At 60.0% G+C, this 111,763-nt stretch carries 102 protein-coding genes, 4 tRNA genes and 1 pseudogene (1 of these 107 cut by a window edge); 55 read left to right on the top strand and 52 right to left on the bottom strand.

Translation table 11 applies throughout. From position 1 onward, the window contains the following. Nucleotides 1-383 carry the start of a methyltransferase gene (locus ACYP2Q_RS20395; protein ID WP_459732186.1) on the bottom strand. Its footprint begins 742 nt before the window's first position, so only the first 383 of its 1,125 coding nucleotides appear in the window; its start codon is at nucleotides 381-383; the stop codon falls past the left edge of the window. A gap of 165 nt (nucleotides 384-548) precedes the next feature. Beyond that, nucleotides 549-1,280: a helix-turn-helix transcriptional regulator gene (locus ACYP2Q_RS20390; protein ID WP_459732185.1), complete on the bottom strand. Its 732-nt coding sequence runs from the start codon at nucleotides 1,278-1,280 to the stop codon at nucleotides 549-551. Nucleotides 1,281-1,623: 343 nt separating this feature from the next. On the opposite strand from ACYP2Q_RS20390, the gene ACYP2Q_RS20385 reads away from it, so the two are divergent. Continuing rightward, on the top strand, nucleotides 1,624-2,400 hold the full coding sequence (locus ACYP2Q_RS20385; protein ID WP_459732184.1) for a ferredoxin--NADP reductase: 777 nt from the start codon (nucleotides 1,624-1,626) through the stop codon (nucleotides 2,398-2,400). Nucleotides 2,401-2,432: 32 nt separating this feature from the next. Here ACYP2Q_RS20385 and mscL read toward each other — a convergent pair whose 3' ends face one another. Further along, nucleotides 2,433-2,846: a large-conductance mechanosensitive channel protein MscL gene (gene mscL, locus ACYP2Q_RS20380; protein ID WP_459732183.1), complete on the bottom strand. Its 414-nt coding sequence runs from the start codon at nucleotides 2,844-2,846 to the stop codon at nucleotides 2,433-2,435. Nucleotides 2,847-3,426: 580 nt separating this feature from the next. Here mscL and radA point away from each other — a divergent pair. Continuing rightward, a complete protein-coding gene (gene radA / locus ACYP2Q_RS20375; protein ID WP_459732182.1) occupies nucleotides 3,427-4,794 on the top strand; it encodes a DNA repair protein RadA in 1,368 nt (455 codons plus the stop codon). 121 nt (nucleotides 4,795-4,915) lie between these two features. Here the strand turns inward: radA and ACYP2Q_RS20370 are convergent, their stop codons facing one another. Beyond that, a complete protein-coding gene (locus ACYP2Q_RS20370) occupies nucleotides 4,916-5,284 on the bottom strand; it encodes a PilZ domain-containing protein (protein ID WP_459732180.1) in 369 nt (122 codons plus the stop codon). A 161-nt stretch (nucleotides 5,285-5,445) separates the two neighbouring features. Between ACYP2Q_RS20370 and ACYP2Q_RS20365 the strand changes: the two genes are divergently transcribed. From ACYP2Q_RS20365 to yjiA, 3 genes are all read left to right on the top strand, one after another. Further along, on the top strand, nucleotides 5,446-7,512 hold the full coding sequence (locus tag ACYP2Q_RS20365) for a carbon starvation CstA family protein (RefSeq protein ID WP_459732179.1): 2,067 nt from the start codon (nucleotides 5,446-5,448) through the stop codon (nucleotides 7,510-7,512). 15 nt (nucleotides 7,513-7,527) lie between these two features. Continuing rightward, entirely contained in the window at nucleotides 7,528-7,725 is a 198-nt protein-coding gene (locus tag ACYP2Q_RS20360) for a YbdD/YjiX family protein (RefSeq protein WP_459732178.1), read from the top strand. A gap of 122 nt (nucleotides 7,726-7,847) precedes the next feature. Next, nucleotides 7,848-8,819 (top strand): GTPase, encoded by a 972-nt coding sequence (yjiA, locus tag ACYP2Q_RS20355; RefSeq protein WP_459732176.1) that lies wholly within the window; start codon nucleotides 7,848-7,850, stop codon nucleotides 8,817-8,819. Here yjiA and ACYP2Q_RS20350 read toward each other — a convergent pair. The 5 genes from ACYP2Q_RS20350 to ACYP2Q_RS20330 all read right to left on the bottom strand — a co-directional run bounded on the left by ACYP2Q_RS20350 (nucleotide 8,816) and on the right by ACYP2Q_RS20330 (nucleotide 17,233). Then, nucleotides 8,816-9,505 (bottom strand): GntR family transcriptional regulator, encoded by a 690-nt coding sequence (locus ACYP2Q_RS20350; protein ID WP_459732175.1) that lies wholly within the window; start codon nucleotides 9,503-9,505, stop codon nucleotides 8,816-8,818. The genes yjiA and ACYP2Q_RS20350 overlap by 4 nt on opposite strands. 25 nt (nucleotides 9,506-9,530) lie before the next feature. Continuing rightward, nucleotides 9,531-10,235 (bottom strand): FadR/GntR family transcriptional regulator, encoded by a 705-nt coding sequence (locus tag ACYP2Q_RS20345; RefSeq protein WP_459732173.1) that lies wholly within the window; start codon nucleotides 10,233-10,235, stop codon nucleotides 9,531-9,533. Between the two features lie 84 nt (nucleotides 10,236-10,319). Next, the gene (locus ACYP2Q_RS20340; protein ID WP_459732172.1) at nucleotides 10,320-11,633 is read right to left on the bottom strand and encodes a C4-dicarboxylate transporter DctA; all 1,314 of its coding nucleotides are present in this window, start codon (nucleotides 11,631-11,633) and stop codon (nucleotides 10,320-10,322) included. 325 nt (nucleotides 11,634-11,958) lie between these two features. Next, nucleotides 11,959-13,212, bottom strand: a complete 1,254-nt coding sequence (gene glyA, locus ACYP2Q_RS20335; RefSeq protein WP_157712663.1) for a serine hydroxymethyltransferase — start codon at nucleotides 13,210-13,212, stop codon at nucleotides 11,959-11,961. Nucleotides 13,213-13,444: 232 nt separating this feature from the next. Beyond that, on the bottom strand, nucleotides 13,445-17,233 hold the full coding sequence (locus ACYP2Q_RS20330; protein ID WP_459732311.1) for a sensor domain-containing protein: 3,789 nt from the start codon (nucleotides 17,231-17,233) through the stop codon (nucleotides 13,445-13,447). A 345-nt stretch (nucleotides 17,234-17,578) separates the two neighbouring features. Here ACYP2Q_RS20330 and ettA point away from each other — a divergent pair, with 345 nt between their 5' ends. Continuing rightward, nucleotides 17,579-19,243, top strand: a complete 1,665-nt coding sequence (gene ettA / locus ACYP2Q_RS20325) for an energy-dependent translational throttle protein EttA (protein ID WP_459732171.1) — start codon at nucleotides 17,579-17,581, stop codon at nucleotides 19,241-19,243. A gap of 323 nt (nucleotides 19,244-19,566) precedes the next feature. After that, nucleotides 19,567-20,904: an NADP-specific glutamate dehydrogenase gene (gene gdhA / locus ACYP2Q_RS20320; RefSeq protein ID WP_459732170.1), complete on the top strand. Its 1,338-nt coding sequence runs from the start codon at nucleotides 19,567-19,569 to the stop codon at nucleotides 20,902-20,904. On the opposite strand, the gene ACYP2Q_RS20315 is transcribed toward gdhA, so the two are convergent. The 4 genes from ACYP2Q_RS20315 to ACYP2Q_RS20300 form a co-directional block, all read right to left on the bottom strand. Further along, entirely contained in the window at nucleotides 20,901-21,395 is a 495-nt protein-coding gene (locus ACYP2Q_RS20315) for a GreA/GreB family elongation factor (protein WP_459732169.1), read from the bottom strand. The genes gdhA and ACYP2Q_RS20315 overlap by 4 nt on opposite strands. 70 nt (nucleotides 21,396-21,465) lie before the next feature. Further along, nucleotides 21,466-21,822 (bottom strand): hypothetical protein, encoded by a 357-nt coding sequence (locus tag ACYP2Q_RS20310; protein ID WP_459732168.1) that lies wholly within the window; start codon nucleotides 21,820-21,822, stop codon nucleotides 21,466-21,468. Nucleotides 21,823-21,923: 101 nt separating this feature from the next. Further along, nucleotides 21,924-23,777 (bottom strand): Lnb N-terminal periplasmic domain-containing protein, encoded by a 1,854-nt coding sequence (locus tag ACYP2Q_RS20305; protein WP_459732167.1) that lies wholly within the window; start codon nucleotides 23,775-23,777, stop codon nucleotides 21,924-21,926. A gap of 97 nt (nucleotides 23,778-23,874) precedes the next feature. Further along, entirely contained in the window at nucleotides 23,875-24,363 is a 489-nt protein-coding gene (locus ACYP2Q_RS20300; protein WP_020798660.1) for a DUF3015 domain-containing protein, read from the bottom strand. A 280-nt stretch (nucleotides 24,364-24,643) separates the two neighbouring features. Here ACYP2Q_RS20300 and ACYP2Q_RS20295 point away from each other — a divergent pair, with 280 nt between their 5' ends. Together ACYP2Q_RS20295 and ACYP2Q_RS20290 are read left to right on the top strand one after the other, a co-directional pair. Then, nucleotides 24,644-27,082: a Lon protease family protein gene (locus tag ACYP2Q_RS20295; protein ID WP_459732166.1), complete on the top strand. Its 2,439-nt coding sequence runs from the start codon at nucleotides 24,644-24,646 to the stop codon at nucleotides 27,080-27,082. Between the two features lie 315 nt (nucleotides 27,083-27,397). Next, the gene (locus ACYP2Q_RS20290) at nucleotides 27,398-27,739 is read left to right on the top strand and encodes a PA4575 family protein (RefSeq protein WP_046815727.1); all 342 of its coding nucleotides are present in this window, start codon (nucleotides 27,398-27,400) and stop codon (nucleotides 27,737-27,739) included. 5 nt (nucleotides 27,740-27,744) lie between these two features. Here ACYP2Q_RS20290 and ACYP2Q_RS20285 read toward each other — a convergent pair whose 3' ends face one another. After that, nucleotides 27,745-29,574 carry a hypothetical protein gene (locus ACYP2Q_RS20285; RefSeq protein ID WP_459732165.1) on the bottom strand — a complete coding sequence of 610 codons (1,830 nt, stop codon included), beginning with the start codon at nucleotides 29,572-29,574 and terminating at the stop codon, nucleotides 27,745-27,747. A 171-nt stretch (nucleotides 29,575-29,745) separates the two neighbouring features. Between ACYP2Q_RS20285 and ACYP2Q_RS20280 the strand changes: the two genes are divergently transcribed. From ACYP2Q_RS20280 to ACYP2Q_RS20270, 3 genes are all read left to right on the top strand, one after another. Then, nucleotides 29,746-30,234 (top strand): TIGR00645 family protein, encoded by a 489-nt coding sequence (locus ACYP2Q_RS20280; RefSeq protein ID WP_459732164.1) that lies wholly within the window; start codon nucleotides 29,746-29,748, stop codon nucleotides 30,232-30,234. 136 nt (nucleotides 30,235-30,370) lie between these two features. Beyond that, nucleotides 30,371-30,661: a DUF6482 family protein gene (locus ACYP2Q_RS20275; RefSeq protein WP_459732163.1), complete on the top strand. Its 291-nt coding sequence runs from the start codon at nucleotides 30,371-30,373 to the stop codon at nucleotides 30,659-30,661. A 120-nt stretch (nucleotides 30,662-30,781) separates the two neighbouring features. Then, nucleotides 30,782-31,399 carry an FKBP-type peptidyl-prolyl cis-trans isomerase gene (locus tag ACYP2Q_RS20270; RefSeq protein WP_137804297.1) on the top strand — a complete coding sequence of 206 codons (618 nt, stop codon included), beginning with the start codon at nucleotides 30,782-30,784 and terminating at the stop codon, nucleotides 31,397-31,399. 131 nt (nucleotides 31,400-31,530) lie between these two features. Here the strand turns inward: ACYP2Q_RS20270 and ACYP2Q_RS20265 are convergent, their stop codons facing one another. The 3 genes from ACYP2Q_RS20265 to ACYP2Q_RS20255 all read right to left on the bottom strand — a co-directional run bounded on the left by ACYP2Q_RS20265 (nucleotide 31,531) and on the right by ACYP2Q_RS20255 (nucleotide 33,467). Beyond that, on the bottom strand, nucleotides 31,531-31,788 hold the full coding sequence (locus ACYP2Q_RS20265) for a PA4570 family protein (protein WP_459732162.1): 258 nt from the start codon (nucleotides 31,786-31,788) through the stop codon (nucleotides 31,531-31,533). A 206-nt stretch (nucleotides 31,789-31,994) separates the two neighbouring features. Further along, nucleotides 31,995-32,336, bottom strand: a complete 342-nt coding sequence (locus ACYP2Q_RS20260; protein WP_459732161.1) for a zinc ribbon domain-containing protein YjdM — start codon at nucleotides 32,334-32,336, stop codon at nucleotides 31,995-31,997. A gap of 162 nt (nucleotides 32,337-32,498) precedes the next feature. After that, nucleotides 32,499-33,467, bottom strand: coding sequence for a polyprenyl synthetase family protein (locus ACYP2Q_RS20255; RefSeq protein WP_459732160.1), 969 nt, complete (start codon nucleotides 33,465-33,467; stop codon nucleotides 32,499-32,501). 239 nt (nucleotides 33,468-33,706) lie between these two features. On the opposite strand from ACYP2Q_RS20255, the gene rplU reads away from it, so the two are divergent. The 5 genes from rplU to ACYP2Q_RS20230 all read left to right on the top strand — a co-directional run bounded on the left by rplU (nucleotide 33,707) and on the right by ACYP2Q_RS20230 (nucleotide 37,465). Then, nucleotides 33,707-34,021: a 50S ribosomal protein L21 gene (rplU, locus tag ACYP2Q_RS20250; protein WP_003176051.1), complete on the top strand. Its 315-nt coding sequence runs from the start codon at nucleotides 33,707-33,709 to the stop codon at nucleotides 34,019-34,021. A gap of 35 nt (nucleotides 34,022-34,056) precedes the next feature. Then, nucleotides 34,057-34,314, top strand: coding sequence for a 50S ribosomal protein L27 (gene rpmA, locus ACYP2Q_RS20245; RefSeq protein WP_003281574.1), 258 nt, complete (start codon nucleotides 34,057-34,059; stop codon nucleotides 34,312-34,314). A gap of 195 nt (nucleotides 34,315-34,509) precedes the next feature. Continuing rightward, nucleotides 34,510-35,733: an Obg family GTPase CgtA gene (cgtA, locus tag ACYP2Q_RS20240; RefSeq protein WP_253558733.1), complete on the top strand. Its 1,224-nt coding sequence runs from the start codon at nucleotides 34,510-34,512 to the stop codon at nucleotides 35,731-35,733. Between the two features lie 137 nt (nucleotides 35,734-35,870). Further along, on the top strand, nucleotides 35,871-36,989 hold the full coding sequence (proB, locus tag ACYP2Q_RS20235; protein WP_033041014.1) for a glutamate 5-kinase: 1,119 nt from the start codon (nucleotides 35,871-35,873) through the stop codon (nucleotides 36,987-36,989). Between the two features lie 11 nt (nucleotides 36,990-37,000). Beyond that, nucleotides 37,001-37,465 carry a CreA family protein gene (locus ACYP2Q_RS20230; RefSeq protein WP_459732159.1) on the top strand — a complete coding sequence of 155 codons (465 nt, stop codon included), beginning with the start codon at nucleotides 37,001-37,003 and terminating at the stop codon, nucleotides 37,463-37,465. Between the two features lie 120 nt (nucleotides 37,466-37,585). Here ACYP2Q_RS20230 and rpsT read toward each other — a convergent pair whose 3' ends face one another. Next, nucleotides 37,586-37,864: a 30S ribosomal protein S20 gene (rpsT, locus tag ACYP2Q_RS20225; RefSeq protein WP_020798646.1), complete on the bottom strand. Its 279-nt coding sequence runs from the start codon at nucleotides 37,862-37,864 to the stop codon at nucleotides 37,586-37,588. A gap of 252 nt (nucleotides 37,865-38,116) precedes the next feature. On the opposite strand from rpsT, the gene murJ reads away from it, so the two are divergent. From murJ to ispH, 6 genes are all read left to right on the top strand, one after another. Next, nucleotides 38,117-39,655 carry a murein biosynthesis integral membrane protein MurJ gene (gene murJ / locus ACYP2Q_RS20220; protein WP_459732158.1) on the top strand — a complete coding sequence of 513 codons (1,539 nt, stop codon included), beginning with the start codon at nucleotides 38,117-38,119 and terminating at the stop codon, nucleotides 39,653-39,655. A gap of 129 nt (nucleotides 39,656-39,784) precedes the next feature. Continuing rightward, on the top strand, nucleotides 39,785-40,735 hold the full coding sequence (gene ribF / locus ACYP2Q_RS20215) for a bifunctional riboflavin kinase/FAD synthetase (protein WP_459732157.1): 951 nt from the start codon (nucleotides 39,785-39,787) through the stop codon (nucleotides 40,733-40,735). Further along, nucleotides 40,736-43,567 (top strand): isoleucine--tRNA ligase, encoded by a 2,832-nt coding sequence (gene ileS / locus ACYP2Q_RS20210; RefSeq protein ID WP_459732156.1) that lies wholly within the window; start codon nucleotides 40,736-40,738, stop codon nucleotides 43,565-43,567. Further along, entirely contained in the window at nucleotides 43,560-44,072 is a 513-nt protein-coding gene (gene lspA, locus ACYP2Q_RS20205) for a signal peptidase II (RefSeq protein ID WP_459732155.1), read from the top strand. The genes ileS and lspA overlap by 8 nt, the downstream gene beginning before the upstream one ends. A 7-nt stretch (nucleotides 44,073-44,079) precedes the next feature. After that, nucleotides 44,080-44,517 (top strand): FKBP-type peptidyl-prolyl cis-trans isomerase, encoded by a 438-nt coding sequence (fkpB, locus tag ACYP2Q_RS20200; RefSeq protein WP_459732310.1) that lies wholly within the window; start codon nucleotides 44,080-44,082, stop codon nucleotides 44,515-44,517. A gap of 141 nt (nucleotides 44,518-44,658) precedes the next feature. Further along, nucleotides 44,659-45,606 carry a 4-hydroxy-3-methylbut-2-enyl diphosphate reductase gene (ispH, locus tag ACYP2Q_RS20195; RefSeq protein ID WP_459732154.1) on the top strand — a complete coding sequence of 316 codons (948 nt, stop codon included), beginning with the start codon at nucleotides 44,659-44,661 and terminating at the stop codon, nucleotides 45,604-45,606. A 4-nt stretch (nucleotides 45,607-45,610) separates the two neighbouring features. On the opposite strand, the gene ACYP2Q_RS20190 is transcribed toward ispH, so the two are convergent. Further along, nucleotides 45,611-46,123, bottom strand: a complete 513-nt coding sequence (locus ACYP2Q_RS20190) for a GspH/FimT family pseudopilin (RefSeq protein ID WP_459732153.1) — start codon at nucleotides 46,121-46,123, stop codon at nucleotides 45,611-45,613. Nucleotides 46,124-46,208: 85 nt separating this feature from the next. Between ACYP2Q_RS20190 and ACYP2Q_RS20185 the strand changes: the two genes are divergently transcribed. The 7 genes and pseudogenes from ACYP2Q_RS20185 to thiO all read left to right on the top strand — a co-directional run bounded on the left by ACYP2Q_RS20185 (nucleotide 46,209) and on the right by thiO (nucleotide 51,816). Continuing rightward, nucleotides 46,209-46,679: a GspH/FimT family pseudopilin gene (locus tag ACYP2Q_RS20185; protein ID WP_459732152.1), complete on the top strand. Its 471-nt coding sequence runs from the start codon at nucleotides 46,209-46,211 to the stop codon at nucleotides 46,677-46,679. After that, on the top strand, nucleotides 46,676-47,125 hold the full coding sequence (gene pilV / locus ACYP2Q_RS20180; protein WP_459732151.1) for a type IV pilus modification protein PilV: 450 nt from the start codon (nucleotides 46,676-46,678) through the stop codon (nucleotides 47,123-47,125). Before ACYP2Q_RS20185 ends, pilV begins: the two co-directional genes overlap by 4 nt. Next, nucleotides 47,122-47,835: a PilW family protein gene (locus tag ACYP2Q_RS20175; RefSeq protein ID WP_459732150.1), complete on the top strand. Its 714-nt coding sequence runs from the start codon at nucleotides 47,122-47,124 to the stop codon at nucleotides 47,833-47,835. The genes pilV and ACYP2Q_RS20175 overlap by 4 nt, the downstream gene beginning before the upstream one ends. Before the next feature lie 11 nt (nucleotides 47,836-47,846). Further along, complete coding sequence (locus tag ACYP2Q_RS20170) at nucleotides 47,847-48,317, top strand: pilus assembly PilX family protein (RefSeq protein WP_459732149.1); 471 nt, start codon at nucleotides 47,847-47,849, stop codon at nucleotides 48,315-48,317. Nucleotides 48,318-48,414: 97 nt separating this feature from the next. Further along, a pseudogene (locus tag ACYP2Q_RS20165) lies at nucleotides 48,415-50,244 on the top strand (pilus assembly protein); the annotation flags it as partial. Nucleotides 50,245-50,258: 14 nt separating this feature from the next. Continuing rightward, nucleotides 50,259-50,660 (top strand): type IV pilin protein, encoded by a 402-nt coding sequence (locus ACYP2Q_RS20160; protein WP_459732148.1) that lies wholly within the window; start codon nucleotides 50,259-50,261, stop codon nucleotides 50,658-50,660. Nucleotides 50,661-50,715: 55 nt separating this feature from the next. Further along, nucleotides 50,716-51,816: a glycine oxidase ThiO gene (gene thiO, locus ACYP2Q_RS20155; protein ID WP_459732147.1), complete on the top strand. Its 1,101-nt coding sequence runs from the start codon at nucleotides 50,716-50,718 to the stop codon at nucleotides 51,814-51,816. Nucleotides 51,817-51,830: 14 nt separating this feature from the next. Here thiO and ACYP2Q_RS20150 read toward each other — a convergent pair whose 3' ends face one another. The 4 genes from ACYP2Q_RS20150 to ACYP2Q_RS20135 form a co-directional block, all read right to left on the bottom strand. Further along, the gene (locus ACYP2Q_RS20150) at nucleotides 51,831-53,162 is read right to left on the bottom strand and encodes a sigma-54-dependent transcriptional regulator (RefSeq protein WP_459732145.1); all 1,332 of its coding nucleotides are present in this window, start codon (nucleotides 53,160-53,162) and stop codon (nucleotides 51,831-51,833) included. 2 nt (nucleotides 53,163-53,164) lie between these two features. Further along, nucleotides 53,165-54,754: a sensor histidine kinase gene (locus ACYP2Q_RS20145; RefSeq protein ID WP_459732309.1), complete on the bottom strand. Its 1,590-nt coding sequence runs from the start codon at nucleotides 54,752-54,754 to the stop codon at nucleotides 53,165-53,167. Continuing rightward, complete coding sequence (locus ACYP2Q_RS20140; RefSeq protein ID WP_459732144.1) at nucleotides 54,744-54,977, bottom strand: PP0621 family protein; 234 nt, start codon at nucleotides 54,975-54,977, stop codon at nucleotides 54,744-54,746. The genes ACYP2Q_RS20145 and ACYP2Q_RS20140 overlap by 11 nt, the downstream gene beginning before the upstream one ends. A 136-nt stretch (nucleotides 54,978-55,113) precedes the next feature. After that, nucleotides 55,114-56,136: an outer membrane protein assembly factor BamD gene (locus tag ACYP2Q_RS20135; RefSeq protein ID WP_459732143.1), complete on the bottom strand. Its 1,023-nt coding sequence runs from the start codon at nucleotides 56,134-56,136 to the stop codon at nucleotides 55,114-55,116. A gap of 151 nt (nucleotides 56,137-56,287) precedes the next feature. Between ACYP2Q_RS20135 and rluD the strand changes: the two genes are divergently transcribed. From rluD to ACYP2Q_RS20100, 7 genes are all read left to right on the top strand, one after another. After that, nucleotides 56,288-57,250, top strand: coding sequence for a 23S rRNA pseudouridine(1911/1915/1917) synthase RluD (gene rluD, locus ACYP2Q_RS20130; protein WP_459732142.1), 963 nt, complete (start codon nucleotides 56,288-56,290; stop codon nucleotides 57,248-57,250). After that, nucleotides 57,247-57,972 (top strand): peptidoglycan editing factor PgeF, encoded by a 726-nt coding sequence (pgeF, locus tag ACYP2Q_RS20125; protein WP_459732140.1) that lies wholly within the window; start codon nucleotides 57,247-57,249, stop codon nucleotides 57,970-57,972. Before rluD ends, pgeF begins: the two co-directional genes overlap by 4 nt. A gap of 130 nt (nucleotides 57,973-58,102) precedes the next feature. Then, nucleotides 58,103-60,667, top strand: a complete 2,565-nt coding sequence (clpB, locus tag ACYP2Q_RS20120; protein WP_459732139.1) for an ATP-dependent chaperone ClpB — start codon at nucleotides 58,103-58,105, stop codon at nucleotides 60,665-60,667. Nucleotides 60,668-60,967: 300 nt separating this feature from the next. After that, nucleotides 60,968-61,043 (top strand) — tRNA-Asn (locus ACYP2Q_RS20115). Between the two features lie 9 nt (nucleotides 61,044-61,052). Beyond that, nucleotides 61,053-61,129: transfer RNA gene (locus ACYP2Q_RS20110), tRNA-Pro, on the top strand. Nucleotides 61,130-61,134: 5 nt separating this feature from the next. Beyond that, nucleotides 61,135-61,210 (top strand) — tRNA-Lys (locus ACYP2Q_RS20105). 97 nt (nucleotides 61,211-61,307) lie between these two features. Next, nucleotides 61,308-61,384, top strand: a tRNA-Pro gene (locus ACYP2Q_RS20100). Nucleotides 61,385-61,579: 195 nt separating this feature from the next. On the opposite strand, the gene ACYP2Q_RS20095 is transcribed toward ACYP2Q_RS20100, so the two are convergent. Genes ACYP2Q_RS20095 through ACYP2Q_RS20080 form a run of 4 tightly spaced genes read right to left on the bottom strand, consistent with a single transcriptional unit; the run spans nucleotide 61,580 to nucleotide 64,314 of the window. Further along, nucleotides 61,580-62,878 carry an NAD(P)/FAD-dependent oxidoreductase gene (locus ACYP2Q_RS20095; RefSeq protein WP_459732137.1) on the bottom strand — a complete coding sequence of 433 codons (1,299 nt, stop codon included), beginning with the start codon at nucleotides 62,876-62,878 and terminating at the stop codon, nucleotides 61,580-61,582. A 60-nt stretch (nucleotides 62,879-62,938) separates the two neighbouring features. Continuing rightward, nucleotides 62,939-63,112, bottom strand: a complete 174-nt coding sequence (locus ACYP2Q_RS20090) for a DUF3094 family protein (RefSeq protein ID WP_007996394.1) — start codon at nucleotides 63,110-63,112, stop codon at nucleotides 62,939-62,941. Between the two features lie 51 nt (nucleotides 63,113-63,163). Further along, nucleotides 63,164-63,691 (bottom strand): MOSC domain-containing protein, encoded by a 528-nt coding sequence (locus ACYP2Q_RS20085; protein WP_459732136.1) that lies wholly within the window; start codon nucleotides 63,689-63,691, stop codon nucleotides 63,164-63,166. After that, nucleotides 63,688-64,314 carry a DUF1780 domain-containing protein gene (locus ACYP2Q_RS20080; protein WP_007970534.1) on the bottom strand — a complete coding sequence of 209 codons (627 nt, stop codon included), beginning with the start codon at nucleotides 64,312-64,314 and terminating at the stop codon, nucleotides 63,688-63,690. The genes ACYP2Q_RS20085 and ACYP2Q_RS20080 overlap by 4 nt, the downstream gene beginning before the upstream one ends. 220 nt (nucleotides 64,315-64,534) lie before the next feature. On the opposite strand from ACYP2Q_RS20080, the gene ACYP2Q_RS20075 reads away from it, so the two are divergent. The 3 genes from ACYP2Q_RS20075 to ACYP2Q_RS20065 are packed head-to-tail and all read left to right on the top strand — an operon-like array spanning nucleotide 64,535 to nucleotide 68,387. Then, complete coding sequence (locus tag ACYP2Q_RS20075) at nucleotides 64,535-65,878, top strand: aromatic acid/H+ symport family MFS transporter (RefSeq protein ID WP_459732135.1); 1,344 nt, start codon at nucleotides 64,535-64,537, stop codon at nucleotides 65,876-65,878. Between the two features lie 3 nt (nucleotides 65,879-65,881). Continuing rightward, the gene (locus ACYP2Q_RS20070; RefSeq protein ID WP_459732134.1) at nucleotides 65,882-67,102 is read left to right on the top strand and encodes a benzoate/H(+) symporter BenE family transporter; all 1,221 of its coding nucleotides are present in this window, start codon (nucleotides 65,882-65,884) and stop codon (nucleotides 67,100-67,102) included. 16 nt (nucleotides 67,103-67,118) lie between these two features. Next, the gene (locus ACYP2Q_RS20065) at nucleotides 67,119-68,387 is read left to right on the top strand and encodes an OprD family porin (RefSeq protein WP_459732133.1); all 1,269 of its coding nucleotides are present in this window, start codon (nucleotides 67,119-67,121) and stop codon (nucleotides 68,385-68,387) included. 13 nt (nucleotides 68,388-68,400) lie between these two features. Here ACYP2Q_RS20065 and ACYP2Q_RS20060 read toward each other — a convergent pair whose 3' ends face one another. Next, the gene (locus tag ACYP2Q_RS20060) at nucleotides 68,401-68,643 is read right to left on the bottom strand and encodes a DUF2790 domain-containing protein (RefSeq protein WP_459732132.1); all 243 of its coding nucleotides are present in this window, start codon (nucleotides 68,641-68,643) and stop codon (nucleotides 68,401-68,403) included. 231 nt (nucleotides 68,644-68,874) lie between these two features. On the opposite strand from ACYP2Q_RS20060, the gene ACYP2Q_RS20055 reads away from it, so the two are divergent. Then, on the top strand, nucleotides 68,875-69,807 hold the full coding sequence (locus ACYP2Q_RS20055; RefSeq protein ID WP_459732131.1) for a LysR family transcriptional regulator: 933 nt from the start codon (nucleotides 68,875-68,877) through the stop codon (nucleotides 69,805-69,807). Nucleotides 69,808-69,882: 75 nt separating this feature from the next. Beyond that, nucleotides 69,883-70,572, top strand: a complete 690-nt coding sequence (locus ACYP2Q_RS20050; protein ID WP_459732129.1) for an energy-coupling factor ABC transporter permease — start codon at nucleotides 69,883-69,885, stop codon at nucleotides 70,570-70,572. Between the two features lie 39 nt (nucleotides 70,573-70,611). On the opposite strand, the gene yacG is transcribed toward ACYP2Q_RS20050, so the two are convergent. The 4 genes from yacG to ACYP2Q_RS20030 are packed head-to-tail and all read right to left on the bottom strand — an operon-like array spanning nucleotide 70,612 to nucleotide 73,520. Continuing rightward, nucleotides 70,612-70,812: a DNA gyrase inhibitor YacG gene (yacG, locus tag ACYP2Q_RS20045; protein WP_060543361.1), complete on the bottom strand. Its 201-nt coding sequence runs from the start codon at nucleotides 70,810-70,812 to the stop codon at nucleotides 70,612-70,614. Continuing rightward, the gene (gene coaE / locus ACYP2Q_RS20040; RefSeq protein ID WP_274074568.1) at nucleotides 70,809-71,432 is read right to left on the bottom strand and encodes a dephospho-CoA kinase; all 624 of its coding nucleotides are present in this window, start codon (nucleotides 71,430-71,432) and stop codon (nucleotides 70,809-70,811) included. The genes yacG and coaE overlap by 4 nt, the downstream gene beginning before the upstream one ends. After that, a complete protein-coding gene (locus tag ACYP2Q_RS20035) occupies nucleotides 71,429-72,301 on the bottom strand; it encodes a prepilin peptidase (protein WP_459732128.1) in 873 nt (290 codons plus the stop codon). Before ACYP2Q_RS20035 ends, coaE begins: the two co-directional genes overlap by 4 nt. A gap of 1 nt (nucleotide 72,302) precedes the next feature. Continuing rightward, entirely contained in the window at nucleotides 72,303-73,520 is a 1,218-nt protein-coding gene (locus ACYP2Q_RS20030; protein ID WP_459732127.1) for a type II secretion system F family protein, read from the bottom strand. 283 nt (nucleotides 73,521-73,803) lie between these two features. On the opposite strand from ACYP2Q_RS20030, the gene ACYP2Q_RS20025 reads away from it, so the two are divergent. Continuing rightward, nucleotides 73,804-74,223 (top strand): pilin, encoded by a 420-nt coding sequence (locus tag ACYP2Q_RS20025; RefSeq protein WP_459732126.1) that lies wholly within the window; start codon nucleotides 73,804-73,806, stop codon nucleotides 74,221-74,223. Between the two features lie 309 nt (nucleotides 74,224-74,532). Further along, entirely contained in the window at nucleotides 74,533-74,889 is a 357-nt protein-coding gene (locus ACYP2Q_RS20020; RefSeq protein WP_459732125.1) for a BON domain-containing protein, read from the top strand. A 286-nt stretch (nucleotides 74,890-75,175) separates the two neighbouring features. Here the strand turns inward: ACYP2Q_RS20020 and ACYP2Q_RS20015 are convergent, their stop codons facing one another. The 14 genes from ACYP2Q_RS20015 to dksA form a co-directional block, all read right to left on the bottom strand. Further along, nucleotides 75,176-78,130: a DUF748 domain-containing protein gene (locus tag ACYP2Q_RS20015; RefSeq protein ID WP_459732124.1), complete on the bottom strand. Its 2,955-nt coding sequence runs from the start codon at nucleotides 78,128-78,130 to the stop codon at nucleotides 75,176-75,178. A gap of 92 nt (nucleotides 78,131-78,222) precedes the next feature. Continuing rightward, nucleotides 78,223-79,239 carry a class I SAM-dependent rRNA methyltransferase gene (locus ACYP2Q_RS20010; RefSeq protein ID WP_459732123.1) on the bottom strand — a complete coding sequence of 339 codons (1,017 nt, stop codon included), beginning with the start codon at nucleotides 79,237-79,239 and terminating at the stop codon, nucleotides 78,223-78,225. Between the two features lie 141 nt (nucleotides 79,240-79,380). After that, on the bottom strand, nucleotides 79,381-80,247 hold the full coding sequence (locus ACYP2Q_RS20005) for an oxygenase MpaB family protein (RefSeq protein ID WP_459732122.1): 867 nt from the start codon (nucleotides 80,245-80,247) through the stop codon (nucleotides 79,381-79,383). 34 nt (nucleotides 80,248-80,281) lie between these two features. After that, nucleotides 80,282-82,219, bottom strand: a complete 1,938-nt coding sequence (gene acs, locus ACYP2Q_RS20000; protein ID WP_459732121.1) for an acetate--CoA ligase — start codon at nucleotides 82,217-82,219, stop codon at nucleotides 80,282-80,284. Between the two features lie 171 nt (nucleotides 82,220-82,390). Next, nucleotides 82,391-84,055: a glucose-6-phosphate isomerase gene (gene pgi / locus ACYP2Q_RS19995; RefSeq protein ID WP_459732120.1), complete on the bottom strand. Its 1,665-nt coding sequence runs from the start codon at nucleotides 84,053-84,055 to the stop codon at nucleotides 82,391-82,393. Nucleotides 84,056-84,263: 208 nt separating this feature from the next. Next, the gene (gene panC, locus ACYP2Q_RS19990) at nucleotides 84,264-85,124 is read right to left on the bottom strand and encodes a pantoate--beta-alanine ligase (RefSeq protein ID WP_459732119.1); all 861 of its coding nucleotides are present in this window, start codon (nucleotides 85,122-85,124) and stop codon (nucleotides 84,264-84,266) included. Beyond that, complete coding sequence (panB, locus tag ACYP2Q_RS19985; protein WP_459732118.1) at nucleotides 85,121-85,921, bottom strand: 3-methyl-2-oxobutanoate hydroxymethyltransferase; 801 nt, start codon at nucleotides 85,919-85,921, stop codon at nucleotides 85,121-85,123. The genes panC and panB overlap by 4 nt, the downstream gene beginning before the upstream one ends. A 377-nt stretch (nucleotides 85,922-86,298) precedes the next feature. Further along, the gene (gene folK / locus ACYP2Q_RS19980) at nucleotides 86,299-86,784 is read right to left on the bottom strand and encodes a 2-amino-4-hydroxy-6-hydroxymethyldihydropteridine diphosphokinase (protein WP_459732117.1); all 486 of its coding nucleotides are present in this window, start codon (nucleotides 86,782-86,784) and stop codon (nucleotides 86,299-86,301) included. Nucleotides 86,785-86,787: 3 nt separating this feature from the next. After that, complete coding sequence (locus tag ACYP2Q_RS19975) at nucleotides 86,788-88,188, bottom strand: polynucleotide adenylyltransferase PcnB (protein ID WP_459732116.1); 1,401 nt, start codon at nucleotides 88,186-88,188, stop codon at nucleotides 86,788-86,790. A 787-nt stretch (nucleotides 88,189-88,975) separates the two neighbouring features. Then, nucleotides 88,976-90,424 (bottom strand): sigma-54-dependent transcriptional regulator, encoded by a 1,449-nt coding sequence (locus ACYP2Q_RS19970; RefSeq protein ID WP_459732115.1) that lies wholly within the window; start codon nucleotides 90,422-90,424, stop codon nucleotides 88,976-88,978. A gap of 22 nt (nucleotides 90,425-90,446) precedes the next feature. Beyond that, complete coding sequence (locus tag ACYP2Q_RS19965) at nucleotides 90,447-93,401, bottom strand: sensor histidine kinase (protein WP_459732114.1); 2,955 nt, start codon at nucleotides 93,399-93,401, stop codon at nucleotides 90,447-90,449. Continuing rightward, a complete protein-coding gene (locus ACYP2Q_RS19960) occupies nucleotides 93,385-93,561 on the bottom strand; it encodes a hypothetical protein (RefSeq protein WP_003176118.1) in 177 nt (58 codons plus the stop codon). The genes ACYP2Q_RS19965 and ACYP2Q_RS19960 overlap by 17 nt, the downstream gene beginning before the upstream one ends. Before the next feature lie 77 nt (nucleotides 93,562-93,638). Further along, entirely contained in the window at nucleotides 93,639-94,535 is an 897-nt protein-coding gene (gene gluQRS, locus ACYP2Q_RS19955; protein ID WP_459732113.1) for a tRNA glutamyl-Q(34) synthetase GluQRS, read from the bottom strand. Between the two features lie 77 nt (nucleotides 94,536-94,612). Then, the gene (gene dksA / locus ACYP2Q_RS19950; protein WP_046815673.1) at nucleotides 94,613-95,056 is read right to left on the bottom strand and encodes an RNA polymerase-binding protein DksA; all 444 of its coding nucleotides are present in this window, start codon (nucleotides 95,054-95,056) and stop codon (nucleotides 94,613-94,615) included. A 335-nt stretch (nucleotides 95,057-95,391) separates the two neighbouring features. On the opposite strand from dksA, the gene ACYP2Q_RS19945 reads away from it, so the two are divergent. Then, complete coding sequence (locus tag ACYP2Q_RS19945; RefSeq protein WP_459732112.1) at nucleotides 95,392-96,564, top strand: pyridoxal phosphate-dependent aminotransferase; 1,173 nt, start codon at nucleotides 95,392-95,394, stop codon at nucleotides 96,562-96,564. Further along, the gene (gene sfsA, locus ACYP2Q_RS19940) at nucleotides 96,564-97,277 is read left to right on the top strand and encodes a DNA/RNA nuclease SfsA (protein WP_459732111.1); all 714 of its coding nucleotides are present in this window, start codon (nucleotides 96,564-96,566) and stop codon (nucleotides 97,275-97,277) included. Before ACYP2Q_RS19945 ends, sfsA begins: the two co-directional genes overlap by 1 nt. Here sfsA and ACYP2Q_RS19935 read toward each other — a convergent pair. The 5 genes from ACYP2Q_RS19935 to ACYP2Q_RS19915 all read right to left on the bottom strand — a co-directional run bounded on the left by ACYP2Q_RS19935 (nucleotide 97,274) and on the right by ACYP2Q_RS19915 (nucleotide 101,220). Further along, nucleotides 97,274-97,591, bottom strand: a complete 318-nt coding sequence (locus ACYP2Q_RS19935) for a Rieske (2Fe-2S) protein (RefSeq protein WP_459732110.1) — start codon at nucleotides 97,589-97,591, stop codon at nucleotides 97,274-97,276. The two genes, sfsA and ACYP2Q_RS19935, sit on opposite strands and share 4 nt — an antisense overlap. 294 nt (nucleotides 97,592-97,885) lie before the next feature. Next, nucleotides 97,886-98,695 carry a Crp/Fnr family transcriptional regulator gene (locus ACYP2Q_RS19930; RefSeq protein WP_459732109.1) on the bottom strand — a complete coding sequence of 270 codons (810 nt, stop codon included), beginning with the start codon at nucleotides 98,693-98,695 and terminating at the stop codon, nucleotides 97,886-97,888. 16 nt (nucleotides 98,696-98,711) lie between these two features. Beyond that, complete coding sequence (locus ACYP2Q_RS19925) at nucleotides 98,712-98,984, bottom strand: TfoX/Sxy family protein (protein WP_009050884.1); 273 nt, start codon at nucleotides 98,982-98,984, stop codon at nucleotides 98,712-98,714. 243 nt (nucleotides 98,985-99,227) lie between these two features. Then, nucleotides 99,228-99,572: a pentapeptide repeat-containing protein gene (locus tag ACYP2Q_RS19920; RefSeq protein ID WP_459732108.1), complete on the bottom strand. Its 345-nt coding sequence runs from the start codon at nucleotides 99,570-99,572 to the stop codon at nucleotides 99,228-99,230. 91 nt (nucleotides 99,573-99,663) lie between these two features. Next, entirely contained in the window at nucleotides 99,664-101,220 is a 1,557-nt protein-coding gene (locus ACYP2Q_RS19915; RefSeq protein ID WP_459732107.1) for a bifunctional aminoglycoside phosphotransferase/ATP-binding protein, read from the bottom strand. Between the two features lie 115 nt (nucleotides 101,221-101,335). Between ACYP2Q_RS19915 and mrcB the strand changes: the two genes are divergently transcribed. Genes mrcB through ACYP2Q_RS19900 form a run of 3 tightly spaced genes read left to right on the top strand, consistent with a single transcriptional unit; the run spans nucleotide 101,336 to nucleotide 104,761 of the window. Then, complete coding sequence (gene mrcB / locus ACYP2Q_RS19910) at nucleotides 101,336-103,657, top strand: penicillin-binding protein 1B (RefSeq protein ID WP_459732106.1); 2,322 nt, start codon at nucleotides 101,336-101,338, stop codon at nucleotides 103,655-103,657. A gap of 16 nt (nucleotides 103,658-103,673) precedes the next feature. Continuing rightward, nucleotides 103,674-104,426, top strand: a complete 753-nt coding sequence (locus tag ACYP2Q_RS19905; protein WP_459732105.1) for a tetratricopeptide repeat protein — start codon at nucleotides 103,674-103,676, stop codon at nucleotides 104,424-104,426. Next, complete coding sequence (locus ACYP2Q_RS19900; RefSeq protein WP_154910693.1) at nucleotides 104,426-104,761, top strand: YqcC family protein; 336 nt, start codon at nucleotides 104,426-104,428, stop codon at nucleotides 104,759-104,761. Before ACYP2Q_RS19905 ends, ACYP2Q_RS19900 begins: the two co-directional genes overlap by 1 nt. Before the next feature lie 75 nt (nucleotides 104,762-104,836). Here the strand turns inward: ACYP2Q_RS19900 and ACYP2Q_RS19895 are convergent, their stop codons facing one another. Further along, complete coding sequence (locus tag ACYP2Q_RS19895) at nucleotides 104,837-105,262, bottom strand: DUF4124 domain-containing protein (RefSeq protein WP_459732104.1); 426 nt, start codon at nucleotides 105,260-105,262, stop codon at nucleotides 104,837-104,839. 396 nt (nucleotides 105,263-105,658) lie between these two features. On the opposite strand from ACYP2Q_RS19895, the gene ACYP2Q_RS19890 reads away from it, so the two are divergent. The 6 genes from ACYP2Q_RS19890 to msrQ all read left to right on the top strand — a co-directional run bounded on the left by ACYP2Q_RS19890 (nucleotide 105,659) and on the right by msrQ (nucleotide 111,638). Beyond that, complete coding sequence (locus ACYP2Q_RS19890) at nucleotides 105,659-107,383, top strand: acetolactate synthase 3 large subunit (RefSeq protein ID WP_459732103.1); 1,725 nt, start codon at nucleotides 105,659-105,661, stop codon at nucleotides 107,381-107,383. A 2-nt stretch (nucleotides 107,384-107,385) separates the two neighbouring features. Continuing rightward, entirely contained in the window at nucleotides 107,386-107,877 is a 492-nt protein-coding gene (gene ilvN, locus ACYP2Q_RS19885) for an acetolactate synthase small subunit (protein ID WP_003176102.1), read from the top strand. 46 nt (nucleotides 107,878-107,923) lie between these two features. After that, the gene (gene ilvC, locus ACYP2Q_RS19880) at nucleotides 107,924-108,940 is read left to right on the top strand and encodes a ketol-acid reductoisomerase (RefSeq protein ID WP_007909969.1); all 1,017 of its coding nucleotides are present in this window, start codon (nucleotides 107,924-107,926) and stop codon (nucleotides 108,938-108,940) included. A 143-nt stretch (nucleotides 108,941-109,083) separates the two neighbouring features. After that, nucleotides 109,084-109,941, top strand: a complete 858-nt coding sequence (pssA, locus tag ACYP2Q_RS19875; protein WP_459732102.1) for a CDP-diacylglycerol--serine O-phosphatidyltransferase — start codon at nucleotides 109,084-109,086, stop codon at nucleotides 109,939-109,941. A gap of 63 nt (nucleotides 109,942-110,004) precedes the next feature. After that, nucleotides 110,005-111,018: a protein-methionine-sulfoxide reductase catalytic subunit MsrP gene (msrP, locus tag ACYP2Q_RS19870; protein ID WP_459732100.1), complete on the top strand. Its 1,014-nt coding sequence runs from the start codon at nucleotides 110,005-110,007 to the stop codon at nucleotides 111,016-111,018. Next, a complete protein-coding gene (gene msrQ / locus ACYP2Q_RS19865) occupies nucleotides 111,018-111,638 on the top strand; it encodes a protein-methionine-sulfoxide reductase heme-binding subunit MsrQ (RefSeq protein ID WP_459732099.1) in 621 nt (206 codons plus the stop codon). The genes msrP and msrQ overlap by 1 nt, the downstream gene beginning before the upstream one ends. Nucleotides 111,639-111,763 lie beyond the last annotated feature (125 nt).

Below are 111,763 nucleotides of genomic sequence, written 5' to 3'. Positions count from 1 at the left end.
ATCAGTTGTTCTTCCAGCAGTGCCAGGGTCTTCGGCACCCGGATCAGCACCCGGTCGAACGGCCCCGAAAAGGATTCACTGGCCGGTACGTGGGGTACGGCGTCAAACGCCAAGCCATTACGGGCCAGATTCTTTTCCAGTCCCTGCAAGGCCAGGAACGAATCGCCACTGCTGGTCACATTGACCTTGCCTGCCAGGCTGACGGCCAATGCGCCAAAACTGTCGTTCAGCACCAGCACCCTCGTGTTCGCCGTGGGCAGCTGTTCAGCCAGGTGATTGAGCAGGTACTCATCTGCGGCGTCAAAAGCTTGCAGTGGTTCGTTCTGCTGTTCTGGCTGGCGAATCAGGTCGAGCTGGGCGAACGGGGTTTCGAGCAAGGGCATCGGGCAGGTGGCTCTGATAGGTAGGCGAAGATGTTCCGCGGCCCTGAGGCGTTGTTGCGGGCGGGACCGTCCGAGTGAACTGCGGCATGGTGTTTTGCACGTCATCACTCAAGAGGGATGCAAATGGTACGATTTTTTCTTTTGGATTACTCGCAGGTTTTGTGATCAGCGCAGTGCGTCGCTGCCGAGATATCCGGCCTTGACCGCGGCAATGACGGCCGAAATCTTGTTGTTGACGCCGAGTTTCTCAATCGCACTCTGCACATGGAAATTGATGGTGCGTGCACTGAGATTGAGAATCCTGGCACTCTCGTAGGCGGTCTTGCCATCGGCTGCGAGCTTCAGTACGTCGATTTCCCGCAGCGACAAATGCGCGTTAGCCAATTTTGGCGCGTGTTTTGGGAGTGATCGTGCGGCCAGTGCGTGCAAGTGCTGTCCCATGAAGATGGAAAAGCCGAGATTTTCGTAAAGCTCAAAGGCATTGATCGGACAATGACTCCTGGCCAGGCTCAGGATGCTGCACAGGCCGTTTTCATCGTCATGCACCGATTGCGACCAACCGTGCTGAAAACCCTGCATTCCAAGCGCCTCCCACATCGAGGGGACCTTGCAAAAGAGCTCTTCACTCCAGAGAACGGGCAGTACGGTTTGATGGCAGTGCGCCACTATTGGGTCGATGTCCCTGAACTTTTTTTGTTCATATTCGGTGTTCCAGCTTGCAGGATAATTGTTAAGTTTCAGTGTATTTAATTGCTCTAACCTGGTTTTGTAAGTGATTGAAAATTCGCAAAATTTATATCCGATATTTTTTGCGAAACGCAGCGCTACCTGATAGGCAGTGTCGATTTCCTTTGCGCTGGCTAACTGGCTGAGTTGTAACTCCTTCCACCTTTCCATCTTTGAGCTCCAGGTTTTTATTGGCTCGTGAGCGTGGATCCAATGTTTATTACACGCGCAATTGTAGGATATTTCATACGCAGCTGTGAGAATTTTTTGTTTTGTTTGAGTTTCAAAATCAGCTTTACGGTTCTAGTGTGATTGAGTTCAAAAGAAGTAATTGCATGTCGATGTTAATGTGAATAAATGTGTTGCTGTTTTATTAGCTGGCTAGTTAAAAACATGTAAGGTTGTAGGGAATGTTATGCATTCGATAATGTTTCGCTAAAAACACTACAAATCGCCGGTGTTTATGGGGACGGCTTTGCGAGACACTGCGGTCATGTGTTGAAGGGAGCGCCCCATGACCGCCAGTGAAGAGAAATTTACCCGCCAGACCTTGCTCGACGTCCAGCCGTTGACGCCGAACCTGTTCACCCTGCGCACCACGCGGGACGCAGGTTTTCGTTTTCGCGCAGGGCAGTTCGCCCGATTGGGCGTGATCAAGGCGGACGGCAATACGGTGTGGCGCGCCTATTCCATGGCGTCTTCACCCTACGACGAGTTTCTCGAGTTCTTTTCCATCGTCGTTCCCGGCGGCGAATTCACCAGCGAACTCTGCCGGCTGGGCGTGGGCGACACGCTGCTGGTCGATCGGCAGGCGTTTGGTTACCTGACACTCGACCGCTTCGTCGACGGCCGTGATTTGTGGCTATTGTCCACCGGCACAGGTCTGGCGCCATTCCTATCGATCCTGCAGGGCTTCGAGGTGTGGGAAAAATTCGAGCGAATCATCCTGGTGTATAGCGTCCGGGAGTCCAGGGAACTGGCTTATCAGGCGCTGATCGCCGGATTGGCGCAGCGCGACTATTTGCGGGAGTTCGGCCACAAGTTGCAGCTCATCAACACCGTGACTCGCGAGCGGCACCCGGGCGCGCTGAACGGGCGGATCACTACCTTGATTGAAAACGGCGAGCTGGAACGCGCGGCCGGCGTGGCGCTGACGCCTGAACATTCACGAGTGATGCTGTGCGGAAACCCGCAGATGATTGATGACACGCGTAAAATGCTCAAGCAGCGCGACATGCACCTGAGCCTCAGCCGGCGACCCGGTCAGGTGGCGGTGGAGAATTTCTGGTAGAAAAAAACGACGCCGTGAAGGCGCCGTTTGATTCAGGGTCGATTGTTCTGGGCCTTGAGCAAGTCGCGAATCTCACCGAGCAACTCTTCTTCCTTGGTTGGAACCGGCGGTAGTTTAGGAGCAACGGCTTCTTCGCGCTTGAGGCGGTTGATGGCCTTGACGCCCATGAAAATCGCGAAAGCAACGATGACGAAGTCAATCAGGGTCTGGATGAATTTACCGTACGCCAGGACGACTGCCGGGACATCGCCCTGCGCGGCCTTGAGCGTAATGGCCAGGTCACTGAAGTCCACCCCACCGATCAGCAAACCGATAGGGGGCATGATCACATCGCCGACAAACGACGTCACGATCTTGCCGAAAGCAGCGCCGATGATGATACCGACGGCCATGTCGATCACATTGCCTTTGACGGCGAAGGCCTTGAACTCGCTTATCACGCCCATAGGTCATTTCCTTGTTACAGATGAGGTTGGTGAACGCAGTGTAAATCAGCAAATCGCATCCTGCTCGAAGCGACTGCATGCGGGGTCCGCCTGCAATCGACTGAGCTTGCGGTAAAAAGTTTAAAAAATGGCACTTATGAAGGCGAAATCATGCCTCCTTGCGCTTGGGGTTTCGTGAGTGACAGGCGAGAAAGTCGCCAGGGTTTTACTCAGTGATTTGAGCGTTGCAACGTTGTCCTCATTTGTAGGTCGGGGCGTTAATTTGATGATTGAATTCAGCCGGCAGGTGTCTGTATTGGTATGGCTATTTCACGCGCTATTGTTGTACGGCTGAGAGGTATGTAATCAATGCTTGTACAAGTTTTTTTCTGTTATTGTTTGGGGTGGGTGCTTGGGTGGGTTGTACGTAAATAAGATACTTGTACTTTTGATTTGATCTTGCGTGTTTATGTTTTGTGTTTAGTTCTGTAGAGCAAGTTTAGAAGTATTCAGCTGTAATTGTTCGTGTGAGACTGCCAGGCATCAATCGCGACGTACCGGTACGGCTGAGCTATCATCGCGGTTTTTGCCGGGAGTTCCGATGGCCAAGGCCAAGCGCATGTACGGCTGCACCGAGTGCGGCTCAACCTTTCCCAAGTGGGCCGGACAATGTGGCGAGTGCGGCGCCTGGAACACACTCACGGAAACCATGGTGGAAAGCGGCGGGGCAGCGGCCCCTAGCGGTCGCACGGGCTGGGCTGGCCAGCAGGCGCAAATCAAGACCCTGGCTGAAGTCAGTGTCGAGGAGGTGCCGCGTTTCTCCACCGCTTCCGGTGAGCTTGACCGGGTGCTGGGTGGCGGCCTGGTGGACGGCTCTGTGGTGCTGATCGGCGGTGATCCCGGCATCGGCAAATCCACCATTTTGCTGCAAACCCTGTGCAATCTCGCCAAGAGCATGCCGGCGCTGTATGTCACGGGTGAAGAGTCGCAGCAGCAGGTGGCCATGCGCGCCCGACGCCTGGGGCTGCCACAGGATCAGCTGCGGGTCATGACTGAAACCTGCATTGAAACCATCATTGCCACTGCCCGGTTGGAAAAACCCCGGGTCATGGTGATCGACTCGATCCAGACGATTTTCACCGAGCAACTGCAATCGGCGCCGGGTGGTGTGTCTCAGGTTCGCGAAAGCGCGGCGCTGTTGGTGCGTTATGCCAAGCAGAGTGGCACCGCGATTTTCCTTGTGGGCCACGTGACCAAGGAAGGCGCCCTGGCGGGGCCCCGAGTGCTGGAGCATATGGTCGACACCGTGCTGTATTTCGAAGGCGAATCAGACGGGCGCTTGCGCCTGTTGCGAGCGGTAAAAAATCGTTTCGGCGCGGTTAACGAATTGGGCGTGTTCGGCATGACCGACAAAGGCCTGAAAGAAGTCTCCAATCCTTCGGCTATTTTCCTGACCCGTGCCCAGGAAGAAGTCCCGGGCAGCGTGGTCATGGCGACATGGGAGGGCACACGGCCAATGTTGGTGGAAGTCCAGGCGTTGGTCGATGACAGTCACCTGGCCAATCCGCGCCGGGTAACCCTGGGCCTGGATCAGAACCGCCTGGCGATGCTGTTGGCCGTCTTGCACCGGCACGGCGGCATTCCCACCCACGATCAGGATGTGTTTCTCAACGTGGTCGGCGGGGTGAAGGTACTGGAAACGGCATCCGACCTGGCCTTGATGGCCGCCGTCATGTCCAGTTTGCGTAACCGGCCGCTGCCCCATGACCTGCTGGTGTTCGGTGAGGTCGGCCTGTCCGGCGAAGTGCGCCCGGTGCCAAGTGGTCAGGAGCGCTTGAAGGAAGCTGCCAAGCACGGCTTCAAGCGGGCGATCGTGCCCAAGGGCAATGCGCCGAAAGAGCCGCCGCCGGGGTTGCAGATCATCGCGGTCACTCGTCTGGAGCAGGCCCTCGACGCTCTCTTCGAATAACACCAATCCCCTCTAGGAGCGAGCTTGCTCGCGATGGACGTTAACGATGACGCGAGCTGCCTGAGCGAGCGCGTAATCCGGACGTTTTTCGCGAGCAAGCTCGCTCCTACAGGGGGGGGATTCAGATTTCGATGAGAGCACCCAGTTCCCGCTCAAGCTCCTGCGGATCCCCCAGGTTGAACTCAATCAATCGGCGCAGGCGTTCAATCGACTCCAGGCTGATGTGCCGGCACTCGAAGCCGAGTTGTCCATGGTCTTGATGGGTCAACTGCACATCCATCTCGATATCGACGTCTTCGCTCAGATGAATGTCGACAAAAAAATCCTGCTGCGGATCGCCCAGCCAGGGTTCCGGTCGCTTGATCAGCAAGCCCTTGAGCGACAGGTCGATCAGTTTTACCGGCCAGATGAACGCCCCCTGGCCCAGCTCGGTTCTGGCATCGAACGCAATACGTTTGAAGCGGCGACGTTCGGCAGGGTGCTCGGTCATGGCACGATCCTCGGAAATGTAACGCTGACTATAGACCTGCATCGCTAAAGGCGGCCAGCGCCGCCAGGTGTCTAGACCAATGTTGGGGTATGGCCTTTGCTGTCAGGCGAGCTAAACTCGATGTTGCTGTCTTTCTTGTCCACTCTGGCTGGAATAATAAAATGAAAAATAATAATAGCCCGCTACGCCACTTACCCTGGCTGCTGCTGGCAATCGTTGGGGCGTGCGCCCTGGGCGTCGTGGCACTGCGCCGAGGTGAAGCGATCAACGCTTTGTGGATCGTGGTCGCCGCCGTGGCCATCTATCTGGTTGCGTATCGTTACTACAGTCTGTTCATCGCCAATAGTGTCATGCAACTCGATGCGCGACGGGCTACCCCCGCAGTGCTCAACAATGACGGTCTGGATTATGTCCCGACCAACAAGCATATCCTCTTCGGTCACCACTTCGCGGCCATCGCCGGCGCGGGGCCGCTGGTCGGGCCGGTGCTGGCGGCGCAGATGGGCTACCTGCCCGGCACGCTCTGGCTGATCGCCGGCGTGGTGCTGGCCGGTGCCGTGCAGGACTTCATGGTCCTGTTCATGTCCACCCGCCGCAACGGCCGTTCGCTGGGCGACATGGTCCGCGAAGAGATGGGCCGCATCCCAGGCACCATCGCGCTGTTCGGCTGCTTCCTGATCATGATCATCATCCTCGCGGTGCTGGCGCTGATCGTGGTCAAGGCCTTGGCCGAGAGCCCGTGGGGGATCTTCACGGTGATGGCGACCATCCCGATCGCGATGTTCATGGGCATCTACATGCGCTACATCCGTCCGGGTCGTATCGGTGAAATCTCCGTGGTCGGCGTGTTGCTGCTGCTGGGGTCGATCTGGCTGGGTGGGCAGATTGCCGCTGATCCGGTGTGGGCCAAGGCTTTCACCTTCAATGGCGTTCAGATTACGTGGATGCTGGTCGGTTACGGTTTCGTGGCCGCCTCGTTACCGGTCTGGCTGATCCTGGCGCCGCGTGACTACCTGTCGACTTTCCTGAAAATTGGCACCATCGTGGCCCTGGCAATCGGCATCCTGATCACCATGCCCGAGCTGAAAATGCCGGCGCTGACCCAGTTTGTCGACGGCACTGGCCCGGTATGGAAGGGCGGTCTGTTCCCGTTCCTGTTCATCACCATCGCCTGCGGCGCGGTTTCGGGTTTCCACGCGCTGATCTCGTCCGGCACCACGCCGAAACTGCTGGATAACGAGGTCAACTCACGTTACATCGGTTACGGCGCCATGCTGATGGAATCCTTCGTGGCCATCATGGCCATGGTCGCCGCGTCGGTGATCGAACCAGGTGTGTATTTCGCCATGAACAGCCCCGCCGCTGTCGTTGGCGGTGACGTGGTGGCTGTGGCACAAACCGTCAGCAGCTGGGGCTTTGCAATCACCCCGGAAGCGCTGCAGGCAGTCGCCCACGACATCGGTGAAACCACCATCCTGGCCCGTGCGGGCGGTGCGCCGACCCTGGCGGTCGGTATCGCGCAGATCCTGCACAGTGTGCTGCCGGGCGAAAACACCATGGCGTTCTGGTATCACTTCGCGATCCTGTTCGAAGCGCTGTTCATCCTGACCGCGGTGGACGCCGGTACCCGTGCCGGGCGTTTCATGCTGCAGGACTTGCTCGGCTCCTTCGTGCCGGCGCTTAAACGCACCGAGTCCTGGGCCGCCAACCTGATCGCCACCGCCGGCTGCGTGGCCATGTGGGGCTGGTTGCTGTATCAGGGCGTGATCGATCCGCTGGGTGGCATCAATACCCTGTGGCCATTGTTCGGCATCTCCAACCAGATGCTGGCGGGTATCGCGCTGATGCTCGGCACCGTGGTGCTGATCAAGATGAAACGCCAGCGTTATGTCTGGGTCACCATGCTGCCTGCGGTGTGGTTGTTGATTTGCACCACCACCGCCGGCTTCATCAAGTTGTTCGACGCCAATCCGGCGATCGGCTTCCTGTCGCTGGCGAAAAAATACAGCGATGCCCTGGCCAACGGCCAGATCCTCGCCCCGGCCAAGGACATCACTCAAATGCAGCACGTGATCTTCAACGCCTACACCAACGCCACGCTGACCGCGCTGTTCCTGTTCGTGGTATTCAGCATCCTGTTCTACGCACTCAAGGTCGGTATTTCTGCCTGGGGTACGAAAGAGCGCACGGACAAGGAGGCGCCGTTCCAGGCGCTGCCGGATGCGTAACCAGAGGATTGCAGCATGTTCAATGACCTGAGTCGCCTCGGTAAATACCTCGGTCAGGCCGCGCGCCTGATGGTCGGCATGCCCGACTACGACAACTACGTCCAGCATATGCAAACAAAGCACCCGGACAAACCGGTGATGAGCTACGAGATGTTCTTTCGGGAACGTCAGGAAGCTCGTTACGGTGGCAAGGGTGGGCCGAAGTGTTGTTAAACTGACATCAGGTTGACGCAACCCCTGTAGGAGCCCGGCTTGCCGGCGATGGCGATCTTTCGGACGCCATCGCCGGCAAGCCGGGCTCCTACATTTTTATCAGAGCATGGCTGATTTACGATTTGTTCACTCCAATCCCGGTCACGATTCTCAGCGGCTTCCTCGGCGCCGGCAAAACCACGCTGTTGCGCCACCTGCTCAAAGCCGAACATGGCCTGAAGATCGCCGTGATCGAAAATGAATTCAGCGACGCCGGCATCGACACTCAACTGTTGGGTGACGAACCGGTACAAGTCATGACGCTGTCCAACGGCTGCGTCTGTTGCACCATTCATACCGACCTGACCAAGGCCCTGTATCTGCTGCTAGAGCGCCTCGACAGCGGCGAGATCGCCTTCGACCGCCTGGTGATCGAATGCACGGGCCTCGCCGACCCGGCTCCGGTGGCCCAAACCTTCTTCATCGACGAGGAGTTGCGTGAGCGCTATATCCTCGACGGCATCATCACCTTGGTGGACGCGGCACACGCCGAACAGCACCTGACCCAAACCATCGCCCAGGCGCAGATCGGCTTCGCCGACCGGCTGCTGGTGAGCAAGCGTGATCTGGTGGACGAACCTGCATTCACCGCGTTGAGCGCGCGCCTGACCCGGATCAATCGCCGTGCACCGATCCGCGTGGTCGACCACGGCAAGATTGACCTGGCCGAACTGCTCGACGTGCGTGGTTTCAATCTCAACGCCGATCTGGGCGGCGGCGTGAGTTTGCGCCCTGTGAGCCAGGCGCCGTCCGTTGACCGCATCTCCAGCCTGGTGCTGCGTACCGATAAGCCGCTGGATATCGATAAGCTCAGCGAGTTCATGAACGAATTGCTGGAAGACCACGGCAAGCAATTGCTGCGCTACAAGGGCGTGTTGAACATCCTCGGCGAGCCGCGTCGCATGGTGTTTCAGGGGGTGCTGAAGCTTTACGGTTTCGACTGGGATACCGAGTGGGCGGCCGATGAAACCCGTGAAAGCGTGATCGTGTTCATTGCCGATGATTTGCCGGAAGAAAAGATTCGCCAGGGGTTCGCTCGAGTGGCAGCGAGCTAACCGGCGATACGCTTGCGGCTGGATAGCGGTTGAGCGTCCAGCAATACCGCTTCCAAATGATCCAGATGCCGGTTCAGTAATGTCACTGCCGTCGCGGCATCCATAAGCGTCAGCGCATCCACTATTTTCTCGTGCACCTGCCAAGCGCAAAAGTCCTCTACGCACACATCAAACTGCGCAATCGCCAACGAGATCAGTGGCACCAGGCTACCGAGAAAATGCGCTAACGGTGCGTTGCCCGCCATTTCTGCCAACTGTAGGTGAAACTCTCCTGGCAGACGAATTGCCCGGCCACGCCCGGTGCATTGGCGCTCGCTATCGACCAGCGCGCTCAAGCGCTTCAAGGCTTGCGTGCAGGGGCGCTGGCACGCCATCTTCACTAGCATGATTTCGGTCAGTCGCCGCGCATGCAGCGTTTGCCGAACTTGATCGACACAGAGCGCCGCTACGCGGGGACGATGATTGACCCGCAGAACAATGATCTGTTGATGGGACAGTCGCGTCAGCACATCACGCATGTCACCGCGCCTTGCACCGAACATCTGCGCCAGGCTTTCTTCGGTAAAGCGACTGGCCTCATGAATGCGCTGTTCAAGAATGGTATCGAGGACCCGTGAATACAGATCATCCACCGCCGGTGGAAAGGGCAGGGTGGTAAGCGTTTGCGGTGAAACGAAGCTGTTCATGGCCAGTCTCCAGTTCGAAGAGGGTTCAACTGCCGAGGTTGTCTTCCGGGATATTCAATTCAATGCCCATGCGCTGGCCCTCGCGAAGAATGTGCCGACGCATCTCGGCACTGGCCTGGGCGCTGTTCTTGCTGCGGATCGCCCGCACCACCGCTTCGTTTTCTTCGAGGCGTTCGGCCAGATGCTCCGGGGAATTGCGCAGCACTTCGGCGCTTTGTTTGAGGGCATTGCTGGTCTGCTGGACCACGCTCTGGAAAATCGGGTTTGAGGTCAGGGTGAACAGTTCTTCGTGGAACGCAATGTAAGCGCTCACGCCGGCTTCGCTGTCGTTGGCCTCCAGGGCTTCGCGCATGTCCATCAGGGTCAGGCGCAGTTGCCCGACTTCCTTGCTGCTGATCGATTGCGCCACCAGGCCCACGATGAACGGCTCAAGGGTATAGCGCAGCTGCAGTACGTCTTCCAGGCTTGCCGCGGCCACCGCACTGTCGTGCTGTTGGCTGTCTGCAAGATTGGCCTCCAAAACCACCACGCCTTTACCCGGCATGGATCGCACCAGACCGAGGGTTTCGAGCACGATGACGGCTTCACGCAGGCTGGGGCGGCTGATACCTAGTTGTTCGGCCAACTCACGTTGCCCCGGCAGCATGTCGCCGGAACGCCACTGACCACGGGCCAGCGCGGCCCGAAGTTTTTCTACGACTGAAGTCACGACGGTTGATGTGGTAATCACTTGATTGCTCCGTGAGTCTGTGAGGGCGGCGTCGCAGGCAAGATCAAGAGATCGCAGCCTGCGGCAGCTCCTACAGAGGTGAACTCAAAAGTCCTGTTGATGGGCGGGCATCACCGGTTTTCTCGGCTGGAAGGTATAACCCACCTGGCCGGAAAGCACCTTGTTCGCCCGTTCCACATCGATGTCTTTTTCCCAGCGAGCGATCGCCACGGTAGCTACGCAGTTTCCAATCAGGTTGGTCAGGGCCCGGCCGATCCCCATGAACCAGTCCACGGCCAACACCAACACCAGGCCTACCACCGGAATAGCCGGGATCGCCGTCAAGGTGGCCGCCAGAATCACCAGGGCCGACCCCGGGATGCCGTGTGCGCCTTTGGAGGTGATCAATGACACCAACAGAATCGTCAGCAAGTCGGTCATGGCCAGCGGTGTGCCGGTGGCATTGGCGATGAACACGATGGCCAGGGTCAGGTAGATCGAGAAACCGTCGAGGTTGAATGAGTACCCGGTTGGAATCACCAACCCGACCGTCGAGCTGCCAATACCCAGATGCTCAAGCTTGCGCATGATTTGTGGCAGCACAGCGTCGGACGAGGCGGTGCCCATGACGATCAGCAGTTCTTCACGCAGGTATTTGAGCAACGGCCACATCTTCAGGCCGGAAAGACGCATGACCAGACCGAGAATCAGCGCCACGAAGGCTGCGCAGGTCAGGTAAAACAGGCCGACCAGACTACCCAGATGCTGCAGCGAGTCCAGGCCGTATTTGCTGGTGGTGAAGGCGATGGCGCCGAATACGCCGATCGGTGCCAGTCGCACGATCATGCCCATGATGCGGAAGATCACATGGCTGAGTTCGTTGATCAGTCGTGAAATGCCCGACGCCGCCTCACCCACCAGATTCAAGGCGCTGCCGAACAGCACCGAAAACAACAGGACTTGAAGGATGTTGTTATCGGCAAATGCGCCGATCACCGACGTCGGAATCAGGTCCATCAGGAACTGCGTGGTGGTATGCATGTGCTGGCCGCGCTGGGCGATATCGCCCATGTCAGCTGCGGAAAGCTGTTCCAGATGGATGTTCGCGCCACTGCCGATGCCGGTGCTGAAAGCGAACACCAGGCCTATCACCAGAGCAATGGTGGTCAACACTTCGAAATAGATCACTGATTTCAGACCGATGCGGCCGACCTTCTTCAGGTCGCCGGCACCACTGATGCCGCTGACCACTACGCAGAACACAATCAGGCCGATGAGCATCTTGATCAGCTTGATAAAACCGTCACCAAGCGGTTTGAGCTGAGCGGAGTATTCGGGAAGGGTCAGCCCGCAGACGATGCCGAGCACCAGTCCGAGAACCACTTGGAGGAAGATTGAACGCGAGCACCATCTGAGCATGGGAGGAATCCTGGTCGGTGTCCTGGCTGCTGTGTGCGGAGCACGTCAGATTCAGGACTTAATTATTGTGGTCTTACCGGTATGTCCAGTGCAGGCGCAGTCTACGCTCGAAAATTTGCGGATTACAAGGGTATTTTGAAAAATTGGCATGACCGGTCTGACCAGTAATGCTGGTCCTGTAGGAGCTGGCTTGCCAGCGAAGGCGTCCTTAAGCCTTGCGATGGTCTATCGCCCGCATCCCATGCAATCCAGCTCCCACAAATCGCAGACCAAAAAAAACCGGCCATCACTGGCCGGTTTTTATGACTGCGGTTTAGCGGGCCGATTAAGCGCCGTACACCGGCAGTTTCTTGCAGATGGCTTTAACCTTCTCGCGAACGGCATCGATCACCGCTTCGTTGTTCAGGTCCGCCAGGATGTCGCAGATCCAGCCGGCCAGTTCCTTGCACTCTGCTTCCTTGAAGCCGCGAGTGGTCACAGCCGGAGTGCCGAAGCGCAGGCCGGAGGTGACGAACGGCGAGCGTGGATCATTTGGCACGGAGTTCTTGTTCACGGTGATGAACGCTTTGCCCAAGGCGGCATCGGCGTCTTTACCGGAGATTTCCTGCTTGATCAGCGACAGCAGGAACAGGTGGTTTTCAGTACCGCCGGAAACCACGTCGAAACCGCGCTCGATGAATACGCCGGCCATGGCCTTGGCGTTTTTCACCACTTGTTGCTGGTAGGTCTTGAACTCAGGCTGCAGTGCTTCCTTGAAGCAGATCGCTTTAGCGGCGATCACGTGCTCCAGCGGGCCGCCCTGGGCGCCTGGGAATACCGCGGAGTTCAGCTTCTTCTCGATGTCGGCGTTGGCGCGAGCCAGGATCAGGCCGCCACGTGGACCGCGCAGGGTCTTGTGGGTGGTGGTGGTCACCACGTCAGCGAATGGAACCGGGTTCGGGTAGACGCCAGCGGCGACCAGACCGGCCACGTGAGCCATATCAACAAAGAGATAGGCACCGACTTTGTCAGCGATTTCACGGAAGCGCGGGAAGTCGAGGATCTGCGAGTAGGCAGAGAAACCGGCCACGATCATTTTAGGCTTGTGTTCAACAGCCAGACGCTCGACTTCGTCGTAGTCGATCAGGCCGTTGGCATCGATGCCGTACTGGATGGCGTTGTACAGCTTGCCGGAGGACGAAACGCTGGCGCCGTGGGTCAGGTGACCGCCGTGGGCCAGGCTCATGCCCAGGATGGTGTCGCCAGCCGACAGCAGGGCCAGGTAAACGGCGCTGTTGGCTTGCGAACCGGCGTGTGGCTGAACGTTGGCGTAATCGGCGCCGAACAGTTCTTTTGCGCGATCAATTGCAAGCTGCTCAACGACGTCGACGTACTCGCAACCACCGTAGTAGCGCTTGCCCGGGTAGCCTTCGGCGTACTTGTTGGTCAGTACCGAGCCTTGAGCTTCCATCACCGCAGGGCTGGTGTAGTTTTCCGAAGCGATCAGCTCAATGTGCTCTTCCTGGCGCTGAGCTTCTTGCTCCATGGCGGCAAAGAGATCGGCGTCGTACTTGGCAATAGTCAAATCACGGCTGAACATGGCGGTCCTCAAGGATCGGGGGCAGAAAAGGGGGGCATTCTAACCCAATGGGTTTTGGAAGGCATATGAAACGACATCATGTCGCAGACAAGTGGGCTTCATGACGGGATCAGCGGTGATTGTGCCGGCCTCATCGCCAGCAGGCTGGCTCCCACACTGATTTCTGAACCCCAAATATCGCCTGTGGGAGCCAGCTTGCTGGCGATGGGGCCGGCATCCTCACCACAACAACTCAGTCGAACATGAAGAGGGCATCATTGCTGAACTGCACTTCAAAGGTGTTAGCTGGCATCGGCCGCCCGAACAGGTACCCCTGAACCTCATCGCAACCATGTTCCCTGAGGAAATCAAGCTGCTCCTGGGTTTCCACACCCTCGGCGATCACTGCCAGGTTGAGGCTATGGGCCATGGCGATGATTGCGCGGGCAATCTGCGCGTCCTGTTCCCCCGACGGCAGGCCGTCGACGAAGGTGCGGTCGATTTTCAGGACGTCGATCGGGAACTGCTTGAGGTAGTTGAGCGATGAGTAGCCCGTGCCGAAATCGTCGACCGCGATGCTCAGGCCAAGGTTTTTCAACCCGGCAAGAATCTGCATGGCTTCGCTGACTTCGCGCATCAGGATACTTTCGGTCAGCTCCAACTCCAGGCACGCGGGCGGCAGGCCGGTTTCCTTCAGGGTGTTGGCGATCCGCGTGCCGAGTTGGCCGTCGGAGAACTGCCGGGCAGAGATGTTCACCGACACCTTCGGCACGCGCACCTTCGCCTGATGCCAGGTCTTGAGCTGACGGCAGGCCTCGCTGATCACCCAGTCGCCGACATCCACTACCAGGCCCAGTTCTTCGAGCACCGGGATGAAATCCCCTGGCGGCACCAGGCCGCGGCGCGGATGACGCCAGCGCAGCAAGGCTTCGGTGCCGGTCAGGCGTTTGCCGTCGCCGCTGAATTGCGGTTGGTAATACAGCACGAACTCGTTCTGTTCCAGGGCATGTCGCAGGTCGCTTTCCAGCTCCAGGCGCTCCAGGGCGCTGGCGTTCATGTCCGCCTGATAGAACTGGAAGTTGTTCTTGCCGCGCTCTTTGGCGTGGTACATCGCCGTGTCGGCATTCTTCATCAACTGGCTGAGTTCATTGCCGTCCTGCGGGCTCAGGGCGATGCCGATACTGGCTGTGACAAAGAACTCGCGGCCTTCGAGAACGAAGGGTTTGACCAGGCTGGCGAGAATCTGCTCAGCCACGTGAATCGCCCGATTCAAGGCGATTTCACGGTTGGCCCGCGGTTGCAGGAGCAAGGTGAATTCATCGCCGCCCATGCGCGCAACGGTATCGTCATCGTCGACGCAGCCGAGCAGGCGCGTGGCCATTTCCTTGAGCATGCGATCACCCGCGGCATGGCCCAGGGAGTCGTTGATCGGTTTGAAGCGGTCCAGGTCGAGGAACATCAACACCACCCAGGACTTCTGCCGCTCGGCAGCTTGCAATGCGGTGTGCAGGCGATCCTGGAACAACGTGCGGTTGGGCAGGTGGGTCAGGGCGTCGTAATAGGCCAGGCGGTGAATCCGTTGTTCACTGGCCTTGCGCTCGCTGATGTCGCTGAAAAAGCACACGTAGCTGGCCAGGTCGCCTTCGTCGTCCAGTACCGCGGTAATGCCGACCCAGGCCGGATAATGCTCGCCATTGCGGCGCCTGAGCCACACTTCGCCTTCCCAGGTGCTGTGCTGGTTCAATTGCTTGAGCACGTAGCGCAAATGGGCTTCCTGCTGCTCGTCGACGGTGAGCATGTTCGGCAACTGGTCGAGTACCTGTTCCACGGCATATCCGCTGACACGGCTGAAGGCTTCGTTGGCCTGGACGATATAGCCGGCCGGGTCGGTGATCAGGATCGCCGAGGTCGAGTGCTCGAATACCGTGGCGGCCATTCGCAGGTCCTTCTCGGCCCGGCGTTGCTGGCTGATGTCGCGACCGACCCCCAGCACGCCTTCGAACGCACCGTGTTCGTCCCAGACCAATACCAGTCGCAGTTCGATAGGAATCTTGCGCCCGTCGGCGCGCAGGCAGTCGAACAGAAACAGTTGGGTTTGCACCTGGCTGCGCAACAGGGCCAGTTGCTCGGGTTTATCCAGGGCTTTGCTGACGCGATCCATCAGGTGGTAGATGCCGCTCAACTGTTGTGGATTGGCAATGGTCGAATGCCAGCCGTTCTGGAAGATCCACTCGACTTCATAGCCCAGTACCGCCTGCACCGAAGGGCTCACATAGTTGAGTGCCATGCGGCTGTCGGTGGAGAAAATCACGTCGCTGATGCTTTCGGCGAGCATCCTGTAGCGCTGCTCGCTGTCGCGCAACGACTCACTGGCTTCGATCTGCTCGGTAACGTCCTTGGCCACGCCAATGATGCGGGTGACCTGGTCATGCTTGTCCCGTGCCAGTGCCTGCTCGCGAATGTCGAAGCGCCGCCATTCCCCGTCCCGGTGGCGAAAGCGCAGCTGGCACTGCATCAATTGGCTGTAGCCGCCTTGCCGCTGGCTCTGGCGCGAGCGGTGGTAGTAATCGGCATCGTCAGGGTGCAGCAGGATTTCCCAGAAGTACTCGCCCATCTGTTGCAGTTCAGTGCGGTTGTAGCCCAGCGTCTGGCCCAGATGATGGTTGCTGAAGATCATTCGCTGGCTGATCACGTCTTGCACGTAAAGGTGATCGGGCACGGTTCGCACGACGTCGGACCAGAAGCCCTCGCGCTCCTGCAGCGACAGCTCGATGAGCTTGCGACTGGTGATATCGGTAATGCTCAGGATCACTGCCTTGAAGTCGTCGGGGTTTTGCGGCAGGCGTAACACCAGCCACAGATGCTGGTCACGACCGCTGGCGTCCTGCAGCTTGATTTCCAGTTCAAGCTGTTGCTGTTGCTTGTGCACCGCTTCGAGTACCTGATTGCCGATGGCGTTGCCCTCCACAGGGTTGCCATCGATCAGCAGTCTCCAGACTTGCTCACAGGTATTGACGTTAAGCAGCTGCAGGGCGACCTGATTGACCTCGGTTATGCGCAACTCCTTCAACAACTGCCGGCGCTGGTCCGGGATCGCCAGCCAGGCTTGCAGTTGCTCGTCGCGCAGCAGCTGGGCCTTGTCGAACAGGCTGCGCAGGCCCGACATATCGAGTACGCACAGGGCCACGCCGGTGCCTTCGAAAATCTCCTGGTAGCGGCGGCGACCTTCGTGCAGCTGGCGCTGGCGACGGCGCATGTTCAGCAGGACGATGAACGGCAGCATGGAAAAGGCCAGGCCCAGCAGGCACTTGCCGATGAAGGCGGGTAGCAGTTCTTCGAGTACTCGCTGACGATCGAACAGCCCGCGTAGTTGCCAGTCGCTGCCGCTCAGTGGGACGGTCAGGACGCTGTTGGCCACGTCGTCCTGGGTCAGGGTGCCCGGGTTGACCTGCGGCAGCGCCTGGTCGCGGCTGATGATCTGGTGATTGAACCGGTTTTCCACCAGCCACAGCGGAGCCGTCGCCGTTTCGTTGAGCTTGGTCAGGGAGGCGAAAAACGTCGGCTTGAAGCGCAAAGCCCAATAGCCGCGGTTGCTGCCGCTGGTTTGATGCAGCAACAGATGCACCCGCGAGCCGTCGATGGCGTTGCTGTAATAGTGGGGTTGAGCGCGACTGCGTCGGACCAGTTCCACCAGATAGTCGGCATCTTCGCTGGTGTCGACCGTGTCACTGAGGATTCTTCCCGAGGGGCTGAGCAGTGCCAGGCTCAGCAGGTCGGGCAGGGACTTTTGCAGTTTGCGCTGCAAGTCCAACAGCTCCTCGGCACTTTGCGGCTGCTCGACAATCGGTAGCAAGTTGAGGGCGATCTGCGCACTGAGCGCCATGTTCAGGCTGACTTGTGTGGCCAGGTCGGCGGTGTAGTCGATGGTGGCCTGGCGCTGGTTTTTCTGGGTCTCCCGCAACTGATCCAGCAGTTGCCAGAACAGCAAGGCGAGCAGCAGCAGCACCAGCATCGCCAGAGCGCCCTTGAGTGTGCCGCGCATGGGCGAGCCGGGTGCAACAGTCGGTGCACGGGTGATCAGGGACTGAGGGACACTGGACAAACTGTAATCCTGCGGTTTGGCTGGACTGGCGCGACGTGCACTATAAGCCGGACGCCCGAAGGGCGGCTAGCATGCCTTGAGTTGTGGCAAAGTGCCAGTCCCGCTCGGCTGGACTGCCATCCGTCATTAAGGTAGCTTTGCCGGTTACGCGGGAGCGTTCCAGCTCCTAGAATCAGGCTTTTTCAGCGTGCACGTCTTGAAGAAATTCAAGCGGACGCCACGCACGGCCTGGCCAGGCATCGCCTGCACCCTATTCATTCATCAGTCACTGACCCAAGGTTCTCCATGGCTCAATACGTATTCACCATGCATCGGCTGGGCAAAGTTGTTCCGCCGAAGCGGGAAATCCTGAAAAACATCTCCCTGTCGTTCTTCCCGGGCGCCAAGATCGGCGTGCTCGGCCTCAATGGTTCAGGTAAGTCCACCCTGCTGAAAATCATGGCTGGCGTCGACACCGAGTTCGACGGTGAAGCCCGTCCGATGCCGGACCTGAACATCGGCTACCTGCCACAGGAACCACAACTGGACCCCACCAAGACCGTGCGTGAAGTGGTCGAGGAAGCGGTCAGCGTGATCAAGGACGCCCAGGCGCGCCTGGACGAGGTCTACGCGGCCTACGCCGATCCGGATGCCGACTTCGACAAGTTGGCAGCGGAACAGGCCAAGCTCGAAGCCATCCTGCAAGCCAGCGACGGTCATAACCTGGAGCGCCAACTGGAAGTCGCCGCCGATGCGCTGCGCCTGCCGGCCTGGGATGCCAAGGTTGAAGTTCTCTCCGGTGGTGAAAAACGTCGTGTGGCCCTGTGCCGCCTGCTGCTGTCCGCTCCGGACATGCTGCTGCTCGACGAACCGACCAACCACCTGGACGCCGATTCCGTTGCGTGGCTGGAGCACTTCCTGCACGACTTCCCGGGCACCGTGGTCGCGATCACGCACGACCGTTACTTCCTGGACAACGTTGCTGGCTGGATCCTGGAACTCGACCGCGGCGCGGGCATTCCTTACGAGGGCAACTATTCGGGTTGGCTGGAAGCCAAGTCCGATCGTCTGGCTGCCGAATCCAAGCAGCAGTCGGCCCACGAAAAAGCCATGAAGGAAGAACTGGAGTGGGTGCGCAAAGGCGCCAAGGCTCGCCAGTCGAAATCCAAGGCACGTCTGCAACGCTTCGAAGAAATGCAATCGCAGGAATTCCAGAAGCGCAGCGAAACCAACGAGATCTACATCCCGGCCGGTCCACGCCTGGGCGATAAGGTCATCGAGTTCAAGAACGTCACCAAGGGCTACGGCGATCGCGTATTGATCGACAACCTGTCGTTCTCGATGCCGAAAGGCGCCATCGTCGGCGTGATCGGCGGTAACGGTGCCGGTAAATCGACCCTGTTCCGCATGCTGATGGGCAAGGAGCAACCGGATTCGGGCAGCATCGAAGTCGGCGAAACCGTGCAGCTGGCCTGCGTCGACCAGAGCCGCGAAGACCTGGACGGCAGCAAGACCGTGTTCCAGCAGATCTCCGACGGTTCCGACCAGATCCGCATCGGTAACTACGAGATCCCGTCGCGCACTTACGTGGGGCGCTTCAACTTCAAGGGCGGCGACCAGCAGAAGTTCGTCAAGGACCTGTCCGGTGGTGAGCGTGGTCGCTTGCACCTGGCCCTGACCCTGAAAGAAGGCGGCAACGTCCTGCTGCTCGACGAACCGTCCAACGACCTCGACGTTGAAACCCTGCGTTCCCTGGAAGAAGCTCTGCTGGACTTCCCGGGCGCCGCCATTGTGATCTCCCACGATCGGTGGTTCCTTGACCGCGTCGCGACTCACATCCTGGCGTACGAAGACGACTCGCAAGCAGTGTTCTTCGAAGGTAACTACACCGAGTACGAAGCCGATCGCAAAAAGCGTCTTGGCGAAGCCGCTGCCCAGCCGCACCGGGTACGCCACAAGAAACTGGCCTGATTCGGGTTGGTTGGATAAAAAGCGGAGCCTTCGGGCTCCGTTCTTTTTTTGCGGATTTTCTGGCGCCCGCGGGGAATTCATCGCTGGCAAGCCAGCTCCTACAGGTTCAGCGGTGTCCGGACCTTGACGGGCTAACTGATGGTGCAAAAACTGATATGTGAATCCCTGTTTAGGTGCAATACAGCCCGAATAAACGAATAATTTATATCCTGTGCACCATTTAATTTCACAAATGCGACATTCTGCGCTGTTCCTGTGCGCGATTGGTTTGTTAAAGTCCGGCTCAATTCTTCCAACGACAATAAATTTGCCGAGACTTTTCCATGATCGAATCCGTCGACTCCTTCCTTGCCCGCCTGAAAAAACGTGACCCGGACCAGCCTGAATTCCATCAGGCCGTCGAAGAGGTGCTGCGTAGCCTGTGGCCCTTCCTGGAAGCCAATCCACACTATCTGACCTCCGGCATTCTTGAGCGCATCTGCGAGCCTGAGCGGGCCGTGGTGTTCCGCGTGTCCTGGGTCGACGATCACGGCAAGGTGCAGGTCAATCGCGGTTTCCGTATCCAGATGAACAGCGCCATCGGCCCGTACAAGGGCGGTCTGCGCTTCCATCCGTCGGTGAACCTGGGTGTCTTGAAGTTCCTCGCCTTCGAGCAAACCTTCAAGAACTCGCTGACGTCGTTGCCGATGGGCGGTGGCAAGGGTGGCTCGGACTTCGACCCGAAAGGTAAGAGCGACGCGGAAGTCATGCGTTTCTGCCAGGCCTTCATGAGCGAGCTGTACCGCCACATCGGTGCCGATGTCGACGTGCCGGCCGGTGACATCGGCGTCGGTGCCCGTGAGATCGGCTTCCTGTTCGGCCAGTACAAGCGCCTGAGCAACCAGTTCACCAGCGTCCTGACCGGCAAAGGCCCGAGCTACGGCGGCAGCCTGATTCGGCCGGAGGCCACTGGTTTCGGTTGCGTGTACTTCGCTGAAGAAATGCTCAAGCGTCGCGGTGAAACCGTCGAAGGCAAGCGCGTGGCGATCTCCGGTTCCGGCAACGTTGCGCAATACGCTGCGCGCAAGGTCATGGACCTGGGCGGCAAAGTGATTTCGCTGTCCGACTCCGAAGGCACGCTGTACTGCGAAAGCGGCCTGACCGAAGCGCAGTGGCAGGCGGTGCTGGAGCTGAAAAACGTCCAGCGCGGACGCATCAGCGAACTGGCCGGTCGCTTTGGCCTGGAGTTCCTGGCGGGCCAGCACCCTTGGGGGCTGAGCTGCGACATCGCGCTGCCGTGCGCCACGCAGAACGAACTGGATGCCGATGCGGCACGTGCGTTGCTGCGCAACGGCTGCATCTGTGTGGCGGAAGGCGCGAACATGCCGACCACCCTCGACGCCGTGGATCTGTTCATCGAAGCAGGCATCCTGTTTGCGCCGGGCAAAGCGTCGAATGCCGGTGGGGTGGCAGTCAGCGGCCTGGAGATGTCGCAGAACGCCATGCGCCTGCTCTGGACCGGTGGTGAAGTGGACAGCAAACTGCACGCGATCATGCAGTCGATCCACCACGCTTGCGTGCATTACGGGGAAGAAAACGGTCAGGTCAACTACGTCAAGGGCGCGAACATCGCCGGTTTCGTCAAGGTTGCCGACGCCATGCTCGCCCAGGGCGTGGTTTAAGCCGGTTCGATGCGGACCACTTCTATCAGCTGATTGCCAGCGGGGCGTTGCCAGAGCACTTCATCGTGCCGTTGCGCGCCCAGCAATGCCCGACCCAGCGGCGAGCTCCAATTGATCAGGCCATGGGCTGCATCGGCCTGATCTTCGCCCACCAGTTGCACTCGGTGTTCGGTGTCAGATTCATCGACGTAAGTCACCCAACTGCCGATCTGCACTTTCTCCGTCGAAGTGGCTGGGGGCACCACCTGGGCGCTGCCCAGTCGCTGCTTGAAGTAGCGCAAATCACGTTCGAGATCGGCCAGGCGCTGCTTGTCCGCCTGATCGCCCTTGGCTGCTTGCCCGGCATGCAGGGCTTGCAACTCGGCGACTTTGTCCTGCAACTGGCTCAGGCCGTGCGGCGTGACATAGTTGGGCTGCGTGCTGACTTGCCGCTCGACCGGCTGATCGGCTTGCGCAGCAGCGTTATCTTCATTGACGAATGCCCGGCTCATGGTTTTCTCCCGTATTAGGGTTTTGGCCATGCTCGCAGGCATTTGGTTTCACTGGATGTCTGGAAGCGACTCATGGCGAGCGATAGGCTCGGGCGGCGTCCTGGTCCTTCTGTCGCTGCCAGTCCTGGTCCCGTTCGTTGGAGTGGCTGTTGCTGTAGCGTTCACGGTCCTCGTTCTCGCGCATGGCCTGACACTGGCGAAAGCCATCGCTCCAGCCTTCGGCGTAGTTTTTGTCCTTGAGGTAACGCGGTACGTTTTTACGAAATTCGCCAGTAATGGCACCAGCGGCCTGGCGGCCACTGCTGCACCCATCATCGAAGCCGTCGGCGAATGCCGGTGGATAACCCTTGGCGATCAGATCCTGGTGGGTTGTCTGGCAACCTGCAATCAACATCAACAAACCCAATACCGCTGTGCGACGCCACATCTCGGACTCCCGGGCCGCAATACGGCCTGTGGGGAAAGTCTAGATGTGGGTTCGTCAGCGGGGTGTGAAAGAAAGATCAAAAGATCGCAGCCTGCGATCTTTCAATAGTGATACCACTTCACCTCAAGCATCACTTCATTCTCAGGCGTGGCCAGGTGGCTGAATTCGCGTTGGGCAGTCAGGCGCAGACCGAGGTTGCGCGACAGTTCCCACTGCTGGTTCAGGCTCAGGCTACGGCGCACTTCACCGTTGGTGAAGAAGTCGCCTTTGGCCTCCAGGCTCAGATTGCCCAGCGGGTTTTTCCACAAAAGGCCCGTGTTGAAACCCGCCGCCGGAGAGATGAATTCGGCGAAGTCATTGTTGTGCTCCACGCGCACGGTGCCCAGGGCAAAACCGAGGGTGTCGTCGGCCAGTTGCCAGGTTCCACCGCCGCCGCCATTGACGTGGCTGACCAGGGTTTCATCGTCATGCTTGCCCGGCACCCGCTCCAGGCCGCCGGTGACCTGCCACGACAGCGGTTGCAGCAACTCGTTGCGCGGGGTCAGGGAGCGAATCGTCGCCAGGTCCAGTTGCTGTACTTGCCAGTCATTACTTTCGTATTGGCGCAGTTTCAGTTGGAGGATTTCGATCTGCGCGCCGAGCGGGAAGCTTTCGGCGTTGTCGTTGAGGTCGTGATAAGCCATGCGCAGGCCGTACTCGCCAAAGGCACGGTCGCCGCGGGTGCCAAGGCCGGCTTGCCAAGTGCGGGATTCGTGGCCATCTTCCGGAAGCCCCGGTTGCGCAATATCGAGCTCCGGTGCGGGGTTCTGGTTGATCGCCCGCAGCAGTTCGAAGCTGCGCTGTGCCCGTTGCGGATCACGTTCCTGACCGTTGGCGCGGTAACGTTCCAGTCGATAGGCCGCGTCGATGATCAACGCTTGGCGAGCGCGAGGTTGTGCCTTGAATTCAGGTGTTTGCAGTTGCTTCTGGTCGGCGCTGACTTTCAGCACCCACTGCTGTTCTTCGTCGCTCAGGGGCTCGGCGCGGCTCAGCAGTTCGCGCTCGCGGGAAGGGCGGTACTGGATGGACTCCACCAACCCGGCTTCTTTCACGGCCTTCACGGTGTCAGTGGGGATGGCAGTCAGCGGGAATTGCTCGGTCAGGCGCAGGCTCGGGCGCGCCACTTGCAACAGTTCCAGCAGGCGATAGGAGCAGTTTTCATCGAAGAAGAAATAGTCGAACTGAATCTGTTTCAGCTCCCAGACGTGCTCGACCATCCGTGCCGTTTCCTGCTGGGTCAGGTTCAGGCGGTACTCCCACAAGTCGCGGTTCTCGAGGCTGCGGTACTCCGAGAGTTTTTCTTGATAGGGCACCAGCGCAAACAGTCCCGGATAGCCACCCATCAAGCCTTTCCAGGCGTACAGGATGCTGTTGTCAGAGCCCTCGATGTAGGCACCGAAGTTGATCGCGTAACTGAGCAGAGAGGTCTTGTCGCTTTGCACATCGGCCTGATCGATGCGCAGCAGCGTGTGGCCAAACATCGATGACGGGCTGTTCAGGTAGGCCGCCGGGAAGATCATCACTGCGCTGTGAGGTGAAACGTCCTTGAACCATTGTTTGAACTCGGCGCAATCCAGTGCCGGCAGGTCGGTCAGGTTGAGCTGCGCTTTCAGCCAGCGGGTGCGTGCCGGGTAGACGCACTGCGCATGCTGTTCACCCGCACTGGCCGGGGCGTACAGCGCCTGCACGGTGGCCGCCAGTTCATGGTCCGGATGTTCGTTGCCATCGGCGGCGAGGAAGAATTTCTTGTCGCTGACATAGCTGCGCCAGCCGCCGAGCTTGGCGGTTTCGTAATGACCCAGGGAGGTCCAGAAGGGGTCGTTGGCCAGTTGCTGCAAACGTTGAGGATCGATATGAGGCGCGGCGGACAGCGGGGCGCAGACACAGAGCGCCAGCCAGGCAAGGCGTTTGAGCATAAGTGGCAACTTAAGTCGAAAGAAACAAAGACCCAAAGCAGGGCGGGGTCAAAAAAATAAAACCCCACTTCCCGGAAGAAGCGGGGTGCGGTCGAGCTTATGCCTGAGTGGCGTACTTGGCCAGACGAGGATCGCTCTTCAGAACGGCCAGGGTGTTGGTATGCACATCTTCCGCGGTCACGTCAGCCTTGCTGAAGATCTGCTGGAAGTGCTCGTGAGTGACGGCGGCGAAGTGCGCACGGTCTTCCGGCGCCACGCCCAGTACCACGGCGTAGGTGGTCAGCGCTTCGCCCTGACCTTTAGCCATGTCTTCGGACAGCTCGTTCATCATGCCATTCATGGCAAACCAGGATTTGCCGCCATAGGTCAGCGACGCGTTGGTCGAGCAACCGTTGGTACCGGAGGTCATACCGAAAGTTGCGTTGCCGGAAGTGCCGTTGGTGGTGGATGCCAGGAAGTGAGCCGGGGTGCCACGCTGACCTTCGAACAGCATGTTGCCCCAACCGCAATCCGGGCCGCCTGGCGCCTGAGCCATGGCGTTGATGGATACAGCGGTGAAGAGAGTACCGAGAAGAATCCGTTTCATAGCTTAATTCTCTTTGTGTGCATACCAATGGACAAGGGTGCTGGCGCCTATCTGATGCCAGTTGGGCCGGTTATTAGTCCAGCCGCGCAGTTTGGAGTTTAGGCACGATCCCGGGGTTCCGTGATTTTTTGCAAAACATTCAACGCAAACATGGATTTGGCCCTGGCCCGCCTGGGGCTGATGGCTTGTCTATGCTTTGCCTTGAGGCGCGCCTTGCAAGTGGGGTATGGGCAGCGCCAGAATGCCGCTATCTGCCCCGCCTGATTGTTAAGGAAGCCCGATGCCTGATCCTGTCGCTGCCAGCTTGCGTCTAGCGCCTGAAGCGCTGACCCGTCCGTTTTCCGCTGAACAGTTCAGCTTCTCTACCACCAATGATCTGGAGCCCTTTCGCGGTGTGCTTGGCCAGGAACGCGCGGTCGAAGCCTTGCAGTTCGGTGTGGCCATGCCACGCCCCGGTTACAACGTATTCGTCATGGGCGAGCCTGGCACCGGTCGCTTCTCGTTCGTCAAACGCTACCTGAAGGCCGAAGGCAAGCGCCTGCAGACCCCGGCGGACTGGGTCTACGTCAATAACTTCGATGAGCCGCGCGAACCGCGCGCCCTGGAGTTGCCGTCGGGCACCGCCGGTGCCTTCATCGGTGACATCAACGGCTTGATCGACAACCTGCTGGCGACCTTTCCGGCGGTATTCGAGCACCCGTCCTACCAGCAGAAAAAAAGCGCCATCGACCGCGCCTTCAACCAGCGCTATGACAAGGCGCTGGACGTGATCGAGCGGCTGGCGCTGGAAAAAGAGGTCGCGCTGTACCGCGACAGTAGCAACATCGCCTTCACTCCCATGCTCGAAGGCAAGGCACTGGACGAGGCGGAGTTCGCCCAGTTGCCGGAAGCCGAACGCGAACGCTTCCATGAGGATATTTCCAACCTCGAAGAGCGCCTGAACGAGGAGCTCGCCAGCCTGCCGCAATGGAAGCGCGAGTCGAGCAATCAACTGCGCCATCTCAACGAAGAGACCATTACCCTGGCCCTGCAGCCATTGTTGTCGCCGTTGTCGGAGAAATACGCCGAGAACGCCGCGGTGTGCGGTTACCTGCAAGCGATGCAAGTGTATTTGCTCAAGACCGTGGTCGAGCAACTGGTCGACGACAGCAAGACCGATGCCGTCGCCCGCAAGCTGCTGGAGGAGCAATACGCGCCGAGCCTGGTGGTCGGGCATTCCGCCAGTGGTGGTGCCCCTGTCGTGTTCGAGCCGCATCCGACCTACGAAAACCTGTTCGGCCGTATCGAATACAGCACCGACCAAGGCGCGCTCTACACCACCTATCGGCAATTGCGACCGGGTGCGTTGCACCGGGCCAACGGCGGCTTCCTGATCCTTGAAGCGGAGAAAATGCTCAGCGAGCCGTTCGTGTGGGATGCGCTGAAGCGTGCGCTGCAATCGCGCAAACTGAAAATGGAGTCGCCACTGGGCGAGATGGGCCGTTTCGCCACCGTCACCCTGACGCCGCAGCACATTCCATTGCAGGTCAAGGTCGTCATCATCGGCGCCCGCCAGCTCTACTACACGCTGCAAGACCTCGATCCGGATTTCCAGGAAATGTTTCGCGTCCTGGTGGATTTCGATGAGGACATCCCGATGGTCGACGAGAGCCTGGAGCAGTTCGCCCAGCTGCTTAAAACCCGTACCTCCGAGGAAGGCATGGCGCCGTTGACTGCCGATGCGGTGGCGCGCCTGGCGACCTACAGCGCGCGTCTGGCCGAGCATCAGGGACGCTTGTCGGCGCGCATCGGCGACCTGTTCCAACTGGTCAGCGAGGCGGACTTCATCCGTCACCTGGCCGGCGATGAAATGACCGATGCCGGGCACATCGAGCGCGCGCTCAAGGCCAAGGCCACTCGCACGGGACGCGTATCGGCGCGGATTCTCGATGACATGCTGGCGGGGATCATCCTGATCGACACCGCGGGCGCGGCGGTCGGCAAGTGCAACGGCCTGACTGTGCTGGAAGTCGGCGACTCGGCATTCGGGGTGCCGGCGCGGATTTCCGCCACGGTGTACCCGGGCGGCAGCGGCATCGTCGACATCGAGCGTGAGGTCAACCTCGGTCAACCGATCCACTCCAAAGGAGTGATGATTCTCACCGGTTACCTGGGCAGCCGATACGCCCAGGAGTTTCCGCTGGCGATCTCCGCGAGCATCGCGCTGGAACAGTCCTACGGCTACGTCGATGGTGACAGTGCTTCCCTGGGCGAGGCGTGCACCCTGATCTCGGCCTTGTCGAAAACCCCGCTCAAGCAGTGTTTTGCGATTACCGGCTCGATCAACCAGTTCGGTGAAGTGCAAGCCGTGGGCGGCGTCAACGAGAAGATCGAAGGCTTCTTCCGTCTCTGCGAGGCCCGCGGGCTGACGGGCGAGCAGGGCGCGATCATTCCCCACGCCAACGTCGCCACGTTGATGCTCGATGAGAAAGTACTGGCGGCGGTGCGCGCCGGTCAGTTCCACGTCTATGCCGTGCGCCAGGCCGACGAGGCGCTGAGCCTGCTGGTGGGCGAGCCGGCGGGCGAGCCCGATGAGAATGGCGAGTTCCCTGAAGGCAGCGTCAACGCGCGGGTGGTGGAGCGCTTGCGGGTGATCGCGGAGATGATCAGCGAGGAGGATCTGAAAGAGGCTGAAAAGGAAATGGCGGTCGAGGCGCTGGTGGAGGCCAAGCCGGCCTGAACCTGAGGCTCACACCGATCCACTGTAGGAGCGAGCTTGCTCGCGATAGCGACCTTCCAGACAACAGCGATGTTGACTGTAAAGACCGCCTTCGCGAGCAAGCTCGCTCCTACAGTTTTTATCCGGTGAAATCCTGAAAAGTGCCATCACTCTGGCGCCAATATTCACACAGTGACCATTCGGCGCCTTCTGGTCTTACTTGACGTGCTAGTCAGACTTTTCCTCTATTCTCTGCTCAAGGATATCGACAGTATCACTGGATCGAGACAGCCTTCCCGTGGAGGCTGAATACCGGATCTACCGAGGGTCGCCGCCATGTCGCGCAACCTCTGTCTCACCCGTCAATGCCTGGGTCTTGTGACCCGTATCGAATGCGCCATCAAGCCGTTGGCTGGCGATACGGGCATGTGGACCTTGCTCTTCGCCGCCGGAATGGCCGGCGAACAACCTTCAGCCATCAAAGCCCAAGGCCCGTTTCATGGCCCTTTCGTGGCCGAGTCCATTCTCGATACCATCGTTGAAAGCCTGACCCTGCACGGCTATGAACTGGCCGACGACCCGCAGATCTGGTGCCTGCATCTGCAAGCCCAGTTGCGGGAAATCAACGGTGGCCGTTGTCGTAACGTGGGTGGTTTCGAGTTCCGGCCCGAGCACTGACAGCGCTACTGGGGCTGGCCGGACATGTCAGCCTTGTCGAGCTTGACCTCGAAACCGTATTGCACGGTGGCGAGGTCAGTTCGTTGATAGGTTTCCAGGCGCGTGGGTTGCCCGTAGAAGTAATGCACGGAGAATAACGCGGGGCCTTCTGTGCTCGCGTCATGGCTGACCGCAAGAATTTCCTTCAGGTAATTGCCGCTGTCATCCTTGGCAAAAAAGCGCCAGTCCTGCTCCGCAAACACCTTCGAATCCACCACCAGTGCATTGCCCTTGAGTTCAAGCCCCCTGGGCAATTGATGGGCATCGACGGTCTGCTTGTCGACGCTGGCCAGGAACAGCGGGATGGAACCGACTACGAAGGCAGGCGTTTGTGGAAACAGGTTCAGGTCGTAGGTGATGGTGCCGCGCAGGGGGTCGACCTCATACGCCTCTGGTGGCAATTCGATGGGCTCATCGCGCTTGCCGCTGCTGTCTTCGGTGAAGAAGCTGACCGGGCTATCGCCAGGGTTGAACGAGGTGCCGAGCAGTTCGTCATTGAAGGTGCGCAAGTGAGTGAACTCGACGCGTGCAGCGCTGGGGTCCTCGACCGATTGATTGATCCTGACGCCTTGTTTCAACTGTTCCTCTGTCAACGTCGCGCCCTTGAGCCAGGTCGCGGCGTTGTCGTCATAGACCACGACCGGCAAGTTCAGCGGCTGTATGGTTTTCGCCGTGGTATGGCGGTCGAAGCGGCGTATCGGCAGGTTCAAGTCCTTGCGCGTCACGGTAACGCTGGAGAAATCCAGCAGGCTGACCTCAAGGGTTTCGATGGGGCCGTTGAAATACACCTTGGAGTAGTGGCGTTTCTGTTGTTTCTCGAAGGTTCGCTGCTCTTCATTGAGCTGTTTTTCCAGTGATTCGCTCCAGAGCTTCTGTTGTTGCATCTTCGCCAGCTGCTTCTCGTAGAAGGCAATTTGCGCGGCGGTCTCGTTGATCGAACCTGAGCGCGACAGAAACTGCCCGGTGGTATCCCTGGCCTGGACGATCAGCGGGTTCAACGGCGTTTCAGCGATCTCGGGGGCGAGCGGCGCGCTGTTGCTGAACTCGATTTCGGCGTAATTATCCGCCAGTTTCAACAGGCTGATGCTCAAGTTGTCGTTGGTGCGGGTCTGGCCAACATCCTTTTTCGTCAAGTCGAAGCTGTAGAGGCGGCGCGGAGCAATAACCTCCACCTTGCCTTGCAGGCTCACCGGTTGTGGCTGGTTGTTGATATCGACGTCCAGGCCTTCGATGAACGGATAGGTCACGGTCAGGTCGTCAGGGTTGGTCAGGTTGGAGCTCGATGGGCTCAGCTGAATGCCGGGATCGGTTTCCGACCATTCCGGCTGGAAGGCGATGACCCGTTTGTTGCTCAGGGTGACCGACTGCCATTGCAGGCCGTGGGGAAACAGAAACGCCGCCGGGATGCTGAAATTGAAGGGAAACACCGGTTGCAGGTCGGTCAGGTAGTCGGAGCTGGATTCCTTGTGCAGGACGAACAGCCCATTGATGTAGGTATCAACCAGGGCCTGTGGCGTTGGGTAGTGCTTGAGCACGGCGAGGGCGTCTTCACCGTATTCGGTTTCCACGGGTTTGCTGTCGAGCTTGAGTTGTGCGCGCTCGAGCAATAACAGCGAGCCACCCAGCTCAGATACCGCATCCTTGAGTTTCGGGTCCTCGATCGCGTCCAGGGACTTCTCGAATTGCGCCGTCTTTTCCTCGAGGCTGACCTGACGCTTCTCGTCGCTGGGCGAGCAGGCGCTGAGCAGCAGAGCCAGGCAAATTCCGGCACTCGTTAATGGCAATCGCCCGTCCATTTTCCAGTCTTCCTGTCCGATGTCATTTTGCTTTCAATGGTTTGGACACTAGCAGAAAAAATTTGACACACACGCGCAGGTTGCGGATTTCCCAACGGTTTCCGGCTGCTTCTGGGGATGGACAAGTGGCTGTTATACTCGCGTCCATTTTCAGACCTACTGTGAGATTCAATGGAACGCTTTATCGAAAATGCAATGTACGCCTCGCGCTGGCTGCTGGCGCCGATCTACTTCGGTCTGTCCCTGGGGCTGTTGGCACTGGCGCTGAAATTCTTCCAGGAAGTCTTCCACGTCATCCCCAATGTCTTTTCGATGGCCGAGTCGGACCTGATCCTGGTGCTGCTGTCGCTCATCGACATGGCGCTGGTAGGCGGTTTGCTGGTGATGGTGATGATCTCCGGCTATGAGAACTTCGTTTCTCAACTGGACATCGACGACCACAAGGAAAAGCTCAACTGGTTGGGCACCATGGACTCGTCGTCGCTGAAAATGAAGGTGGCCGCGTCGATCGTGGCGATCTCGTCCATCCACCTGTTGCGTATCTTCATGGACGCCAAGAACGTCGATCCCGAGCATTTGCAGTGGTATGTCATCATCCACATGACCTTTGTGGTGTCGGCGTTTGCCATGGGTTACCTGGATAAAGTGACCAAGCACTAAACAACGGCTGTCCTGACTCGCGCGCGCCGCCCGTCTGTTGCAAAACAGACGGGCGGCGTCGTTTATGGCTTGTGCTTTGAGGCGCCGAGGCATATGCCTGTAAAGGTACTGGTTCGCCACTGTGTGAGGTGCGTCCATGAACCTGCAAGAGTTGAATGCCTATGCCGTCGCCGGGAAGGTCGATGAGCTGAACCTGATCTCGATGGAAGGGGGTATCTACCTGCTGGAAGCGCGGATGCACGGTGCGGCGTATCCGTTGAGCGATGCGCATGGCCACATGATGAGTCTGCGCTCCGTGGAGCATGCCCGGGATGTGCTGCGTTCCTTTCCCAAATTGAACTTCAACCTGGTGCATACCGTGGTTCATGACGAAATGTGCGGGTTGGTGGCCGATATCGAGGAAAACCTGAAGGTGCCAATCGCCTGACGCCTCTGATCAACGCTACGACAACTGTGCTAGTCTGCTGGCCCTTTTGGTTTCGGGCGCTCCGGGACGCGCTGTGCACGCACGGCCTGATCCGGGACGTCCGCACAGCGGAGCAGTGTCATGTCCGAAGTAAATCTGTCCACCGACGAAACCCGCGTGAGCTACGGCATTGGCCGTCAGCTGGGCGACCAGCTGCGCGACAACCCGCCGCCGGGCGTTAGCCTGGACGCGATCCTGGCAGGCCTTACCGACGCGTTTGCCGGTCAGCCAAGTCGTGTTGGCCAGGAAGAAATGTCCGCGAGCTTCAAGGTTATTCGCGAAATCATGCAGGCCGAAGCTGCAGCCAAGGCTGAAGCGGCCGCTGGCGAAGGCCTGGCCTTCCTGGCTGAAAACGCCAAGCGTGACGGCATCACCACCCTGGCTTCCGGCCTGCAGTTCGAAGTGCTGACCGCTGGCGAAGGCGCCAAGCCATCCCGTGAAGACACCGTGCGTACCCACTACCACGGTACCCTGATCGACGGCACCGTGTTCGACAGCTCCTACGAGCGTGGCCAGCCTGCGGAATTCCCGGTCGGCGGCGTGATCGCTGGCTGGACCGAAGCACTGCAACTGATGAATGCCGGCAGCAAATGGCGTCTGTACGTGCCGAGCGAACTGGCCTACGGCGCGCAAGGCGTTGGCAGCATTCCGCCGCACAGCGTGCTGGTATTCGACGTCGAGCTGCTGGACGTTCTGTAATACCCGGCCCGATTTGACATCGGGCTAATGTGGGAGCGAGCCTGCTCGCGATGGCGTTGGTTCAGTCGACATACACGTTGCCTGACACACCGCTTTCGCTGGCAAGCCAGCTCCTACAGGTTTAGCGTTACTCATATTTCGATCTTGTGATGCATTTCATTGGTCGGGCGCAATGCCCGGGCATAGCAGAACAGGAACAGGTTGCGCACCACTTCCTTGAGCACCACCGGCTCGCTGGAACTCAAGCCATTGACGTCCAGGTCACCCTGATCCTGCAGCTCGTTCAAGGCTTCCTCTTCCAGCACGGCACAGACTTCCCCGGTTTCCCGATGCAGGATCCTGAGGTAGGGGTGTGGGCGGTCCAGCCAGGCATCGATCAAATAAGTCATGTCTTCTCATCTCCGTTGATTGGGTTCAATGAGAATAATTCTTATTCAGTAAATAGCAAGGGCCTATTGGCGGTTTGGGCTTTTTTCAGGGTAAAGATTGCGTAAGGTCAAAACGGCTGGCGTTTGGCTATTGCGGGAGTCTTGGGCGAGGCGGGGGAGGGCGAAGCACCACCCCACGACAAGTCGTGGGGTGGCGTACAGCTGAATCAGACTTTTCTGACGAATTCGGATTTGAGCTTCATCGGGCCGATGCCGTCGATCTTGCAGTCGATGTCGTGATCGCCATCGCACAGGCGGATGTTCTTGACCTTGGTGCCGACCTTGACCACCAACGATGTGCCCTTGACCTTGAGGTCCTTGATCACGGTGATGGTGTCGCCGTCCTGCAGGACATTGCCAACCGAATCCTTTTTCACGGCGTCATCGGATGCAGCTTCGACTTCACCGCTGGCGGACCATTCGTGGGCGCACTCGGGGCAGATCAGCTGGGCGCCGTCTTCGTAGGTATATTCGCAATTGCATTTCGGGCAGGGTGGCAACGTGCTCACTAAGGCTCCTTTGGATTCAGGATCGCTAAAAAGCGCACATTATATAGGGTTTTAGAGTTGTGAGGTGGACTGTAGGAGCCGGCTTGCTGGCGATGCATGCAACCCGGTGTGTCAGGAACACCGTGGTGATGCAATCGCCAGCAAGCCGGCTCCTACAGGGGGTCAGTGCGTGCGGGCTACTGCAAACTCACTCAACTCGACCAATGCATCGCGATACTCGCTGGCTGGCAGCGCATCGAGGCATTTGATCGCACGGGCCACATAATCACGGGCCAGTTGCGCGGTGTATTCCAGGGAACCGGAGGCTTCCACGGCTTCGCGGATGTTTTCCAGGTCTTCGATGCCGCCTTTCTGGATCGCCTTGCGCACCAGTGCAGCCTGCTCCGGCGTACCTTCGCGCATGGTGTAGATCAGCGGCAGGGTCGGCTTGCCTTCGGCCAGGTCGTCACCGACGTTCTTGCCCAGGGTCTCGGCATCGCCTTTGTAGTCCAGCAGGTCGTCGACCAGTTGGAAGGCCACGCCCAGATGGTCGCCAAAGGTGCGCAGCGCTTCGCACTGCTCAGGCGTCGCACCGGCCAGGGCGGCTGCGCTGTGGGTCGAGGCTTCGAAGAGCATCGCGGTCTTGCCGCGGATGACTTCCATGTAGGTTTCTTCGGTGGTGCTGGCGTCACGGACCTTCGACAGCTGCAACACTTCGCCTTCGGCGATGATGCGCGTGGCTTGCGAAAGGATCTTCATCACCGGCATGGAGCCCAGTTCGACCATCATTTCGAAGGAGCGCGAATACAGGAAGTCGCCCACCAGCACGCTCGGCGCATTGCCCCACATGGCATTGGCAGTCGAGCGGCCGCGGCGCATGCCGGACATGTCGACCACGTCGTCATGCAACAGGGTGGCGGTGTGCAGGAATTCGATGGTGGCGGCCAGCAGGCGCAGGTCGTCGCCTTCACGGCCGAGAGCCTTGCCACACAGCAGCACCAATAATGGACGCAGGCGTTTGCCGCCGGCCGAGGTAATATAATCGCCGATTTTCGATACCAGCGGCACTCGGGAAGTCAGCTGCTTCTTGATGATGCCGTCGACGGCGCTAAAATCGTCCGCCACCGCGCGGTAGAAAGCTTGGGGTTGCATCAGCGACAGTTGCTCCAGAAGGGTTGCGCGGCATGCTAGGACCCACGCCAGCAGGTGTCAAGGCGCGATAGACGGCCTATTGCAAGGCGCTCGTGCCTTGCGTACAATCGCGCACCCTGAACTTCCTGGGCAGCACCTGCCTTACGCAATTGCAAGCGGGCCTCCAGCCCCATGCAGCCATGCCAGCCAATACCTCTTCTTATAAAGAGCTGGGTGAGCAGGATTATCGGAGAAATACCATGTCTTATGCAGTAATCGTTACTGGCGGCAAGCAGTACAAAGTCGCCCCAGGTGAATACCTGAAGATCGAAAAACTGGAAATCGCTACCGGCGAATCCGTTACCTTTGATCGCGTTCTGTTGGTTGCCAACGGTGACGACGTGAATATCGGCGCTCCAGTTGTTGCTGGCGCTACCGTTGTGGCTGAAGTGATCTCCCAAGGTCGTCACGATAAAGTCCGCATCATCAAGTTCCGTCGCCGTAAGCACCACATGAAGCGTATGGGCCACCGCCAGTGGTACACCGAGATCAAAATCACCGGTATTCAGGCTTAATTACAGCCTAATTCCTCACTAGGAGAATTGAACTCATGGCACACAAAAAAGCTGGTGGTAGTACCCGTAACGGTCGCGACTCAGAAGCCAAACGCCTTGGCGTGAAGATGTATGGCGGCCAGGCTATCAAAGCAGGCAACATCATCGTGCGTCAGCGCGGCACCCAATTCCACGCTGGCTACGGCGTTGGCATGGGTAAAGATCACACTCTCTTCGCTAAAGTCGAAGGCGTGATCAAGTTCGAAGTAAAAGGCGCCTTCGGTCGTCGTTACGTGAGCGTAGTCGCGGCTTAATTGCGCGATCGCTGGAAAAGCCCTGTCTCGCGACGGGGCTTTTTCGTTTGTGGGGTGAGTCTCTTGCAAAGCTGTTTGTATGGGCTGTCGGCGTACGATGCAGGTATCGTGGTTTGGGGTCGCTGCGCTCATTTTTGCAAGAGTCTTATGTCTTGATTGTTTTTCGGCTCGTCCGTATGGCGAGAGGCGTTTGTTATGAAGTTTGTTGATGAAGTATCGATTCGCGTAAAGGCTGGTGACGGTGGCAATGGCGCCATGAGTTTCCGTCGGGAAAAATTTATCGAGAACGGTGGCCCGAACGGCGGTGATGGCGGTGACGGCGGCTCTATCTACATGATGGCCGACGAAAACCTCAATACCCTGGTCGACTACCGTTACACCCGGCACTTCGATGCCGAGCGTGGCTCCAACGGCGGCAGCACCGACTGCACCGGCAAGAAGGGCGAAGACCTGATCCTGCGTGTGCCGGTCGGCACCACGGTGATCGACTCCGCCACTCAGGAAGTCATCGGCGACCTGACCAAGGCCGGTCAGAAATTGATGGTGGTGCAGGGCGGCTGGCACGGTCTGGGCAACACCCGTTTCAAATCCAGTACCAACCGTGCGCCGCGTCAAACCACGCCGGGTAAGCCGGGTGAGCAGCGCGACCTGAAACTGGAAATGAAAGTGCTGGCTGACGTTGGCCTGTTGGGCTTGCCGAACGCCGGTAAAAGTACCTTTATCCGCTCGGTATCGGCTGCCAAGCCGAAAGTCGCCGACTACCCGTTCACCACGCTGGTGCCAAACCTGGGTGTGGTCAGCGTCGATCGCTGGAAGAGCTTCGTGGTCGCGGACATTCCGGGTCTGATCGAAGGTGCTTCCGACGGTGCCGGTCTGGGTATTCGCTTCCTCAAGCACTTGGCGCGTACGCGTTTGCTGCTGCATCTCGTGGACATGGCGCCGCTGGACGATGCCAGCGCGCCGGATGCTGCTGAAGTGATCGTCAACGAGCTGATCAAGTTCAGCCCGTCCCTGGCGGAGCGTGATCGCTGGCTGGTCCTGAACAAGTGCGACCAGATCCTCGAAGAAGAGCACGATGCTCGCGTCAAGGAAATCGTTGATCGCCTTGAATGGACGGGTCCGGTCTATGTGATCTCGGCCATCTCCAAGCTCGGTACCGAGCGTCTGTGCCACGACATCATGCGTTACATGGAAGATCGTGCTGATCGCCTGGCCAATGACCCGGCCTACAAGGAAGAACTGGCCGATCTCGATCAGCGCATCGAAGACGAAGCTCGCGCGCAACTGCAGGCGCTGGATGACAAGCGTGCCCTGCGTCGCAGTGGCGTGAAGTCGGTCCACGACATCGGTGACGATGATTGGGACGAAGAAGATGTGGATGACGAAGACGGTCCGGAAATCATTTACGTGCGTGACTGATTCGTTGCGATAAACTTAAGCGCCGCTCAATCGAGCGGCGTTTTAGTATCTGGAAATCGATTGTTGGTCACGAGTAACCACGAATAACGTCACGGGCAGTGCCAGGTCGCGCTGCCCTCAAGCTAAGGTTGAAGATGATGCGGAGCAAGGTGACAGGTGCGCAGCGTTGGGTCGTGAAGATCGGCAGCGCTTTGCTGACGGCGGACGGCAAGGGCCTGGATCGCGCGGCAATGGGTGTCTGGGTTGAGCAGATGGTGGCCTTGCATGAGGCGGGTGTCGAGCTGGTGCTGGTGTCCTCCGGGGCGGTGGCGGCCGGCATGAGCCGTCTGGGCTGGACCGCTCGACCCAGTGCGATGCACGAGCTCCAGGCCGCTGCTGCAATCGGCCAGATGGGCTTGGTGCAAGCCTGGGAGTCGAGCTTTGCCGAGCATGGCCGGCACACTGCGCAGATTCTCCTGACCCACGATGACCTGTCCGACCGCAAGCGCTACCTGAACGCGCGCAGCACCTTGCGCGCGCTGGTGGAGTTGAAGGTCATCCCGGTGATCAACGAGAACGACACTGTAGTCACCGATGAAATCCGTTTCGGCGACAACGATACCCTGGCGGCGCTGGTGGCCAACCTGGTCGAGGCTGACCTGCTGGTGATCCTGACAGATCGCGATGGCATGTTCGACGCCGATCCGCGCAACAACCCTGATGCCCAGCTGATCTACGAAGCGCGCGCCGATGATCCGGCGCTCGACGCGGTGGCGGGCGGTACCGGCGGTGCGCTGGGGCGCGGCGGCATGCAGACCAAGTTGCGAGCAGCGCGCCTGGCGGCGCGGTCCGGTGCCCATACGATCATCGTCGGTGGTCGTCTGGAGCGCGTGCTGGATCGCCTCAAGGCGGGTGAGCGCATCGGCACCTTGCTCTCGCCTGAACGCGGCATGCTGGCGGCGCGCAAGCAATGGCTGGCCGGGCATCTGCAAACCCGTGGCACCCTGGTGCTGGATGCGGGGGCGGTGACGGCGTTGTCCCAGGGCAACAAGAGCCTGCTGCCGGTTGGGGTCAAGTTGGTCCAGGGCAGCTTCCGTCGCGGCGAAATGGTGGTGTGCGTGGCGCCCGACGGTCGTGAAATTGCCCGTGGGCTGGCCAACTACAGTGCGCTGGAAGCACAAAAAATCATCGGTCAGTCGTCTGAGGCGATTGTCGGTCTCCTGGGTTATATGGCGGAGCCTGAACTGGTTCATCGCGATAACCTGATTCTGGTCTGAAGGAATACCTGATGCGCGTGGCAAAAGGATTGTTGGGATTGCTGCTGGCGATGCCGCTGCTGGCGTCGGCCGAGGAAATTGGCCAGGTGTCGACGGTGTTCAAATTCGTCGGCCCGAACGATCGCATCGTGGTCGAGGCCTTTGATGATCCCAGGGTCGAGGGTGTGACGTGCTACCTGTCACGCGCCAAGACCGGTGGCGTGAAGGGTGGGCTTGGATTGGCCGAGGATCGCGCAGAGGCTTCCATTGCCTGTCGCCAGGTTGGGCCCATCAGCTTCAAGGGTGAGCTCAAGGACGGTGACGAGGTGTTCAAGGAGCGCACGTCCCTGGTGTTCAAGACCATGCAGGTGGTGCGGTTCCTCGACAAGAAGCGCAATACGCTGGTGTACCTGGTCTACAGCGATCGGTTGATCGAGGGTAGCCCGCAGAATGCGGTGACGGCGATTCCGATCTTGCCGTGGGCTGCCGCCCAATAATCTGACGCAAATCCAAATGTGGGAGCGAGCAAGCCCGCTCCCACAGTTTTTTTGCGCGCCCATCAAATCGCGGGCAATAAAAAACCGACCCTGAGGTCGGTTTTTTAATGAACGAGTCGCTTAGGCAGCAGCGGCAACGTTCAGGGCCTTTACGTGGCCATTCAGGCGGCTCTTATGACGAGCAGCCTTGTTCTTGTGGATGATGCCTTTATCGGCCATACGGTCGATAACTGGCACAGCCAGAACGTAAGCAGCTTGAGCTTTTTCAGCGTCTTTTGCGTCGATGGCCTTAACTACATTCTTGATGTAGGTACGAACCATGGAACGCAGGCTGGCGTTGTGGCTGCGACGCTTCTCAGCCTGTTTTGCACGTTTTTTGGCGGAAGGTGAGTTGGCCACCGTCGAGCTCCTCGAAAGACTTTTTAGGAAATAGCAAACAAAATAGGCCGCGAATCATGCCGATGAGTTGAGGTCTTGTCAAGGGCGGTTGAGACGTTCCGCTAAGTGGTAGGTACTACACCTCTGGATATTTCTTTCCAGCGTGCGACCTGTAAACTCGCGAGCTTTGGCTCTGTGCTGTTGCGGCGCGGAGTATCGCATAAGTAGGCGCGTAGTTCGCCTGCTGTTTATCGACAGGCACAAACTCTTTCAATGAATCTGCTCAAATCGTTGGCCGCCGTCAGCTCTATCACGATGCTTTCCCGGGTTTTGGGGTTTGTCCGTGACACCCTTATTGCGCGTGCATTCGGTGCGGGAATGGCGACCGACGCCTTCTTCATCGCCTTTAAACTGCCCAATCTGTTGCGGCGGATTTTTGCCGAAGGGGCGTTTTCCCAGGCATTCGTGCCGATTCTTGCCGAATACAAGAGTCAGAAAGGCGAGGAGGCGTCTCGAACCTTCATCGCCTATGTTTCTGGCCTGCTGACGCTGGTGCTGGCACTCGTCACGGCGTTGGGCATGCTTGCCGCCCCGTGGGTGATCTGGGTGACCGCGCCGGGTTTCGTCGATACGCCGGAGAAGTTCGAGCTGACCACCAATCTGCTGCGAGTGACCTTTCCTTACATATTGCTGATTTCCCTGTCGTCATTGGCTGGCGCGATCCTCAATACCTGGAACCGTTTTTCGGTGCCGGCCTTTGTGCCGACCCTGCTCAACGTCAGCATGATCATCTTCGCGTTGTTCCTGACGCCGTATTTCGATCCTCCCGTGATGGCGCTGGGCTGGGCCGTACTGGCCGGCGGCCTGGCGCAGTTGCTCTACCAGCTGCCGCACCTGAAAAAGATCGGCATGCTGGTGCTACCGCGCCTGAATCTGCGCGACAGCGGCGTCTGGCGGGTGATGAAGCAGATGTTGCCGGCGATTCTCGGGGTGTCTGTGAGTCAGATCTCGCTGATCATCAACACCATCTTTGCCTCGTTCCTGGTGGCCGGTTCGGTGTCCTGGATGTACTACGCCGATCGCCTGATGGAGCTGCCGTCTGGTGTGCTGGGCGTGGCATTGGGCACCATTCTGCTGCCGACCCTGGCCAAGACCTACGCCAGCAAGGATCGCCAGGAGTATTCGCGAATCCTCGATTGGGGCCTGCGCCTGTGTTTCGTGCTGGTATTGCCTTGCGCCCTGGCGTTGGGAATCCTCGCCGAGCCGCTGACGGTTTCACTGTTCCAGTACGGTCAATTCGATGCCCATGACGCGGCCATGACCCAGCGCGCCCTGATTGCCTATTCGGTCGGGTTGCTCGGGATTATCGTGATCAAAGTGCTGGCGCCGGGCTTTTATGCGCAACAAAATATCCGCACGCCGGTAAAAATCGCGATTTTCACCCTGGTGGTCACCCAGTTGTTCAACCTGCTGTTGATCGGCCCGCTGGCCCATGCCGGCCTTGCGCTCGCCATCAGCGCCGGGGCCTGCCTCAATGCCGGGCTGCTCTTCTATCAACTGCGCAAGCAGCAGATGTACCAGCCGCAACCGGGCTGGGCGAAGTTCGGCTTCAAGCTGGTGATCGCGGTCACGGTGATGTCCGTGGTATTGCTGGCCGGGATGCACTTCATGCCCGCTTGGGGCGATGGCCAGATGCTTGAGCGTTTCCTGCGCCTGGGCGCTTTGGTGATTGCCGGTGTGGTGGCGTATTTCGGCATGTTAGTGTTGATGGGCTTTCGGTTGCGCGACTTCAACCGCAAGACGCTTGGCTGAGGCCGGGGTCTTGATAAACACGGGCGAGCCGGCGTTTTTGTCGGCTCGATTACTTTGGGATACGGTGTTGCCTGTCGTCGGCCGCCGGGTGTGGTTATAATCGACCACTTTATGAGCAAGAAGCGCGTTATGCAGCTGGTTCGAGGCCTCCACAATCTGCGCCCCCAGCATCGGGGCTGTGTCGCCACTATTGGCAACTTTGACGGTGTACACCGTGGCCACCAGGCTATCCTGGCGCGGCTGCGCGAGCGTGCGCTGGAGTTGGGCGTGCCCAGTTGCGTGGTGATTTTCGAGCCGCAGCCACGGGAATTCTTTGCCCCTGACACCGCGCCGGCGCGTCTGGCACGGTTGCGTGACAAACTGCAACTGTTGGCCGCCGAAGGGGTCGACCGGGTCCTGTGCCTGGCCTTCAACCAGCGCCTGAGCAAGCTCAGCGCCAGTGAGTTCGTCGATACCATCCTGGTTGATGGGCTCGGCGTGCAGCACCTTGAAGTCGGCGACGACTTCCGTTTCGGCTGTGACCGGGTAGGGGATTTCGATTTCCTGCAGCAGGCCGGCGTCATGCAGGGCTTTACCGTGGAAGCGGCGCAGACGGTCGAGCTCGATGGCATTCGCGTCAGCAGCACCCAGGTGCGTAATGCCTTGGCCGCCGCTGACTTTGCCCTCGCCGAGCGGCTGCTGGGTCGCCCGTACCGGATCGCCGGTCGCGTGCTGCACGGCCAGAAGCTGGCGCGTCAGCTGGGTACGCCCACCGCCAACATTCAACTCAAGCGTCGTCGCGTGCCGCTGACCGGGGTTTACCTGGTGAACGTCGACATCGACGGCAACACCTGGCCAGGCGTCGCCAATATCGGCGTTCGCCCCACGGTCCAGGGAGATGGCAAAGCCCATCTCGAAGTCCATCTTTTAGATTTTGCCGGCGATCTGTATGACCGGCGTTTGACGGTGGTTTTCCACCACAAGCTGCGTGAAGAGCAGCGTTTCGCCTCTCTGGAGGCGCTTAAGACGGCGATCAATGCGGATGTCGCCGCCGCCCGTGCCCTGTCGCACCTAGCGCCAATCGCTAATGAAGAGCCTTAAATGACCGACTATAAAGCCACGCTAAACCTTCCGGACACCGCCTTCCCAATGAAGGCCGGCCTGCCTCAGCGCGAACCGCAGATTCTGCAGCGCTGGGACAGCATTGGCCTGTACGGAAAGTTGCGCGAAATTGGCAAGGATCGTCCGAAGTTCGTCCTGCACGACGGTCCTCCGTACGCCAACGGCACGATTCACATCGGTCACGCACTGAACAAGATTCTCAAGGACATGATCATCCGTTCGAAGACCCTGTCGGGCTTCGACGCGCCTTATGTTCCGGGCTGGGACTGCCATGGCCTGCCGATCGAACACAAAGTCGAAGTGACCCACGGCAAGAACCTGGGCGCGGACAAGACCCGCGAATTGTGCCGTGCCTACGCCACCGAGCAGATCGAAGGGCAGAAATCCGAATTCATCCGTCTGGGCGTGCTGGGCGACTTTGCCAACCCGTACAAGACCATGGACTTCAAGAACGAGGCCGGTGAAATCCGTGCCTTGGCCGAAATCGTCAAGGGCGGTTTCGTGTTCAAGGGCCTGAAGCCGGTGAACTGGTGCTTCGACTGCGGTTCGGCCCTGGCCGAAGCGGAAGTCGAGTACGAGAACAAGAAGTCCTCGACCATCGACGTGGCCTTCCCGATTGCCGATGAAGCCAAGCTGGCTGCCGCCTTCGGTCTGCCATCGCTGGCCAAGCCTGCTTCGATCGTGATCTGGACAACCACCCCGTGGACCATCCCGGCCAACCAGGCGCTGAACGTCCACCCGGAATTCAACTACGCCCTGGTCGACATCGGCGACAAGCTGCTGGTTCTGGCTGAAGAGCTGGTCGAGTCGTGCCTGACCCGTTACGGCGTTGAAGGCAGCGTGCTGGCCACCGCAGCGGGATCCGCGCTGGAACTGATCAACTTCCGTCACCCGTTCTACGACCGCCTGTCGCCGGTGTACCTGGCCGACTACGTGGAACTGGGCGCGGGCACCGGCGTGGTTCACTCCGCCCCGGCCTACGGCGTGGACGATTTCGTGACCTGCAAGAAATACGGCATGGTCAACGATGACATCCTCAATCCGGTGCAGAGCAACGGCGTGTACGTGCCCTCGCTGGAATTCTTCGGCGGCCAGTTCATCTGGAAGGCCAACCCGGCCATCGTTGAAAAACTGACCGAAGTCGGTGCGCTGATGCACACCACCGTCATCGAACACAGCTACATGCACTGCTGGCGCCACAAGACCCCGCTGATCTACCGCGCCACCGCGCAGTGGTTCATCGGCATGGACAAGCAGCCGACCACAGGCGACACCCTGCGTGTGCGTTCGCTCAAAGCCATCGAAGACACCAAGTTCGTGCCGGCCTGGGGCCAGGCGCGCCTGCACTCGATGATCGCCAACCGCCCGGACTGGTGCATCTCCCGCCAGCGCAACTGGGGCGTGCCGATCCCGTTCTTCCTGAACAAGGAAAGCGGCGAGCTGCACCCTCGCACAGTCGAACTGATGGAAGAAGTTGCCAAGCGCGTCGAAGTCGAAGGCATCGAGGCCTGGTTCAAGCTGGACGCGACCGAACTGCTGGGTGCTGAAGCGCCACAGTACGACAAGATCAGCGACACCCTGGACGTCTGGTTCGACTCGGGCACCACGCACTGGCACGTCCTGCGCGGTTCGCACCCGATGGGCCACGAAAGCGGCCCACGCGCCGACCTGTACCTGGAAGGTTCCGACCAGCACCGCGGCTGGTTCCACTCGTCGCTGCTGACCGGTTGCGCCATCGACAACCACGCGCCATACCGCGAGCTGCTGACCCACGGTTTCACCGTTGACGAGTCAGGCCGCAAGATGTCCAAGTCGTTGGGCAACGTCATTGCGCCGCAGAAAGTCAACGACACCCTGGGCGCCGACATCATGCGTCTGTGGGTCGCTTCGACCGACTACTCCGGCGAAATGGCGGTGTCCGAGCAGATCCTGCAGCGCAGTGCGGACGCCTACCGGCGTATCCGTAACACCGCGCGTTTCCTGCTCTCGAACCTGACCGGCTTCAACCCGGCCACCGACCTGCTGCCGGCCGAAGAAATGCTGGCGCTGGACCGTTGGGCGGTGGACCGCACCCTGCTGCTGCAACGCGAGTTGCAAGAGCACTACGGCGAATACCGCTTCTGGAACGTCTACTCGAAGATCCACAACTTCTGCGTGCAGGAGTTGGGCGGTTTCTACCTGGACATCATCAAGGACCGCCAGTACACCACTGGCGCCGACAGCAAGGCCCGTCGTTCGTGCCAGACCGCGCTGTTCCACATCTCTGAAGCGCTGGTGCGCTGGATCGCACCGATCCTGGCGTTCACCGCCGACGAGCTGTGGCAATACCTGCCGGGCGAGCGCAACGAGTCCGTGATGCTCAATACCTGGTACGAAGGCCTGAGCGAATTGCCGGAAGGCTTCGAGCTGGGTCGCGCCTACTGGGACCGCATCATGGAAGTGAAGGTAGCGGTCAACAAAGAGATGGAAATCCAGCGCGCGGCCAAGGCCGTCGGTGGCAACCTGCAAGCCGAAGTGACGCTGTTCGCCGAAGACGCGCTGAGCGCCGACCTGGCCAAGCTGAGCAATGAGCTGCGTTTCGTGCTGATTACCTCGACCGCCAGCGTTGCGCCGTTTGTCCAGGCGCCAGAGGACGCGGTAGTCACCGAAGTCAGCGGGCTGAAGCTGAAGATCGTCAAGTCGGCCTTCGCCAAGTGCGCCCGTTGCTGGCACTGCCGTGAAGACGTCGGCGTGAACCCGGAGCATCCGGAAATCTGCGGTCGTTGCGTCGACAACATCAGCGGCGCGGGCGAGGTTCGTCACTATGCCTAACGCCGTTGGTCGCTTCGGGCGACTGAGCTGGCTCTGGTTGAGTTTGCTGGTCCTGGTCATCGACCAGGCAAGCAAGTTCTACTTCGAAGGCAGGCTTGAGATGTATCAGCAAATCGTGGTGATCCCCGATTTGTTCAGCTGGACCTTGGCCTACAACACCGGCGCGGCCTTCAGCTTCCTGGCCGACAGCTCGGGCTGGCAACGCTGGCTGTTTGCCCTGATCGCCGTGGTGGTCAGTGCGGTGCTGGTGGTGTGGCTCAAGCGTCTGGGGCGCAACGAGACCTGGCTGGCCGTTGCGCTGGCGCTGGTGCTCGGTGGCGCGCTGGGCAACCTTTATGACCGCATTGCCCTGGGCCATGTGATCGATTTCATCCTGGTGCATTGGCAGAATCGCTGGTATTTCCCGGCGTTCAACTTTGCCGACAGTGCAATCACTGTGGGCGCTGTCATGTTGGCACTGGATATGTTCAAAAGTAAAAAGACCGGAGAAGCCGTTCATGACTGAACAGGTATTGGCTGAGCAACGCATCGGCCAGAACACGGAAGTCACCTTGCACTTCGCATTGCGCCTGGAGAACGGCGACACGGTGGACAGCACCTTCGACAAGGCCCCGGCGACCTTCAAGGTCGGTGATGGCAACCTGCTTCCAGGTTTCGAAGCGGCGCTGTTCGGTTTCAAGGCGGGCGACAAGCGAACCCTGAGCATCGAGCCGGAAAACGCCTTCGGCCAGCCTAACCCGCAAAACGTGCAGATCATCCCGCGTTCGCAGTTCCAGGACATGGAGCTGTCGCCGGGTTTGCTGGTGATCTTCAACGATGCGGCCAATACTGAATTGCCAGGTGTGGTGAAAGAGTACGATGACGCGCAAGTGACCATCGACTTCAATCATCCGCTGTCGGGCAAGACGCTGACTTTTGACGTGGAAATCATCTCCGTCAAAGCGCTGTAAACGCCTTTCTGTAGGAGCCGGCTTGCCGGCGAAGAGGCCTTCAAGCCTTGCGGTGAATCCAAGGGCCTCATCGCTGGCAAGCCAGCTCCTGCAGTGAGTTGTAACGATCTGAAATTTCGCGCGCAAGACACGAGGCACAGCATGCAAATCAAACTCGCCAACCCCCGTGGCTTCTGCGCCGGTGTGGACCGGGCGATCGAAATCGTCAACCGCGCCCTGGAAGTCTTCGGGCCGCCGATCTATGTGCGCCACGAAGTGGTCCACAACAAATTCGTCGTCGAAGACCTGCGTAACCGCGGGGCGATCTTCGTCGAGGAGCTGGATCAGGTACCGGACGACGTGATCGTGATCTTCAGTGCCCACGGCGTGTCCCAGGCCGTGCGTACCGAAGCCGCCGGCCGTGGCCTGAAAGTGTTCGACGCTACCTGTCCGCTGGTCACCAAGGTGCACATCGAAGTCGCCCGTTACAGCCGCGACGGTCGCGAATGCATCCTCATTGGCCACGCCGGTCACCCGGAAGTCGAAGGCACCATGGGCCAGTACGATGGCAGCAACGGTGGCGCCATCTATCTGGTCGAAGACGAAAAGGATGTCGCCGAACTGCAGGTGCACAACCCGGAGAAACTGGCGTTTGTCACCCAGACGACCTTGTCCATGGACGATACCAGTCGCGTCATTGATGCCCTGCGTACGCGTTTCCCGGCCATCGGCGGCCCGCGCAAGGACGACATCTGCTACGCCACGCAAAACCGCCAGGACGCGGTCAAGCAACTGGCTGACGAATGCGATGTGGTGTTGGTGGTCGGCAGTCCGAACAGCTCCAACTCCAATCGTCTGCGTGAACTGGCAGAACGCATGTCTACCCCGGCCTACCTGATCGATGGTGCCGAAGACCTGCAGAAAAGCTGGTTCGACGGTGTCGAGCGCATCGGCATCACCGCCGGCGCTTCCGCTCCGGAAGTCCTGGTGCGTGGCGTGATCCAGCAATTGCAGGCCTGGGGCGCTACCGGTGCCGATGAGTTGGCCGGTCGTGAAGAGAACATCACGTTCTCCATGCCTAAAGAACTGCGGGTCCGTTCGCTGCTCTGAGGCTTCACCTCGCGCATAACGGGTGTGCCGTCTGCTCGCTGCGCAGGCTGATGCGACCGTTCGAAGCCAGTACCACCTGGTGCTGGCTGTGCGCTTCGCGTGCCGCGCACACGTGCAATGTCCCTGATTGAAAACCGCCGGATACCGGCCTCCCCAGTGGGCCGAAGCGTACGGCCGTCGTGACATTTCGATTGCCGACGATCGCCACGCTCATGCCGCTGCGGCGCTCGATCAGCAGCGGGTTGTCGGGGTCCTCATGGCCCTTGCCGCTGACATCCAGAATGAGCCGCCAGCCCTGGCTCCATTCGTCGTTTATGCCATGAATCACGACGACCTGGCCGCGCGCTATCGCTTCGCTTCTTGCACTGCGCAGACCGCTGACGAGTGACTTGGCGGCCTCCTCGCGATGGTTCGATTCTGTCAGCGCGGCGAAGGCCGGACTGACCAGGAGCAGAACAATCCCGACAATCGTGAGTCCCATAAGCAATTCGATCAGACTGAACCCTTGCTCACGCATGAAATCTCCCTCCCTGGAATATGCTGCCTCGCGCTATCCCTGCGCCAATAGAAGCAGGTATAGCCGCCCGCAACGAAGGGCAACGATGGATCATCGTTCAAAAGGTTTCACGCTGATCGAGTTGCTGGTGGCGTTGGCGATCTTCCTCGTCCTGATCACCTTGGCGGTCCCGGCGTTTATCCGTTCGACACAAGGCACCAGGGCCGAGACCGAGATGGGGGATCTGCGGCGTGCCCTGAACTTCGCCCGACTGCAAGCCATTGACCGAGGCCTGACCACTCGGCTGCGACCCACGGAAGGTGGGCGGTGGACCGGGGAGTTGACGGTCTATGACGGTACAGGCACCCCGGCCAATGTGTTGCGGGTTGTTCCAGCGATGAGCAGCGGGGCGACTCTGACGCTACCCTCGGATGTCACGGCCATCGATTTCAATAATCTGGGCGGGCTGTCGTCACCCTCCACGGCAGTGGTGATCAGCTATGTGCTCGGAACACAAAGCAGGACGCTGAATCTGTGTTTGAACGGACGAATTCTATTGGGTGGAAGTTGCGGATGAGGCCATGGAGCAAGCGTGCCCAGGAGGGCATGACGCTGATCGAAGTGCTGGTGGCGTTGTTGCTCCTGGGCGTGGCGCTGTTGGGCGCGGCGGCCTTTCAATTGAATGCCTTGAAGTACACCGACAGTGCGCGCATGACCAGCCAGGCCAGTTTCATCGCCTACGACATGATGGACCGCATTCGCGCCAATGCTGGCGCCGACTACACCGTTACACTGCCAACCTCGGGCAATCCCAACGACGCCCGGGACCAGGATCTCTACGATTTCACCACTAACATTGCCGGTTTTGGTGGTGAAACGGCGACCGGCAGCATCTCCCAGAGCCAGCGGGTGTACACCATCACCATCACTTGGGACGACTCGCGGGCCGCCAACGCTGCCGACTCACGACGCAGTTTCGTCCTCACCAGCCGCGCGACCGTCGACCCGGTGGCGAGGCCATGAGCCGCTTCAGTCGCGGCTTCGGCCTGGTCGAGTTGCTGATCGCCCTGGCCTTGAGCCTGGTCGTGGTGCTGGGGGTGGTGCAGGTGTTCATCGCCGCAAAAAACACTTACATCAGCCAGAACGCCGCGGCGGCCATGCAGGAGGACGCGCGTTTCGTGCTGAGCAAAATGATCCAGGAAATCCGCATGGTCGGCATGTTCGGTTGCCTGGGGACGATCACCGATGCCAGCAAAGCGGGTGACTTCAATGCCAGCCAGCTAACGCCTATCCGCTGGGACAACGCCGGTCGCAAGTTGACCCTGGTCACGTCGGACGTCGGCAACAATGGCGGGACGCCGGCCTGGACGGTGGTATCCGATTGTCGAAGCAGCGCGACGGCTTATTCCGACTGGCGCGCACCCGCTTCGGGGCAGATGGCATTTCCCATCCGCCGATTGATCTACAGCTTGAAGAACGGTGAGTTGACGATGGGCGTCGGCAGGGATAAGCCGCTCCAGCAAGTGCTGGTGGATAACGTCAGTGCCTTCGACGTGAGCTTCGGCCTCGCCAGTTCGGCGACCGATTCGGCGGTGTCCAGTTACAGCAGCAACCCGTCGGACCCGGCACGCATCCGCAGCGTACGTCTGAGCCTGACCCTCACTGACCCGAACAATCGGGTGAGCGACCAGACCTTCAACGTCGTTGCCGCTTTGCGCAACCGCTTGCCATGACGGGTGGGTCGATGCGCGTTGCCCCTGGTGCCCAGCGCGGCATGGCGCTGCTGGTCAGCCTGGTGTTCCTGTTGCTGCTGACGCTGATCGGTATTTCATCGATGCAAAACGCCACCCTGCAGGAAAAAATGGCCGGTAGCCTGGGCTTGCGCAATCAGTCGTTCCAGCTTGCCGAAGCGGTGTTGCGCGTGGGTGAAAGCGCGGTGCAGCCCGATAGTTTCTCGTTGCCCGTGTGCAGCGGTACTACCCGGTGCGCCCCGCCTGCCGAATCGGCGACCCTCAAGGCGGCCGGGTTCAATTCCACCTCCGGGGTGACCTGGATCGCGTCCGGTAATGGCTTCTATGGCGTGCAGAACATGGGTACCACCATGGCGGCAGTGAACGTGCCGAGCAACACCTCGGCGACCTTGTACCGGGTCACCGCCGTGGGCATAACGGGCAGCTCGCGCAGTGTGGTGGAGAGCATTTATGCGAAGTATTGAAAGGCGCGCGCCGCCGTGGCGGATGTTGAGCGGGGCCGTTTGCGCCTTGTTCCTGGCCGCTCCGGCCTATGCCTTCACGCCTGCGGATTCGCCCTTGTTGTGCACCAAGGCCGGCTCCGGCGGCAGTGGTGTCGCCAGCGCCACCCGTTATTTCCAGACCCGCTACGACCCCAGGGACTGGCGTGGCACGATCAAGGCCTACGGCTTCACCGCCAGTGGCGCGGTCGATACCGCCTCGGTGCTGTGGTCCACCGATACGGCGATCGTGCCGGGCGCTGCGGCACCAACCTATCAATCATGGAACAGCCAGACCCACAGCGCCGTGACATTGGTCTTTGCCAATTTGTCTGCGGCCCAGCAAAGCGTCCTCAGCCAGGGCTTGCCCGGCGGAATTACGGGCAGCGATCTGCTGGAGTGGAGCAAGGGCAGCAACAAGGCCGGCCTGAAAGAGCGCAGTGTGTTGCTCGGCGATATCGTCAACTCGCCGCTGGTCCTGGCCGGCCCTTCGGACAAAACCGCAGCGGATTTGTCGGGGGACACCTCCTACAGCACGTACCTGGCGACCAAGGTGGCCAACATGCATGCAAGTCTGGTGGTCAACGCCAACGACGGTTTCGTCAGCGTCATCAGTACCGGCAACGGTGCCCGGCGCTTCGCCTACATGCCCTCCAATGTGCAGCCATCTTTGCGTTACATCGCCGATCCCACCTACATCAACGGAGCCGGCCACAGGTTTCTGGTGGATGGGCAGGTGGGCGTGTTCGATGCCCAGTTGAACAGTGCCTGGAAAACCCTCGCACTGGGCGGAACGGGGGCGGGCGGACGAACCTTCTATGCGCTGCAGCTGTTCGATGCATCGGCGGGGAATGTGACGAAGGCCCTGTGGGAAATCAACGCGCCGGCCACTGCCAGTGCAGCGAACGCTTTTAATGACCTGGGTTATGCCTACGCCCGGCCGGAGGTGGCACGCTTGGCGGATGGGCGCTGGGCGGCGTTCATTGCCAACGGCTATGGCAGCCACTCCGGGGTGGCTGCCTTGTATGTGCTGGACATTCGCGACGGCAGCCTGATCAGGAAAATCGTGGTCGACAGCAGTGAAACCAGCAACGGGTTGTCTTCGGTGAAACTCAGGGTGAACTCCCAGAATGTGGTGCAGGCCGCCTATGGCGGTGACCTTGAGGGGCGACTCTGGAAGTTTGACCTCAGTGGCGCCACCCCGAACGCCTGGGGCCTCGCATTTGCCGGCAAGCCATTGTTCACCACCGCCGGTGGCGCTACCCAGCCAATCACCGCACAGCCGTTGCTGGCGGACAATCCCCTGGGTGGCAAGATGGTGTTTTTCGGCACCGGCAAATTCAACGAGACGGCAGACAGGGGCAACAAGGACCTGCAGGCGTTCTACGCGGTGTGGGATGCGCAGGGTGGCTCCGGGCAGATCACTACCTCCAGCCTGCAGGCCCAGGCAGTGACCGGGGTGTCGGCGCAGTCCATCACCACCAGTCAGCACGAGGTGAATTACCCAACGCAAAAGGGTTGGTATCTGCCACTGCTGTATAACAACGCGCTGACCGGTGAGCGGGTGATCGACCAGGCCAGCCTGGTACTCGGACGGATCGTCTTTACCACGGCCAGCGTGGATACCACCGACCCTTGCGCCAGCTTTGGTAACGGCAAACTGGTCGAGCTCGATGCGTTCAGCGGTAAGATGCTCAATTATGCGGTGCTCGACACCAACGGCGACGCCGTGGTCGACAACACCGACACGCTGTCCAGCGGCGTGGTCTTTACCGGCGGGATGCCGACCCTGAACGCCATCGTCAATGGCGCGACGCGCAAGATCGTGAACGATTCCAGTGGCGGTATCTCCACGCTGGTGGAAAAATCCGGCGGCGGCAGCCGTCGCATCATGTGGCGACAAATACAGTAAGTGAGAATTGAGGCATGCGCAGTTCCAACCGCGGTTTTACCCTGATCGAAATCATGATCGTGATTGCGATCATCGGGATCGTCATCACCATTGGCTATCCAAGCCTCACCGAGTACGTGAACAAGGGGCGTCGCACAGAGGTCGCCGGACTGCTCTCGGAACAGGCGCAGATCCTCGAGCGTTTCTATTCGAAGAATAACGTCTACACCCACGCCACCGACCTTAGCGCCGGCAACGACTACTACAGCATCACGCCGACCCTGACCGACCAGACATTCCTGCTGACGGCAACCCGCAAGAGCGGTAGCGCCATGGCCGCTGACAAGTGCGGTGATTTCACCCTCACCAACACCGGTGTCAGAAACATGGTCAATGCTGCGGATGGCGTGTCCACCAAGGATTGCTGGGGTCGCTGAGTTTCCTTTTCGGGCGCCCTTTGCGCCTCTGTCTATTGAACGGTTGGATCAGAACATGACCAGGCAACAGCAAGTGGTGATCGTCGGTGGTGGGGTAATCGGGCTGCTGACGGCATTCAATCTCGCGCCCCAAGTGCAGAGTGTGGTGCTGCTGGATCGCTCGAACGTCGGCCAGGAATCGTCCTGGGCCGGTGGCGGCATCGTTTCGCCGCTCTATCCATGGCGCTATAGCCCTGCGGTGACCGCGCTGGCGCATTGGTCCCAGGATTTTTATCCACAGCTGGGCGAGCGTTTGTTTGCGGCCACCGGAATTGATCCCGAGGTGCATACCACGGGCCTGTACTGGCTGGACCTGGACGATGAAGCCGAGGCGCTGGCCTGGGCCGCGCGCGAGGGCCGGCCGCTGCGGGCTGTGGATATCTCGGCGGCCCACGATGCGGTGCCGGTGCTGGGCGGTGGTTTTTCCCGGGCGATCTACATGGCCGACGTGGCCAACGTGCGCAATCCACGGCTGGTGAAGTCGCTCAAGGCGGCATTGCAGGCGCTGCCAAACGTGACGATTCATGAGCAGTGCGAAGTCAGCGGGTTCATCCGGCAGGACGAAAAAATAGTCGGTGTGCAGACCGACACCGGCGCGATCCATGGCGATCAAGTGGTCCTGACCGCTGGCGCGTGGAGCGGCGATCTGCTCAAGAGCCTGGGCCTTGAATTGCCGGTCGAACCGGTGAAAGGGCAGATGATCCTCTACAAGTGCGCGGCGGACTTCCTGCCGAGCATGGTGCTGGCCAAGGGGCGTTATGCGATTCCGCGACGCGATGGGCACATCCTGATTGGCAGTACCCTGGAGCACGAAGGCTACGACAAGACGCCTACTGAATCGGCTCTCGAAAGCCTCAAGGCCTCAGCCGTGGAGTTGATTCCGGCGTTGGTCGACGCTGAGGTAGTGGGGCATTGGGCCGGGTTGCGGCCCGGTTCGCCGGAGGGCATCCCGTATATTGGTCGGGTACCGGGTTTTGAGGGGCTCTGGCTCAATTGCGGGCATTACCGCAATGGGTTGGTGCTGGCGCCTGCGTCGTGCCAATTGTTTGCCGATGTGATGCTGGGTCGAGCGCCGATTATCGATCCTGCGCCGTATGCGCCAGCCGGGCGGATTTGAAGATCAAAAAAGCGTCAATCCAGGCCCAACTTCTTCAGCCTGTAGCGCATCGATCTGAACGACAGATTCAACCGCTGAGCCGCCGCCGTGCGGTTCCAGCGCGTCTCCTCCAAGGCATGGAGAAGCAGTTGACGCTCAACGTTTTCCAGGTACGCCTCCAGGTTATCGATCTGCGTGAGGTCCGGCACGCCCGCTTCGGCGGCACAGTTACCTTCGGCCAGGCGCAGGTCGCTGGCCTCGATCTGCTGGTTGTCGCATAACGTGTGAGCTCGTTCGAGCAAGTTCTCCAGTTCGCGCACATTGCCCGGGAAACGGTAGCTTTTCAGGGCCTGGAGGGCATCGGAGTGGATTTTCGTCGCGGGCTGCCCGGTGTCTGCAGCCAGGCGCTTGAGCACGTGGCTGGCCAGGAGTTCGATGTCGTCACGACGTTCGCGCAACGGCGGAACCCGCAGTTCGATCACGTTCAAGCGGTAGTACAGATCCTGGCGAAAACGTTCGGCAGCGACTTCGGCGCCAAGGTCTTTATGGGTGGCGCACAGTATGCGCACATCGACCATCATCTCCTGTTGCCCACCAACGCTGCGTACCGCTTTTTCCTGGATCGCCCGCAGCAGTTTGACCTGCATCGGCAGAGGCAGGTCGGCCACTTCGTCGAGAAACAGGGTGCCGCCGTGGGCTGCCTGGAACAATCCCGGTTTATCCTCGATGGCGCCGCTAAAGCTGCCTTTTCGATGACCGAAAAACTCGCTTTCCATCAGCTCCGTCGGAATCGCACCGCAATTGACCGGGACAAAGGGTTGGCTGGCCCGTGGTCCTCGTTCATGAATCAGGCGGGCGACCAGTTCCTTGCCGCTGCCGGACTCGCCACTGATGTACACCGGTGCCTGGCTGCGGGCCAGTTTGTCGATCTGTTTGCGCAGATCGCGCATGGGCGCTGAGTCGCCGAGCAAGCGCCGATCGATGGCGGTGCCAGGGACGGGCAGCAGCAACGCGCTGGTCACCAGTTCCCGCAAGCGGCTCAGGTCCACCGGTTTGGTCAGGAAATCGAACGCACCAGCCTTCAGTGCATTGATCGCCGTGTCGAGACTGCCATAGGCCGTGATCATGGCCACCGGGACTTGCGGGTAGCGTTGCTGGATGTGTTGCACCAGCTCCAGGCCGCTGCCGTCCGGCAAGCGCATATCGGTCAGGCACAGGTCGAACGCCTCGCGCTGGAGAAGGGACAAGGCCTCGCCAGCGTTGCGCGCGCAGCAGGTATCGAGTTTCATCCGTCCCAGGGTGATTTCCAGGAGTTCGCGGATGTCCGGCTCGTCGTCGACGATCAGGACTTTTTGCCGTGGGCTCATGTTCAACCCTGTTTGCGTCCGTGAGCAAAGGTAATGCGAAAGCAACCGCCGCCCTGGCGTGATTTGAAGTCCAGGCGCGCCTGGTTGCTTTCGCACAGTTCGCGGGACAGGTAGAGCCCCAGGCCAGTGCCCTGGTGGCTGGTGGTGAAAAAAGGCTCGAACAATTGCGCTTGATGGTCCGGGGCCACGCCGGGACCGTCGTCGAGGATGTCGAGGGTCGGCAGCTGACTGTCGGCATCCATGAACAACTCAAGCCAGACCTGCGCCTGGTCGTGGTTGAGGGCGCTATGGCGCCATGCATTGCGGATCAGGTTGTCGAGAATTTGCTTCAGTTGGTTGGGGTCCATCAAGGTCCTGAAATCACCTGGAGCGATGCGTAGATGGATCTTCTGGCGCTCGGTGGCCTGCTCGCGAATTTCTGTCACGAACTGTTCCAGCCACTGATTCAGATCGAGTCGTTGCGCCGCGGTTTGCTGGCGGCGGGACAGTTGCAGGACGTTTTCGATAACCCGATTCATTCGCTGAGAGTGGTCTTGAATAATCTGCGTCAGACGTCGATCCGCGGCATTCAGTTCCTCCGATTCCCGTAATAGCTGCGCGGCGTGACTGATGGCGCCCAATGGATTGCGGATTTCATGGGCGATACCGGCAGTCAGGCGCCCGAGGGCGACGAGTTTCAGTTGTTGCGCCTGCTGGGTGATCTGGGCGAGGTCTTCGAGAAAGATCAGGGTCTGGTGCTGCGGGCCAGGGGCCAGGGCGATGAAACTCGGCTGCAGTTCAAGGCCGCTGGCAGGGATTTTCAGGCTGTGCGGGCGCAGCGTCGGATTATCGGTCCACAATTGCAGGCGTTCGACCAGGGAAGGGGCATGCTCGTCAATCCGGCGGCCTTCGAGGCGCTCGCAGCCCATCAGGGTCAAGGCACTTTGATTGGCCAGTTGCACGCGCCATTGGTCGTCGAGCACCAGGATGCCCGTGCGCATGCGTTGCAGGATCAGGGCATTGAGGGCTTCCAGGCCGATGACTTCGCTGGTTTTCTGTTCCGCCAGGGTTTCGCTGACTTCCAGTCGTCGGGTCAGGCCTTGTACCAGCAGGGCCGCAGCAAAACACAGGGCGCCGAGCGTACCGACCTGCAAATAATCATTGGGGCTGGCGGGGTGGCTGAGAATCAGCAGGAAACTCGAACCCAGGATGCCAAGTGCACTGATGGCGGCAATCAGCAGGCCGATGCGTCTTCGCAACAAGGTATTGCTGATGGCCACCGAGACGATCAGCAAGTTGCCAATGGCGCTGGCCACTCCGCCGCCGGCGTAGAACAACACGCAGAGCAGCAGGACGTCGACCAGCGCCAGGCTGAGCACTTGCGCGGGGCGGCGGGTGTTCTGGAAGAAGACCACCAGCAGGATGTTCAGCACCAGGTACAACCAGCTGCCGTAGCGCAGCAGCTCGTCATTGGCGGACGTCAGCAACCGGTTGTCCAGGTCGCTGGAAATCAGCAGCACCAGGGTGAAACCGATGCATAAACGGTAGAGGTGATAGAGACGCAGCAGTCGCTGGGCCTGTTTGTCGCCGGGACTGGACGTCTCAGCGATCACTGGAACCTGGGCCTTGCTCAAGGTGAGCCTGGCTGCAGTACCACTGTTGTTGAAGGCTCAGTGCACGGTCGCGGGGCAGGTGCACGCCGCAATGGGCGCAGCGGACCATGGGGGCCGCTTCCAGCTCGGCGGAGGACTTGGGTGCAGAAACCTGGCCCTTGTACTTGCGCCAGAACCAGACAGCGGCGGCAATCACGGCGATCCAGAATAATAAACGAAGCATGGTGAGCTGCTTTATGACGGATGAGCCGCCAGTTTAGCCAAGGACATGACAGGCGCACAGCGTATTCGCGCTGCATAAAAACGGTGCAATAAAAAAGGGAGACTCAAGAGTCTCCCTTTCTGCACCACCGGTCGTATCAGTCGAACACGCCGAAGGTCATGTAGCTGAACCACGAGCGGTCTTCATTGTTGCCCTCGGCCTCGTGGTCTTCTTCCTCGATCACATCGCCGTTGCCGTCTTTAGGCTTGAGCTCGCTCGGGATCGCGTCCTTGGCATCCTGGAACTGCTTCTGCACGTCCTGGTTGGCGCGGGTTTCACCCGGCGGCAGCGGCGGACGGGATTCGATCAGGCCCAGGGTGGCCTTGCTCAGCCACGAACGGTTATCGGCTTCGGCGACCGATGGCACGAACTGACCGTCCACCAGGCTTGGGTGGTTCGGGTAGTTGAGCTTCAGGGTTTCGAGGCTGGTGGCAGCCAGTTCGTCCAGGTGCAGGCGCTGGTAGGCCTCTGTCATCACCGCCAGGCCGTCGCCGACCGAAGGGGTTTCCTGGAAGTTTTCCACCACGTAGCGGCCACGGTTCGCGGCGGCGACGTAGGCCTGACGGGTCAGGTAGTAGTCGGCCACGTGGATTTCGTAGGCTGCCAGCAGGTTACGCAGGTAGATCATGCGCTGCTTGGCGTCCGGCGCGTAACGGCTGTTGGGGAAGCGGCTGGTCAGTTGGGCGAACTCGTTGTAGGAGTCGCGAGCGGCGCCCGGGTCACGCTTGGTCATGTCCAGCGGCAGGAAGCGCGAGAGCAGGCCAACGTCCTGGTCAAAAGAAGTCAGGCCCTTGAGGTAGTAGGCGTAATCGACGTTCGGGTGCTGCGGGTGCAGGCGAATGAAACGCTCGGCAGCGGCCTTGGCGGCTTCTGGTTCGGCGTTCTTGTAGTTGGCATAGATCAGTTCCAGCTGAGCCTGGTCGGCGTATCGGCCGAACGGATACCGCGATTCCAGAGCCTTGAGCTTGGCAGTGGCGCTGGTGTAGCTATTATTGTCCAGATCAGCTTGAGCCTGTTGGTACAACTCGACTTCGCTCAGGTTTTCGTCTACGACTTCCTTCGAAGAGCAAGCAGCGGTCAATGCGAGGATGGCGATCAGCAGCAGGTGTTTCACTTGCATGGCGGCTTGCGTCCCTATGACGGCCGCTGTCTTGGGCGAGGCCGTCCTGTTATGATGAGCGCCCCGTTGAATAGCCTCGGGGCAAAAGACGCCGTATTTAACCACAAGCGCGCAGCCGAAACCAAAGGCTGTGCCGACGCCTAGTCCGAGCATGTCCGATAAAATTGAACTTAGCGCAGAGGTGCCGTCCGAATTGGGCGGCCAACGCCTCGATCAAGTCGCCGCACAATTATTCGCTGAGCACTCGCGCTCGCGCCTTTCCGCCTGGATCAAAGACGGCCGCCTGACTGTGGATGGGGCGGTTGTCCGCCCGCGAGACATCGTTCACGGTGGCGCCATTCTTGAACTCACTGCCGAGCAGGAAGCTCAGGGCGAATGGGTCGCTCAAGACATCGCCCTGGACATCGTCTATGAAGACGACGACATCCTGGTGATCAACAAACCTGCGGGCCTGGTGGTTCACCCGGCTGCTGGCCACGCTGATGGCACCTTGCTCAACGCCTTGCTGCACCACGTGCCGGACATCATCAATGTGCCCCGCGCCGGGATCGTGCATCGCCTCGACAAGGACACCACCGGTCTGATGGTGGTGGCCAAGACCATTCAGGCGCAGACGCAGCTGGTTACACAGTTGCAGAGCCGCAGCGTCAGCCGGATCTACGAGTGCATCGTGATCGGCGTGGTGACCGCTGGCGGCAAGATCAATGCGCCAATCGGTCGTCATGGCCAACAACGCCAGCGCATGGCCGTGATGGAAGGTGGCAAGCAGGCCGTCAGCCACTACCGCGTGCTCGAGCGTTTCCGTTCCCACACCCACGTGCGGGTGAAGCTGGAAACCGGTCGTACGCACCAGATTCGCGTGCACATGGCGCACATCAACTACCCGTTGGTCGGAGATCCTGCCTACGGCGGTCGTTTCCGGATTCCGCCGGCTGCCAACCCGACCATGGTCGAGTCGCTGAAGAACTTCCCGCGCCAGGCGCTGCATGCGCGGTTCCTCGAGCTGGATCACCCGACCACCGGTGTGCGCATGAGCTGGGAGTCGCCATTGCCGGAAGATTTCGTCTGGTTGCTGACCCTGCTCAAGCAAGACCGTGAGGCGTTCATCGGATGAGTGACTGGCTGATTCCTGACTGGCCCGCGCCGGCCGGGGTCAAAGCCTGTGTCACCACCCGTGCGGGCGGCGTCAGCATGGCGCCGTTCGACAGCCTCAATCTTGGCGATCACGTCGATGACAGCCCCGAAGCTGTTGCCGAGAATCGCCAGCGTCTTACTGATCATTTTTCGATTCAGCCGGCCTGGTTGCAGCAGGTCCACGGCATTGTCGTGGCTCATGCGGATCCGAGCCGGGTGGACACTGCCGATGCCAGTTGGACTTCAACGCCGGGCATTGCCTGTGCGGCGATGACTGCCGACTGCCTGCCTACGCTGTTTTGCGACCGTGCCGGTACTCGTGTCGCGGCGGCCCATGCCGGTTGGCGTGGGTTGGCGGCGGGCGTACTGGAAGCGACCCTCGACAGCCTGGCCGTGCCGCCTGCCGAGGTTCTGGTCTGGCTCGGCCCGGCCATTGGTCCGCAAGCCTTCGAAGTTGGCCCTGAGGTATGGGAAACCTTCGTGCAACAGTTGCCACAAGCGGCTGAAGCTTTTGTGCCAAGCCAAAACGCCGGCAAGTTCATGGCGGACATTTATATGTTGGCGCGCTTGCGTCTGGCCGCTCGGGGTGTAACTGCTGTTTACGGTGGCGGACTCTGCACCGTGACCGACCCACGCTTCTATTCCTACCGCCGTGCATCCCGCACCGGTCGATTTGCCTCCTTGATCTGGCTCGAACGCTAGACTTGTCTGACCTGCATCAACGTCTCGACGCTTGAAACTCCCAGAATCGACCGCATCTATTGTGGTATCTGGCAGGTTTCTTCATTCAGGATGTTTTATAGGTCCGGCCTGCTCAAAAGGAAGGTGACCCATGCGTATAGACCGTTTAACCAGCAAATTGCAGTTAGCGTTGTCCGATGCCCAATCCCTGGCCGTCGGTCTCGATCATCCGGCCATAGAGCCGGCGCACTTGATGCAAGCGCTGCTCGAGCAACAGGGCGGCTCGATCAAGCCCCTGTTGATGCAGGTGGGCTTCGACGTCAACAGCCTGCGTAAAGAGCTGACCAAGGAGCTCGACCAGCTCCCGAAAATCCAGAACCCGACCGGCGACGTGAATATGTCGCAGGATCTGGCGCGCCTGCTCAACCAGGCCGATCGCCTGGCCCAGCAGAAGGGCGACCAGTTCATTTCCAGCGAACTGGTGCTGCTCGCCGCGATGGACGAGAACAGCAAGCTCGGCAAGCTCTTGCTCGGCCAGGGCGTGAGCAAGAAAGCCCTGGAAAACGCGATCAACAACTTGCGTGGCGGTGAGGCGGTCAATGACCCCAATCACGAGGAAGCGCGCCAGGCCCTGGACAAATACACCGTCGACCTGACCAAGCGTGCCGAAGATGGCAAGCTCGATCCGGTGATCGGCCGTGACGATGAAATTCGCCGGACTATCCAGGTGCTGCAACGTCGTACAAAGAACAATCCGGTGCTGATCGGTGAGCCTGGCGTCGGTAAAACCGCGATCGCCGAAGGCCTGGCCCAGCGCATTATCAACGGCGAAGTGCCGGACGGCCTCAAGGGCAAGCGCCTGCTCTCCCTGGACATGGGGGCGTTGATTGCCGGTGCCAAGTATCGTGGCGAGTTCGAAGAACGCCTGAAATCCCTGCTCAACGAACTGTCGAAGCAGGAAGGGCAGATCATTCTGTTCATCGACGAACTGCACACCATGGTCGGCGCCGGTAAAGGCGAGGGCTCGATGGATGCGGGCAACATGCTCAAGCCAGCCCTGGCGCGTGGCGAATTGCATTGCGTCGGTGCCACCACGCTCAACGAGTACCGCCAATATATAGAGAAGGACGCCGCCCTTGAGCGACGCTTCCAGAAAGTGCTGGTGGACGAGCCGAGTGAAGAAGACACCATCGCCATCCTGCGTGGCCTGAAAGAGCGTTACGAGGTCCACCACAAGGTGGCGATCACTGACGGCGCGATCATTGCGGCGGCCAAGCTCAGCCATCGCTATATCACTGACCGGCAGTTACCGGACAAGGCCATCGACCTGATCGACGAGGCCGCCAGCCGCATCCGCATGGAGATCGACTCCAAGCCGGAAGTGCTGGACCGCCTGGAGCGCCGCTTGATCCAGCTGAAGGTGGAATCCCAGGCGCTGAAGAAAGAAAGCGACGACGCGGCGAAGAAACGCCTGGAAAAACTCCAGGAAGAAATCGCCCGTCTGGAGCGTGAATACTCGGATCTCGAAGAAATCTGGAACTCGGAAAAAGCCGAGGTGCAAGGTTCGGCGCAGATCCAGCAGAAGATCGAACAGTCACGCCAGGAGCTGGAAAGTGCCCGCCGCAAAGGCGACCTGAACCGCATGGCCGAGTTGCAGTACGGGGTGATCCCGGACCTGGAGCGCAGCCTGCAAATGGTCGACCAGCATGGCAAGAGCGAGAACCAGTTGCTGCGCAGCAAGGTGACTGAAGAGGAAATCGCCGAGGTCGTGTCGAAATGGACCGGCATACCCGTGTCGAAGATGCTTGAGGGCGAGCGCGAAAAACTGATGAAAATGGAAAGCCTGTTGCACCAGCGTGTGATCGGCCAGGACGAAGCGGTGGTTGCCGTGTCCAACGCGGTACGGCGTTCCCGTGCCGGGTTGTCCGACCCGAATCGCCCGAGTGGCTCGTTCATGTTCCTCGGCCCGACCGGTGTCGGTAAAACCGAACTGTGCAAGGCGCTGGCTGAATTCCTCTTCGATACCGAAGAGGCGATGGTGCGGATCGACATGTCCGAGTTCATGGAGAAACATTCCGTGGCTCGCCTGATCGGTGCGCCACCAGGCTACGTCGGTTACGAAGAGGGCGGTTACCTGACCGAGGCGGTGCGTCGCAAGCCTTATTCAGTGATCCTCATGGACGAAGTCGAGAAGGCGCACCCGGATGTGTTCAACATCCTGCTGCAAGTGCTGGAAGACGGTCGCCTGACCGACAGCCATGGCCGCACGGTGGACTTCAAGAACACCGTGATTGTCATGACTTCCAACCTGGGCTCGGTGCAGATCCAGGAATTGGTGGGTGATCGTGAGGCGCAGCGCGCGGCGGTGATGGATGCGATTTCCAGCCACTTCCGGCCGGAGTTCATCAACCGGGTCGACGAAGTGGTGATTTTCGAGCCTTTGGCGCGGGATCAGATTGCTGGCATCACCGAGATCCAGTTGGGTCGCCTGCGCAGTCGCCTGACCGAGCGGGAGCTGAAGCTTGAACTGAGCCCCGAGGCCATGGACAAGCTGATCGCGGTCGGCTACGACCCGGTATACGGCGCACGGCCGCTCAAGAGGGCTATTCAGCGCTGGATCGAGAACCCGCTGGCGCAGTTGATCCTTTCCGGTCGATTCATGCCAGGCGACACCGCTCACGGCGTGGTGGAAAACGACGAAATCGTCTTCGTCTGATCCGTAACCGCAACAAAATCGAAAAGGCCTCGCATAACGAGGCCTTTTTTTCATTCAGGCTGTTGAACTCTAAGGAAAAGGCTTGTAAAGTGCGCCCCGCAGTAAGTCACCCGCCAGGGTTTCTGCTCACAGGCAGGAATCTAAAATAAGTTGCAAATCATTAACTTGAATGCAAATTAGGGGGTTGACAGAGGTGCTGAAGATTGTAGAATAGCGCGCCTCAGACACACGAACGCAGCGATGCGAACGAGTCGAAGAGAACGCAGTAAAGCTACAAAGTTGTAAATTGAAATGTGTAGTTCCGTGATAGCTCAGTCGGTAGAGCAAATGACTGTTAATCATTGGGTCCCAGGTTCGAGTCCTGGTCACGGAGCCAATTTCAAGCCGGGGTATAGCGCAGTCCGGTAGCGCGCCTGCTTTGGGAGCAGGATGTCAGGAGTTCGAATCCCCTTACCCCGACCATTTTTGGGTCGTTAGCTCAGTTGGTAGAGCAGTTGGCTTTTAACCAATTGGTCGTAGGTTCGAATCCCACACGACCCACCATTTTTGAAACCAGTTAACGCTGGAATCGAATCTTAAGATCAGAGGCCAAAAGCGCTGATCGAAGAAGGCGACTTTAGTTAGGTCGCCTTTTTTTTACCGGGGTATAGCGCAGTCCGGTAGCGCGCCTGCTTTGGGAGCAGGATGTCAGGAGTTCGAATCCCCTTACCCCGACCATATTAAAAATCCTCGTATCGAAAGATACGGGGATTTTTTTTGCCTGTTAATTTTTGCCGTGGATCAATTGTAGGAGCAGCCGGTCGACGCTCGAATGCTCGCGAAGATCGTCAACGAAAACGCAGCGTTTCTGGTTTAACGCGGCGCTCTCAAGTTCTTCGCGAGCAAGCTCGCTCCTACAAAAAGCACGTTTGATCAGTGCAGCTTCAGCCGCGGCTCAGTTCCACGCCCAATCTTGCTGCCCAGCATCAGCATCGCTGTGCGAAACGGCCCGTACAGCGCCATCTGGTGCATGCGGTACAACGACACGTAGAACATCCGCGCCAGCCAGCCTTCCAGCATCACGCTTCCGGTCAGGTTACCCATCAAGTTACCCACAGCCGAAAAACGCGACAGCGAAATCAGCGACCCGTAGTCGGTGTACTTGTACGCAGGCAGCGCCTTGCCTTCGATGCGCAACTTCAACGATTTGGCCAGCAACGACGCCTGCTGATGCGCAGCCTGGGCGCGTGGCGGCACATTGCGATCAGTGCCCGGTTGCGGACAGGCCGCGCAGTCACCGAAGGCGAAGATGTTCTCGTCACGGGTGGTTTGCAGGGTCGGCAGCACTTGCAGTTGATTGATGCGGTTGGTTTCCAGGCCATCGATGTCCTTGAGGAACCCCGGCGCTCGGATCCCGGCAGCCCAGACTTTCAGGCTGGCGTTGATCACTTTGCCATCCGCGGTGATCAAGCTGTCGGCGGTCACTTCACTGACGGCCGCATTGGTCATGACGTTGACCCCGAGCTTCTCCAGGGTTTTATGCACAGGCCCGCCGATCCGTTCCGGCAGGGCCGGCAGCACCCGTGGACCGGCTTCGATCAGGGTGATGTGCATGTTTTCCGGTTTGATTCGGTCCAGGCCATACGCCGCCAGTTCATGGGCGGCGTTATGCAGCTCGGCGGCCAGTTCGACCCCGGTGGCGCCGGCACCGACGATGGCGACGCTGATCTGCTCGACCTTGTCGGTCTGCCCCGCGTGGGCGCGCAGGTAGTGGTTGAGCAACTGCTGATGGAAGCGCTCGGCCTGTTTGCGGGTATCCAGGAACAGACAGTGCTGCGCCGCGCCCAGGGTGCCGAAATCGTTGGTGGTGCTGCCGACGGAGATCACCAGCGAGTCGTAAGGCACTTCCCGGGCGGGCACCAGTTCCAGACCGGCTTCATCATAAGTGGCGGCCAGCTGGATTTTTTTGTTGGCGCGATCAAGCCCGCTCATGCGCCCCAGCTGGAACTCGAAGTGGTTCCACTTGGCCTGGGCCACATAGTTGAGTTCGTCTTCGGACGAGTTCAGCGACCCGGCCGCGACTTCGTGCAACAGCGGTTTCCAGATGTGGGTCAGGTTCGCGTCGACCAGCATTACGCTGGCCGTGCCGCGTTTGCCCAGAGTCTTACCCAGACGGGTAGCCAACTCCAGACCGCCGGCGCCGCCGCCGACAATGACAATACGATGGGACATGGGGATAACTCGCAAGGCTAAAGGAAATCGGTGTGGTTACCCAAGCGAGCGCGAGGCAGCTCATAGCGTCAGGTAACTGATAAGTCGGCTCAGCAGGCCCAGACCAATGGTCACTGCCAATACCAGCACCAGGAGCATCCACGGCCGGAAAGGCCGGCGCTCGACTCGGTGCTGGGACAACTGCAGGTACTCTTCGACATGCTTTTGGTCGTCGGGGTTCAGGCGGCTGGTCATAAAGGCCTCGTCAGGTAGACGTTGCTGAAGGTGTTGAAGCTACAGGCTGATTTAACGAACGTTGAACGGAGCATAGCCGCTGTCCGGAATGGGCTCGACGCTCACCGTGTCGTCCAGGCGAATGATCCCACTTTGTAACACCCGGGCGGTGATTCCGCCATGTCCGCGCACGGCCTGAAACGTCCCGGGACCCAGGTTGGCCTGCAGGCGTGCGCAAGGCTGGCACCAGCCGGTGGTTTCAAAAATTGCCTGGCCGATGCGAAAGCGCCGGCCCTTGAGGCTGAACAGATTGATCCCACTGATAACGAGATTGCGCCGCAAATCTTCAGGCTTGACCGGTTGCTCGTCCGGGCGGCCCATCAGTGAACTGATCACCGCCAGGTGCTCCCACTGAATCAGCGTCACCTGCCGCGCATTGCGTACGCCGGGGCGGGCGCGATCGCCCGTCAGGCCGGCCTCGAGTCGCGCTTCCACGGCATCCAGTTCGATCATCGGCGCGTGACGTTCCGCACGCACGCCGATCCAGCGTACGCGGCCGGTTTGCGGGACTTCGGCAATCAGTTCCTGCAGTGGGCTCACAGGCTGATCCCGACGTCGAACACGATGCTGCGTCCCAGGTTGCTGCGCAGGAAGTCCGGTGCATCGGGATGGGCGAACAGCACTCGGGCGAAGGTCGGGCCCACCAGCGACAGCGAGCGCCAGCCCTGGCGCAGGTATTCGGTGGGCGGCGGGAAATGACTGTTGAGGTCCAGTACTTCGCGCTTGAGGCTGGCGAAGGCAATGATGTCCAGCTCGCCCAGGTCCATGCCGCGTTCTTTATAGTTGTGCGCTTTTTTGCGCAAGGTCGGCGCCAGCCGCAGCAGGAACTCGTTGGCCGGTATGCGTCGGGGCTTGGCCTCTCGTCGTACCAGCTGGCTCAGGGAAAACGCACTGCGCCGCCTTTGCAGTTCGTCGCGCCATTCATCATTGAGGCGCCGGCCCTCGTCGAGCACGAAGAACACTTCGAAACTGGCGTCGCGAAACAACACGTCCGGCGGCTCCCCGGCGGGGGCGAATTCGTCGGCTCGGTAGGGAATGTTCAAGCCTTGCAGCAGGCGTTGGCAGACCCAACGCTCGCGCTCCCATTTGCGGGCATTGGACAGGAACGCGTTGGCTTGCTCGGCCGCAATGGTCAGCAGGCGTAAGTAATCTGAGTCATCCATACGCCCAAGCTTAGCGCTCAAATGTGATTGCAAAGAAGACAGTTTATCGGAGAGGGGCAAATACTCTCGCTCTCCAGTCCGTTCCAGGGCGCTGCGCAAAACGGATAGTGGTCTGCGCAATGCGGATATTGACTCGCGTCTGGTGACTCTACCCTCGGCTGTACGGACGTGAGCCGTGCTACCGCTGCTCCTAAAAAAACAACAACAAGAGATGAACGCCATGCGCAAGATCGACGTACATGAGGTTATCGACAAGGCTCGATTCAACCGCTTCCACTGGATGGTGCTGTTCTGGTGCGCCCTGATCATCATTTTCGATGGTTATGACCTGGTGATCTACGGCGTGGTCTTGCCGATGCTGATGAAAGAGTGGGGGCTCAGTCCTCTGCAGGCCGGTGCACTGGGCAGTTATGCACTATTCGGCATGATGTTCGGGGCGCTGTTCTTCGGCCCGCTCTCGGACAAGATCGGACGCAAGAAAGCCATCACCCTCTGCGTGATGCTCTTCAGTGGTTTCACCGTGCTCAACGGGTTCGCCCGCAACCCCACCGAGTTTGGACTTTGTCGTTTCATTGCCGGGCTGGGCATTGGTGGCGTGATGCCCAATGTCGTGGCGTTGATGAATGAATACGCGCCGAAAAAGATTCGCAGCACTTTGGTGGCAATCATGTTCAGCGGCTACTCGGTGGGGGGCATGCTGTCAGCCGGGCTGGGCATCGTGCTGATCCCGAGTTTCGGCTGGCAGTCGGTGTTTTACGTGGCGGTCCTGCCGTTGCTGCTGTTGCCACTGATCATGTACTTCCTGCCCGAGTCGGTGGGTTTCATGCTGCGCCAGGGGCGCAATGAAGAAGCCCGCAACATTCTCCAGCGGATCGATCCTGCTTACGTCGCATCGGCTGACGATCAGTTGCACATGAGCGAAGTGAAGGGCACGGGCACCAAGGTGTTGCAGTTGTTCCGCGAGGGCCGGGCACTGCGCACGATGATGTTGTGGCTGGCTTTTTTCTGCTGCCTGCTGATGGTCTATGCCTTGAGTTCGTGGCTGCCAAAACTGATGGCCAACGCCGGTTACAGCCTGGGCTCGAGCCTGTCGTTCCTGCTGGTGCTGAACTTCGGGGCGATCTTCGGTGCAATCGGCGGCGGTGTGCTGGGTGACAGGCTCAACCTGCCGCGGGTGCTGTCGGTATTCTTCGCCATGGCGGCGGTGTCGATCACCCTGTTGGGCTTCAACAGCCCGATGCCGGTGTTGTACCTGCTGATCGCCATCGCTGGCGCCACCACCATTGGCTCGCAGATTCTGCTGTACGCCTGCGCTGCCCAGTTTTACTCCATGACCATTCGTTCCACCGGCCTGGGCTGGGCTTCTGGTATCGGCCGCAACGGTGCCATCGTCGGTCCCCTGCTGGGTGGCGCCTTGCTCGGCATCAGCTTGCCGCTGCAACTTAACTTCATGGCGTTTGCCTTGCCGGGTGCGGTGGCGGCCCTCGCCATGACGGTGTTCGCCATCAGCAACCGGCGCAGTGCCATGGCTGTCGGCCCAACGCTGTCGCCGACGGGCGCTTGAATCATGAAGGCCTTTTTCCAGGATTTCTCCGTGTCAGCCGCTGTCGCCGGATTTATCGCCACGGTGATTTCCTATGCCGGGCCGTTGGTGATCATCTTTCAGGCGGCACAATCGGCCCATCTGCCGCGGGAAGTGCTGTCGTCCTGGATCTGGGCGATCTCCATCGGCAGCGCCGTGCTGGGCATCGGTTTGAGTCTGCGCTTTCGCGTTCCCGTGATCATCGCGTGGTCGGCGCCGGGCTCGGCGCTGTTGGTGGCGTTGTTGCCTGAAATTTCCATGGCCGAAGCGGTGGGGGCGTATCTGGTCAGTAGCCTGATCATCTTTGTGGTCGGGGTCTCGGGAGCTTTCGACCGGATCATCAGCAAGTTGCCCGCCGCGATTGCGGCGGCAATGCTGGCCGGCATCCTGTTCAGCTTCGGCACCGGGCTGTTCGTATCAATGCAGCACAAGCCATTGCTGGTGCTGGCGATGTTCGCGGCCTACCTGATCGGCAAGCGGGTGATGCCACGTTACGCGGTGATGCTGGTGCTGCTGACGGGTTGTTCGATTGCCGCGCTCAGCGGTGATTTGCATCGCGAGGCATTGGTGATCGGTTTGGCGACGCCGGTGTGGATCACGCCCCAGTTCAGCCTGAGCGCGACTCTGAACATCGCCTTGCCGCTGGTGATGGTGGCGCTCACCGGCCAGTTCGTGCCTGGCATGACCGTGCTGCGCGCCAGCGGTTACCAAACGCCCGCGAGCCCGATCATCGCCAGCAGTGCATTGGGCACCGCGCTGCTGGCCCCCTTTGGTTGCCATGGGCTGAACCTGGCCGCGATCACGGCGGCCATCTGCACCGGGCGGGAGGCTCACGAGGATCCGCGCAAGCGCTACGTGGCCGGCGTTGTCGGGGGCTTGTGCTACCTGGTGCTGGGCATCTTCGGCGCCACGCTGGTGTCGCTATTTTCCGCGTTCCCCAAGGAGTTGATTGCGGCGTTGGCGGGGCTGGCGCTGTTTGCCGCCATTACCGGGGCGTTGACGGGTGCGATGGCCGTACCGAGCGACCGTGAAGCCGCGCTGGTGACCTTTCTGATCACGGCTTCGGGCATGTCGCTGTTCGGCTTGTCCGCCGCTTTCTGGGGGCTGATTTTCGGCATGGTCACCCATGTGCTGTTAAACGCCCGTCGTCCCATTTCCCTTCGCAAATCCACTGCGACTGAAGTTGTTCAACCTGTCGATCAATAACAATAAGAGCACAACGATGAAACAGAATTTCCCAACAACCGGTTCGGCGTTGTCCCTGGCGATCGTCTCGGGTTTTTCCACAGGCGTCATGGCCGCCGAGAGTGGCTTTATCGAAGACACCACCGCGACGTTGCAGGCGCGCAATTACTACTTCAGCCGCGACTATTCCGACATCGTCGGCGCCAACCCGCAATCGAAGGCCGAGGAGTGGGCCCAGGGCTTCATCCTCAATGTGAAGTCCGGTTACACCCAGGGTGCCGTCGGCTTTGGTGTGGATGTCATCGGCTTGCTCGGCCTCAAGCTCGACAGCAGCCCGGACCGGGTCAACACCGGTTTGCTGCCGGTTCAGGACGACGGTCGCGCAGCGGACAATTACAGCCGTCTCGAAGGCGCGTTGAAGATGCGCTACTCGAAAACCGAGCTGAAAGTCGGTGAGCTGCAACCCAATCTACCGGTGTTGGTGTTCAGTGACATTCGCCTGCTGCCGCCGAGTTACCAAGGGGCAAGCATCTCTTCCAGCGAGATCAATGGCCTGACCTTGCAGGGCGGACACCTGAGTTCAACCAGCCTGCGCAACGAGGCCGGTGATGAAAAAATGCAGGCGATGCTCGGGCATGTGCCGCAACGTCAGGTCAGCAGTGACGGGTTCAACTTTGCCGGTGGCGATTATGCCTTCAACGACAAGCGCACCTCGGTCAGCGCCTGGTACGGGCAACTGGAGGACATCTACAACCAGCGCTTCCTCGGCCTCAAGCACAGCGAGCCCCTGGGTGACTGGATCCTGGGCGCCAATCTCGGCTACTTCGATTCGCGTGAAGACGGCAAAAAACTGCTGGGCAACATCGACAACCAGGCGTTCTACTCGTTGCTGTCGGCCAAACGTGGCGGCCACACCTTTTATCTCGGATATCAAGGGATGTTCGGCGACAGCGCGTTCCCGCGGGTGTTCGCCAACATCTCACCGCTGGGTAACGAGGTACCGACCTATGAGTTCGCCTACACCGATGAACGTTCCTGGCAGGCACGTTACGACTATGACTTCGCGGCTATGGGTGTGCCGGGTTTGACCAGTACCCTGCGCTACATCAGTGGCAACAATGTCGATACCGGCAAGGGGTATGAGGGCAAGGACCGTGAGCGTGACCTGGACATTGGCTACGTGCTGCAGAGCGGCAGCCTCAAAGGCCTCGGCATCCGCGTGCGCAACGCGATGGCGCGGTCCAATTACCGCAGTGATATCGATGAAAACCGTCTGATCCTCAGCTACACCTGGACACTGCTCTGAGTACTGCGGCGGTTCACAGGTTGCTGGTGCAATCGCCAATCACGTTGTACGTCACGCGACGGGTCTGGCCTTGATGATCGACATACACCATGGTCGACGGCACAACCCCGCAGGCGGTCGCGGTGTCCGACACAGATACCACCTTGGCGATGTCCAGCGGCTGCGCCGGGTTGTACAAGACAGCGAGAGGCTCGTTATCGGCGGCCATGGCCGAGGTGGCGATGACGGCTAGAAACAGGCTGATCAACGATTTCATGCTGGCGTGCTCCGGGTGGGTTTTGATGTATTGATTTTAGTCTTCGCCACCCGTGGATAAAGGGGCCTATGGCTGATGCAGCTTTACGGAAAATGTAATAGTCACCCTGGATCGGGTACTGCCGTGAACGATGGGGTGGTTGTGAGGCCGCCATCGCTGGCAAGCCAGCTCCTACAAATTGTTTCGCACGCGGGCAATTAACGGGTGCGTATCTTCGCCCGAGGGGGGCTTATGGATTTGCTTAACAACTTGCGCGTGTTCATCCGGGTGGTGGACTGCGCCAGTTTCACCGCAGCAGCCGACACACTGGATCTGTCGACGGCGCAGGTGTCCCGATTGGTCTCGGACCTGGAAGAACATGTACAGGCGCGCCTGCTGCAACGCACCACGCGACGCCTGAGCCTGACCGAAGCGGGCGAGCGCTTCCTCCTGCGCAGCCGGCAGATCGTCGAAGAAATGGACGAGGCCACCGCCGAGGCCCGAGGCGCGCATATCAACCCGGCCGGGCGCCTGCGGGTGCACAGCATGAACGGCCTGGGCGTGCTGATCACGCCCTTGATCGCCCGCTACAGCGAGCTTTATCCGGACGTGGTGTTCGAACTGACCTTGTCCCAGCGCAATCCCGATCCACTGGAAGAAGGGCATGACGTGGTGATTTCGATTGCCCCCGAACTGCCCGATTCGCAATTGGTCGCCCAGGCCCTCGGGCAGATCTACAGCGTACCGTGCGCCTCCGCGGACTACCTGCGGCGCAAGGGCATTCCGCAGCAGCCGCTGGCGCTGAACGAGCATCAATGCCTGCGCCTGCTCGACCCCTTGTATGGCGACCAGTGGATATTCCAGGACGAACACGGCGAGCACGCCGTCAGTCCGGCCAAGACCTTTCAGTGCAATGTCGCCGAGTCGATGGTCAAGGCCTCGGAGGAAGGCATGGGTATCAGCCTGCTGCCGTTCCACACCGCCACGCGGCCCTTGAGCGATGGCACCTTGTTGCGTGTATTGCCGGCCTGGCGATTGCGCGAGCGCAATGTCTATGCGCTGTATCCCTCGCGGCGATTTCTCGATGCCAAGGTCCGCACCTGGGTGGATTTTCTCAAGGCCGAGCTTCCCAAATTGTTTGCCGAACATGAGGCGGTGATGAACGATCCACGGCATTGGGCCTGAGTTAGAAGGGCCGGCGAAGGGCGGTGTAGACTGAGGTTCTTTCTCTTTCGGCAAGACACGGGAGTGCGCCCAGCCATGATCGGTGCCGAGCTGTTGTCATCCCAGACCCTGAACGTGGGGTGGTTGATCTACCTACCGGTATTGCTCTGGGCCGTTGTGCGCGCACCCTGGGTCGAGTTGTTCACCGACAGTCGTCGCCAGCATCTGCTGTTCGGCACGGTGTTTGCGCTGTTCATGCTGTGGCTGGTGCGTCGGGACTTCGATACCGGCGTGTCCTATCACTTCATCGGCATGACGGCGGTGACGCTGTTGCTGGACTGGCCGCTGGCGATCGTCGGCGGCCTGGTGGCGCAAGCAGGCCTGGTGCTGCTGGGCCGTCAGGACCTGATGGCCATGGGGGTCAATGGCACGCTGTTCATCTTGTTGCCGGTGTTGATCACCGAATGCTGTGCGATTGCGGTGGAGCGCGCGCAGCCACGAAATCTCTTCGTGTACATCTTCGTTTCCGGTTTTTTCGCCGCAGCCCTTTCAGCGTTGCTGTGCCTGGTGCTGGCGCTGACGTTGTTGTGGTACGACGAACGTTTCGCCATGCCGTACTGGCTGGAAGATTTCGTCGGTTACCTGTGGCTGATCATTTTTCCCGAGGCGTTCATCAACGGCATGGTGGTCAGCGCGTTGGTGGTGTTCTGCCCGGAATGGCTGGAAACCTTCAACCGCACGCGCTATCTGTCGGCGCCCTGGAAGGACGACGATCCCAAGTCCTGATGCAGTGGCTGCCTGAAATCGTCGAGGCGTCGTTGCGGATCAGTGACGCGGGTCGAAATCGCCGCTGAACAATTCGTCCTCGGCATCCGGGGCCACTGGAATCTTGTGCTCTTCCGACGCCCAGGCACCCAGGTCGATCAGTTTGCAACGATCGGAACAGAACGGCCGGAACTTGCTCTCGGGGCTCCATTCGACAGGGGCACCACAGGTTGGGCATTCGACGGTTGGAATCTGGCTCATGACTGGCCTCCACGCAAAGTAAGGTAAAAGTGATGCAGGCGTTCGACCTCGCTGTGCAACCAGGCGAGGTCGCGGTCGTTGACCACCACGTCGTCGGCATGGCTTACGCGATCCTGACGGCTGGACTGGGCCTTGAGGATCGCCTGGACCTGCTGTTCGCTGGTCTGGTCACGCCGCAGGGTGCGTTCGATCTGCAACTGTTCAGGGGCATCGATCACCAGGACCCGTTGGGTCATGGCGTACTGGCCGGACTCGATCAGCAGCGGCGAAACCAGGATCGCGTAAGGTGATTTTGCCAGCGCCAGGTGATGGGCAATCTCTTCGGCGATCAGCGGATGCAACAAGGCTTCCAGCCAGAGGCGTTGCTCCGGCACTTCGAAGATCAGTTTGCGCAATGCGGCGCGGTCCAGTTGTCCGTCGTCTTGTAACACGCCGGGACCGAAGTGTTCGGCAATCTTCGCCAGCGCCGGCCGACCGGGCTCCACCACCCAGCGAGCGGCATGATCGGCATCCACCGCGTGCACGCCCAGGTCAATGAAGTGTTGGGCCGCGGCGCTTTTGCCACTGCCGATGCCGCCGGTCAAGCCGAGAATCCAGGGTTTTTCCACAGGGGTATTCATTTCAGACCGACAAACTGCCAATAGAAGTCGGTTATTTGACCACCCCAGAGCAAGGCAATCCAGCCGGCAATGGCCAGATAGGGGCCGAAAGGGATTGGCGTCGATGTTTGAGCCTTGCGCAGGCGCAGGTAAATCACGCCGCTGATCGCGCCCACCACGGACGACAAGACGATCGTCAGGGGCAGGATCTGCCAGCCGCCCCAGGCGCCAAACATCGCCAGCAGCTTGAAATCGCCATGACCCATGCCGTCCTTGCCAGTGATCAGCTTGAACACCCAGAACACCGTCCACAGCGTCATGTAGCCGGCAATGGCACCCCACAGCGCCTCGGGCAAAGACACGAAAAGATCGAGGCTGTTGACGATCAGCCCCAGCCACATCAGCGGCAGCACCAGTACATCCGGCAGCAGTTGATGCTCGGCGTCGATCAGGCTCATGGCCAGCAGGCCCCAGGTCAGGAACATCACCATGCCGGCTTGCCAGCCGAAACCGAAGTGCCAGGCAATGAACGCCGACAGCAGCGCGCAGGCCAGTTCGGTCAAGGGATAACGTTTGCTGATCGGCGTCGCGCAGGCCGAACAGCGTCCGCGCAAGAACAGGAAGCTTAAGACCGGAATATTTTCCCAGGCACGAATCCTTTGGCCGCAGTGGGGGCATTGGGAGTGGGGCAGCATCAGGTTGAAGGTCGGCAACGGTGTTTCGCCGGGCAGCCCGAGGATGTCGTGGGCCTGCACGCGCCACTCGCGCTCGAGCATTTTCGGCAGGCGCCAGACCAGTACGTTGAGGAAGCTGCCGACCAGCAGGCCGACCACCCCGGCGATGACAACGAAAGCCAGCGGGAAGTGGGTCAGAATTTCGTTCAAGGGCATGTCAGATCGCTGAGCCGAGTTGGAAGATGGGCAGGTACATCGCAACCACCAGGCCGCCGACAATAACACCCAGCACCACCATGATGAACGGTTCCATCAGGCTGGTGAGGTTGTCGACCAGGTTGTCGACCTCGTCCTCGTAGAAACCGGCGACCTTGTCGAGCATGGCGTCGAGTGCGCCAGACTCCTCGCCAATGGCGGTCATCTGAATGGCCATGTTGGGAAAAACGCCGGTCGTGCGCATGGAAAAATGGAGCTGCATGCCCGTGGCAACGTCCTGCCGGATGCGCAGCACCGCGCGTTTGAACACGATGTTGCCGGTGGCGCCCGCCACCGACTCCAGAGCCTCCACCAGCGGAACACCGGCAGCGAAGGTGGTCGACAGCGTGCGGGCGAAACGGGCCACGGCGGACTTGTACATCAAGGTACCTGCCAGCGGCAGTTTCAGCAGCCAGGTGTCCATGCGGTCGCGAAAGCCCTGGGAGGTTTTCAGCGCGCGACGCACTGCGAAAGCGCCCGCGCTGAGCGCGCCCAGCAGTATCCACCACCATGCCTGCATGAATTGCGACAGGTAGATGACCATCAGGGTGAAGGCCGGCAGCTCGGCGCCAAAACCCTTGAATACGGATTCGAATTGCGGCACCACCTTGATCAGCAGGATGGCGCTTACGATGATCGCCACGCACACGACGATCAGCGGGTAGGTCATGGCTTTTTTGATCTTCGCCTTGAGGCTTTCGCTTTTTTCCTTGTAGGTCGCCACCCGTTCCAGCAGGGTGTCCAACGCGCCGGCCTGTTCCCCGGCGTCTACCAGGTTGCAGTACAACTCATCGAAGTATTGCGGCTTCTTGCGCAGGGCTGCAGCGAAGCTGTTGCCCGCCGCCACGTCCTGTTTCACCTCGTCGACCAGCTTGCGCATGGCCGGGTTGTCGAAGCCTTCACCGATGATGTCGAAGGACTGCAGCAATGGCACGCCGGCTTTCATCATGGTCGCCATCTGCCGGGTGAAAAGGGCAATGTCCTGAGGCTTGATGCGTTTGCCCAGCTTGAACAACGACGTGGTTTGCCTGCGCACCTTGCCGGGGTTGATGCCTTGCTTGCGCAATTGCGCCTTGATCAACGCCGGGTTCTGGCCGCTCAACTCGCCCGTCACCTTCGCGCCTTTCCTGTCTGTGCCTTCCCAGCTGTACACGCTGGTGCTTGCTGCCTTGCCTGCCATGTTCAGCCCTTTGTAACCGCCGATGCGTTGATCGCAGCCGACCGGCTCATAGATCGTGAATGTGCCGATGCGTTCCTCGGGAATCGACTTATAGCCTAGTCAATCGGAGGAACCCAACAGCGCTGTCGAGGTGACGAAAAGTGTCAGATAGTGCGGTTCCTGGGGGTGGGAAGGGCATCATGGCGTCGCTACCCCCCGGCGAACAGGGCGCGCCGGGCTTGGCATGGGCTGTGCTGCTGCAGGTGCAGATCATGAGATTTCAACTCATGCACGGAGGCTGTCCTTGAACAATCAAAAAGGTTTTACCCTGATCGAGTTGCTGATCGTGGTGGCGATCATCGGGATTCTGGCGACGTTTGCGATACCGGCTTACTCCAAGTATCAGGCGCGGGCCAAGGTAACGGCGGGGCTGGCCGAGATATCGGCGTTGAAGGTGGCGTTCGAGGATGTGATCAATCAAGGCGACGACCCTGATTTGTCCAAGGTCGGCGGCGTTGCCTCGACGTCCAACTGCACCACCTCGGCCAGCGGCAAAGCCACTGATGGTACCGGAGCTATCGGTTGCACGATCCTTAATGCCCCGGCTCAGGTGCTGAATAAGACCATCACACTTTCGCGTACGGTGACAGGCTGGACATGTGCCACCACCGTCGACCAGGAATACGCACCGAAAGGCTGTACGGGCGTTGCCCCGAAGGCTTGAATCATCCCGTTATTGCCTGATACCCCGCCTGTGCGGGGTATTTTTTTATTCGCCGTTCACAGCATTCGAGTATTTGAGAAAACTTCCGGAAATTCATGGCCTTAGGCCTTTGTTAAAACCCGCAACTTGCATGTAGATAATTTCCAACTCATGCATTTTGCATGATTCCGAAAAATGACTGATTTTGTAACTTGTTGAATTATAAGTAATTTTCATCTGTTTCAAAGTTGGCACAGCGTTCGCAATATCTCCAGTAATCCTGCCGACAAGACAATCGGCAGATTTTCCAGAAAAACAGGAGTTACTCGTATGAAGAAGTTCGCTATTGCCGCCGCTACTGCTACCGCGCTGACCCTGACCATGGCCAACGCTGCATTTGCCCAGACCACTCAAGCCACCCAGGCTCCGATGACCCTGGCGGCGAATGAGATGAATCAGGCTGCCGAAGCGGGTTCAGATACCTGGATCACTACCAAAGTCAAAACTGACCTGGTCACCGAAAAAGGCATTCCTGGTACCGATATCAAAGTGGAAACCAACAAAGGTGTTGTGTCCCTGTCGTCCACCGTTGCGGTAACGGAATCCCAGAAAGCTACCGCTGTAGCGATCACCAAGAAAATCAAAGGCGTCAAGGCGGTCTCCGCTGACGGCCTGAAAGCCGAATAAGGCAAGACTTCTCGCCTGGACTGGGAGAAGGCGCGGTGGACGGGCTGAGTCATACGTTTGCCGCAACTGAGAAGTTCATGCGACCGGCCACAAGGATGTGGCCATTACAGGCCCCGGCATTCGTGTCGGGGCCTGTTCTATTTAGGACCAGGCAAAACAACTGTGGGAGCTAGCCTGCTGGCGATAGCGGTGTGACATTCAACGCCTATGTTGACTGTTACAGCGCTATCGCCAGCAGGCTGGCTCCCACATTGGTATGTGTGTTGTTTAATTGCAGTGTTGCCTATCACTCGGCGTCCAGGTGCATTGGCGTTATCACCTTGCCGTCCTTTTCCGCTTCGCCCAACTGGGCATCAATGAAGTACACCCGGTCGTCGGCGAGCTGGCCCTTGTCAACCAGATAGTCCTTGATGCTGCTGGCGCGTTCCTGGCCCAGTTCACGCAACAGCACTTCGCTCGAGCTCCAGAACTGGATCACGTCCGCACGCATTTTCGCGGTGCGTTCTTCCTTGCCCAAGTCTTTCCATTCGGCGGGCGGCTGGACCTTGAGCCGCGTGCGGTAGATGCCTTCCAGCAGCGGACCTTTCTCGCTGTCCGGCACCTCCAGCAGATTCGCCTTCGCCGGCACCTTGTCGCCGCGGCGCTGGAGCATTTTGTAGTAGTTGTACTGATATTCCCGTTCCAGGCGTTGCTCGGCGATCAGCGGGCCGTCACTGCTCTTGGCGGCGGTGCCTTCAATTTCCAGGCGTAGGGCCGGGCGTTCCTTGAGGGCCTGGGACAGTTTGACCAGCGCCGCTTCAGCGTCCTTGCTGAGGTCGCTCGAGCCCGGCGCGAATGACACGGTACCCAGGTCTTGCGAGCCACCACCGGACACCAGGCCACCGATGAGTTTGAACGGCGCGGCGGCAGCCTTGACGATCAGGTTGCGCAGGGTCTGCCAGACAATCGGCATCACGCTGAACTGCGGATTGTTCAGGTCGCCGGTCACCGGCAGTTCGATGGAAATCTTGCCATCGACGTCCTTGAGCAGGGCAATCGCCAGTTTCAGTGGCAGGCTCACGGCATCCGGGCTGTCGACTTTTTCGCCCAGTTGCAACTGCTCGACCACCACTTTGTTTTCAGCCTTGAGCTGGCCCTTGGTGATCACGTAATGCAGGTCGAGGTTGAGCCGGCCTTTGCGGATGCGATAACCGGCGAACTTGCCGGAGTAGGGGGTCAACGTGGTCAGTTCCACGCGTTTGAAACTGGTGGCGATGTCGAGACTGGCCATCGGGTCGAACGGATTGACCGCCCCCTTGATGGTCACCGGCGCATAGCGATCCACCTTGCCCTTGATATCGACACTGGCCGGTTTCGCCTGGCGGCTGTCGATGGTGCCGATCGAACCGTTGAGCTGCTGGATGGCGGTGGCGAAGTTCGGGGTCAGGCTGAAGTCGGCGAAGTTCGCGGAGCCGTCGTTGATGGCGATGCCGCCGATATGGATGCCCAGGGGCTTGTCCTTACTGGCGGCGGGTTTGGTGGCGGCGGGTTTGGCCCCGGAGTCGGCCGGTTGCGGGATCAGCAGATCATCGATGTTGGTGGTGCGGTCATCGTTGATCATGAAACGCGCATAGGGTTGCAGCAGGTTGATCTTGTCGATCGACAGGCTGTCGCCGTGCTGGTAGTTCAGGCCTTCGACCACCAACTGTTGCCACTTGAGGAAGTCGCGGGTCTTGAGGGTGTCGAGGGTGTGCAACTGATCGACCTGAGCGCGACCGGTAACGCTGAGGGCCAGCGGCTCGGTGCTTTTCAGGTTGACCGCCAGGTCGCTGCCAAGCATGCCGCTACGCAGTTCCAGGCGAATGAACGGGCTGATGTAGGACTGGGCGACGCGCAGGTCGATGTCCTTGGTCTGTACGTTGAGCCTGGCGCTGACCGGCGCCAGGTTGACCTCGCCGTCGGCCGTGAGCTTGCCCTGCTTGCCCACGCCCGTGTCGAGCTTGAGGACAAAGGGCGAGCCGTTGAGGCTGTCGAACTTCTGCAAATCGAGATTCAGCGGGCTCAGTTCCACTTCCACCGGCGGTTGCGCCTTGCGGTCCGCCAGATGCACCTTGTAATCGCGCAATTGCACGTCGGTGAGCAGCACTTGCCAGGGTTTGCCTGGCGTCGCCGGTTCGGGTTTCGGCGAATCGGCGGCCGCCGGGGTGCTCGGCGGTTCGGCGTTGGCCTTGGCCGCCGGTTTGGACGGCTGGCTGGCGAACAGTTTCTGCCAGTCGAGCTGGCCGTCGGCTTCCAGTGCGGCCCAGGTTTCCAGCTTGTGGCTGCGGATCTTTCCGACCACCACTTGTTGCTTGGCCAGGTCCACCGTGGTTTCGCTGATGTCCAGACGCTCGAGTTTCGCCAGCGGCCGTCCGTTCGGGGCCTTGATCGCAAAGGGTGCGACGCTGACCGCGAGGTTGTTCAGCAGCAGTTCGGTTTGCTTGGCCAGGCTGAGTTTGTAGTCGGTACTGAGGCTCATTACCCCGCTTTCGAGGTCCAGGGGGACGGCGTCGCGCACATAGGGCCAGAAGGCTTTCATCTTGCCATCGGTAATCTTCAGCTTACCTTCAGAGGCGAACGGGATGAGGCTGAAGTTGCCGGTCCAGTCGATCTGGCCACCGTTGGGGCCGATAGCGACCAGCTCCATGTCGGCGCTGTCTTCGGGCAAGGTGCTGAGGTGCTTGAGTTCGAAGTCGAGTTTGTCGTAGAGAAATTCGATCGGTTCGCTGGGGCGCTCATCCTTGAAGTGCAAGGCGCCGCCGGCCAGTTTGATCCGGTCTATGCGCAGCGGGAACGGCTTGGCATTCGGGTCCGCCGGCGTTGGCTCGCTCACTGGCAGTTTGAACAGCCCGAGCAGATTGAGTTTGCCGTCCTTGCCGAAGAGGATTTCGGTCTTGGATTTTTCCAGTTCGATTTCCGACAGGTGCAGCGCCTTGGTCCAGAGACTGTCCAGCTGCAGGTTGGCGTACAGGCGTTCGAAGCCGACCTGTTCCTTGCCAGGCTCGCCGATGTTCAGGCCCCAAAGGGTGACTTCAAGGCTGAACGGGTTGAGTTCGATACGCTGGAGGGTGGCGGGCGTCGTGGCGTAGTTGGCCAGTTGTTGGTTGGCAACGCGCAACGCGATGCCCGGCAAAATCAGAAAGCCCAGCAGACTGTAGAGCGCCAGAGCAGTCAACAAGGCGCCAATGGCGCGAATCAATCCTTTGTACATGTGCGGCTTCATCTGTCTGGATCGGAGTGCCTTGGAGTATGGCACGCGATTTCGGTTCCGAAGTCGTCACTTCCTGCAGGATTTGTCTGAAAATAACGGTGACTTTAGAACTGCAGAATCAGGGTTTTAAGGGGCGGCTGCTGGTCCATCGACGGGAAATCGCCGCCTGGTTTCATGATGGTCCACTCTCGTACCGGCCGTCCGGCTTTCTCGGCGCAACGCAAAACCTGCTCGCGCCAGTCGTCCATGCTGACTTTTGCCAGGTTGTTGCAGCAGATCAGTACGCCGTTGTCAGCGGTGGTCAGCAATGCCGGCTTGAGCAGGCTCTGATAGTCGCGCAGCAGGTCGACGGTGCCGAAAGCACTCTTGGCCCAGGCCGGCGGATCGAGCAGCACCAGGTCGTACTGACGCTGATCCAGGCGTTGATAACTCGGCAATTTCTGCCCGCGACGCTGGCTGATTGGCAAGCCGGCCAACTGGCGAATGGCCGGGAAGTAGTCCGACTGGATGAATTGCATGGTGGGCAATTGCGGGTTGAGCAAGCCGTTCTCACGACCGACCGCCAGGTTGCCTTCGGCGAAGTCCAGGTTGCACACCTCGCTGGCACCGCCGGCTGCGGCACCGAGGCCGACCCCGCAGGTGTAGGCGAACAGGTTCAGCACGCTTTTGTTTTTGCTGTGGTCCTTGACCCAGCCACGGGTGTTGCGAAGGTCGAGGAACAGCAGCGGGTCTTGCCCGGCGTGGCGCCCGCGCACCCGGTAATTGAGACCCCACTCATGGCCCACCAGGTCTTGCAGCGCGGCTTCGTCGGCGCGGTAGACGGTGTCTTCGCGGTCGATGCGTGAGTTGCCACGGGAGCGGTCGTTGTAGACCAGCAGGGTTTCAAACCCCAGGTACTGATTGACCATTTCGTGCAAGTGCAGCAACGCCTCGCGGTCGAGCGACTGGTGGAAGCTCTGCACCATCAGTTGCGGGCCGTAGCGGTCGATGGTCAGGCCGCCGGCGCCTTCCTGGCTGCCATGGAACAGGCGGTAGCAGTCGGTGCCCTGGCTGTGCAGCTCGGCCAGCAGATCCTGACGATGTTCAAGGGCGGCGCGCAGCGCCTGATTCAAGGAGGACATGCCGGGCGCCTTGCAGGTGGAATTGGGCGCGAGAGTTTAACAGTTATGGGGGGCACTGTAGGAGCTGGCTTGCCTGCGAAAGCGGTTTGTCATTCAGCTCATTGGTTGACTGAAAAACCGTCTTCGCTGGCAAGCCAGCTCCTACAAACCCATACGTCTTTTCGCGCGATGCACCGAGCCATTGCGCACCGCCCAGCGCAGCATCGGCGCGCTGCGGTTGACGCTGGCGCGGATCAGTTTGCGTTGCAGCGGGCCTTGGTAAACGCCGAGCATGTCACTGGCCCAGTCCGGCAGCAGATCGATCCCGGCCTGCATCATCAAACCGCCGAATGGCCTGGCCAGGCGGCTGGGGGAGGGGGCGTTCAACAACAAGCGCAGCACTTCCCGACTGCGCTCGTCGCACAGCAGTTGCGGGCGAATACGCTCAAGATAAACGCAAATTTCCTGCCGGGAGCGCGGCACGTCACGGGCGCCCAGACGTTCGGCCACCAACGCAATCTCGGCGTAATAACGATCCTGATCGGCCAGGGACAGGTGCGGATTTCGATAACGCAAGTGCGCGGCGAGGAAGTTGCTGACCTCTGCCACATGCACCCAGGTCAGCAGATCGGGATCGCTGGCAGCATAAGGCCGACCGTCGGGCGCGGTGCCGGTGACTTGCAGGTGAATGGTGCGCACTTTTTCGATCAGCCAGTCGGCGTCCTGTCGTGAGCCGAAGGTGGTGCCGGAGATGAATTGCCCGGTGCGGCGCAGGCGACCGAGCATGTCCTCGCGAAAGTTCGAATGGTCCCACACGCCAGCCAGGGCCAGCGGGTGCAGAGCCTGCAACATCAGGGCGCTGATGCCGCCGATCAACATGCTGCTGAAGTCGCCATGGACTTGCCAGCTCACGGAATCGGGCCCGAACAGCCCGGGGTCGCCCTTGGGGTTTTCCAGGTCGAGCTTGCCCAGGGACAGGCCGGTCAGGCTCATGATCTGGGTTTCGATGCGGTTGCGAATGAATTCCATGGTGTCCCGGTGATTTTCAGGAGGCGGCAGTACGTTATTGGTTCAGGCGCTTGTCGATCAAGCCCTGGACTACGCTCGGGTCGGCCAGGGTCGAGGTGTCTCCCAGGCTGTCCAGTTCGTTACAGGCGATCTTGCGCAGGATGCGGCGCATGATCTTGCCCGAACGGGTTTTCGGCAAGGCCGGCGCCCACTGGATCAGGTCTGGCTTGGCGAAGCTGCCGATTTCCTTGCTGACGTGGGCCAGCAGGGCTTTTTTCAGTTCTTCGTTCGCCTCGACGCCGTTCATGGGGGTGACAAAGGCGTAGATGCCCTGGCCCTTGACGTCATGGGGGTAACCGACCACGGCGGCTTCGGCGATGTTGTCGTGCAGGACCAGGGCACTCTCCACTTCGGCGGTGCCGATGCGGTGCCCGGAGACGTTGATGACATCGTCGATGCGCCCGGTGATCCAGTAGTCGCCATCTTCATCGCGGCGGGCGCCATCGCCGGTGAAGTAGTAGCCGGGGTAGGGCTTGAAGTAAGTGTCGACCATGCGTTGCGGGTCGCCGTAGACGCTGCGGATCTGCGCCGGCCAGCTGGACTTGATCGCCAGCACGCCGCTGCCGGCGCCTTTGATTTCCTTGCCATGCTCGTCCAACAGCACCGGTTGCACGCCGAACATCGGTTGCGTCGCGCAGCCCGGCTTGATCCGTTGCGCACTGACCAGCGGGCTGAGCATGATGCCGCCGGTTTCAGTCTGCCACCAGGTATCGACGATCGGGCAACGCTGTTCGCCGACCACATTGAAATACCACTGCCAGGCTTCCGGGTTGATCGGCTCACCGACCGTGCCGAGCAACCTGAGGCTGGCGCGTGATGTTTCCTTCAATGGCTGCGCACCTTCGCGCATCAACGCGCGCAACGCGGTGGGGGCGGTGTAGAAGATGTTCACTTTGTGCTTGTCGATCACCTGCCAGAACCGCGAAGTGCTCGGGTAGCTCGGCACGCCTTCAAAGATCAGGGAAGTGGCGCCATTGGCCAGGGGGCCGTAGACGATGTAGCTGTGGCCGGTGACCCAGCCGACATCGGCGGTGCACCAGAACACTTCGCCGTCCCGGTAGTCCAGCACATATTTGAAGGTCATGGCCGCTTGCAGCAGGTAGCCGCCCGTAGTGTGCAGCACGCCTTTGGGTTTGCCGGTGCTGCCGGAGGTGTAGAGGATGAACAGCGGGTCTTCAGCATCCATCGGCTCGGGCGGGCAGTCGTCGCTGACGTCGCGCAGTGCCTGGTGATACCAGAGGTCCCGGCCCTCGACCCAGTTCACCGGGTTCTGGGTCCGTTCGACCACCACCACGGTGCTGACATCGGGGCAGCTTTGCAGGGCCTTGTCGACATTGTGCTTGAGCGGCACGAATTTGCCGCCGCGCACGCCTTCATCGGCGGTGATCACTGTGCGGCAGTCGGCGTCGAGGATGCGGTCGCGCAGCGAATCCGGCGAGAACCCGCCAAACACTACCGAATGCACGGCGCCGATGCGGGTGCAGGCGAGCATGGCGTAGGCCGCTTCGGGGATCATCGGCATGTAGATGCACACCCGGTCGCCTTTCTTCACGCCACGGCTTTTGAGTACGTTGGCCAGGCGGCAGACGTAATGGTGCAGTTTCCTGTAGCTGATCTGGGTGGATTCGGCGGGGTCGTCGCCTTCCCAGACGATCGCGGTCTGATCGCCGCGTGTGGCCAGGTGACGGTCAATGCAATTGAAGCTGACGTTCAGCTTGGCGCCGGCAAACCAGTGGGCTTCACCGGTTTTCAGGTCGTAGCGCTGGACGGTCTGCCACGGTGCGCTCCAGTCGAGGAAGCGGGTGGCTTGTTCGGCCCAGAAGGTGCTGGGGTGTTCGATGGATTCGCGGTACAGGCGGTGATAGTCGTCCTGACTCAATTGGGCAGCCCGGCGCACGGCATCGGCTTTGGGGAACGTGCTGATATCGAACATGACGGTTCCTTCTTCTTGTCTTGGCGAAGAGGGGAGCTGCGCGACCCTCGTAGGAGCTGGCTTGCCAGCGATAGCGGTGTATCAGTCGCCATGAGCATTGACTGATACACCGTCTTCGCTGGCAAGCCAGCTCCTACAAAGGGTAGTACCCGCCGCAGGAATAGCGTCAAATCAACCGCGGTGACGTCCGCGGAAGTAGTTGATCAGGCCTTGGGTGGACGCGTCATCAGCCGGGGTTTCTTCGCTGCCGACCAGGCGGTTGTAGACACCTTTGCCCAGCTCCTTGCCCAGCTCCACGCCCCATTGGTCGAAGGCATTGATGCCCCAGATCACGCTTTGCACGAAGACTTTGTGTTCGTACATCGCCACCAGCGCACCCAGGCGCCGCGGGCTGATGCGCTCGACCACCAGGGTGTTGCTCGGACGGTTGCCCGGGATCACCTTGTGCGGCGCCAGGCTCTGCACCTGCTCTTCGCTCATGCCTTTGTCACGCAGCTCGGCCTGGGCTTCGGCCAAGGTCTTGCCGAGCATCAGCGCCTGGCTTTGCGACAGGCAGTTGGCGTACAGCCACTGGTGGTGGTCGGCCACCGGGTTGAAGCTGACGATCGGCACGATGAAGTCGGCCGGGATCAGCTGGGTACCCTGGTGCAGCAACTGGTGATAAGCGTGCTGACCGTTGCAGCCTACGCCACCCCAGATCACCGGGCCGGTGTCGGTGCTGACGGGGGTACCGTCCTGGCGCACGCTCTTGCCGTTGGATTCCATGTCCAGCTGTTGCAGGTGCTTGGTGATGTTACGCAGATAGTGATCGTACGGCAGGATCGCGTGGCTTTGCGCGCCCCAGAAATTGCCATACCACACGCCAAGCAGGGCCAGCAGCACCGGCATGTTCTGGTCGAACGGGGTGTTCAGGAAGTGCTGGTCCATGGTGTAGGCACCGGACAGCAGTTCCTTGAAGTTCGACATGCCGATGGCCAGGGCGATTGGCAAGCCGATGGCCGACCACAGCGAGTAACGCCCGCCGACCCAGTCCCACATCGGGAAGATGTTCTCTTCACGGATGCCGAACGCCACGGCGGCGGCATTGTTGCTCGATACTGCGATGAAGTGGCGATGCAGCTCGGCTTCCGAGCCACCCTGGGCCAGATACCAGGCGCGGGCGGCCTGGGCGTTTTTCAGCGTTTCGAGGGTGTTGAAGGATTTCGACGAGACGATGAACAGCGTGGTCTCGGCGCGCAGCTTCATGGCCAGTTCGTGGAACTCGCTGCCATCGATGTTTGCCAGGTAGTGGCAGCGCACGCCTTTCTGGGCATAGGCCAGCAGGGCTTCGGACACCAGCTCCGGGCCGAGGAACGAACCACCGATGCCGATGTTCACCACGTCAGTGATCGGCTTTTCGGAGTAGCCGCGCCACAGGCCGTCGTGGATACGGCCCACAAGGTCGGTGATCTGGTTCAGCACCTTGTGCACTTCAGGCATCACGTTGACGCCGTTGACCGACAACTTGTCGCCGACCGGGCGACGCAGGGCGGTGTGCAGGGCGGGGCGTCCTTCGGACGCGTTGACGATTTCGCCATCGAACAGCGATTTGATCGCGCCCTTGAGGTCGACTTCGTTGGCCAGGCCCACCAGCAGGTCGCGGGTCTGGGCGTTGATCAGGTTTTTCGAATAGTCGAGAAACAGGCCGCAGCTGCTGAGGGTGAATTGATTGAAGCGCTGCGGGTCGGCGTTGAAGGCCTCGCGCATGTTGAAATCCTGCATGGCCTGGCGGTGGTCTTTCAACGCCTGCCAGGCGGGCAGGGTGGTCACATCGTGGGGGGTGCGGTAATACGCCATCGCTGCGGGTTTCCTTTTGCTTGAACTGCCTTTAAGACACTGAAAATACCGGAATGTCCTGACCACTGTCTGGGTGGTGCCCGGTTAGCCTGCGTGCACACGATTAAATAGCGCAGACCGGTAACAGTAAACCCAGAGAGACGATCTGTCTTGGCTTTGTCGGACCTGCGACCGGTACTTTTTTGTACCGGCGCGGTCGAGGAGGGGGTCAGGCGGGGGTGTCGAGGTTCAAGTGCAGGTTGTCGATCAGGCGCGTCGTCCCCAGGAACGCCGCCACCAGGATCACCAGGTCCCGATCTGCCGGGGTGGCCGGGCGCAGGCTCAGGCCATGGCGAATCTCCAGGTAGTCGGGGCGCAGGCCCGCCCCTTCGAGCTGTTGCAGCTTGGCGTGGATCAGGGCCGGGTAATCGCGCTCGCCTTGCCTGATCGCTTCGGCGATCTCACTCAGCGTGCGATACACCACCGGTGCCACGGCGCGCTGATCTTCGTCCAGGAAGCCATTGCGCGATGACAGCGCCAGGCCATCGCCCGCCCGCACCGTCGGCTCGCCAATGATCTGGATCGGCATGTTCAGGTCATGCACCAGCGCACGAATCACCGCCAGTTGCTGAAAGTCTTTCTGGCCGAAGATCGCCAGGTCCGGCTGGACCATGTTGAACAGCTTGCTGACCACCGTTGCCACACCTTCGAAATGCCCCGGGCGGCTGGCGCCGCACAGGCCTTCGGACAGTTGGGGGACGCTGACGCGGGTCTGGCCGGTCATGCCGCCGGGGTACATCTCTTCAACGGTCGGCGCGAACAACAGGTCGCAACCGGCTTCGAGCAGTTTTTCCTGGTCGGCGGCGAGGGTGCGCGGGTATTTGTCGAGATCTTCGCCGGCACCGAATTGCAGCGGGTTTACGAAAATGCTCGCGACCACGAAATCCACCCGCTGGGTGGCCTTGGTGATCAGCGCGACATGCCCGCTGTGCAGGTTGCCCATGGTCGGCACAAAGCCGATGCGCTTGCCTTCACTGCGGGCACGGGCCACGGCGGCCCGCAATTCGCGTACGGTTTTTACGGTGTTCATGCAGAGAATCCGTGTTCGATGCCTGGGAAAGTCGCCGCTTTGACTTCTGTGACGTAAGCGCTCAGGGCCGCGTGAATGCTTTCCTGGCCGGCCATGAAGTTTTTCACGAACTTGGGTACACGTCCGGTAATGGACAGGCCCAGCATGTCGTGCAGGACCAGTACCTGGCCGTCGGTGCGGTGGCCGGCACCAATGCCGATGACCGGAATGTTCACGGCCTGGGTGATTTCTTCGGCCAACTCGCTCGGCACGCATTCGAGCAGCAGCATCGCCGCGCCGGCCTGTTCCAGCGCAATCGCATCGGCACGCATCTGTCGTGCCTGGTTTTCGTTGCGACCCTGGACCTTGTAGCCGCCGAGGATATTCACCGATTGCGGCGTCAGGCCCATGTGGGCGCAGACCGGAATGCCACGTTCCGCCAGGAGGCGGATCGAGTCCGCCAGCCACAACGCGCCTTCGACCTTGACCATGTGAGCGCCGGCCTGCATCAGCAGGGCGCTGTTGGTCATCGCCTGTTCCGTGGTGGCGTAGGCCATGAAGGGCAAGTCGGCAAGGATCAGGGCGTCGGTGTTACCGCGTTTGACGGATGCCACGTGGTAAGCCATTTCGGCGGTGGTCACCGGCAGGGTGCTGTCATGACCTTGCAGAACCATGCCGAGGGAGTCGCCCACCAGCAGCACTTCGACGCCGGCCTGGTTGCAGGCGTGGGCGAAGGTCGCGTCATAGCAGGTCAGCATGGTGATTTTTTCACCTTTTTGCTTGAGACCTTGCAGAGTGGTCAGGGTGATGGCTGGCATGAAAAAGTTCCTCATTCAGGCGCTGTGGAAACTACTGCGAGTAACGCGCGTGATTCTTCGTTGAATACAGGCGCACGGTCTTTTGTCGTGCTTTTAAGGCCTGGATTGCGCCCTTGATGCCGTGGTGACGGCAGCGGGACGCCTATAGTCGTGAGGAGAACGTGGGAAGTCAATTGCGTGTGTTACCGCATTGTTACGCGTGGGGTGTTACCGGGGGGAACTGATGCGTTTCAGCAAATTTTGCTAGAGCAATACAATCCAATGTGGGAGCGGGCTTGCTCGCGAAGGGGGCCTAACATTCAACATCTGTGTTGATTGATCCACCGCTTTCGTCGGAACGCCGCCCGGAGCAAGCCCGCTCCCACAGGGGATCTCGGTCAGTTCGAAGGGAGGCGTTCCAGGCCGACGAACGGGCAGGCAGCGAGCAGGTCGGCCAGCGTGCGGCCATCGGCCAGGCGCAGGTCGGCGGCGGCCAGTTCGGCCAGGGGATACAGGACGAAAGCCCGTTCCTGCATGTGGTAATGCGGGACTTTCAGGCGAGGTTCGTCGATCAGGCGGTCACCGAACAGCAGGATGTCCAGGTCCAGCGTACGCGGACCCCAGCGCTCAAGGCGCTTGCGGCCCTGGCCGTTTTCGATCGACTGCAAGGCGTCCAGCAGCTCAAGCGGTGCCAGAGTGCTGTCCAGCGCGGCCACCGCGTTGGTATAACGCGGTTGGCCGGGTAGCAGCGAGTCGCTTTGATAGAAGGCGGAAACCCCGGCCAGTTGCGAGTGCGGCAACTGATCCAGCGCCTCGATGGCGCTGCGCAGCTGTTCGGCGGGGTCAGCGAGGTTGCTGCCCATGCCGATGTAGATGCGTTCCATGGATTACTCGCCCGTGGTGCTCGAAGCGTCTGCCGAGCGCTTGCGCTTGGCGCCACCGCTGCGGCGACGTTTGCGTGGGCCGCCGGTACCGTCGTCCTTGCCACTGAGGTCGCGAATCATGTCGCGACGCTCGCTGTCGTTGGCATCCCGGTAATCGGTCCACCATTCACCCAGGCCATCGGTCTGCTCACCCGCGCTTTCGCGTAGCAGCAGGAAGTCATAACCGGCGCGGAATCGCGGATTGTCCAGCAGCAGGTCGGCCCGTTTGCCGCTGCGCCGTGGCAGGCGCTCCTGCATGTCCCAGATCTCGCGGATCGGCATGGTGAAGCGTTTCGGGATCGCGATGCGCTGGCACTGCTCGGCAATCAGCTCGTGAGCGGCTTCCTGCATTGCCGGGATCGGCGGCATGCCACGGTCTTGCAGGCGCAATACGCGCGCCGGCAGGGCAGGCCATAGCAGGGCGGCAAACAGGAACGCCGGGGTCACCGGTTTGTTCTGCTTGATGCGCAGGTCGGTGTTGATCAGGGCTTCGCTGATCAGGGTGTGGGTATAGGTCGGGTTGTATTCCAGTGCCTCGGCGCTGGCCGGGAACAATGGATCGAACAATTGCAGGTCGACCAGCATTTCAAAGGTGTCTGCCGCGTGGCCGGACAGGAACAGCTTGAGCACTTCTTCAAACAAGCGGGCCGACGGGATCTCGCGCAGCATGGGCGCGAGGTCGCGGATAGGCGCGGCGCTGTGTTTTTCGATGCCGAAATTCAGCTTGGCGGCAAACCGCACGGCGCGCAGCATCCGCACCGGGTCTTCCTGGTAACGCTGCTTGGGGTCGCCAATCAAGCGGATCAGTTGGTTGCGAATGTCGTGCACGCCGTTGGCGTAATCGAGAATGCGTTCGCTGACCGGGTCGTAATACAGGGCGTTGATGGTGAAGTCGCGGCGTTGCGCGTCCTCTTCCAGGGTCCCGTAGACGTTATCGCGCAGGATGCGCCCGCTTTCGTTGCGCGAGGATTGATTTTGATCTTCCTCTTCGTCGTTCTGCGGGTGATTGGCGCGGAAGGTCGCGACTTCGATGATTTCGCGGCCAAAGTGGATATGCACAAGCTTGAACCGGCGGCCGATGATCCGTGCATTACGGAATTCGGCACGTACCTGTTCAGGAGTGGCGCTGGTGGCGACGTCGAAATCTTTCGGCGTGATGCCGAGCATCATGTCACGCACGCAGCCGCCGACCAGATAGGCCTGGTAGCCGGCGCCCTGCAGGCGTTCGACGATGTTCACCGCGTAACGGCTGAATTGGCCCTTTTGCAGCGAGTGTTGACCGCTGTTGAGCACTTCAGGCGTGCTGCGAATGTGTTGCGTACGACGCACGGGAGTACGGAATGACTGGAACAGCTTCTTCAGCATGGGATGCACTGTTTGAAGGAATGTTCGGCCAAAAACGAAGAATGACCGCATGATGGGCGGGGATTCTAGCATTTAGTCGAGGGATGGTGTAGGACGCTGTAGGAGCGAGCTCGCTCGCGATGGTCGTGAACGATAACTCTTACATGCAGATTCCCGGCAGCGTCCTCAGGTTCTTCGCGAGCAAGCTCGCTCCTACAGGAAGCGGGGAATGGGGGCGCAGAAACTACAAGGGGAGCCGAAGCTCCCCAAGAAGTAGTTGCATGCTCTATTTTTGTTATTGGTTTTGGGCTTCTTGTTTTTGTTGAGTGCCCGCGTCATGAAGCTTTCCTTCATGACCCTCCCAATCGGGAGCCAAGAGCAAACGGATTGCTTTGGTCGCTGTGCTGCAGTGATCTTGCGATCCAACCAGTTCAGGCTCTGTCTTAAGACAGTTTTTTGTTGTTCTCGGCCTGGTCGTGGGGCAAGCCCCAAATACAACGCCTCTCCAAAAGAATCAGTTAGCTGCGCCTCTCGCCGTCTTGTTTTTATTGTGCGTGAGTCGATACGTCTTATTTTTATTGTCTTGTACATTGCTTGTTATTGTTCTTGTACCAAACATATAGCAGGGTGCGTGCCAACTTTTACGAACCCTAGTAAAACAAGGGGTTAGGCGGGTCGAGGGGGTAAATGAGGGACAAAAAAAACCGGGGCTTCGTTACCGTAAGCCCCGGCTTCTGTTACGTGAAAAACCTGAGGTAACAGTTTTTTCACAAAATCATGTGTTACCCGCACATGAGACAGGTGGGGTTCAGCTTTCGCTGGCCACCCCGGTTTTGCGCCGCGGGATACCCAGGCGCTGACGGCGTTCCCACAGGCATTTGCGACTGACCCCGAGTTTGCGCGCCAGCTCGGTCTCGGTCATGTGGTCCTGATGCTCGAGCACGAAGTGCTGGAAGTAGTCTTCCAGGGACAGGTCTTCGGTTGGCTCATGATTATTGTTACCGGCGTTGCCGTTGCCCTGTTGTGGGGGCAAACCAATGAACTCGTCGTCTTCCAGGTCACCCAGTTCGATGTCGATGCCCAGCAGCTCGGCGGAAATCTCGGGGCTCTCGCTCAGGATGACCGCGCGCTCGACTGCGTTTTCCAGCTCACGAACGTTACCCGGCCACGAGTAATGACGAATGGCTTGCTCGGCGTCCGGGGCGAACTTGAGGTCGGTGCGGTTGATCCGGGCGCTTTGGCGCGCCAGGAAGGCGTTGGCGATTTCATTGACGTCCGCGCCACGTTCGCGCAGGGCCGGCAGTTTCAGGGCGATCACGTGGAGGCGGTAGTACAGGTCTTCACGGAACTGGCCGATCTTCGCCAGGCTCTTGAGGTCACGGTGGGTCGCAGCGATCAGGCGCACATCGACTTTCTGCGACTGGACCGAGCCCACCCGACGAATTTCACCTTCCTGCAACACGCGCAGCAGGCGCGCCTGGGCTTCCAGTGGCAGCTCGCCGATTTCATCGAGGAACAAGGTGCCGCCGTCCGCCGCTTCGACAAGGCCGGCACGTCCGGCGCTGGCGCCGGTGAATGCACCTTTCTCGTGGCCGAACAGTTCGGACTCGATCAGGCTTTCCGGAATAGCCGCGCAGTTCACCGAAATCATCGGCGCCTTGGCCCGCTTGGAGAGGTTGTGCAGCGCGCGCGCCACCAGTTCCTTACCAGTACCGGACTCGCCCTGGATCAGGACATTGGAGTCGGTCGGCGCGACTTTGCGGATCTTGCCATACAGGTCTTGCATCGGTGGGCATGAGCCGATGATGCCGATTTCACCGTTGCTGTTGTCGCTACCGGGCTTGGCCGCGCCATTGGCGCCATTGCCGGCCTTGAGGGCAACCGGTTCGCTGCTGGCTTGTGCCGATTGCCGGTCTCGCAGGATGCGCGCGACAGCCTGGAGCATTTCGTCGTGATCGAAAGGCTTGGCGATGTAGTCCACCGCGCCCATCTTCATCGAGTCCACCGCCGAGCGCAGGCTGGCGTAGCTGGTCATGATCAGCACCGGCGTGCCCTGGCCCAGCTTGATCAACTCGGTGCCCGGCGCGCCCGGCAGGCGCAGGTCACTGACGATCAGGTCGAACGTGGGAATGGTGAAGCGTTCTTGTGCTTCCTGCACTGAACCGGCTTCGCTGACCTGGTACTGGTTGCGTTCCAGCAGGCGGCGCAAGGCGGAGCGGATAATTGTTTCGTCTTCGACGATCAAAATGTGCGGCATTGATTCGATACTCTCGACGGTCTCAGTTCACAGCGGACGTCGCTTCGACATGACGCGGTAAAGTCACCCGGATCCGGGTGCCGCGTTGGCTCTGTACATCAGCCGGGCTGTCGATGGTGATTTGTCCATAATGCTCTTCAACGATGGAATAGACCAGTGCAAGGCCCAGACCGGTACCTTCACCCGGGTCCTTGGTGGTGAAGAAGGGTTCGAACAATCGGTCCATGATGCTCTTTGGAATTCCGCTGCCTTCGTCTTCCACGATCAGGTCGACCGTGTGTTCGCCGGCTTCGCTCTTGACCCGCACTGCACTGCCCGGCGGCGAGGCGTCGCGGGCGTTCGAGAGCAGGTTGATCAAGACCTGGGCGAGCCGCTGCGGGTCGCCTTCGACCCAGTGGTCGGGGTCGCACAGGTTGTAGAACTGCACTTCGAAATTGCGTCGGTTCAGGGCCAGCAGGCCGATGGCGTCCTGGGCCACTTCCGCCAGACAGACGGGCTCGTCGCTGTGCTGGTGGCTGCCGGCATGGGCGAAACTCATCAACGACTGCACGATGCGCGAGACGCGCTTGGTCTGTTCGAGGATCTGCCCGCTGATTTCCTTGAGTTCGCCGTCTTCCTCACGCTCTTCGCGCAGGTTCTGCGCCAGGCAGGCGATGCCGGTGATCGGGTTGCCGATTTCATGGGCCACACCCGCCGCCAGGCGACCGATACTGGCCAGGCGCTCGGAATGCACCAGTTTGTCTTCGAGCATCTGGGTTTCGGTCAGGTCCTCCACCAGCAGCACCAGGCCACTGTTGCCCGGTGCGAGCGGTTCATCGATCGCCGCCTTGTGCAGGTTCAGCCAGCGGGTCTGGCCGTCGAGGGCCAGGTGCTGTTTGTGCAAATGCTCATCCGGAACATTGATGAAGCCTTGCAGCAGCGCTTTCCACGGATCGGCAATGGTGCTCAGGCGCGAACCGACCACGCGCTGCGCGGCGATCCCGGTCAGTTCCTCCATGGCTTTGTTCCACATGAGGATTTCCTGGTCCTTGGCCAGCGAGCAGACGCCCATCGGCAATTCCTGCAGGGTCTGGCGATGGTAACGGCGCAGGGCATCGAGTTCGGCGGCCAGGCCGGTCAGGCGCGAATGGTAGTCCTCCAGGCGGCTTTCGATGAAGTGGATGTCTTCAGTGACATAGTTTTCGCCGCCGGCCTTGTAGGGCAGGAACGTCTCGACCATGTCCTGGGCCACGCTGGGTCCCATCAGGCCGGAGAGGTTGGCCTCGATTCGGTCGCGCAAGCGGCGCAACGCGTACGGCCGCCGTTCGTCGAAGGGCAGATAGAGATCGCGCAGGGCCTGTTCGACCTCCTTCTGCGCCGCCTTGGCACCCAGCGGTTTGGCCAGCTGGGTGGCGAACTCCTGGGGCGAGGCGGCGTGCAATTCCCGGCGTTGCGGACGGCGCACGTTGTCCACGGCACAGGCTTCGGCGGCGCTGGCTTCTTCGGTGCTGGCATTGGTGAACAGCGAAATCAGGGTGAACATCAGTACGTTGGCGGCCAGGGAGGCGATCGCGGCCATGTGCCAACTGGTGTCATCGAGCACGTAGATCATGTTCAACAACGGGATGTAGAAGCCCTGCAGGTTGCCGACCAGCGGTAGCAGCATGGTCACCAGCCACACCAGGATTCCCGCCAATAGCCCGGCAATGAAGCCGCGACGGTTGGCGGTCGGCCAGTACAGCACCGAGAGCACGCCAGGCAGGAATTGCAGGGTGGCCACGAAGGCGACGATGCCGAGGTTGGCCAGGTCCTGCTCGGCACCCAGCAGCAGGTAGAAACCGTAGCCGGCCATGATGATGGCGACGATCAGGGCCCGACGGGTCCACTTTAGCCAGCGATAGATGTTGCCTTCGGCCGGTGGCTGGTAAAGCGGCAGCACCAGGTGGTTCAGGGCCATGCCGGACAGGGCCAGGGTGGTGACGATGATCAGGCCGCTGGCGGCGGACAGGCCGCCGACATAGGCCAGCAGGGCCAGGGCCTTGCTGTTGGCGGCGATGCCGATGCCCAGGGTGAAATATTCCGGGTTGGTGGTGGCGCCGAGCTTCAGGCCGGCCCAGAGAATCAGCGGGACTGCCAGGCTCATCAGCAGCAGGAACAGCGGCAAGCCCCAGCTCGCGCTGACCAGCGAACGAGGATTGAGGTTTTCGGTGAAGGTCATGTGGTACATGTGCGGCATGACGATCGCCGAGGCGAAGAACACCAGCAGCAGCGTGCGCCAAGGGCCTTCCTGCAATGGCGTGTGCAGGGCGGCGAGGGCGGTCTGGTTTTGCAGCAGCCACAGTTCCAGCTGTTGCGGGCCGTCGAACACGCCATACAGCGCATAGAGGCCGACGCCGCCGAGGGCGATCAGCTTGATCACCGACTCGAAGGCAATCGCGAACACCAGGCCTTCATGTTTTTCCCGGGTGGCGATGTGCCGGGAGCCGAAGAAAATCGTGAACAGCGTGATCAGGGCGCAGAAACTCAGCGCCACGCGATGCTGGACCGGCTCTCGGGTGAGAATGCCGATGGAGTCGGCGACCGCCTGGATCTGCAGCGCCAGCAGGGGCAGTACGCCGACCAGCATGAAAATCGTGGTCAGCGCGCCGGCCCAGGTACTGCGAAAGCGGAACGCGAACAGATCGGCCAGGGACGATAGTTGATAAGTGCGGGTGATCTTCAGGATCGGATACAGCAACACCGGCGCCAGCAGGAATGCGCCGGAAACGCCCAGGTAGCTGGACAGGAAGCCGTAGCCGTACTGATAGGCCAGGCCCACGGTGCCATAAAAGGCCCAGGCACTGGCATAGACCCCCAGCGACAGGGTGTAGGTCAGTGGGTGGCGAATGATCGCCCTGGGGATCATGCCCCGTTCGCTGACCCAGGCCACGCCGAACAGCACCGCCAGGTAGGCGGCGCTGATCAGGATCATCTGGGTCAGGCTAAAGCTCATCGGCATCTTTTTGGCTCTGCAGGATGAAGGTCACGACGATCAGGATCAGCCAGAGCAGATAAGGGCGATACCAGGCGCCCGTGGCGTCGATCCACCAATCCATGATGGCCGGGGAAAACAGATAAATCCCCACTACCAGGAGCAGGACCAAGCGATAGATGTACATCCCGGCCTCTCTTTTTTATGCGCGTGCCCGAAAAGGTGCGGCGATGGTAACGGATGGGCGCGCCACTGCAAGTACGATCACTGTAGCTGCGCCTCGGGCAGGCTCAGTGTGCGCGGGATCAACAGGGCGTCCCAGTGGGCAATGCCCCAGCCCAGCACTTCCCGTGGCGTGGCGTAAGCCAGTTCGGCTCCGGGGCACTGGCCCAATGCGCGCAGGGCTCGCAGCAACAAGGGGGTGGCCTGGTCTTCGCTCAAGGGCGGCGAGCGGTAGGACTTGCCCAGCTTGTTGCCATCAGGCTGGGTAATCAGCGGAATGTGCAGGTAGCGCGGCTGGCGCAGGCCGAGCAGCTCCTGCAGGTAGAGCTGGCGTGGCGTCGAGTCGAGCAGGTCGGCACCGCGGACGATGTCGGTGATGCCTTGCCAGGCATCGTCCAGCACCACCGCCAGTTGATAGGCGTAGAGGCCATCGCGGCGGCGAATCACGAAATCGCCGACATCCCGGCCCAGGTGCTGGTGGAACTCGCCTTGCACCCGATCGATGAAGTGGTAGTCCAGTTCGGGCACGCGAATGCGAATGGCGGCGTCTTCAGTGCGGTGTCCGGCATTGCGGCACAGTCCCGGATAGATGCCGTCGTAGGGCTCCAGCTGTTTGCGCGAACAGGTGCAGGCGTAGGCCAGGCCCTGGCTGAACAGGCGATTGAGCACTTCGGCGTAGGCTTCGTGGCGGTCGCTCTGGCGGACCATCTCGCCATCCCACTCGAAACCGTAGCTCTCCAGGGCCTTGAGGATTGCCGCCTGGGCGCCGGGTTCTTCCCGGGGCGGGTCGAGGTCTTCCATGCGCATCAGCCAGCGGCCACCCACCGAGCGGGCGTCGAGGTAGGAGGCCAATGCGGCGACCAGCGAACCAAAATGCAAATGGCCACTGGGCGTCGGGGCGAAGCGCCCGATGTAGCTGGGGGAGGTGATGGCGGTCATGAATGCAATTAAAGCCAAAAAAACATCAGAAACAAAAACGGAGCGTTCGCACGCTCCGTTCTTCGTTCAAGTCGCAATTATTTGCCGACTTGCTTTTCCTTGATTTCCGCCAGTGTCTTGCAGTCGATGCACAAGTCAGCTGTAGGGCGAGCCTCAAGACGCTTGACGCCAATCTCGATGCCGCAGGATTCACACCAGCCGTACTCTTCGTCTTCGATCAGTTGAAGCGTCTTGTCGATCTTCTTGATCAACTTGCGCTCACGATCGCGGGCTCGAAGCTCGAGAGCGAACTCTTCTTCCTGGCTGGCACGGTCTGCCGGGTCCGGGAAGTTGGCTGCTTCGTCCTTCATGTGGTCCACAGTCTTGTCGACACCTTCCATCAGCTCTTTTTTCCACTGATTCAGAACCTTGGTGAAGTGCTTGCGCATGGGCTCGCCCATGTACTCTTCGCCAGCTTTCTGAACATAGGGCTCGAAGCCGCTGATCGTCTGATTCGCTTGTTGCTTTGCTTGGGTGGACATGAAATAGACCGCCTCTACTCTTGTAATCCATCTGCGCAGGATTGCTCCATCACCGGCACCTGCCGGCCCTGCGGCTGCAAGCGGGCGAACTTACCAGATCAAATCAGACCGCGCTACTCCCGGATGTCGAGGGCGCAGCCCGCGGTGCTGGCAAATGCTGGCAAAGTGTTGCCTGGTGGCTCTGGAGCCCTGCTCAATTAATGATTTTAGTCAAACCTGGGGCACTCGCTCAGCTCGTTTGTGGCCTGGGTCATATGGCCTCTGACCGCTTTAGGTTCTCGCTCGTTCCTGCGCTTGGGTAGAATCGATTCTTTTCCCTGTTTGAAGGAAGGCCAATGGCTCAGTCCTACAGTGCCCGCAGTCGCGCGATCGAACCATTTCATGTCATGGCGCTGCTGGCGCGGGCCAATGAATTGCAGGCTGCCGGTCACGATGTGATCCACCTGGAAATCGGCGAACCGGACTTCACCACCGCCGAGCCGATCATCCGTGCCGGACAGGCCGCACTGGAAGGGGGCAAGACGCGCTACACCGCCGCCCGCGGCATTCCAGAGCTGCGTGAGGCCATTTCGGGCTTTTATCAGCAACGTTATGGCTTGGACATCGATCCGCGCCGCATCCTCATCACCCCCGGCGGTTCCGGTGCGTTGCTGCTGGCCAGTGCCCTGCTGGTCGATCCGGGCAAGCATTGGCTGCTGGCCGACCCGGGTTACCCGTGCAACCGGCATTTCCTGCGGCTGGTGGAAGGCGCCGCGCAGCTGGTCCCGGTTGGGCCCGACGTGCGATATCAGCTGACGCCGGACCTGATCGCCCGGCATTGGGATCACGACAGCGTGGGCGCGCTGGTGGCTTCCCCGGCCAACCCGACCGGCACCATCCTCACCCGCGATGAACTGGCGGGTCTGTCCCAGGCCATCAAGCAGCGCCACGGCCACCTGGTGGTGGACGAGATCTACCATGGCCTGACTTACGGCACCGATGCGGCCAGTGTGCTGGAAGTCGATGACAGTGCCTTTGTCCTGAATAGTTTTTCCAAGTATTTCGGCATGACCGGCTGGCGGCTCGGCTGGCTGGTCGCGCCGGAGGCGGCGGTGGGCGAGTTGGAAAAACTCGCGCAAAACCTCTACATCAGCGCGCCAAGCATGGCCCAGCACGCGGCGTTGGCCTGTTTCGAGCCTGCCACCATTGCGATTCTGGAAGAGCGTCGCGCCGAATTCGGTCGTCGTCGGGATTTCCTCCTGCCAGCCCTGAGAGATCTCGGTTTCGGCATCGCCGTCGAACCGGAAGGCGCGTTCTACTTGTACGCCGATATCAGCAAGTTCGGCGGTGATGCCTTCGCGTTCTGCCGTCATTTCCTCGAAACCGAACATGTCGCGATTACCCCGGGGCTGGACTTTGGCCGGTATCAGGCCGGGCACCACGTGCGGTTTGCCTACACGCAAAACCTCGAGCGCTTGCAGGAAGCAGTTGAGCGTATCGGTCGTGGCTTGCGGAGCTGGCAAGGCTGATGCGTTTTCATCCTCCTCTTGAAGAAGGGCGGCTGATTCGCCGCTACAAGCGTTTTCTCGCCGATATCGAGACCGTCAATGGCGAGTTGCTGACCATTCACTGCCCGAACACGGGCTCGATGCTCAATTGCCAGGTCGAAGGCGGGCAGGTCTGGTTCAGTCGCTCCAATGATCCCAAGCGCAAGTTGCCTGGCACCTGGGAAGTTGGCGAGACCCCGCAAGGGCGCCTGTTCTGCGTGAATACCGGGCGGGCCAACGGCCTGGTCGAAGAGGCTTTGCGGTCGGGCGTGATCAGTGAGTTGAACGGCTTCACCGAGCTGAAACGCGAAGTCGCCTACGGTCAGGAAAGCAGCCGCATCGATTTCCGCCTCGATTACCCAAGCGGGCCGGCGTATGTGGAAGTCAAAAGCGTCACCCTGGGCTATGACGGCACGCCGGTGGCGGCATTTCCCGATGCGGTAACCCTGCGCGGCGCCAAGCATTTGCGTGAATTGGCTCACCTGGCCCGGGACGGGATTCGCGCGGTGCAGTTGTATTGCGTCAATCTCACTGGCATCGAGGCCGTGCGACCCGCTGAAGAAATCGATCCGGCCTACGCCCAGGCCTTGCGCGAGGCCGTAGCGTGCGGGGTTGAAGTGCTGGCCTACGGCGTAAGCCTGAGCCATGAGGAGATGGTGGTGGACCGGCGTCTGGACGTGTTGCTCGGCGATTAGAGGCTGACCCAGATGCCCTGCGCGTCTTCACGGCAATCGACAGGGGTCAGCGATTGCCCAGCGCAAGGGCCGGCGACGCATTCGCCGTCCTCGATCAGGAACAGGGCACCATGGGTGGCGCACTGGATCAGGCTGTTGCTGGGGTCGAGAAACTGGTCGGGGGTCCATTCGAGTCCGACCCCGCGATGCGGGCAGCGGTTGATATAGACGTAGACCTGGCCACCCCGGCGCACGGCGAACAGCTTCTGGCCGTCGATGACGAAACCACGGCTGCTGGCATCGGCTAGCTCGATGCCGGTACACACAAATTTCATGCTGATCCTCAAATGGCTGAATTGCCCGGTGCGAGCAGGTCTCAGGTGCTAAGGATACTTGGCGCAGCGCCGGATGACTTTTCCACAGGCAAAAAAAGACCCGGCAAGAGCCGGGTCAAATAACCGTGATTAGCCTGATGAGGAGATAATCTGAGAGTCCGAACCAAGGGCTTTTCAGAAGATCGACCAGTCTCGCGACCAGTTGTGATAATCATATCGATTCTCATTACCAAGTCAACAAGTGATTTCCCATTTATTCGATTCCTGTCGCACGATCGTTCCAAGTCCTTGTATTCATTGAGTTCTGCCTGTCGTTTTCAGTGCCATCAGTTGTGTAACCTGTTTATTCAGCAAGTCGATACGGCGGGCCATGCTCTCGATCAGGCAGCTGGCAATCTTCGGATTGCTCTGGGTGAGGCTCAAGAACTGGTCTTTGGGAATGCGCATGATGGTGCTCGGTTCGCTGGCGATGACCGTGGCGCTGCGTTTTTCACCGGTAAACACCGCCATGGCACCGAAGATCTCGTCCTTGGGCACATCGCCCACTTTGAATCCATCGACAAACGCTTGCGCGTGACCCTCGATGATCACGAACACATGGTCCGCCTCATCGCCCTGATGGATCAGCGTTTCGCCGCTGGCGACGCGCCGAAAGCCGTTGGTGGCGCGAAATTCCGGTTGCTTGAGGCGCGCCACGGCATCGGACAGCAGGGCCGTCTGGCCCGCCATGTATTGCAGGAACAGCTCTGAGCGGGTCGGGTCGGCGTAGATGTGCTGGAACACCTGCGATCGAAGGTAGGGCGTCAGCGCCAGGGGCGTCGTGCTGCACAAGCGACAGCGCGGCAGTCCAGCGTCCTGACGCAGGCCGATCAGGTCGCCCTGGCGCAGATAAAACAGCGCGCGATCATCGATACAGCCGTGCAGCTGGCCGTTATCCAGCATGAACAGTTGGTCGCTGGGCAGCGCGGCGGCGAGGTCGTCGATGGCGGGAAACTCGACGGCGGGCCCACTCGGTGCCAAACCCTGCAACAGTCGGGCGGGAATGTTTTGCAGTCGATGGATCAGTGTTTCGGCGTAAGCCGGTTGTTCCCCAAGTAAGTACATGGCGAGCGGTACTCGTTCAATTCTTGTGGCGTGACGAGATGGCGTCGAGTTGCTTGTTCAAGGCTTCCTTGCGTTCGGCGGGAATGTCGTTCCAGTGTACGTCCATCAACGCGCCTTCGATTGCATACAACAACACCTTGGACGCCCGAAACCCGCGCGTGCGCACGGCCCGATAGGCATCCACCGCCCCCAGGCGACGCAAGTCCGAGGCGCTGTGGATGCCCACGGCATGCAGCCACTGCGCCGACGTCTTGCCAAGATTCTTCAGGTGTTGCAGTTCATCATTCATCAAGCCTCCTTGCGATGGCCGAATGGTGCGTGGGCAAGCTTCTGAGGAGTGTAGCCATCAGTAGGGAAATCGTGATTGTTTGCTCATTTTTGACGCAAAAGCTTCTAAGCGCCTTAGGGTATCCGTGTTTCGAAAAGCATCGAAGAGGAGGGGAAAGGGAGTGAAATCGGTGGATTTTCAGGCAGCGCAGGCTACAGTCAAGCGCGAAGCGAGGGCGCTGGACTTGTCAATTCAGGCTGGTGATCAGCGGGTGCGATAACGCAAGCGCGTACCGAAGTTCATCGACATCAGGATTTCGTCGGCGCTCAGTTCCACCGGAAAGTAGGCACCGGAAATCTGTGCGTGGGCGAGGCTCGCACCTTCAAGCGAAGCGTTGCGAAAATCGATGCCGCGCAAATCGGCGGAGCGGAAATAGGCGTCGGTGAAGTCGATGCCGTCGGCATTCAGCTCGCGCAGGTCGAGGCCACGGAAATCACCACCGACCATGTCGATAGGCCCTTGCTCGGGGCGCTCTTTATTGAAGCCCGCGATGTCGTCTTTGTGCAGCAGGGCATAAAGCGAAGTATCAAGCAGTTTCGGCTGGCTCATGGTGCGTCACCTGTTGGATTCATGCCGCCAGTGTAGTGCCACTATTTAATAGCCGCGAAGCCGGGGCAGGCTTCGCGGCTGAATGGCCTGCCTATAGTCCTGGCAGGCGCTGGCGAATCTGTTCCACCACCGTGTCGAGGGTTCCGCTTTCGTTGGTCTGCACGCGTTTGCTGCAGAGGATTTCTGCGGGCGTCAACGCTTCACGACTGGCTTGCTGGGCTTCGATCACGGCCAGGGTGGCGTCGGACGGGTCCTTCTTGTCGGCCTGGCGCAGGGCCAGCCAGCTCTCGATCACCGCTTGTGGAGCATTGCAGTCAAGGATCAGGAACGGTGCGCCGGTGGCTTCGGCCACTTTCGCCGCGCTGTCGCGCTGCGCATGCTTGAGGTAAGTGGCATCGATCACCACCGGGAACCCGGCGTGCAGGATCACCTCGGCAATTTCGTGCAGGCGCTGGTAGGTTGCGGCGCTGGCATCAGCACTGTAAATGCCGGCCTGCAGGTCATTGGCGACGGTTTGCTCGCCGAACAGCCGCTTACGCTCCACGTCGGAGCGCAGGCGAATAGCCCCCAGTGCTTCCACCAGGCGCATGGCTACGTGGCTTTTGCCAACGGCGGACACACCGTGGGTAATGGCCATGAAGCGCGAAGGGATGGTGCTGTAGCTTTCCGCCAGGTTCGCGTAGTTGCGGTACTGGCGCAGTGTGGTGGCGCGCTGTACCGGGGTCGCCTCGGCCGGCATGCTGAACAGGCTGACCTTGGCGCGAACCAGTGCGCGGTAGGCTTTATAGAAGTTCAGCAGTTCCAGGCCCTGGTAATCGCCGGTCAGCTCCAGGTATTGGCTGATGAATCGACGCGCCAGGCACTTCAGGCCGCGGTCTTCCAGGTCCATTGCCAGGAAGGCGGTGTCGGCGTACACGTCGGTGAAGCGGAACGGTTCGTTGAATTCGATGCAGTCGAAGATCACGACCTGGCCGTCGATCACCGTGGCGTTGCCCAAGTGGATATCACCGTGGCATTCGCGAATGAAACCCTCGGCCTTGCGCTGGGTGAACAGTGGCTTGAGGCGTTCGAAGCTGCTATCGGCCCAGGCCTGCAGGGCGTCCAGTTGCAGCAGGTCGGCCTTGTCGCTGAGGAAGGGGCGAATCTGCTCGAAGTTTTGTCGCACAGGGGCCATGACACTGTCCGGGGTCCCGGCTTCGTGTTCTGCCGGCACTCGCGGTGCTTCAAGGTGGAAGCGGGCGATCTGGTCAGCCATCTGGTCGATGTGCGCTGGGGTCAATTCGCCGTTGGCTTGCAGCGTGCTGAGCAAGCCGTCCTGGGCAAACTGGCGCATTTTCAGTGCGTACTCGATGGCCGGACCCTCGCCGCCCAGTTGCGGCGCTTCGGCGCTGCCGGTGATCGGTAACACTTCGAGATAAAGATCCTGGGTCAGGCGCTGGTTCAGGCGCAGCTCTTCAGTGCAGAAATGCTCCCGAGCCTCAAGGGTGGTGAAGTCGAGGAAGCCGAAGTTCATCGGCTTCTTCACTTTATAAGCAAAGGGGCCGGTAAGCACGACCCAGGAAATGTGGGTCTCGATGACCTTGAATCCATCTACAGGATGCGGGTAGAGGGCCTTGTTTTGCAGGGCGGCGATCAGGGACTGGCTCACAGGCGATCCTTAAGAGTCGGAAAAAATTCAGGTCGTCATTATGGCGTCTAGCCAGCCTAACGCAAACTCGCGGGCCTCCTGTTGAGTATGAATAAAGTGCGTATAATCCGCCGCCATGACTCGTACTCGATCCCCCCGTACTCCAAAGAAACCACCCTCCAGAGGCCTGCGGCCCTGGCTGGGCTGGGCCCTTAAACTCAGCCTGGTCGGCCTTGTGGTGCTGGCCGGGTTCGCCGTTTACCTCGATGCCATCGTGCAGGATAAGTTCTCCGGCAAGCGCTGGACCATTCCGGCCAAGGTCTACGCGCGTCCGCTCGAGCTGTTCGTCGGACAAAAGCTGAGCCGGGACGATTTTCTCACCGAGCTCGATGCCTTGGGCTATCGCCGTGAAAGCGTGGCCAACGGTCCGGGCGCGGCGTCGGTCAACGGCAATACCGTCGATCTGAATACCCGTGGCTTCCAGTTCTATGAAGGCATGGAGCAGGCGCAGCCGGTGCGTGTGCGCTTCTCGGGTGATTACGTCGCCGAACTGTCGTCGACCAAGGGCGCGAAGTTGTCGGTGGTCCGTCTGGAGCCGCTGCTGATCGGCGGCCTGTACCCGAAAAACCTCGAAGACCGGATCCTGATCAAGATCGACCAGGTGCCGCCATATCTGCTCGATACCCTGGTCGCTGTCGAGGACCGTGATTTCTATCACCACTTTGGTGTCTCGCCGAAGTCGATCGCCCGTGCGATCTGGGTCAACGGTTCGTCGGGCCGCATGCGCCAGGGTGGCAGTACCCTGACTCAACAGCTGGTCAAGAACTTCTACCTGACCAACGAGCGCAGCCTGAGCCGCAAACTGACTGAAGCGATGATGGCGCTGCTGCTCGAACTGCACTACGACAAGCGTGAAATCCTCGAGGCTTACCTCAACGAAGTGTTTGTCGGCCAGGACGGTCAACGCGCGGTGCACGGTTTCGGGCTGGCCAGCCAGTTCTTCTTCAGCCAGCCATTGGCCGAGCTCAAGCTGCATCAGGTGGCCTTGCTGGTGGGCATGGTCAAGGGGCCGTCCTCCTATAACCCGCGCCGGTATCCGGAACGTGCGCTCGAGCGGCGTAACCTGGTGCTCGATGTGCTGCAGGAGCAGGGCGTTGCCACGGCCGAGCAGGTCGAGGCGGCGAAGAAAATGCCGTTGGGCGTGACCAAGCGCGGCAGCCTGGCGGACAGCTCGTTCCCCGGCTTCCTGGATCTGGTCAAGCGCCAGCTGCGTGAAGACTACCGCGACGAAGACTTGACCGAGGAGGGGCTGCGGATCTTTACCAGCTTCGATCCGATCCTGCAGATGAAAGCCGAAGCGTCGGTCAACGACACCTTCAAGCGCCTGTCCGGGCGCAAGGGTTCGGATGATGTCGAGGCGGCCATGGTCGTGACCAACCCGGAAACCGGCGAGGTGCAGGCGATGATCGGCAGTCGCCAGGCCAGCTTTGCCGGCTTCAACCGGGCACTGGACGCGGTACGGCCGATCGGCTCGCTGATCAAGCCGGCGGTTTATCTGACGGCGTTGGAAAAACCCAGCCAGTACACATTGACCAGCTGGCTGTCGGACGAGTCCTTCTCGGTCAAGGGCGCGGACGGCCAGGTCTGGAAACCGCAGAACTATGATCGCCGCTCCCACGGTACGGTTTTCCTATATCAAGGGCTGGCGCACTCCTACAACTTGTCCACCGCGCGCCTGGGCCTGGCCGTGGGCGTGCCGAATGTCCTCAAGACCCTCGGGCGCCTGGGTGTCAGCCGTGAGTTCCCGGCCTTCCCGTCGATGTTGCTGGGTGCCGGCGGCATGACCCCGATCGAAGTAGCGACCATGTACCAGACGCTCGCCAACGGTGGTTTCAATACGCCGATGCGCGGGATCCGCAGCGTGTTGACGGCCGAGGGCGAGCCGCTCAAGCGCTATCCGTTCCAGATCCAGCAGCGTTTCGACCCGGCGTCGATCTACCTGATCCAGAGCGCCATGCAGCGCGTCATGCGTGAAGGCACCGGCAGCTCGGTCTACAACGTCTTGCCAAAGACCCTGACCCTGGCCGGCAAGACCGGGACCAGTAACGACTCGCGAGACAGTTGGTTCGCAGGCTTCAGTCAGGACTTGCTGGCGGTGGTCTGGTTGGGGCGCGACGATAACGGCAAGACCCCGTTCACGGGGGCAACCGGCGCGTTGCAGGTCTGGACCAGCTTCATGCGCAAGGCCGACCCGTTGCCGCTGGACATGCCGCAGCCGGATAATATCGTCCAGGCCTGGGTCGATTCGCGCACCGGACAAGGTTCCGACGCCGGTTGCCCGGGCGCCGTGCAGATGCCGTATATTCGCGGCAGCGAACCGCCTCCCGGTGCCGCTTGCGGTGGCGAAAGCCCTTCCGGCGAAACGGTGATGGATTGGGTCAAGGGCTGGATGAATTAAGCAAAGAGGGTTTCAAGTGAACAAGTGGTTGATTCCAGCGGTTACCGCCGTGGCTTTGCTCAGCGGTTGCTCCACGGTACAGCGCGGCTCGATTCCGGTGGTGGATTCCGGCACCGGCGTTTCCAATAGCGAGCGCGTATCGGCGAACGGCGGATACCGGCAGACGACGGTAAAGCGTCCCGTGCAATCCCAGACCCAGGCGATTCCACAGGGTGATACCGGTGTGGTCGTGATGGTGCCGGGTGGTGGCGCGGTGACGTCGGCACCTATCAGCACTTCGCCGATTACGCCGGGGCCGATTACCCCGGGGCCGATTACGCCAGGCCCGATCGACACCTCGCCGGTGCAGTCCGCTCCGGTGAATCAGGGCAGCTACAGCATGCCGTCGACGCCAAGCGGTATTCCGTCGGCCAGTAGTTCCGGTGGCCTGTCCGCCGACGAACAGCTGGACGGTCCGGTACTGGCCCTGTTGACCACCGCCCAGCAACAACAGGCCGGCGGCGACCTCAATGGTGCTTCTTCCAGCCTCGAACGCGCCCAGCGTGTGGCCCCGCGTGAACCGCAAGTGCTTTATCGCCTGGCGCAAGTGCGCATGGCCCAGGGCGATGCGCCGCAGGCCGAGCAATTTGCCCGCCGTGGCCTGACCTTCGCCAACGGGCGTCCGGCACTCCAGGCCAGCCTGTGGGAGCTGATCGCCCAGGCGCGTGAGAAGCAGGGCGATTCCTCGGGCGCGGCACTGGCTCGTCAGAAAGCCAAGGTAACGTCGTAATGGATGCACGCTTTCTCAAAATCGCCGATCAGCTGCTGCTGATCGAGCGTGAATTGCGCGTGCAAGGGTGGTGGGACGAGGTTCCACCCTCCGCTGAAGCGCTGTCCAGCGTTGAGCCGTTTTCGGTCGACACGCTGGACTTCGAGCAGTGGCTGCAATGGATCTTCCTGCCGCGCATGAAGATGATCCTCGAGCAGGATCTGCCCTTGCCAAATGCATCGGGTATCCAGGAGATGGCGGAAATGGTCTTTGCCGGACGCAATGTCCAGGGCCGGGATCGTCAGCTGCAGGTGTTGCTCAAAGAATTCGATCAGCTGATCACCGCCTCCCGCTGAACGCCATCCCCTGTAGGAGCAAGCTTGCTCGCGATGGCGGTGTAACATTTAACAGATCCATTGAGTGTTGCGCCCTCATCGTCGGCAATTATCCGCAATCTGCTTTTGCGTTTCGCCGATGCGCTCCTGGCGTTGCGAGTCATCCAGGCGCCGCATCTGGCCATCCACTTCCTCTCTCAAACGCGGATTATTCTGCAACTGCGCCAGGTTCGTTCGTGCCTGTTCGCAGAAAGCCTTCAACTGATTCTGTTGCTCGGCCACCTGCTTCTTGACCGACTTGTCGATGGCCTGCTGGTCGCCAATGGCGCCGCTGTGCGGGGCGTTGCCCGGTTTGCCAGAGGGGGAGGCGGGCGTGACGATGGTCGTGCGTGACTGATCCGTGGGCGGGTGCGCATCGAAATGGGTAACGCCCTGGGCATCGACCCACTGGTAAATCTGCGCGGCCATGGACAGCGGGCTGAGGACGGCCATCAGGCCGGCGATGAAGAAGTGCGTACGCATGCCAATTCCTAGTCAAAAGTTGCGCAATTGAAGCTAACACACAGGGGGTTTACAGGTTTTTTCTTGCGTTCTCATGTGGTTAGTAGAATAAACCGCATAGACGACTTGACTTGCAGGGGACGAAACAGAAGAATCCAAAGTCCGCTGTAGAGGGACTGCCAGAAGCAGACCCACTCGGCAGATCATGAGGCGCACATCCGCGCCGACCTGTTACACCCGCAACGCGTTACCTCGCGCTGGGTGGGAAAGCCCCGCAACACTTGGGACGATCCCAATACTTGCTCAGTCAGTGCTGACGTAGTCGGCGACCACCGTCGCTCATGCTCTGCTGAGAAGTAAACCTATTAAGACCCGTCCTTTTGTGGGCGGTATTCTGGCGTTTTAGAGGTGAACAACGTGGAGCTTTTATCTGGCGGTGAGATGCTCGTCCGCTTTTTGCGTGACGAAGGCGTCAAATATATCTACGGGTACCCGGGTGGTGCTCTTCTTCATGTCTACGATGCCCTGTTCAAAGAGCCGGAAGTGACCCACATCCTGGTTCGTCACGAGCAGGCTGCGACCCATATGGCTGACGGCTACGCCCGTGCCACCGGTAAAGCCGGCGTGGTACTGGTGACTTCCGGCCCGGGCGCAACCAACGCCATCACCGGTATCGCCACGGCCTACATGGACTCCATTCCGATGGTGGTGATTTCCGGCCAGGTGCCGAGCACCATGGTCGGTACCGACGCCTTCCAGGAAACCGACATGATCGGTATCTCCCGGCCGATCGTGAAACACAGCTTCATGATCAAGCATGCGTCGGAAATCCCGGAAGTCATGAAGAAAGCCTTCTACCTGGCGCAATCCGGTCGTCCTGGTCCTGTCGTTGTCGATATCCCGAAAGACATGACCAACCCGGCCGAGAAGTTCGAATACGTCTTCCCGAAAAAAGCCAAGCTGCGCTCCTACAGCCCGGCCGTTCGCGGCCACTCGGGGCAAATCCGCAAGGCGGCAGAAATGCTCCTGGCGGCCAAGCGTCCTGTGCTGTACTCGGGCGGTGGCGTGATTCTGGGCAACGGCTCCGCGCCGCTGACCGAGCTGGCGAAAATGCTCAACCTGCCAGTGACCAATACCCTGATGGGCCTGGGCGGTTTCCCTGGCACCGACCGTCAGTTCATCGGCATGCTGGGCATGCACGGCAGCTACACCGCCAACCTGGCGATGCACCATGCTGACGTGATCCTGGCCGTCGGCGCACGTTTCGACGACCGCGTCATCAACGGCGCATCGAAGTTCTGCCCGAACGCCAAGATCATTCACATCGACATCGATCCGGCTTCGATCTCCAAGACCATCAAGGCCGACGTGCCTATCGTGGGTCCGGTCGAGAGCGTCCTGACCGAAATGGTCGCGATCCTCAAGGAAATCGGCGAGACCCCGAACAAGGAGTCCGTTGCCAGTTGGTGGAAGCAGATCGACGAGTGGCGCGGTGATCGTGGCCTGTTCCCTTATGACAAGGGCGACGGCAGTGTCATCAAGCCGCAAGCGGTGATCGAGACCCTGTGCGAAGTGACCAAGGGCGATGCCTTCGTTGCTTCCGACGTGGGTCAGCACCAGATGTTCGCGGCGCAGTACTACAAGTTCAACAAGCCGAACCGCTGGATCAACTCCGGTGGCCTGGGCACCATGGGCTTCGGTTTCCCGGCGGCCATGGGCATCAAGTTGAGCTTCCCGGATGACGACGTCGCCTGCGTAACGGGCGAGGGCAGCATCCAGATGAACATTCAGGAACTGTCGACCTGCCTGCAATACGGTCTGCCGGTAAAAATCGTCATCCTGAACAACGGTGTGCTGGGCATGGTTCGCCAGTGGCAGGACATGAGCTACGGCAGCCGCCATTCGCATTCCTACATGGAATCGCTGCCTGATTTCGTCAAGCTGGCAGAGGCCTACGGCCACGTTGGCGTGCGTATCACCGATTCGAAAGATTTGAAGTCGAAGATGGAAGAGGCGTTCGCCATGAAAGATCGCCTGGTGGTGATCGATATTTCGGTCGACACCAGCGAGCACGTCTACCCGATGCAGATCAAAGACGGCTCCATGCGCGATATGTGGCTGAGCAAGACGGAGCGTACTTAATCATGCGGCACATTATTTCCTTGCTTCTGGAAAACGAACCTGGCGCTTTGTCTCGTGTAGTCGGCCTGTTCTCGCAGCGCAACTACAACATCGAAAGCCTGACCGTGGCTCCGACCGAAGACCCGACCCTGTCGCGTCTGACGCTGACCACTGTCGGGCACGATGAAGTCATCGAGCAGATCACCAAGAACCTGAACAAGCTGATCGAAGTGGTCAAATTGGTCGACCTGTCGGAAAGTGCTCACATCGAGCGCGAGCTGATGCTGGTCAAGGTCAAGGCCACCGGCGCACAGCGCGCCGAGATCAAGCGCACCACCGATATTTACCGTGGACAGATCGTCGATGTCAGTGCCAGCGTGTATACCGTTCAATTGACCGGTACCAGCGACAAGCTAGACAGCTTCATCCAGTCCATTGGCACCGCTTCGATCCTGGAGACCGTCCGCAGTGGCGTCACCGGTATCGCCCGCGGCGACAAAGTACTCAGCATCTAAACCAAATTAGCGAATGGCCTGAACGGCCTGTATAGAGGGGAAATTCATGAAAGTTTTCTACGATAAAGACTGCGACCTGTCGATCATCCAGGGCAAGAAAGTTGCCATCATCGGTTACGGTTCCCAGGGCCACGCTCAAGCGTGCAACCTGAAAGACTCCGGTGTTGACGTGACTGTTGGCCTGCGCAAAGGCTCGGCCACCGTTGCCAAGGCTGAAGCCCACGGCCTGAAAGTGACCGACGTTGCTTCCGCCGTTGCCGCTGCCGACCTGGTCATGATCCTGACCCCGGACGAGTTCCAGTCTTCCCTGTACAAGAACGAAATCGAGCCGAACATCAAGAAAGGCGCCACCCTGGCCTTCTCCCACGGCTTCGCGATCCACTACAACCAGGTTGTGCCACGCGCTGACCTCGACGTGATCATGATCGCGCCGAAGGCACCAGGCCACACCGTACGTTCCGAGTTCGTCAAAGGCGGCGGTATCCCTGACCTGATCGCTATCTACCAGGACGCTTCGGGCAACGCTAAAAACGTAGCACTGTCCTACGCCGCTGGTGTTGGTGGCGGTCGTACCGGCATCATCGAAACCACCTTCAAGGACGAGACTGAAACCGACTTGTTCGGCGAACAAGCCGTTCTGTGTGGCGGTACCGTTGAACTGGTCAAAGCTGGTTTCGAAACCCTGGTTGAAGCTGGCTACGCGCCGGAAATGGCCTACTTCGAGTGCCTGCACGAACTGAAGCTGATCGTTGACCTCATGTACGAAGGCGGTATCGCCAACATGAACTACTCGATCTCCAACAACGCCGAGTACGGCGAGTACGTGACCGGTCCGGAAGTCATCAACGCCGAATCCCGTCAGGCCATGCGCAACGCCCTGAAACGTATTCAGGACGGCGAATACGCCAAGATGTTCATCAGCGAAGGCGCTACCGGCTATCCTTCGATGACCGCCAAGCGTCGTAACAACGCCGCGCACGGTATCGAAGTCATCGGCGAGCAACTGCGCTCCATGATGCCGTGGATCGGTGCCAACAAGATCGTCGACAAAGCCAAGAACTAAGTCGAACCTTGTATGAAAAACGCGGCTTAGGCCGCGTTTTTTCGTTTGGGTGACCGGTTCTGGTATAAAGCTGCATCGTTTGCGGTCGAACCGTCGTCCCAGACACCTGTCGAAACTTTCCACCCCGTTGCAAGGTAATGTCCATGAGCGAACGTCCCGAAGAGCCAAACCAGGCCTCTGACGCCGAAAGCCTGCTGCCCATCGATGAACATGTCGAAGAAGGGCATGACGCTGAAGGCCGTAAAGTCCGGCATCGTGGTATCTATCTTCTGCCGAACCTGTTTACCACTGCGAACCTGTTCGCCGGTTTCTATTCCATCATCAACTCGATGAGTGCCCAGGCTGCCTTGAGCGCCGGTGACTCGATCGGTGCGAGCAAGTATTTCGCCTTTGCCGCCATCGCGATTTTCGTGGCCATGGTGCTCGACGGCCTCGACGGCCGCGTTGCCCGCATGACCAATACCCAGAGCGCCTTTGGTGCCGAGTACGACTCGCTGTCGGACATGGTCGCCTTTGGCGTGGCGCCGGCACTGCTCGCCTTTGGCTGGGCCTTGGGCGACATGGGCAAGGTCGGCTGGATGGTCGCCTTCATCTATGTTGCGGGCGCGGCGTTGCGCCTGGCGCGTTTCAATACCCAGGTCGGTACCGCCGACAAACGCTATTTCATCGGTCTGGCCAGCCCAGCCGCCGCCGGCGTGGTGGCAGGGATTGTCTGGGCGTTCAGCGATTACGGTATCCAGGGATCGAAGATGTCCTTCCTGGTGGCGCTGATGGTTGCGGCGGCCGGCATGCTGATGGTCAGCAACATCAAGTACAACAGCTTCAAGGAGCTGGACCTGAAAGGGCGCGTGCCGTTCGTGGCGATCCTTGCCGTGGTGCTGGTGTTTGCGGTGGTGTTCAGCGACCCGCCGCGTATCCTGTTGCTGGTTTTCCTCGCCTACGCGGCATCCGGTCCGGTGCAATACCTGTTACATCTTCGTCGGCGCAAAAGCGCCGAGTGATGTAATTTCCCTCATACTCCGCAGTCTGTTGGTGCGTCTGTTCTCCAATGCTGCGGAGTAGCCATGCTGATCAAAGTCTCAAAAGCGTCCGACTGCCATGAGTCGGACGTCACGCCTGAATCCTTCTATCTTTCTCGACGCAATGTATTGGGTGCTGCCGTGGCCGCATTGGCCGTGACCAGCCTGCCTCGATGGGCTGTGGCCGATGAGGCGGCGCGTTACCCGGATGTCGAGCCTGGCAACGTACCGTCCTGGTTTGCCGAAAAGCTTCCTGCCACCCAGTGGGGAGCCGTCAACGTTAAGGATGAGGCGATCACGCCGTTCAAGGACGCAACGCACTACAACAACTTTTATGAGTTTGGCGCAGACAAAGGCGACCCGGCTGCCAACGCCGGTGCACTGAAGACCGAACCCTGGACCGTGGTCGTGGATGGGGAGGTGGGCCGGCCTGGGCGGTATGCGCTGGAAGACTTCATGAAGCCTTATCAGTTGGAAGAACGCATTTACCGTCTGCGTTGCGTGGAGGCGTGGTCGATGGTGATTCCATGGATCGGCTTTCCGATTTCGGCATTGCTCAGCCAGGTAGAACCCACGTCAAAAGCCAAATTCATCCGCTTCGAGACCCTGCAGGATCCCAAGAACATGCCAGGGCAGCAGTCCGGGTTCGCCTTGATCGACTGGCCTTATGTAGAAGGGCTGCGATTGGACGAGGCAATGAATCCACTGGCCATACTGGCGGTGGGGATGTACGGGCGTGAGTTGCCGAACCAGAACGGGGCGCCCCTGCGTTTGGTGGTGCCATGGAAATACGGGTTCAAGAGCATCAAGTCCATCGTGCGGATAAGCCTGGTGAGCGAGCAGCCTAAAACCACCTGGCAGAGCATTGCCTCCGACGAATACGGCTTTTACGCGAACGTGAATCCTACGGTTGACCATCCGCGCTGGACCCAGGCCCGCGAGCGCCGATTGCCCAGTGGCCTGTTCAAGCCGAATGTGCGCGACACGCTGATGTTCAATGGCTATGCGGACGAAGTCGCTTCTTTATATGCAGGGCTCGATCTGCGGAAGAACTACTGATGCGCTACCCGCTCTGGCGTACAGCGGTTTTCGTTTGTGCAATGGTGTGGCCGCTGCTGTGGTTGTACCAGGCCTGGCAGGATGTACTGGGTCCTGATCCCGGCAAGGTGCTGGTTGACCGGTTGGGATTGGGCACTCTTGTTCTGTTGCTCATCACATTGAGCATGACGCCGCTGCAAAAGCTTACGGGTTGGGCGGGGTGGATTGCTGTGCGGCGGCAGCTGGGATTGTGGTGTTTCGCTTACGTAGTCCTGCATTTGAGTGCCTATCTGGCATTCATCCTTGGGTTTGACTGGTCACAGCTTGGCGTCGAGTTGCGTAAACGTCCGTACATCATTGTCGGGGCCTTGGGTTTTTTGTGTTTGCTGGTGTTGGCGTGCACTTCCAATCGCTACAGTCAGCGGCGTTTGGGCGTTCGCTGGAAGAAGCTGCATCGCCTGGCTTATCTGATTCTGATACTTGGATTGCTGCACATGCTCTGGATAGTGCGTGCCGATCTGAAGGAGTGGGCGATCTATGCATCGATAGGTGCGCTGCTGTTAGTGCTGAGGCTGCCGCCGCTGGCGCGTCGAATCCCGCGTTTAGTGGCGAAAAAGGGCACTTCTGCCAAAAAGGCCTAATTAGAGGTTGACGGCAGATTCTGGAAGCCTATAATTCGCCCCACTTCCGGCGCAGTCGAAACGGAAAACTCCTTGGTAAACAAAGGGTTACGCAGTTTTCGACAGCAGGTTGCTTCAGTTCATCG

It is taken from the genome of Pseudomonas sp. MHK4 (assembly GCF_054600775.1).
The sequence above is the reverse complement of the archived record's forward strand: the minus strand, read 5'-3'. Positions and strand labels throughout refer to the sequence as shown.

What these genes read in the sequence shown, in the direction of transcription:
- ACYP2Q_RS20050 (WP_459732129.1), top strand. Translation starts at nt 69,883, where the DNA reads ATGATCGGTGCCGAGCTGTTGTCATCCCAGACCCTGAACGTGGGGTGG.
- ACYP2Q_RS19945 (WP_459732112.1), top strand. Translation starts at nt 95,392, where the DNA reads ATGGCTCAGTCCTACAGTGCCCGCAGTCGCGCGATCGAACCATTTCAT.
- ilvN (WP_003176102.1), top strand. Translation starts at nt 107,386, where the DNA reads ATGCGGCACATTATTTCCTTGCTTCTGGAAAACGAACCTGGCGCTTTG.
- ACYP2Q_RS19970 (WP_459732115.1), bottom strand. Translation starts at nt 90,424, where the DNA reads ATGCCGCACATTTTGATCGTCGAAGACGAAACAATTATCCGCTCCGCC.
- gluQRS (WP_459732113.1), bottom strand. Translation starts at nt 94,535, where the DNA reads ATGACCGCCATCACCTCCCCCAGCTACATCGGGCGCTTCGCCCCGACG.
- ACYP2Q_RS20365 (WP_459732179.1), top strand. Translation starts at nt 5,446, where the DNA reads ATGAAAAATAATAATAGCCCGCTACGCCACTTACCCTGGCTGCTGCTG.
- ACYP2Q_RS19975 (WP_459732116.1), bottom strand. Translation starts at nt 88,188, where the DNA reads ATGCTGAAGAAGCTGTTCCAGTCATTCCGTACTCCCGTGCGTCGTACG.
- cgtA (WP_253558733.1), top strand. Translation starts at nt 34,510, where the DNA reads ATGAAGTTTGTTGATGAAGTATCGATTCGCGTAAAGGCTGGTGACGGT.
- murJ (WP_459732158.1), top strand. Translation starts at nt 38,117, where the DNA reads ATGAATCTGCTCAAATCGTTGGCCGCCGTCAGCTCTATCACGATGCTT.
- ACYP2Q_RS20170 (WP_459732149.1), top strand. Translation starts at nt 47,847, where the DNA reads ATGCGCGTTGCCCCTGGTGCCCAGCGCGGCATGGCGCTGCTGGTCAGC.
- ettA (WP_459732171.1), top strand. Translation starts at nt 17,579, where the DNA reads ATGGCTCAATACGTATTCACCATGCATCGGCTGGGCAAAGTTGTTCCG.
- folK (WP_459732117.1), bottom strand. Translation starts at nt 86,784, where the DNA reads ATGGAACGCATCTACATCGGCATGGGCAGCAACCTCGCTGACCCCGCC.
- ACYP2Q_RS20310 (WP_459732168.1), bottom strand. Translation starts at nt 21,822, where the DNA reads ATGTGGCGTCGCACAGCGGTATTGGGTTTGTTGATGTTGATTGCAGGT.
- ACYP2Q_RS20185 (WP_459732152.1), top strand. Translation starts at nt 46,209, where the DNA reads ATGGATCATCGTTCAAAAGGTTTCACGCTGATCGAGTTGCTGGTGGCG.
- ACYP2Q_RS20035 (WP_459732128.1), bottom strand. Translation starts at nt 72,301, where the DNA reads ATGCCCTTGAACGAAATTCTGACCCACTTCCCGCTGGCTTTCGTTGTC.
- ACYP2Q_RS20390 (WP_459732185.1), bottom strand. Translation starts at nt 1,280, where the DNA reads ATGGAAAGGTGGAAGGAGTTACAACTCAGCCAGTTAGCCAGCGCAAAG.
- pssA (WP_459732102.1), top strand. Translation starts at nt 109,084, where the DNA reads ATGAGCGAACGTCCCGAAGAGCCAAACCAGGCCTCTGACGCCGAAAGC.
- ACYP2Q_RS20290 (WP_046815727.1), top strand. Translation starts at nt 27,398, where the DNA reads ATGTCGCGCAACCTCTGTCTCACCCGTCAATGCCTGGGTCTTGTGACC.
- mrcB (WP_459732106.1), top strand. Translation starts at nt 101,336, where the DNA reads ATGACTCGTACTCGATCCCCCCGTACTCCAAAGAAACCACCCTCCAGA.
- ACYP2Q_RS20305 (WP_459732167.1), bottom strand. Translation starts at nt 23,777, where the DNA reads ATGCTCAAACGCCTTGCCTGGCTGGCGCTCTGTGTCTGCGCCCCGCTG.
- ACYP2Q_RS20280 (WP_459732164.1), top strand. Translation starts at nt 29,746, where the DNA reads ATGGAACGCTTTATCGAAAATGCAATGTACGCCTCGCGCTGGCTGCTG.
- glyA (WP_157712663.1), bottom strand. Translation starts at nt 13,212, where the DNA reads ATGTTCAGCCGTGATTTGACTATTGCCAAGTACGACGCCGATCTCTTT.
- ACYP2Q_RS20270 (WP_137804297.1), top strand. Translation starts at nt 30,782, where the DNA reads ATGTCCGAAGTAAATCTGTCCACCGACGAAACCCGCGTGAGCTACGGC.
- ACYP2Q_RS20190 (WP_459732153.1), bottom strand. Translation starts at nt 46,123, where the DNA reads ATGCGTGAGCAAGGGTTCAGTCTGATCGAATTGCTTATGGGACTCACG.
- ACYP2Q_RS20175 (WP_459732150.1), top strand. Translation starts at nt 47,122, where the DNA reads ATGAGCCGCTTCAGTCGCGGCTTCGGCCTGGTCGAGTTGCTGATCGCC.
- ACYP2Q_RS20385 (WP_459732184.1), top strand. Translation starts at nt 1,624, where the DNA reads ATGACCGCCAGTGAAGAGAAATTTACCCGCCAGACCTTGCTCGACGTC.
- ACYP2Q_RS19965 (WP_459732114.1), bottom strand. Translation starts at nt 93,401, where the DNA reads ATGCCGATGAGCTTTAGCCTGACCCAGATGATCCTGATCAGCGCCGCC.
- coaE (WP_274074568.1), bottom strand. Translation starts at nt 71,432, where the DNA reads ATGAATACCCCTGTGGAAAAACCCTGGATTCTCGGCTTGACCGGCGGC.
- radA (WP_459732182.1), top strand. Translation starts at nt 3,427, where the DNA reads ATGGCCAAGGCCAAGCGCATGTACGGCTGCACCGAGTGCGGCTCAACC.
- pilV (WP_459732151.1), top strand. Translation starts at nt 46,676, where the DNA reads ATGAGGCCATGGAGCAAGCGTGCCCAGGAGGGCATGACGCTGATCGAA.
- gdhA (WP_459732170.1), top strand. Translation starts at nt 19,567, where the DNA reads ATGATCGAATCCGTCGACTCCTTCCTTGCCCGCCTGAAAAAACGTGAC.
- ACYP2Q_RS20370 (WP_459732180.1), bottom strand. Translation starts at nt 5,284, where the DNA reads ATGACCGAGCACCCTGCCGAACGTCGCCGCTTCAAACGTATTGCGTTC.
- dksA (WP_046815673.1), bottom strand. Translation starts at nt 95,056, where the DNA reads ATGTCCACCCAAGCAAAGCAACAAGCGAATCAGACGATCAGCGGCTTC.
- thiO (WP_459732147.1), top strand. Translation starts at nt 50,716, where the DNA reads ATGACCAGGCAACAGCAAGTGGTGATCGTCGGTGGTGGGGTAATCGGG.
- pgeF (WP_459732140.1), top strand. Translation starts at nt 57,247, where the DNA reads ATGAGTGACTGGCTGATTCCTGACTGGCCCGCGCCGGCCGGGGTCAAA.
- rpmA (WP_003281574.1), top strand. Translation starts at nt 34,057, where the DNA reads ATGGCACACAAAAAAGCTGGTGGTAGTACCCGTAACGGTCGCGACTCA.
- ACYP2Q_RS19920 (WP_459732108.1), bottom strand. Translation starts at nt 99,572, where the DNA reads ATGAGCCAGCCGAAACTGCTTGATACTTCGCTTTATGCCCTGCTGCAC.
- mscL (WP_459732183.1), bottom strand. Translation starts at nt 2,846, where the DNA reads ATGGGCGTGATAAGCGAGTTCAAGGCCTTCGCCGTCAAAGGCAATGTG.
- ACYP2Q_RS20135 (WP_459732143.1), bottom strand. Translation starts at nt 56,136, where the DNA reads ATGCAAGTGAAACACCTGCTGCTGATCGCCATCCTCGCATTGACCGCT.
- ispH (WP_459732154.1), top strand. Translation starts at nt 44,659, where the DNA reads ATGCAAATCAAACTCGCCAACCCCCGTGGCTTCTGCGCCGGTGTGGAC.
- ACYP2Q_RS20330 (WP_459732311.1), bottom strand. Translation starts at nt 17,233, where the DNA reads ATGCGCGGCACACTCAAGGGCGCTCTGGCGATGCTGGTGCTGCTGCTG.
- ACYP2Q_RS19935 (WP_459732110.1), bottom strand. Translation starts at nt 97,591, where the DNA reads ATGAAATTTGTGTGTACCGGCATCGAGCTAGCCGATGCCAGCAGCCGT.
- proB (WP_033041014.1), top strand. Translation starts at nt 35,871, where the DNA reads ATGCGGAGCAAGGTGACAGGTGCGCAGCGTTGGGTCGTGAAGATCGGC.
- ACYP2Q_RS20230 (WP_459732159.1), top strand. Translation starts at nt 37,001, where the DNA reads ATGCGCGTGGCAAAAGGATTGTTGGGATTGCTGCTGGCGATGCCGCTG.
- ACYP2Q_RS20015 (WP_459732124.1), bottom strand. Translation starts at nt 78,130, where the DNA reads ATGAAGCCGCACATGTACAAAGGATTGATTCGCGCCATTGGCGCCTTG.
- lspA (WP_459732155.1), top strand. Translation starts at nt 43,560, where the DNA reads ATGCCTAACGCCGTTGGTCGCTTCGGGCGACTGAGCTGGCTCTGGTTG.
- ACYP2Q_RS20075 (WP_459732135.1), top strand. Translation starts at nt 64,535, where the DNA reads ATGCGCAAGATCGACGTACATGAGGTTATCGACAAGGCTCGATTCAAC.
- panB (WP_459732118.1), bottom strand. Translation starts at nt 85,921, where the DNA reads ATGCCAGCCATCACCCTGACCACTCTGCAAGGTCTCAAGCAAAAAGGT.
- rluD (WP_459732142.1), top strand. Translation starts at nt 56,288, where the DNA reads ATGTCCGATAAAATTGAACTTAGCGCAGAGGTGCCGTCCGAATTGGGC.
- ribF (WP_459732157.1), top strand. Translation starts at nt 39,785, where the DNA reads ATGCAGCTGGTTCGAGGCCTCCACAATCTGCGCCCCCAGCATCGGGGC.
- rplU (WP_003176051.1), top strand. Translation starts at nt 33,707, where the DNA reads ATGTCTTATGCAGTAATCGTTACTGGCGGCAAGCAGTACAAAGTCGCC.
- msrQ (WP_459732099.1), top strand. Translation starts at nt 111,018, where the DNA reads ATGCGCTACCCGCTCTGGCGTACAGCGGTTTTCGTTTGTGCAATGGTG.
- panC (WP_459732119.1), bottom strand. Translation starts at nt 85,124, where the DNA reads ATGAACACCGTAAAAACCGTACGCGAATTGCGGGCCGCCGTGGCCCGT.
- ACYP2Q_RS20160 (WP_459732148.1), top strand. Translation starts at nt 50,259, where the DNA reads ATGCGCAGTTCCAACCGCGGTTTTACCCTGATCGAAATCATGATCGTG.
- ACYP2Q_RS20275 (WP_459732163.1), top strand. Translation starts at nt 30,371, where the DNA reads ATGAACCTGCAAGAGTTGAATGCCTATGCCGTCGCCGGGAAGGTCGAT.
- ACYP2Q_RS20005 (WP_459732122.1), bottom strand. Translation starts at nt 80,247, where the DNA reads ATGGAATTCATTCGCAACCGCATCGAAACCCAGATCATGAGCCTGACC.
- ACYP2Q_RS20055 (WP_459732131.1), top strand. Translation starts at nt 68,875, where the DNA reads ATGGATTTGCTTAACAACTTGCGCGTGTTCATCCGGGTGGTGGACTGC.
- ACYP2Q_RS20340 (WP_459732172.1), bottom strand. Translation starts at nt 11,633, where the DNA reads ATGCTCAGATGGTGCTCGCGTTCAATCTTCCTCCAAGTGGTTCTCGGA.
- ACYP2Q_RS19930 (WP_459732109.1), bottom strand. Translation starts at nt 98,695, where the DNA reads ATGTACTTACTTGGGGAACAACCGGCTTACGCCGAAACACTGATCCAT.
- ACYP2Q_RS20285 (WP_459732165.1), bottom strand. Translation starts at nt 29,574, where the DNA reads ATGGACGGGCGATTGCCATTAACGAGTGCCGGAATTTGCCTGGCTCTG.
- ACYP2Q_RS19900 (WP_154910693.1), top strand. Translation starts at nt 104,426, where the DNA reads ATGGATGCACGCTTTCTCAAAATCGCCGATCAGCTGCTGCTGATCGAG.
- acs (WP_459732121.1), bottom strand. Translation starts at nt 82,219, where the DNA reads ATGTTCGATATCAGCACGTTCCCCAAAGCCGATGCCGTGCGCCGGGCT.
- ACYP2Q_RS20295 (WP_459732166.1), top strand. Translation starts at nt 24,644, where the DNA reads ATGCCTGATCCTGTCGCTGCCAGCTTGCGTCTAGCGCCTGAAGCGCTG.
- ACYP2Q_RS20140 (WP_459732144.1), bottom strand. Translation starts at nt 54,977, where the DNA reads ATGCTTCGTTTATTATTCTGGATCGCCGTGATTGCCGCCGCTGTCTGG.
- ACYP2Q_RS20350 (WP_459732175.1), bottom strand. Translation starts at nt 9,505, where the DNA reads ATGAACAGCTTCGTTTCACCGCAAACGCTTACCACCCTGCCCTTTCCA.
- ACYP2Q_RS20095 (WP_459732137.1), bottom strand. Translation starts at nt 62,878, where the DNA reads ATGTCCCATCGTATTGTCATTGTCGGCGGCGGCGCCGGCGGTCTGGAG.
- clpB (WP_459732139.1), top strand. Translation starts at nt 58,103, where the DNA reads ATGCGTATAGACCGTTTAACCAGCAAATTGCAGTTAGCGTTGTCCGAT.
- ACYP2Q_RS20080 (WP_007970534.1), bottom strand. Translation starts at nt 64,314, where the DNA reads ATGGATGACTCAGATTACTTACGCCTGCTGACCATTGCGGCCGAGCAA.
- ACYP2Q_RS20090 (WP_007996394.1), bottom strand. Translation starts at nt 63,112, where the DNA reads ATGACCAGCCGCCTGAACCCCGACGACCAAAAGCATGTCGAAGAGTAC.
- ACYP2Q_RS20010 (WP_459732123.1), bottom strand. Translation starts at nt 79,239, where the DNA reads ATGTCCTCCTTGAATCAGGCGCTGCGCGCCGCCCTTGAACATCGTCAG.
- ilvC (WP_007909969.1), top strand. Translation starts at nt 107,924, where the DNA reads ATGAAAGTTTTCTACGATAAAGACTGCGACCTGTCGATCATCCAGGGC.
- sfsA (WP_459732111.1), top strand. Translation starts at nt 96,564, where the DNA reads ATGCGTTTTCATCCTCCTCTTGAAGAAGGGCGGCTGATTCGCCGCTAC.
- ACYP2Q_RS20150 (WP_459732145.1), bottom strand. Translation starts at nt 53,162, where the DNA reads ATGAGCCCACGGCAAAAAGTCCTGATCGTCGACGACGAGCCGGACATC.
- ACYP2Q_RS19960 (WP_003176118.1), bottom strand. Translation starts at nt 93,561, where the DNA reads ATGTACATCTATCGCTTGGTCCTGCTCCTGGTAGTGGGGATTTATCTG.
- ACYP2Q_RS20065 (WP_459732133.1), top strand. Translation starts at nt 67,119, where the DNA reads ATGAAACAGAATTTCCCAACAACCGGTTCGGCGTTGTCCCTGGCGATC.
- ileS (WP_459732156.1), top strand. Translation starts at nt 40,736, where the DNA reads ATGACCGACTATAAAGCCACGCTAAACCTTCCGGACACCGCCTTCCCA.
- ACYP2Q_RS20315 (WP_459732169.1), bottom strand. Translation starts at nt 21,395, where the DNA reads ATGAGCCGGGCATTCGTCAATGAAGATAACGCTGCTGCGCAAGCCGAT.
- ACYP2Q_RS20070 (WP_459732134.1), top strand. Translation starts at nt 65,882, where the DNA reads ATGAAGGCCTTTTTCCAGGATTTCTCCGTGTCAGCCGCTGTCGCCGGA.
- ACYP2Q_RS20030 (WP_459732127.1), bottom strand. Translation starts at nt 73,520, where the DNA reads ATGGCAGGCAAGGCAGCAAGCACCAGCGTGTACAGCTGGGAAGGCACA.
- ACYP2Q_RS20300 (WP_020798660.1), bottom strand. Translation starts at nt 24,363, where the DNA reads ATGAAACGGATTCTTCTCGGTACTCTCTTCACCGCTGTATCCATCAAC.
- ACYP2Q_RS20265 (WP_459732162.1), bottom strand. Translation starts at nt 31,788, where the DNA reads ATGACTTATTTGATCGATGCCTGGCTGGACCGCCCACACCCCTACCTC.
- pgi (WP_459732120.1), bottom strand. Translation starts at nt 84,055, where the DNA reads ATGGCGTATTACCGCACCCCCCACGATGTGACCACCCTGCCCGCCTGG.
- ACYP2Q_RS20255 (WP_459732160.1), bottom strand. Translation starts at nt 33,467, where the DNA reads ATGCAACCCCAAGCTTTCTACCGCGCGGTGGCGGACGATTTTAGCGCC.
- msrP (WP_459732100.1), top strand. Translation starts at nt 110,005, where the DNA reads ATGCTGATCAAAGTCTCAAAAGCGTCCGACTGCCATGAGTCGGACGTC.
- ACYP2Q_RS19925 (WP_009050884.1), bottom strand. Translation starts at nt 98,984, where the DNA reads ATGAATGATGAACTGCAACACCTGAAGAATCTTGGCAAGACGTCGGCG.
- ACYP2Q_RS20020 (WP_459732125.1), top strand. Translation starts at nt 74,533, where the DNA reads ATGAAGAAGTTCGCTATTGCCGCCGCTACTGCTACCGCGCTGACCCTG.
- yacG (WP_060543361.1), bottom strand. Translation starts at nt 70,812, where the DNA reads ATGAGCCAGATTCCAACCGTCGAATGCCCAACCTGTGGTGCCCCTGTC.
- ACYP2Q_RS20060 (WP_459732132.1), bottom strand. Translation starts at nt 68,643, where the DNA reads ATGAAATCGTTGATCAGCCTGTTTCTAGCCGTCATCGCCACCTCGGCC.
- ACYP2Q_RS19895 (WP_459732104.1), bottom strand. Translation starts at nt 105,262, where the DNA reads ATGCGTACGCACTTCTTCATCGCCGGCCTGATGGCCGTCCTCAGCCCG.
- ACYP2Q_RS20360 (WP_459732178.1), top strand. Translation starts at nt 7,528, where the DNA reads ATGTTCAATGACCTGAGTCGCCTCGGTAAATACCTCGGTCAGGCCGCG.